This is a genomic window from Mycobacterium sp. IDUB_1 (assembly GCF_055419625.1).
In genome coordinates, this window is the sequence record NZ_JBVAYA010000001.1 from 894,287 (window position 1) to 1,009,629 (window position 115,343).

94 protein-coding genes (1 of these 94 cut by a window edge) are annotated in these 115,343 nt (G+C 68.8%); 45 read left to right on the top strand and 49 right to left on the bottom strand.

From position 1 onward, the window contains the following. Positions 1-1,763: the 5' portion of a M13 family metallopeptidase gene (locus ACZYYX_RS04615; RefSeq protein ID WP_463813251.1), read on the bottom strand. Its footprint begins 220 nt before the window's first position; the window shows 1,763 of its 1,983 coding nt (coding positions 1-1,763); it begins with the start codon at positions 1,761-1,763; its stop codon lies beyond the left edge, outside the window. A 40-nt stretch (positions 1,764-1,803) separates the two neighbouring features. On the opposite strand from ACZYYX_RS04615, the gene ACZYYX_RS04620 reads away from it, so the two are divergent. Together ACZYYX_RS04620 and ACZYYX_RS04625 are read left to right on the top strand one after the other, a co-directional pair. Continuing rightward, on the top strand, positions 1,804-2,412 hold the full coding sequence (locus tag ACZYYX_RS04620) for a hypothetical protein (protein ID WP_463813252.1): 609 nt from the start codon (positions 1,804-1,806) through the stop codon (positions 2,410-2,412). Beyond that, positions 2,409-3,098: a hypothetical protein gene (locus ACZYYX_RS04625; RefSeq protein WP_463813253.1), complete on the top strand. Its 690-nt coding sequence runs from the start codon at positions 2,409-2,411 to the stop codon at positions 3,096-3,098. Before ACZYYX_RS04620 ends, ACZYYX_RS04625 begins: the two co-directional genes overlap by 4 nt. A gap of 92 nt (positions 3,099-3,190) precedes the next feature. Here the strand turns inward: ACZYYX_RS04625 and ACZYYX_RS04630 are convergent, their stop codons facing one another. Beyond that, positions 3,191-3,673 (bottom strand): XRE family transcriptional regulator, encoded by a 483-nt coding sequence (locus ACZYYX_RS04630; RefSeq protein WP_463814801.1) that lies wholly within the window; start codon positions 3,671-3,673, stop codon positions 3,191-3,193. Positions 3,674-3,675: 2 nt separating this feature from the next. Next, entirely contained in the window at positions 3,676-6,606 is a 2,931-nt protein-coding gene (locus ACZYYX_RS04635) for an MMPL family transporter (RefSeq protein WP_463813254.1), read from the bottom strand. Between the two features lie 279 nt (positions 6,607-6,885). On the opposite strand from ACZYYX_RS04635, the gene ACZYYX_RS04640 reads away from it, so the two are divergent. From ACZYYX_RS04640 to ACZYYX_RS04655, 4 genes are all read left to right on the top strand, one after another. After that, entirely contained in the window at positions 6,886-7,410 is a 525-nt protein-coding gene (locus tag ACZYYX_RS04640) for a hemophore (RefSeq protein ID WP_463813255.1), read from the top strand. Positions 7,411-7,536: 126 nt separating this feature from the next. Beyond that, the gene (locus ACZYYX_RS04645; RefSeq protein ID WP_463813257.1) at positions 7,537-7,926 is read left to right on the top strand and encodes a heme-binding protein; all 390 of its coding nucleotides are present in this window, start codon (positions 7,537-7,539) and stop codon (positions 7,924-7,926) included. Positions 7,927-7,931: 5 nt separating this feature from the next. Further along, positions 7,932-8,678, top strand: coding sequence for a response regulator transcription factor (locus tag ACZYYX_RS04650; protein ID WP_335331443.1), 747 nt, complete (start codon positions 7,932-7,934; stop codon positions 8,676-8,678). A 22-nt stretch (positions 8,679-8,700) separates the two neighbouring features. Beyond that, positions 8,701-10,041: a HAMP domain-containing sensor histidine kinase gene (locus tag ACZYYX_RS04655; RefSeq protein ID WP_463813258.1), complete on the top strand. Its 1,341-nt coding sequence runs from the start codon at positions 8,701-8,703 to the stop codon at positions 10,039-10,041. On the opposite strand, the gene ACZYYX_RS04660 is transcribed toward ACZYYX_RS04655, so the two are convergent. From ACZYYX_RS04660 to ACZYYX_RS04670, 3 genes are read right to left on the bottom strand one after another with little or no spacing between them, the layout of a single operon-like run. Next, positions 10,030-10,386, bottom strand: coding sequence for a DUF3054 domain-containing protein (locus ACZYYX_RS04660; protein WP_463813260.1), 357 nt, complete (start codon positions 10,384-10,386; stop codon positions 10,030-10,032). The genes ACZYYX_RS04655 and ACZYYX_RS04660 overlap by 12 nt on opposite strands. Next, positions 10,373-11,632, bottom strand: coding sequence for a M23 family metallopeptidase (locus tag ACZYYX_RS04665; protein WP_463813261.1), 1,260 nt, complete (start codon positions 11,630-11,632; stop codon positions 10,373-10,375). Before ACZYYX_RS04665 ends, ACZYYX_RS04660 begins: the two co-directional genes overlap by 14 nt. Further along, complete coding sequence (locus ACZYYX_RS04670; RefSeq protein WP_463813262.1) at positions 11,629-12,810, bottom strand: lysylphosphatidylglycerol synthase transmembrane domain-containing protein; 1,182 nt, start codon at positions 12,808-12,810, stop codon at positions 11,629-11,631. The genes ACZYYX_RS04665 and ACZYYX_RS04670 overlap by 4 nt, the downstream gene beginning before the upstream one ends. Before the next feature lie 77 nt (positions 12,811-12,887). Here ACZYYX_RS04670 and ACZYYX_RS04675 point away from each other — a divergent pair, with 77 nt between their 5' ends. Further along, the gene (locus ACZYYX_RS04675; RefSeq protein WP_463813263.1) at positions 12,888-14,078 is read left to right on the top strand and encodes an AI-2E family transporter; all 1,191 of its coding nucleotides are present in this window, start codon (positions 12,888-12,890) and stop codon (positions 14,076-14,078) included. A 3-nt stretch (positions 14,079-14,081) separates the two neighbouring features. Here ACZYYX_RS04675 and mmpL3 read toward each other — a convergent pair whose 3' ends face one another. From mmpL3 to trmB, 3 genes are all read right to left on the bottom strand, one after another. Then, on the bottom strand, positions 14,082-17,048 hold the full coding sequence (mmpL3, locus tag ACZYYX_RS04680) for a trehalose monomycolate exporter MmpL3 (RefSeq protein ID WP_463813264.1): 2,967 nt from the start codon (positions 17,046-17,048) through the stop codon (positions 14,082-14,084). A gap of 74 nt (positions 17,049-17,122) precedes the next feature. Further along, positions 17,123-17,806: an NYN domain-containing protein gene (locus ACZYYX_RS04685; protein WP_463813265.1), complete on the bottom strand. Its 684-nt coding sequence runs from the start codon at positions 17,804-17,806 to the stop codon at positions 17,123-17,125. Further along, positions 17,803-18,582: a tRNA (guanosine(46)-N7)-methyltransferase TrmB gene (gene trmB / locus ACZYYX_RS04690; RefSeq protein WP_463813266.1), complete on the bottom strand. Its 780-nt coding sequence runs from the start codon at positions 18,580-18,582 to the stop codon at positions 17,803-17,805. The genes ACZYYX_RS04685 and trmB overlap by 4 nt, the downstream gene beginning before the upstream one ends. Before the next feature lie 158 nt (positions 18,583-18,740). Here trmB and ACZYYX_RS04695 point away from each other — a divergent pair, with 158 nt between their 5' ends. The 4 genes from ACZYYX_RS04695 (at position 18,741) to fadD4 (ending at position 24,444) form a co-directional block, all read left to right on the top strand. Beyond that, entirely contained in the window at positions 18,741-19,706 is a 966-nt protein-coding gene (locus ACZYYX_RS04695; protein ID WP_463813267.1) for a hypothetical protein, read from the top strand. Further along, complete coding sequence (locus ACZYYX_RS04700) at positions 19,699-20,808, top strand: hypothetical protein (protein WP_463813268.1); 1,110 nt, start codon at positions 19,699-19,701, stop codon at positions 20,806-20,808. Before ACZYYX_RS04695 ends, ACZYYX_RS04700 begins: the two co-directional genes overlap by 8 nt. Positions 20,809-20,994: 186 nt before the next feature. Beyond that, positions 20,995-22,824: a phosphoenolpyruvate carboxykinase (GTP) gene (locus tag ACZYYX_RS04705; protein ID WP_463813269.1), complete on the top strand. Its 1,830-nt coding sequence runs from the start codon at positions 20,995-20,997 to the stop codon at positions 22,822-22,824. A 99-nt stretch (positions 22,825-22,923) separates the two neighbouring features. After that, entirely contained in the window at positions 22,924-24,444 is a 1,521-nt protein-coding gene (gene fadD4, locus ACZYYX_RS04710; protein ID WP_463813270.1) for a fatty-acid--CoA ligase FadD4, read from the top strand. 1 nt (position 24,445) lies between these two features. Here fadD4 and ACZYYX_RS04715 read toward each other — a convergent pair whose 3' ends face one another. Continuing rightward, positions 24,446-25,174: an SDR family oxidoreductase gene (locus ACZYYX_RS04715; RefSeq protein WP_463813271.1), complete on the bottom strand. Its 729-nt coding sequence runs from the start codon at positions 25,172-25,174 to the stop codon at positions 24,446-24,448. Between the two features lie 85 nt (positions 25,175-25,259). Between ACZYYX_RS04715 and ACZYYX_RS04720 the strand changes: the two genes are divergently transcribed. Next, positions 25,260-26,114, top strand: a complete 855-nt coding sequence (locus ACZYYX_RS04720; protein ID WP_463813273.1) for a helix-turn-helix domain-containing protein — start codon at positions 25,260-25,262, stop codon at positions 26,112-26,114. Here the strand turns inward: ACZYYX_RS04720 and ACZYYX_RS04725 are convergent. Continuing rightward, positions 26,092-26,820 (bottom strand): GntR family transcriptional regulator, encoded by a 729-nt coding sequence (locus tag ACZYYX_RS04725; protein ID WP_463813274.1) that lies wholly within the window; start codon positions 26,818-26,820, stop codon positions 26,092-26,094. The genes ACZYYX_RS04720 and ACZYYX_RS04725 overlap by 23 nt on opposite strands. Beyond that, positions 26,821-27,996 carry an acyl-CoA dehydrogenase family protein gene (locus ACZYYX_RS04730; RefSeq protein WP_463813275.1) on the bottom strand — a complete coding sequence of 392 codons (1,176 nt, stop codon included), beginning with the start codon at positions 27,994-27,996 and terminating at the stop codon, positions 26,821-26,823. Between the two features lie 47 nt (positions 27,997-28,043). On the opposite strand from ACZYYX_RS04730, the gene ACZYYX_RS04735 reads away from it, so the two are divergent. Then, positions 28,044-29,054, top strand: a complete 1,011-nt coding sequence (locus ACZYYX_RS04735) for a MaoC family dehydratase (protein ID WP_463813277.1) — start codon at positions 28,044-28,046, stop codon at positions 29,052-29,054. On the opposite strand, the gene ACZYYX_RS04740 is transcribed toward ACZYYX_RS04735, so the two are convergent. After that, positions 29,035-29,964, bottom strand: a complete 930-nt coding sequence (locus tag ACZYYX_RS04740) for an alpha/beta hydrolase (protein ID WP_463813278.1) — start codon at positions 29,962-29,964, stop codon at positions 29,035-29,037. The two genes, ACZYYX_RS04735 and ACZYYX_RS04740, sit on opposite strands and share 20 nt — an antisense overlap. 149 nt (positions 29,965-30,113) lie before the next feature. Between ACZYYX_RS04740 and ACZYYX_RS04745 the strand changes: the two genes are divergently transcribed. Both ACZYYX_RS04745 and ACZYYX_RS04750 read left to right on the top strand, forming a co-directional pair. Then, positions 30,114-31,337 carry an alpha/beta fold hydrolase gene (locus ACZYYX_RS04745; RefSeq protein ID WP_463813279.1) on the top strand — a complete coding sequence of 408 codons (1,224 nt, stop codon included), beginning with the start codon at positions 30,114-30,116 and terminating at the stop codon, positions 31,335-31,337. A gap of 27 nt (positions 31,338-31,364) precedes the next feature. Continuing rightward, positions 31,365-32,783: a WS/DGAT/MGAT family O-acyltransferase gene (locus tag ACZYYX_RS04750; RefSeq protein WP_463813280.1), complete on the top strand. Its 1,419-nt coding sequence runs from the start codon at positions 31,365-31,367 to the stop codon at positions 32,781-32,783. 15 nt (positions 32,784-32,798) lie between these two features. On the opposite strand, the gene ACZYYX_RS04755 is transcribed toward ACZYYX_RS04750, so the two are convergent. From ACZYYX_RS04755 to ACZYYX_RS04770, 4 genes are all read right to left on the bottom strand, one after another. After that, positions 32,799-34,031, bottom strand: a complete 1,233-nt coding sequence (locus ACZYYX_RS04755; protein ID WP_463813281.1) for an alpha/beta hydrolase — start codon at positions 34,029-34,031, stop codon at positions 32,799-32,801. After that, complete coding sequence (gene fadD12, locus ACZYYX_RS04760; protein WP_463813282.1) at positions 34,024-35,658, bottom strand: acyl-CoA ligase FadD12; 1,635 nt, start codon at positions 35,656-35,658, stop codon at positions 34,024-34,026. Before fadD12 ends, ACZYYX_RS04755 begins: the two co-directional genes overlap by 8 nt. Then, on the bottom strand, positions 35,658-36,401 hold the full coding sequence (locus ACZYYX_RS04765; RefSeq protein WP_463814803.1) for a 1-acyl-sn-glycerol-3-phosphate acyltransferase: 744 nt from the start codon (positions 36,399-36,401) through the stop codon (positions 35,658-35,660). Before ACZYYX_RS04765 ends, fadD12 begins: the two co-directional genes overlap by 1 nt. A gap of 178 nt (positions 36,402-36,579) precedes the next feature. Then, entirely contained in the window at positions 36,580-37,272 is a 693-nt protein-coding gene (locus ACZYYX_RS04770; protein ID WP_463813283.1) for an SDR family oxidoreductase, read from the bottom strand. A 226-nt stretch (positions 37,273-37,498) separates the two neighbouring features. Between ACZYYX_RS04770 and ACZYYX_RS04775 the strand changes: the two genes are divergently transcribed. The 4 genes from ACZYYX_RS04775 (at position 37,499) to ACZYYX_RS04790 (ending at position 41,318) form a co-directional block, all read left to right on the top strand. Next, a complete protein-coding gene (locus tag ACZYYX_RS04775; protein ID WP_463813284.1) occupies positions 37,499-38,410 on the top strand; it encodes a helix-turn-helix domain-containing protein in 912 nt (303 codons plus the stop codon). A 1-nt stretch (position 38,411) separates the two neighbouring features. Next, complete coding sequence (locus ACZYYX_RS04780) at positions 38,412-38,933, top strand: dihydrofolate reductase family protein (protein WP_463813286.1); 522 nt, start codon at positions 38,412-38,414, stop codon at positions 38,931-38,933. Positions 38,934-38,966: 33 nt separating this feature from the next. Further along, positions 38,967-40,802 (top strand): acyl-CoA dehydrogenase, encoded by a 1,836-nt coding sequence (locus ACZYYX_RS04785; RefSeq protein WP_463813287.1) that lies wholly within the window; start codon positions 38,967-38,969, stop codon positions 40,800-40,802. Between the two features lie 120 nt (positions 40,803-40,922). Continuing rightward, positions 40,923-41,318, top strand: a complete 396-nt coding sequence (locus ACZYYX_RS04790) for a YybH family protein (RefSeq protein ID WP_463813288.1) — start codon at positions 40,923-40,925, stop codon at positions 41,316-41,318. 77 nt (positions 41,319-41,395) lie between these two features. Here ACZYYX_RS04790 and ACZYYX_RS04795 read toward each other — a convergent pair whose 3' ends face one another. Further along, complete coding sequence (locus tag ACZYYX_RS04795) at positions 41,396-42,895, bottom strand: aldehyde dehydrogenase (protein ID WP_463813289.1); 1,500 nt, start codon at positions 42,893-42,895, stop codon at positions 41,396-41,398. Positions 42,896-42,950: 55 nt separating this feature from the next. Beyond that, positions 42,951-43,718: a class I SAM-dependent methyltransferase gene (locus ACZYYX_RS04800; RefSeq protein ID WP_463813290.1), complete on the bottom strand. Its 768-nt coding sequence runs from the start codon at positions 43,716-43,718 to the stop codon at positions 42,951-42,953. A gap of 36 nt (positions 43,719-43,754) precedes the next feature. Between ACZYYX_RS04800 and ACZYYX_RS04805 the strand changes: the two genes are divergently transcribed. Continuing rightward, positions 43,755-44,912: a glycosyltransferase family 4 protein gene (locus ACZYYX_RS04805; protein WP_463813291.1), complete on the top strand. Its 1,158-nt coding sequence runs from the start codon at positions 43,755-43,757 to the stop codon at positions 44,910-44,912. Between the two features lie 8 nt (positions 44,913-44,920). Next, a complete protein-coding gene (locus tag ACZYYX_RS04810) occupies positions 44,921-45,313 on the top strand; it encodes an ester cyclase (protein WP_463813292.1) in 393 nt (130 codons plus the stop codon). Here the strand turns inward: ACZYYX_RS04810 and ACZYYX_RS04815 are convergent. Both ACZYYX_RS04815 and pgfA read right to left on the bottom strand, forming a co-directional pair. After that, positions 45,306-46,976 carry an MmpA family trehalose lipid delivery protein gene (locus tag ACZYYX_RS04815; RefSeq protein WP_463814804.1) on the bottom strand — a complete coding sequence of 557 codons (1,671 nt, stop codon included), beginning with the start codon at positions 46,974-46,976 and terminating at the stop codon, positions 45,306-45,308. The two genes, ACZYYX_RS04810 and ACZYYX_RS04815, sit on opposite strands and share 8 nt — an antisense overlap. Next, a complete protein-coding gene (gene pgfA / locus ACZYYX_RS04820) occupies positions 46,976-48,181 on the bottom strand; it encodes a cell envelope lipid trafficking protein PgfA (protein ID WP_463813293.1) in 1,206 nt (401 codons plus the stop codon). The genes ACZYYX_RS04815 and pgfA overlap by 1 nt, the downstream gene beginning before the upstream one ends. Before the next feature lie 200 nt (positions 48,182-48,381). On the opposite strand from pgfA, the gene ACZYYX_RS04825 reads away from it, so the two are divergent. Next, positions 48,382-49,761 carry an MFS transporter gene (locus ACZYYX_RS04825; protein WP_463813294.1) on the top strand — a complete coding sequence of 460 codons (1,380 nt, stop codon included), beginning with the start codon at positions 48,382-48,384 and terminating at the stop codon, positions 49,759-49,761. Positions 49,762-49,784: 23 nt separating this feature from the next. Here ACZYYX_RS04825 and ACZYYX_RS04830 read toward each other — a convergent pair whose 3' ends face one another. Next, entirely contained in the window at positions 49,785-49,985 is a 201-nt protein-coding gene (locus tag ACZYYX_RS04830) for a ferredoxin (RefSeq protein WP_463813295.1), read from the bottom strand. Positions 49,986-50,133: 148 nt separating this feature from the next. On the opposite strand from ACZYYX_RS04830, the gene ACZYYX_RS04835 reads away from it, so the two are divergent. From ACZYYX_RS04835 to ACZYYX_RS04860, 6 genes are read left to right on the top strand one after another with little or no spacing between them, the layout of a single operon-like run. Beyond that, positions 50,134-51,276, top strand: coding sequence for a VOC family protein (locus tag ACZYYX_RS04835; protein ID WP_463813296.1), 1,143 nt, complete (start codon positions 50,134-50,136; stop codon positions 51,274-51,276). Then, positions 51,273-52,211: a fumarylacetoacetate hydrolase family protein gene (locus ACZYYX_RS04840; RefSeq protein ID WP_463813298.1), complete on the top strand. Its 939-nt coding sequence runs from the start codon at positions 51,273-51,275 to the stop codon at positions 52,209-52,211. The genes ACZYYX_RS04835 and ACZYYX_RS04840 overlap by 4 nt, the downstream gene beginning before the upstream one ends. Next, positions 52,208-54,094, top strand: a complete 1,887-nt coding sequence (locus ACZYYX_RS04845) for an acyl-CoA synthetase (protein ID WP_463813300.1) — start codon at positions 52,208-52,210, stop codon at positions 54,092-54,094. Before ACZYYX_RS04840 ends, ACZYYX_RS04845 begins: the two co-directional genes overlap by 4 nt. After that, positions 54,091-55,647, top strand: coding sequence for a bifunctional 3-(3-hydroxy-phenyl)propionate/3-hydroxycinnamic acid hydroxylase MhpA (gene mhpA / locus ACZYYX_RS04850; protein ID WP_463813301.1), 1,557 nt, complete (start codon positions 54,091-54,093; stop codon positions 55,645-55,647). Before ACZYYX_RS04845 ends, mhpA begins: the two co-directional genes overlap by 4 nt. Positions 55,648-55,651: 4 nt before the next feature. Then, entirely contained in the window at positions 55,652-56,842 is a 1,191-nt protein-coding gene (locus ACZYYX_RS04855; RefSeq protein WP_463813302.1) for a cytochrome P450, read from the top strand. A 35-nt stretch (positions 56,843-56,877) separates the two neighbouring features. Next, the gene (locus ACZYYX_RS04860; protein ID WP_463813303.1) at positions 56,878-58,050 is read left to right on the top strand and encodes an acyltransferase family protein; all 1,173 of its coding nucleotides are present in this window, start codon (positions 56,878-56,880) and stop codon (positions 58,048-58,050) included. Here ACZYYX_RS04860 and ACZYYX_RS04865 read toward each other — a convergent pair. Genes ACZYYX_RS04865 through ACZYYX_RS04880 form a run of 4 tightly spaced genes read right to left on the bottom strand, consistent with a single transcriptional unit; the run spans position 58,025 to position 64,369 of the window. Continuing rightward, positions 58,025-59,479, bottom strand: coding sequence for an AMP-binding protein (locus ACZYYX_RS04865; protein WP_463813304.1), 1,455 nt, complete (start codon positions 59,477-59,479; stop codon positions 58,025-58,027). The genes ACZYYX_RS04860 and ACZYYX_RS04865 overlap by 26 nt on opposite strands. A 1-nt stretch (position 59,480) precedes the next feature. Next, positions 59,481-63,686 carry an alpha-(1->3)-arabinofuranosyltransferase gene (locus ACZYYX_RS04870; protein WP_463814805.1) on the bottom strand — a complete coding sequence of 1,402 codons (4,206 nt, stop codon included), beginning with the start codon at positions 63,684-63,686 and terminating at the stop codon, positions 59,481-59,483. Positions 63,687-63,702: 16 nt separating this feature from the next. Then, a complete protein-coding gene (locus ACZYYX_RS04875; protein ID WP_463813305.1) occupies positions 63,703-63,876 on the bottom strand; it encodes a DUF2613 domain-containing protein in 174 nt (57 codons plus the stop codon). 10 nt (positions 63,877-63,886) lie between these two features. After that, complete coding sequence (locus tag ACZYYX_RS04880; RefSeq protein WP_463813306.1) at positions 63,887-64,369, bottom strand: universal stress protein; 483 nt, start codon at positions 64,367-64,369, stop codon at positions 63,887-63,889. A 72-nt stretch (positions 64,370-64,441) separates the two neighbouring features. Between ACZYYX_RS04880 and ACZYYX_RS04885 the strand changes: the two genes are divergently transcribed. Next, a complete protein-coding gene (locus ACZYYX_RS04885; RefSeq protein WP_463813307.1) occupies positions 64,442-65,641 on the top strand; it encodes a glycoside hydrolase family 3 N-terminal domain-containing protein in 1,200 nt (399 codons plus the stop codon). Between the two features lie 64 nt (positions 65,642-65,705). Continuing rightward, positions 65,706-66,353 carry a TetR/AcrR family transcriptional regulator gene (locus ACZYYX_RS04890; RefSeq protein WP_463813308.1) on the top strand — a complete coding sequence of 216 codons (648 nt, stop codon included), beginning with the start codon at positions 65,706-65,708 and terminating at the stop codon, positions 66,351-66,353. Between the two features lie 5 nt (positions 66,354-66,358). On the opposite strand, the gene ACZYYX_RS04895 is transcribed toward ACZYYX_RS04890, so the two are convergent. Together ACZYYX_RS04895 and ACZYYX_RS04900 are read right to left on the bottom strand one after the other, a co-directional pair. Beyond that, complete coding sequence (locus ACZYYX_RS04895) at positions 66,359-67,210, bottom strand: MaoC/PaaZ C-terminal domain-containing protein (protein ID WP_463813309.1); 852 nt, start codon at positions 67,208-67,210, stop codon at positions 66,359-66,361. 1 nt (position 67,211) lies between these two features. Then, the gene (locus ACZYYX_RS04900; RefSeq protein WP_463813310.1) at positions 67,212-68,564 is read right to left on the bottom strand and encodes a 3-oxoacyl-ACP reductase; all 1,353 of its coding nucleotides are present in this window, start codon (positions 68,562-68,564) and stop codon (positions 67,212-67,214) included. A 151-nt stretch (positions 68,565-68,715) separates the two neighbouring features. Here ACZYYX_RS04900 and ACZYYX_RS04905 point away from each other — a divergent pair, with 151 nt between their 5' ends. Beyond that, on the top strand, positions 68,716-70,014 hold the full coding sequence (locus tag ACZYYX_RS04905; protein WP_463813311.1) for an acetyl-CoA C-acetyltransferase: 1,299 nt from the start codon (positions 68,716-68,718) through the stop codon (positions 70,012-70,014). 72 nt (positions 70,015-70,086) lie between these two features. Here ACZYYX_RS04905 and ACZYYX_RS04910 read toward each other — a convergent pair whose 3' ends face one another. Next, entirely contained in the window at positions 70,087-71,031 is a 945-nt protein-coding gene (locus ACZYYX_RS04910) for a D-2-hydroxyacid dehydrogenase family protein (RefSeq protein WP_463813312.1), read from the bottom strand. 183 nt (positions 71,032-71,214) lie between these two features. On the opposite strand from ACZYYX_RS04910, the gene ACZYYX_RS04915 reads away from it, so the two are divergent. After that, the gene (locus ACZYYX_RS04915; RefSeq protein ID WP_463813313.1) at positions 71,215-72,138 is read left to right on the top strand and encodes a TIGR03564 family F420-dependent LLM class oxidoreductase; all 924 of its coding nucleotides are present in this window, start codon (positions 71,215-71,217) and stop codon (positions 72,136-72,138) included. A 128-nt stretch (positions 72,139-72,266) separates the two neighbouring features. On the opposite strand, the gene ACZYYX_RS04920 is transcribed toward ACZYYX_RS04915, so the two are convergent. Beyond that, positions 72,267-74,102, bottom strand: a complete 1,836-nt coding sequence (locus tag ACZYYX_RS04920) for an acyl-CoA dehydrogenase (RefSeq protein WP_463813315.1) — start codon at positions 74,100-74,102, stop codon at positions 72,267-72,269. A gap of 279 nt (positions 74,103-74,381) precedes the next feature. Between ACZYYX_RS04920 and ACZYYX_RS04925 the strand changes: the two genes are divergently transcribed. Further along, complete coding sequence (locus ACZYYX_RS04925; protein WP_463814806.1) at positions 74,382-75,428, top strand: NAD(P)H-dependent amine dehydrogenase family protein; 1,047 nt, start codon at positions 74,382-74,384, stop codon at positions 75,426-75,428. A 9-nt stretch (positions 75,429-75,437) separates the two neighbouring features. On the opposite strand, the gene ACZYYX_RS04930 is transcribed toward ACZYYX_RS04925, so the two are convergent. From ACZYYX_RS04930 to ACZYYX_RS04940, 3 genes are all read right to left on the bottom strand, one after another. Beyond that, positions 75,438-76,229, bottom strand: coding sequence for an SDR family oxidoreductase (locus ACZYYX_RS04930; protein ID WP_463813316.1), 792 nt, complete (start codon positions 76,227-76,229; stop codon positions 75,438-75,440). A gap of 13 nt (positions 76,230-76,242) precedes the next feature. After that, entirely contained in the window at positions 76,243-76,737 is a 495-nt protein-coding gene (locus ACZYYX_RS04935; protein ID WP_463813317.1) for a TspO/MBR family protein, read from the bottom strand. Positions 76,738-76,807: 70 nt separating this feature from the next. Continuing rightward, entirely contained in the window at positions 76,808-87,748 is a 10,941-nt protein-coding gene (locus ACZYYX_RS04940; protein WP_463814807.1) for an SDR family NAD(P)-dependent oxidoreductase, read from the bottom strand. A gap of 117 nt (positions 87,749-87,865) precedes the next feature. Between ACZYYX_RS04940 and ACZYYX_RS04945 the strand changes: the two genes are divergently transcribed. The 4 genes from ACZYYX_RS04945 (at position 87,866) to pe (ending at position 95,296) form a co-directional block, all read left to right on the top strand. Further along, complete coding sequence (locus ACZYYX_RS04945) at positions 87,866-89,287, top strand: condensation domain-containing protein (protein WP_463813318.1); 1,422 nt, start codon at positions 87,866-87,868, stop codon at positions 89,285-89,287. A 33-nt stretch (positions 89,288-89,320) separates the two neighbouring features. Continuing rightward, positions 89,321-92,347, top strand: coding sequence for an MMPL/RND family transporter (locus ACZYYX_RS04950; RefSeq protein WP_463813319.1), 3,027 nt, complete (start codon positions 89,321-89,323; stop codon positions 92,345-92,347). A gap of 72 nt (positions 92,348-92,419) precedes the next feature. Further along, positions 92,420-94,132, top strand: a complete 1,713-nt coding sequence (locus ACZYYX_RS04955; protein ID WP_463813320.1) for an AMP-binding protein — start codon at positions 92,420-92,422, stop codon at positions 94,130-94,132. 42 nt (positions 94,133-94,174) lie between these two features. Then, positions 94,175-95,296: an acyltransferase PE gene (gene pe, locus ACZYYX_RS04960; protein ID WP_463813321.1), complete on the top strand. Its 1,122-nt coding sequence runs from the start codon at positions 94,175-94,177 to the stop codon at positions 95,294-95,296. 7 nt (positions 95,297-95,303) lie between these two features. Here pe and ACZYYX_RS04965 read toward each other — a convergent pair whose 3' ends face one another. Next, positions 95,304-95,951: a GAP family protein gene (locus ACZYYX_RS04965; protein WP_463813322.1), complete on the bottom strand. Its 648-nt coding sequence runs from the start codon at positions 95,949-95,951 to the stop codon at positions 95,304-95,306. A gap of 105 nt (positions 95,952-96,056) precedes the next feature. Here ACZYYX_RS04965 and ACZYYX_RS04970 point away from each other — a divergent pair, with 105 nt between their 5' ends. Next, entirely contained in the window at positions 96,057-96,533 is a 477-nt protein-coding gene (locus ACZYYX_RS04970) for a flavin reductase family protein (protein ID WP_463814808.1), read from the top strand. A gap of 244 nt (positions 96,534-96,777) precedes the next feature. Here ACZYYX_RS04970 and ACZYYX_RS04975 read toward each other — a convergent pair whose 3' ends face one another. Genes ACZYYX_RS04975 through ACZYYX_RS05000 form a run of 6 tightly spaced genes read right to left on the bottom strand, consistent with a single transcriptional unit; the run spans position 96,778 to position 102,905 of the window. Next, entirely contained in the window at positions 96,778-98,514 is a 1,737-nt protein-coding gene (locus ACZYYX_RS04975) for an acyl-CoA dehydrogenase family protein (protein ID WP_463813323.1), read from the bottom strand. 30 nt (positions 98,515-98,544) lie between these two features. Further along, complete coding sequence (locus ACZYYX_RS04980; protein WP_463814810.1) at positions 98,545-98,922, bottom strand: hypothetical protein; 378 nt, start codon at positions 98,920-98,922, stop codon at positions 98,545-98,547. Between the two features lie 56 nt (positions 98,923-98,978). Continuing rightward, a complete protein-coding gene (locus ACZYYX_RS04985) occupies positions 98,979-99,734 on the bottom strand; it encodes a succinate dehydrogenase/fumarate reductase iron-sulfur subunit (RefSeq protein ID WP_046361589.1) in 756 nt (251 codons plus the stop codon). 2 nt (positions 99,735-99,736) lie between these two features. Next, positions 99,737-101,665, bottom strand: a complete 1,929-nt coding sequence (locus ACZYYX_RS04990; protein ID WP_463813324.1) for a fumarate reductase/succinate dehydrogenase flavoprotein subunit — start codon at positions 101,663-101,665, stop codon at positions 99,737-99,739. A 51-nt stretch (positions 101,666-101,716) separates the two neighbouring features. Next, on the bottom strand, positions 101,717-102,553 hold the full coding sequence (locus tag ACZYYX_RS04995; protein WP_463813325.1) for a hypothetical protein: 837 nt from the start codon (positions 102,551-102,553) through the stop codon (positions 101,717-101,719). A gap of 52 nt (positions 102,554-102,605) precedes the next feature. Beyond that, positions 102,606-102,905, bottom strand: coding sequence for a hypothetical protein (locus ACZYYX_RS05000; protein WP_463813326.1), 300 nt, complete (start codon positions 102,903-102,905; stop codon positions 102,606-102,608). A gap of 109 nt (positions 102,906-103,014) precedes the next feature. Between ACZYYX_RS05000 and ACZYYX_RS05005 the strand changes: the two genes are divergently transcribed. After that, positions 103,015-103,773, top strand: a complete 759-nt coding sequence (locus ACZYYX_RS05005; protein WP_463813327.1) for an isocitrate lyase/PEP mutase family protein — start codon at positions 103,015-103,017, stop codon at positions 103,771-103,773. A gap of 2 nt (positions 103,774-103,775) precedes the next feature. On the opposite strand, the gene ACZYYX_RS05010 is transcribed toward ACZYYX_RS05005, so the two are convergent. From ACZYYX_RS05010 to ACZYYX_RS05020, 3 genes are all read right to left on the bottom strand, one after another. Next, positions 103,776-104,225 carry a universal stress protein gene (locus tag ACZYYX_RS05010; protein WP_463813328.1) on the bottom strand — a complete coding sequence of 150 codons (450 nt, stop codon included), beginning with the start codon at positions 104,223-104,225 and terminating at the stop codon, positions 103,776-103,778. 83 nt (positions 104,226-104,308) lie between these two features. Then, complete coding sequence (locus ACZYYX_RS05015) at positions 104,309-104,746, bottom strand: hypothetical protein (protein ID WP_463813329.1); 438 nt, start codon at positions 104,744-104,746, stop codon at positions 104,309-104,311. Next, the gene (locus tag ACZYYX_RS05020; RefSeq protein ID WP_463813330.1) at positions 104,737-105,318 is read right to left on the bottom strand and encodes an RNA polymerase sigma factor; all 582 of its coding nucleotides are present in this window, start codon (positions 105,316-105,318) and stop codon (positions 104,737-104,739) included. Before ACZYYX_RS05020 ends, ACZYYX_RS05015 begins: the two co-directional genes overlap by 10 nt. A gap of 176 nt (positions 105,319-105,494) precedes the next feature. On the opposite strand from ACZYYX_RS05020, the gene ACZYYX_RS05025 reads away from it, so the two are divergent. The 5 genes from ACZYYX_RS05025 to fdxA all read left to right on the top strand — a co-directional run bounded on the left by ACZYYX_RS05025 (position 105,495) and on the right by fdxA (position 109,669). Then, positions 105,495-105,914 (top strand): Asp23/Gls24 family envelope stress response protein, encoded by a 420-nt coding sequence (locus ACZYYX_RS05025; RefSeq protein WP_463813331.1) that lies wholly within the window; start codon positions 105,495-105,497, stop codon positions 105,912-105,914. Then, on the top strand, positions 105,911-106,207 hold the full coding sequence (locus ACZYYX_RS05030; RefSeq protein WP_463813332.1) for an Asp23/Gls24 family envelope stress response protein: 297 nt from the start codon (positions 105,911-105,913) through the stop codon (positions 106,205-106,207). The genes ACZYYX_RS05025 and ACZYYX_RS05030 overlap by 4 nt, the downstream gene beginning before the upstream one ends. Before the next feature lie 95 nt (positions 106,208-106,302). Next, the gene (gene nirB / locus ACZYYX_RS05035; RefSeq protein WP_463813333.1) at positions 106,303-108,825 is read left to right on the top strand and encodes a nitrite reductase large subunit NirB; all 2,523 of its coding nucleotides are present in this window, start codon (positions 106,303-106,305) and stop codon (positions 108,823-108,825) included. After that, on the top strand, positions 108,822-109,202 hold the full coding sequence (gene nirD, locus ACZYYX_RS05040; protein WP_463813334.1) for a nitrite reductase small subunit NirD: 381 nt from the start codon (positions 108,822-108,824) through the stop codon (positions 109,200-109,202). Before nirB ends, nirD begins: the two co-directional genes overlap by 4 nt. Before the next feature lie 113 nt (positions 109,203-109,315). After that, the gene (fdxA, locus tag ACZYYX_RS05045; RefSeq protein WP_463813335.1) at positions 109,316-109,669 is read left to right on the top strand and encodes a ferredoxin; all 354 of its coding nucleotides are present in this window, start codon (positions 109,316-109,318) and stop codon (positions 109,667-109,669) included. Here fdxA and ACZYYX_RS05050 read toward each other — a convergent pair. The 5 genes from ACZYYX_RS05050 to ACZYYX_RS05070 all read right to left on the bottom strand — a co-directional run bounded on the left by ACZYYX_RS05050 (position 109,660) and on the right by ACZYYX_RS05070 (position 113,719). Then, positions 109,660-110,349 carry a sirohydrochlorin chelatase gene (locus ACZYYX_RS05050; protein ID WP_463813336.1) on the bottom strand — a complete coding sequence of 230 codons (690 nt, stop codon included), beginning with the start codon at positions 110,347-110,349 and terminating at the stop codon, positions 109,660-109,662. The genes fdxA and ACZYYX_RS05050 overlap by 10 nt on opposite strands. Continuing rightward, positions 110,346-111,488: a uroporphyrinogen-III synthase gene (locus ACZYYX_RS05055; protein WP_463813337.1), complete on the bottom strand. Its 1,143-nt coding sequence runs from the start codon at positions 111,486-111,488 to the stop codon at positions 110,346-110,348. The genes ACZYYX_RS05050 and ACZYYX_RS05055 overlap by 4 nt, the downstream gene beginning before the upstream one ends. Before the next feature lie 131 nt (positions 111,489-111,619). After that, the gene (locus tag ACZYYX_RS05060; protein WP_463813338.1) at positions 111,620-112,156 is read right to left on the bottom strand and encodes a GNAT family N-acetyltransferase; all 537 of its coding nucleotides are present in this window, start codon (positions 112,154-112,156) and stop codon (positions 111,620-111,622) included. Positions 112,157-112,166: 10 nt separating this feature from the next. Beyond that, complete coding sequence (locus ACZYYX_RS05065; RefSeq protein WP_463813339.1) at positions 112,167-113,075, bottom strand: 5-oxoprolinase/urea amidolyase family protein; 909 nt, start codon at positions 113,073-113,075, stop codon at positions 112,167-112,169. Then, positions 113,072-113,719 carry a 5-oxoprolinase subunit B family protein gene (locus ACZYYX_RS05070; RefSeq protein ID WP_463813340.1) on the bottom strand — a complete coding sequence of 216 codons (648 nt, stop codon included), beginning with the start codon at positions 113,717-113,719 and terminating at the stop codon, positions 113,072-113,074. Before ACZYYX_RS05070 ends, ACZYYX_RS05065 begins: the two co-directional genes overlap by 4 nt. Positions 113,720-113,758: 39 nt before the next feature. Between ACZYYX_RS05070 and ACZYYX_RS05075 the strand changes: the two genes are divergently transcribed. Then, positions 113,759-114,625 (top strand): EamA family transporter, encoded by an 867-nt coding sequence (locus ACZYYX_RS05075; RefSeq protein WP_463813341.1) that lies wholly within the window; start codon positions 113,759-113,761, stop codon positions 114,623-114,625. Between the two features lie 23 nt (positions 114,626-114,648). On the opposite strand, the gene ACZYYX_RS05080 is transcribed toward ACZYYX_RS05075, so the two are convergent. Next, a complete protein-coding gene (locus tag ACZYYX_RS05080) occupies positions 114,649-115,332 on the bottom strand; it encodes a queuosine precursor transporter (RefSeq protein ID WP_463813342.1) in 684 nt (227 codons plus the stop codon). Positions 115,333-115,343: the final 11 nt, after the last annotated feature.

A 115,343-nucleotide genomic window follows, 5' to 3' on the forward strand; every position in this document is an offset into this window, starting at 1 on the left:
GTCAGCCCGTCGATCACCGGCGCCGGCTTGCCGCCCAGTGACAGCCGGTAGGCCAGCAGTGCGATCGAGAGCCCGCCCAGGTCGCCGATGTTCTCGCCGACGGTGAAGGCACCGTTGACGTGATGTGACGGTTCGAGCCCGCGCGGGGTGAACGTCTCGTACTGCTCGATCAATGCCTTGGTGCGCGAACCGAATTCACTGCGATCCGCGTCGGTCCACCAGTCCACCAGGTTGCCGTCACCGTCGTACTTGGCGCCCTGATCGTCGAAGCCGTGCCCGATCTCGTGCCCGATCACCGCGCCGATACCGCCGTAGTTGGCGGCGTCGTCGGCGTCGGCGTCGAAGAACGGGGGCTGCAGAATCGCTGCGGGGAAGACGATTTCGTTCATGCCGGGGTTGTAGTACGCGTTGACCGTCTGCGGGGTCATGAACCACTCGTCGCGATCGACCGGGCCGCCGAGCTTGGCCAGGTCGCGGTCGTACTCCAGCGTGTAACCGCGGCGGTAGTTGCCGTACAGGTCGTCGCGGGCGATCACCAGTGACGAATAGTCCCGCCACTTCGCCGGGTAGCCGATCTTCGGCGTGAACTTGTCGAGCTTCGCCAGAGCCTTCTCCCGCGTCTGCGGGGTCATCCACTCCAGGGTGTTGATCGACACCCGGTAGGCCTCGCGCAGATTGGCCACCAGCTCGTCCATCCGCGCCTTGGCCTGCGGTGGGAAGTACCGCTCGACGTAGAGCCGGCCCAGCGCATCACCCATCAGCGACTCGACCACCGACACGCCCCGCTTCCAGCGGTCGCGTATCTGCTCGGTCCCCGACAGCAGCCGGCCGTAGAACGCGAAGTCCGCGGCGACGAGCTCATCGGTCAGCAGCGACGCGCGCGCATGGATGAGTCGCCAGCGCAGCCACGTCTTCCACGTCTCGAGGGGCTGGCTCGACCACAGCGCCGCGAATGCGGTCAGGTAATCCGGTTGGCGCACCACCACTTCGGCAGCCCGCTCCGGCCCCGCGCCCAGCGCACCGAGCCAGCCTGCCCAGTCGAAGCCGGGCGCTTCGGCGGCCACGTCGGCCAGCGTGCGCAGGTTGTAGGTCAGGTCGGCGTCGCGGCGCTTGACCACATCCCAGTGTGCCGCCGCGAGCTTGGTCTCCAGCGCGACGACGTCAGCCGCGGTAGCACTGCGCTCACCGCCGTACACCAGGGCGAACATCGCGGCGATGTGCTGGGGATAGGCGGCCAGGATCTCGGCGTGCTGCTCGTCGCGGTAGTACGACTCGTCGGGCAGGCCGATGCCGGATTGCGTCATGTGCAGCAGGTAGCGCGTCGAGTCCTTGGAGTCGGTGTCGACGTACACGCCCGTCCCCCCACCCACGCCCGTGCGCTGCAGTTCACCGAGCACCCGGGCCAGCGCCTCGGGGGTGTCGGCGGCGTCGACGAGAGCCAGCTCCTCCAACAGCGGGGCCAGCCCGCGCTCACGGATCGTCTGCTCGTCCATGAAGCTCGCGAAGAGGTCGCCGATGCGCTGTTGATCGGTTCCCTCGGGCGCGTGAGCCTCGGCAGCTTCGGTGATGAGGTCGCGGATCTGTTCCTCTGCGCGGTCGTAGAGCGTGCGGAAGGCACCGTCGGTGGCCCGATCCGCGGGGATCTGGTACTCGGCGAGCCAGCGCCCGTTGACGTGACCGAACAGATCATCCTGCGGCCTCGCGTCGCCGTCGACGTAGCGCAGATCGATACCGGACTTGGAAGATGTCGCTTCTACCGTCACCCCGACATCCTTCCAGAACCACCCGGGTACCCTCACCGGCATGCCCGATGACCAGCCCCGATCCACGACGGGACCCGAGTCCGACGGCGAGCAGGCGCCGCACCGCACCGTCACAAGCTATGGCATCGCCTCGGCGGTCCTGGCCGTCGTCGCCGTCGCGGCGGTGGTCCTGTCGGCGATGATCTGGACCGGCCATCACGGCGAGACCGACGAACGCGCCTACCGCACCCGGGTGCTGCAGGCCGCCGCCGAGTGGACCGGCGTGCTCATCAACATGACGGCCGACACCGTCGACACCGACCTCACCACGCTGCACGACGGCACCGTCGGCCAGCTCAACGCCGACTTCGAGCAGACCGTCGAGCCGTATCGGAAGCTGGTCCGCACGCTCAAGTCCCGCACCACGGGGCAGATCAACGCCGTCGCGCTGGAGAGCGTCTACCACGAGCAGCCCGGGATGCCGGCCGCTCCGCCGCCACCCGAGCTGGCCGGGTTCGCCAGCCGCACCGACACGGTGCTGGTGGTCGCCACGTCACTCAGCGAGAACGCCGGCACCGACAAGCCGCAGACCGTGCGGTGGACGCTACGCCTCGACGTCTCCGACGTGGACGGCAAACTGTTGATCTCCCGGCTGGTGCCCATCCGATGAGGAACCTGCTGCGCGTCGCGCTCTTCGACGTACTCGCCCCGCTGGCCGCCGTCGCGGCGTTGATCTACATCGGCGTGGCGCTGGACTGGCCGCTGTGGTGGGTGTCGGTGTGTTCGGTGCTGTGCCTTCTCGTGGTCCAGGGCGTGATCGTCAACATCGTGCTGGCCCGCCGCGACGCCGTCACCGTCGGCACCGACGACGACGGGCCGGGGCTGCGGTTGGCGGTCATCGGGACCGCGGCCGCCGCGCTGGTGGCTGCGTCGGTCGTCGGCTACACGCAGTGGACGGTGCCCGACCGCACGCTGAACTCCGACAGCGTCGAGGTGACCGGCATCGCCAGCAGCGTCGCCGAGGCGTCGGCGACGTTCACCCCGCAGGATCCGACCGCGTCGATCGACCGGGCCACGCAGATGATGTCGCCGGAGAGCGCGGAGCGGTTCAAGGCCGACTTCGCCACGATCGCCAAGGATCTGGGCGGGCGCAACGTGTCAGCGCAGGCCAGCACGGTGTCGGCGGGTGTGGAGGCCATCGGTCCGGAGGCGGCCAGCGTGGCCGTGGTGCTGCGCGGCACGCAGAGCTCGCCGGGCAAGCCGACCGACAGTGCGGTGCTGGCGCTGCGGGTGTCGTTGTCCAAGACCGACGGCCGGTGGCTGGTGGAGGACGTCGCGCCGTTGCACTCCCGCTAGCGGCGCGACGGGCTCATGCCAGCGAGAAGCCAGGGCTGTGATCGCGGCCCGATCACGACCAGGAATGCGCTTCCGCGGGCGGCGCGGCGGGCTCAGGAGCGCTGGCTGCGCATCTTCGCGAAGCGCTCCGACAGCCGGCCCATCCTGATCATCAGCGACGCGGGCGGGCTGACGGTGCCGCCCAGATAGGCGGCGAAGTCGGTGGGTGCCACCCCGATCCTGGACGCGAACTCCTGCTCGCCCAGACCCGAGCGCTCCAGCAGCAGCCGGACGTGGCGGCCCACCTCGGCGCATTCGTTGGCCTCGAGATGCTCCCGGGTGCGCACCAGCACTTCCGACATCGCCTTCGACACCCCGTAGGGCTCGGCCGTCTCGAGCACCTCTTCGACCTGACGGGCCGTGCGGCCGTAGGGATCGCGCTTGATGGCCACGACGATGCGCTGCCACACGGCGAGGTCGTCGCGTTCGAGCGCGGCCCGGATGGCAGCTGTGGGCCAGAATTCGACGGGTCGGTCATCGGGAGACGTGCCGGGGCGCGGGCGGGGAGCCGGCGACGACCGCGCTTCCGATGACACAGTCACCTCGCCTCCTCCAACATCGCCACCGCGACCGACAGGCACCGCTGCCTGACTCCGGCCCACTCGGCCTCCGCGGCGGGCCCCGACGTCGCGATGTCGGGCCCGTCGGAAGGCCGGGGATCGGCCAGGCGACGCACCAGCTGGGTGGCCACCCAGTGCTCGCGCGCCGGTTGACCAGAGTAGTACCGGTCCATGCCGGTCAGCACTTCCGCCGCGGTCTGCGTGTCCATCGAGGTGACCAGTTCGGCGAACTCCGAGTAGTCGCGGGCGCTGTTGCGCTCCATGATCAGGAAGCTCTTCAGGCGCAGCGTCTCGGCGCCGGTGGGGATCTGCAGCCGGTCTCCGGTGGGCAGCAGCACGTTGGTGGTCTCCATCGGGCTGGTGCGCTCGAGCGGGGTGGGGCCGTGATCCTCCGCGATGGCCCTCTCTGCGGCCCTCTCGATGGCCAACGCGTCGAGTGCGACGTCGAGGCGCCCCCGCCACATCGTGACCGGATGCTTGGGGAGTTTCACCGCGACGGTCTTGCCGTGCGCGCGGTTGCTGATCGTGGCGGGCACCCGACCCTCGGTCTTCAGCCGTCCCGGCACCAACTTGCCGCACGGTTGGCACCCGCTGAACGCCAGCGGGTCGGCAACCGTAATAGCTTGCGGTGCAAGACTTTTCAGCTTCGCCGCGGATTTGACGACGGTCCGCAGATCAGCTCCCGATGGCGCGAGCGCGGAGATGTCGTCGGGGATGATGATGAGGTCGCCGATGTCGGCCTTGGGTAGCGGCTTCTCGAAGTCCACCGACGGCAGCACCCGGTCCAGCCACCGCGGCAGCCACCAGTTCCACTCGTCGAACATCGCCATCAGCGCAGGTACCAGCACCAGCCGCACCACCGTGGCGTCCACCGCGATCGCGACCGCGCAGGCCACCCCGAGCTGGGCCACCAGCGGCATACCGGCGAACGCGAACCCGATGAACACCGCGATCATGATCAGTGCGGCGCTGGTGATGGTGCGGGCACTGGTGGACACCCCGTACGCGACGGCGTCGCGGGTGTTCCCGGTCTGCAGGAACCGCTCCCGAATCCGGGTGAGCAGAAAGATCTCGTAATCCATCGACAGGCCGAAGGTCAGCGCGAGCACCAGCGGCGGGATCGTGCTGTCCAGCGACGAGATCTGCTTGAAGCCCAGGTCGGACAGCCAGCCCCACTGGAAGACCACCACCAGGCTGCCATAGGCGGCGGCCACCGACAGGACCGTCATCACCACGCCCTTGAGCGCCAGGAACACCGAGCGAATCGACACCAGCAACATCACGAACGCGATGAACGCCACGAACGCGAACACCGCCGGCTGGATCGCGGCGACGCGATCGTCGAAGTCCTTGATCAGCGCCGTGGGCCCGCCGACCGAGATCTGTGCACCGGTGCCGGCGACCGGGGGTAACTGCTCCCGCATCCAGTCGACTGTCTCGCGCGCCCCCATGTCCTCGGGGTCGACCGAGAGCACCGCCGACAGCAGGGCGCTGCGGTAGTCGGTGCCGAACACCGCGGGCGACACCGAGACGGTGTTGGGCGCCTGGGCCATCCGCTGCCGGATGGCGTCGAGCAACGGTTGTTTGGCGGGCGCCGACGCGGCGTTGCCCTCCGGGAAGGTCACCAGTACGCGGACCGGGCCGAGTGCGCCCGGGCCCAGCGCTTCTGCCGCCGCGTTCACGCCGCCGCGAATCTCGTGGGTCGGGTCGAACTGCCGCTGCATGCTGTTGCCGAGCGCCATCGAGAACGCCGGTGCGGCGAAGGCCAGCAGCAGCGCCGCCGCGCACAGCGCCGACACCCACGGCCGGCGCATCACCCCTCCGGTCCAGCGGGTCCAGAACTTCGACTGCGTCGCCTCGATGCCGCGACCCCAGTGCAGGTACGACGAGCGTCGCGCGGCGCGGCGGCCGAACGTGGCGAGCACCGCAGGGGTCAGCGTCGTCGACGTCAGCACGGCGACCGCGACAGCGAGGATGGCGCCCGTGGCCATCGACCGCAGCACCGGAGTGTTGATCAGGTAGATGCCGGTGACCGACGCGATCACCGTCAGACCCGACAGCACCACCGCCAGACCCGAGGTCGCCATCGCGGCGTCGGCGGCGTCCTGGGGTTCGCGGCCCGCGCGTAGTTCCTCGCGGAAGCGCATCAGGATGAACAGGGAGTAGTCGATGGCCACGGCGATGCCGAACATCGACACCGTCGATGTCACGAACACCGACATAGTGGTGTACATCGACAGCCAATAGACCAGGCCCATCGTGACCGCCACCGTGCACACACCCAGCAGCAGCGGCATCGCGGCGGCGGCGAAGGAGCCGAACACCGCCAGCAGCACGATCAGCACGATCGGCAGATTCCATCGCTCGGCCTGGGCGATGTCGTGTTTGGTGGCCAGCGTCGCCGCCGCACCGAGCGCACCCTGCCCGATGACGTAGAAGCGCACCTTGCCGTCCGCGGTCTGGCCCGGGTCGTCCCCGTCGATGCCGACCTTCTGGCGCAGCTGTTTGGCGATGTCGACCGCACCGGTGTTCTCGAACCCGAGTTGCAGCGTGATCACATACGGCCGGTCAGGCGCAGGGGGCGGCTGGCCCGGATTGGGCATGACCATGACGCTGGGCACCTCGGCGGCGATCTTCTCCAGGTAGGCCACCGCGGCGTTCATGTCATCGAACGACGCGTCCGGACGGGGTGCGGCGACCAGCGCCAACGGGGATGCGCCCTGATCGGGGAACTGTGCTTCGAGCTGACGCTGCACGTACAGCGACTGCGAACCCTCGACCTCGAAACCGCCGCCGGTCAGGTTGCCCGACTGGTTCATCGCCAGGTAGATCGAGGGGACGAGAAGCAGCAGCCACACCGCGAAGACCGCCCAGCGGAATCTGCGCAGGTTGCTGCTCACGCGCATCATGAACTGCTGGATGGGACGTCCCCACTTTCTCCCCGGCCTTTCGTAGCGAAAGGGTACAGCAGTCAGTTGTGAGGGGACCTGCGCGAACACTCCTGCCAGAGATGCCTCATGCAGCTCTAATACCTTCCCGCCGACGCGCTCGATTGGGCGCCCGGCGCCGGTGATGGCACGATGACCTCGACGTGGGCCAGATGTTGTCCGTCGGTCGGGGAACTTTGCTGTTGACCGTAGGAAGGCGTGCGCGGCCGTCAGGCGCGCGCAGGCCGTAAGGAGTTCGCCATGTTTGCACGCTCGACATTCACCACGCGCCGGGCCGGCGCCGCCGCTGTGGCGCTCGCCGCCCTGGGTGGCGCGGCGGTGGTGATCCTCGGTCCGGCGGCGCCCGCCGGGCAGGCCGCGCCGGACCCGTGCGCTGCCAGCGAGGTCGCCAAGACCGCAGGTGCAGTGGCCACGAACACCGGTACGTACCTGGAGACCCATCCGCAGACGAACCAGGCGCTGACGCTGATCGCCAAGCAGCAGGGCGGGGCCCAGTCGCTCGGCGCGTTCAAGTCCTACTTCGACGCGAACCCGCTCGTGCAAGCGGACCTGCAGCGCCTGCAGCAGCCGCTGGTGTCCCTGGCGGCCCGGTGTCAGTTGCCGGTGACGTTGCCGCAGATGCTGGGGCTGGTGCAGGCGGTCTCGCCGGGAGCCGCTGCAGCAGCCTCCCCGGCCGCCACGAGCATGGGCGCCGGGACCGCCGAGGCCGCCCCCGCCGCGCCGGGAGACGACTCCGGAGATGTCGCGGCGACCCCTCTGCGCTGAGGGTTTTTCTCACCATCCGTTAATTGCTCGGCAGGAAAGTCGGCTACCGGTCTGCTTAGCTTCCTAGGATGGTCTGCAGACCGGCCCGACAGGAGCCGGCTCTCACCTAAAGCTGAAGGAGACTTCATGTTGATCTCGGGTCCCATCCTGCGCCGCGCCGTTGCCGGCGCTCTGGGCGCGGGCGCGGTCGCCGGCGCCTCGTTGTTCTGTGCGATGCCGATGGCGTCCGCGCAGCCTGCGTTGCCGCCGAACTGCACCGCGGCGGACTTCTCCGGAGTCGCCTCCGGCGTCTCGGCGTCGACCTCGGCGTACCTGTTCACCCACCCGCAGGTCAACGATTTCTTCTCGGGCCTGCAGGGCCTGCCGATGGAGGAGCTGCGGCCCAAGGTGGTCGACTACATGAACGCCAACCCCCAGGTCAAAGCCGAGATGACGGCTATCCGTCAGCCGCTGATCGACATCAAGAACCGGTGTGGCTTCTCGGAGCGTGACACCAACGGACCGCTGTTCCCGTAGGCGCCATGCGAGACAGGGTGGACGCTTCGCCCACCCGTGGAGGGGAGCTGTCCGCCCAGGACGGCGCGGGTCGGACGGTGCTGATGGTGGATGACGATCCGGATGTCCGGACGTCGGTGGCGCGCGGTCTGCGCCATTCCGGGTTCGACGTCAGGGTCGCGGCGACGGGCAAGGAAGCACTGCGGCTGTTGTCGAGTGAGTCGCACGACGCGCTGGTGCTCGACGTCCAGATGCCCGAGCTCGACGGGGTCGCGGTGGTGACGGCGTTGCGCGCGCTCGGCAACGACATCCCGATCTGTGTGCTGTCGGCGCGCGACACCGTCAACGACCGCATCGCGGGCCTGGAGGCCGGCGCCGACGACTACCTGACCAAACCGTTCGATCTGGGTGAACTGGTGGCGCGGCTGCACGCGCTGCTGCGGCGTGCGCATCACTCCGATCCGATGTCGGACACGATGACGGTCGGTTCGCTGACCATCGACACGTCGCGGCGGCTGGTGTTCGTCGCCGGGGAGCGTGTCGAGCTGACCAAGCGGGAGTTCGACCTGCTCGCCGCGTTGGCCGAGAACGCCGGCGTGGTGCTGAGCCGGCAGCGACTGCTGGAGCTGGTGTGGGGCTACGACTTCGACGTCGACACCAACGTCGCCGACGTGTTCGTGTCCTATCTGCGGCGCAAGCTCGAGCGTGACGGCCTTCCACGCGTCATCCACACCGTGCGCGGCATCGGTTACGTGCTGCGGGAGGAGCCGTGAGAAGCCTGCTCCCGGGCACACGGTGAGGCTTCCACGCGCCTTCCGCTCCGCCTCGCTGCGCACCCGGGTCGCCATCGCGTCGGCCGCAGCGGCGGCCGCGGTCGTGGCGGCGTTCACGATTCTGACCTCGCTCGTGCTGGCCAACAACGACGCCGCGCAGCTCGATCGCCGGCTCGATGCGATCGTCGACGCCAGCGTGTATCCCGAGCAGCTGACCGATCAGCGGCGCGGCGTGCTGCAGACGGGCCGGTCGCGGTCCTCGGGGCAGGTGGTCTATCAGCGCGGCTTCCAGCTTCCCGCATTGGCTCCCGGCACCGAGACCGTCACGGTCAACGGGGTCGAGTACCGGGTCCGCACGCTGCCGGTCGACCAGAACGGCGGCGTCCTGATGTCGATCGGCATCCGTGCTGACAGCATCCTGCTCAACCGGGCCCGGGTGCCGCTCTACATCGCGGTCGGTGTGGTGACCGTGCTGATCGCCGCCGGGCTGGGGTGGCTTCTGGCCGGACCCGCGATCCGGCCGCTGCGCCGACTCACCGAACACACCAAGCAGCTGGGCAAGGGTTCGGAGAGCATCCCGGCGGTGCGTGGGGTACGCGAGGCCGAAGATCTGTCCGAGGCGATGAGCGCGATGCTCAACCGCCTCGCCGCGGCGCAGCGCGCCACCACGAATTCGCTGCAGGCCGCACAGGACTTCGCCGCCAACGCCGCCCATGAACTGCGCACCCCGTTGACCGCGATGCGCGCGGACCTGGACACGCTGCGCATCCACGACCTCCCTGCCGAGGAGCGCGCCGAGGTGGTGGGCGACCTGTCGCGCGCCCAGCGCCGGGTGGAAGGCATCATCACCGCGCTGGGCCAGCTGGCGTCCGGCCAACTGGCCCAGGCCGAGGACCGCGAAGTGATCGACGTGACGGACATGCTCGACCGGGTGGCCCGGGAGAACATGCGGGTCAACCGCGACGTCACGATCGAGGTGCACGCCGCCGACACCCTGGGCTTCATTCTCGGCTGGCCGGGCGGGCTGCGGCTGGCGGTCGACAACCTGGTGCGCAACGCGATCACCCACGGCCAGGCCACCCGGATCGTGCTGGCCGCCTACCGGCGCGACAATCTGCTGACGATCGTGGTCGACGACAACGGACGCGGGCTGCCCGTCGACGAGCACGAGACCGTGCTGGGACGCTTCTCCCGTGGCAGCAACGCCTCTCCGGGTGGCTCGGGTCTGGGGCTGGCGCTCGTCGCGCAGCAGGCCGCCCTGCACGGCGGCGCCATCGAGCTGTCCGACGGTCCCCTCGGTGGTCTACGCGCCACCCTCACGGTGTCGACAGAGCCTGTGCCGCAGGACGATTCAGAGGACTGATCGAGCGATCGCCCGCCAGCCGAGCAGCAGAGCCGCGGTGGTGAGTGTGGCGACGACGATGAAGCTGGCCGCAGTGCCCTGCCCGCTGACCTTGCGCAGCAGCATTCCGACCACGACGGTCGCGACCCACACCGCGACACCCGTCGGCAGCAGCGCCACCGGGCGCCGCCACGCGCGGGCGAGCAGCCAGCCGAGCGACGTGCCGGCCAGGAACGGCCACGCCGTCTCCGCCACCCCCGCCACGGTCACCCCCTCGGCGTGACTGCGGCGCCCGATCGCGCAGAACACCATTACGCACACCACGTCGGCGGCCAGCGCTGCCGGTGCGCGGCTACCGGTCCGCATAGGTCATCAGGTCGTCCTGCAGCGGCATGACATCGCGTTGCGGCTTCACGTCAGCGGCGGGCGGCAGCGGCACCGGGCGCCCCGCGGTCAGCGCGTCCTGCGAGTCGGGCACCCTGCCCTGCAGGTCGAACGACGAGAACACGAACGGCAGACCGTCCGAACGCAACGGGTCCGGTGTGCTCATCACGTGGAAGTGCAGGTGCGGGGCGTCGGTGTTGCCGGTGTTGCCCAGATGGGCCAGCGGCTGCCCGGCGGTGAGGCGGTCGCCGGGTTTGACCGTGATGCTGCCCGTCTGCAGGTGGGCGTAGAGCGCGTAGTTGCCGCCGCCGAGGTCCTGCACGACGTGGTTGCCCGGGTACTGGTTCAGCGTCAGTCCCACGGGCGCGGCGCCCGGCGTCTCCTCCGCCATCCCGTCGACCACCGCGACCACCGGCCCGTCGGCGACGGCGTGCACGTCGGTGCCGTAGTACGGGTAGCTGCCGAGGTCCGACGGCGCGCCGGTGAACAGCTTGCCGTCGGGCATCAGCTGCAGGTAGTCGATCGCGAATCGTTCTGCGGCCCAGGTCTTTCCGTTGATCGGGTTGAGCGCACCGCGATGCCCGGAGATGCCGCAGCAGCCGTCCCCGTCGAGCCAGTTGGGCCCCGACAGCGGCGGCGAGATGGTGATCGGGGTCCGCTTCTGCACGGCCACCGGCGCCACCTCTTCGACCATCGCGGCCGGGATCAGCGGCGGCTGCGGCTGTCGCACCGAGACGCCGAGCTCGTGGACGAGGCGCTCCGGTGCCGGGGTACCGGCGGGCAGCGCGACGTCCAGCCACACGTGTGCCGTCTGAGCGGGCCCGAGAACGCCTGTGGGAGCGGGGATTCCGGCCAACCGGGTGGCTGCGGTGAGCTGGTCGGCGGGCAGCGTCAGCAGGGTCTGGACGCCGGCGCGGACGTCCAGCGAGGTCAGCGACACCTCTTGCGAGAGCGTGTTGGTCAGCATGAGTTCGTAGACCAGGTGCGTCTTGCCGTCGGTCGCGGGCACCGGGATGGGTTCGGCGACCGCCTGGGCCAGCACCGGGGTGAGCACCGAGGGTTCGGCGGGGCCGGGGGCTGGGGCGGCGCCGGCCGAGGTGGGCGTCGAGCTCGGCGGCGGGGCCGACGTCGAGCTGGCGGTGTCGGGGGCCGGCGACCGCGAGCAGGCCGAGGAGAACACAGTGGCGGCAGCCACCGTCAGGACGGCGAGGGTTCTGGGGAACGTCATGACGCCTGCTGGGTCTCCTCGGGCGGTGGCGGATGCGGCGCATCCGGATCGGGGCTGAACTGCGGGCAGATCGGGTCGACGGCGGCCGGGGGAGCCGTGTCGGTCTCGTTCTCGGCGCGGACGTCGCTGTCGAGGTCCTTCTCGGTGCGGAACATGAAGAAGAACACCACCCACCCGATCGCGGCGATGAAGATCCAGCTGATCAGCCGGTAGATCAGCATCGCCGAGATCGCCGAGGCCAGCGACATGCCGCTCGACACCAGGCCGGGCACCAGCACCGCCTCCACGACCAGTAGCCCGCCGGGCATCAGCGGGATGGATCCGACCGCGCGCGCGGCGGCATAGGCCACGGTCACGCCCGCGAGCGACGGATGGCCTCCGGTCGCGTAGCAGGCGGCGAGCAGGCAGCCGACGTCGGCGATCCAGTTGAACAGCGACCAGCTGAACGCCGTCGACAGATCCCGGCGGCCCAGCTGCACCGACTCGAGCTGCTCCAGGATTTCCCGCCACTTGGTGAGTCCGGTGTCGGTGGGCCTGCCGCGCAGAGAGTTGAACCAGCTCAGCACCCGGGCTCCGATGCCGTCGATGAGCTCCGGGCGGGTCGCCACGGCCTGCGCCAACAGCACCAGCGCCAGGAAACCGCCGAGCGAGAAGATCAGCGACAACGGGTTCTTGCTGGCGCCGAGCAGGAAGGCGCCGCCGAGACCGAGCAGCGCCAGACCGACCACCTGCAGCACACCCGACATGACCAGCTGCCACGACGCCACCAGCGGGGACGCGCCCCACAACCGCTGCTGGCGGTAGATGAACGTCGCCGAGAGCACGGGGCCGCCCGGCATCGTGGTCGACAGGGCGTTGCCGGCGTAGAAGGCAGCCTCGCTGCGCCACTGATGGACGCGCACGCCGGCCGAGGCGAGCAGCGTTCGCTGGATCTGGGCGAAGCTGTGCATCGACGCCATCGCCGCCAGGGCCGCGACGCCGACCCACCACCAGTTCGCCGAGTACAGGCTCTTCCACGCTTTGGCCAGCTGATCGCGCACCAGCACCAGTTCGACGGTCAGCACGATGATCGCGACCGCGATGAGCACCCATCGCAGCCACCAGTACTTGCCCCGGGCGGGGCGCTCCGCGCCGGCGCCGGCCGCTTGCGGCTGCACCGGGGGAGCGTCGTGTGACACGCCCTACAGGGTAAGGCGTTGACCCGCCCGGACCCGAGCAGCGAAGCCGCAGCGGAAAGTGCCGTTACGCTACCGGAATGTCTGCGCGTCCGTTTGTGGACCCATCCGCCGACGAGTCGGTCAGCCCGCTGGTCCGCAAGGGTGCCGCGTGGGCGTGGCGCCTGCTCGTCATCTTCGGTGCCGTATTCGCGGCGCTGTGGGTGGTGGTGCAGGTCGAGGTCATCATCGTCCCCGTGGCGCTGGCCACTCTGGCCGCTGCGCTGCTGATGCCCGCGGTGGACTTCCTGGACCGCAGGGGGGCTCCGCGCGGTGGCGCGGTGGCGCTGATCCTGCTCGGCGGCATGGCGCTCGTCGGAGGTCTCCTCAGCTTCGTCGTCAGCCAGTTCATCGAGGGCGCCCCGGCGCTGGTCGACCAGGTCACCCGCAGCATCGACGGGGTGCGTCGCTGGTTGATCGACGGTCCCCTTGGCTTGAGCCGCGAGCAGATCGACAACGCGGGCAACGCGGCGATCGAGGCGCTGCGCAACAACCAGGAGAAGGTGACCAGCGGCGCGCTGTCCACCGCGGGCACCATCACCGAGATCCTCACCGGCGCGCTGCTGGTGCTGTTCACGCTGATCTTCCTGCTGCACGGCGGCCGCAACATCTTCGAGTTCGTCACCCGGATCTTCCCGACCGGTACTCGCACGCGGATTCGCGACGCGGGCCGTGCGGGCTTCCATTCACTGATCGGGTACGTCCGGGCCACGTTCCTCGTCGCGCTGGTCGACGCGCTCGGCATCGGGGTCGGGTTGGCGATCATGGGGGTGCCGCTGGCGTTGCCGCTGGCATCACTGGTGTTCCTGGGCGCGTTCATCCCGCTGGTCGGCGCCGTGATCACCGGCTTCCTCGCGGTGATCGTCGCGCTGCTGACGAAGGGCCTGATCTACGCACTGATCACCCTCGGTCTGATCCTCGCCGTCCAGCAGCTGGAAGGCCACGTGCTGCAGCCGCTGGTGATGGGCCGTGCCGTGTCGATCCACCCGCTGGCTGTCGTGCTCGCGATCGCCGGCGGCGGCGTGCTCGCCGGCATCGTCGGTGCGCTGCTCGCGGTCCCGGTGCTGGCGTTCCTCAACAGCGCGATCCGCGTGCTCGTCGCCGACGATCCCGCCGAGGCGGAGGCCGCCGCCCAGGCAGACGACGGGCCGGTGCTCAGCGCCGAACCCGACAGCGTCGAATCAGACGACGTCGAATCAGACGACGTCGAATCAGACGAGGCCGAGCACTAGCGCCTACAGGCGGCCTTCGCGACGCAGCAGCTCCTGCGCGCTCAATCCGCCTCCGCCGCGCCGGGGTGCGTCGCCCTCGGGTCGGGTGTTCAGCTTCTCGGTGGCCGTGTCCGCATCCGACGCGCGGGCAGTCGGGATCGCGCGGGTGGCGTCGTCCTCATCCCTGGGACCTTCATCGGGACGCTGCGCCGGGATCGCCGTCGTCGCATCGGCGGCACCGGGATCGGGCATTCCCCGGGTCGGCTCGCCGGACGGGCGCGGTGCGGCCGCGGGGGCGGCGGGCGCGCCGCCCGAACCCCGCAGATCACCGAGCCACGACTCGATCTCGCGGTCGTCGCGTGCAGGCGGGGTCGACGGCCCGGCGGGACGCTGTTGTCCCCGCTGGGTGACCGCGTCAGCGGCGCTGCTGACCGCGCTGCGGACGGCGTTCTTGGCCACCGACAGACGGGTGGTCTGCGGCTCGGAGTCCGGCACCGGCGGACGCGGCGGCGGTCCCGGCAGCCGTGTGGTGCCGGCACCTGACGGTCCGCCGGGGCGCGGTGCGGTGGCGATGCGGGTCGTCACACCCGCCCGGTCGGGAGCGGGGTGGCCGGGATCGTGCGGCGGCATCGGACGCGACGGCGCGGACACCGGTGCGCCGGCGCCGACGAGTGCCTCGGCGGGTGCGGGCTCGCGCACCGACGGGCGTTTGCGCTCGTCGGGCAGCTCGGTCTCGCCCAGGCCCATCTTCTCCTGGACCCGCTTCATCCAGCGCGGCGCCCACCAGCAATCGTCGCCGAGCAGCTTCATGATCGCGGGCACCAGGAACATCCGGATGATCGTCGCGTCGAGCAGCAGGGCGATCAGCAGACCGAACGCCAGGTACTTCATCATCACCAGGTCGGAGAATGCGAAGGCGCCCACGACGACGGCCAGCACCAGCGCAGCGCCGGTGATCAATCGGCCGGTGGTCGCGGTACCGATGCGGATCGACTCCGCGGTCGACATGCCCCGCGCCCGCGCCTCGACCATGCGGGACACCAGGAACACCTCGTAGTCGGTGGACAAGCCCCAGATCACCGCGATGATCAGTCCGATCATCGGCGCCATCAGTGGCTGCGGGGTGTAGTTCAGGATTCCGGAGCCATGGCCGTCCTCGACGAACATCCACGTCAGGATGCCCATGGTGGAGCCGAGGGTGAGCGCGCTCATCAACGCCGCCTTGATCGGCAGCACGATCGAGCCGAAGGCCAGGAACATCAGCACTGTCGTGGTCAGGATCAGCACCACCACCATCAGCGGAAGCTTGTCGAACAGGCTCTGGATGCTGTCCTGTGCCAGCGCTTGTGTTCCGCCGACCAAGACTGTCGTGCCACGCGGGGGCGACAACGCGCGTAGTGCGTCGATCTTCGCAGGGGCATCAGCGCTGTTGACCAGACCGTTCTGCAGAACCCGCACCGACGGATCCTTGCTGCCACCTTCTTGGACGGACCGTTCCTGCCACATCTTCGACGGCTCGTCGCTGTCGGTGAAACCGGGAACCGTCTCCGCCTTGGCCCGCAAGTCCGCGACCTGCTGATCGGTGACGGGCTGCCCGTTGTCGCTCTGGATCACCAGGGTCAGCGGCTCGGTGCGGTACGTGGGGAAGTCCTTGTCGAACTGCGCCTGTGCCATCCGCACCGGGTTGTCCGGTGGCAGGTATTTCTCGCTGTACCCGCCGAGGGCGAGCTGTCCGAGCGGGATCACCAACAGGATCATCACGACCAGGATCGGCGCCGCGAACGCGATGGGCCGCTTCATCACGACGTTGACCAGCCTGCCCCAGAAGCCCTTTTCGACTTCTTCCCGGGTCTTGGTCTTCTGGGTTTTCTCGGCCAGCCACTCGAGGTAGACGCGCATCGGCTTCCAGTTGCGGAAGAACGGCACCCGCAGCAGTGTCCGCACCCCGAGCGCGTCCACGTTGGAGCCCAGGATCCCGAGGGTCGCGGGCAGCACGGTGATCGACAGGAAGGCCGCCAGCAGCACCGACGCGATGATCGCGTAGGTGATCGACTTGAGGAAGCCCAGCGGGATGAGCAGCAGGGGAAGCGACGACGCCACGATGATCACCGCAGAGAACGCCACAGTGCGGCCTGAGGTCATCACCGCCCGCCGCACCGAGGCCTCCACGTCGTAGCCTTCGGCGAGTTCCTCTCGGAAGCGACTGACGATGAAAAGTCCGTAGTCGATGGCGATGCCGAACCCCATCATCGTCACGACGGGCTGGGCGAAGAAGTGCACGTCCATGAAGTCGGCGGTGAACCGCAGGATGCCGAGCGCGCCGCCGATCGTGAGGCCGCCGATGATCGCGGGCAAGGCGGCCGCGACGGCACCGCCGAAGACGAAGAACAGCACCACGGCCACAAGAGGAACGATGGCGAGCTCGGCGCGTTTCTGGTCGGTGGCGATGGTTCCGGTGAGCTCGCTGGCGATGGGGTTGAGGCCGGCGAGCTGGATATTGCCGTCGTTGATCTGGCGCAGCGCCGGTTCGACTGCCTGGTAGTTCTTCAGGATGGTGTCGTCGTTGTCACCTTGAAGCGGAATGGCGACGAAGGTTTTCGAGCCATCTTCTGTCTTCATCTGCTGCACGGTTTCGGACGTGCTGTCGGGTGCGCGCAGCCAGCCGACCCAGCTGACTATCTGGTCCTTGTTCTCGTCGACGACCTTGTTGAGCTCGCCGGTGACTTCCTTCTGCCAGGCCGGATCGGTCACCTTCTTACCGTCCGGGGGCGTCAGGATGGCTACGACATGGCTGAGACGGTCACGCCCGTACACCTCGTCGCCGAGCACCGAAGCCTTGACCGACTGACTGCCCTCATCAAAGAAACCGCTCTGGGTGACGTGGGCGCCCAACGAGGACCCGTAGACGCCGCCGCCCAGGCACAGTGCGACCATGACACCGATGACGATGTATCGGTACTGGTACACCGTTCGACCCCACCAGGCGAACACTTCAGCTCCTCAATAAGTCGTTGTTGAGTCTGTGATCATCGGCGCGCGCATCGCGACCGGGCTTTCCCACTGTTCTAGACACGAGACGCCAACAGTGAGGACAGCGGCCTGAATGGCTGCAGCCACGCGCCCTGCTCTGGCAGCGAATCGAGCCCGATTCGCGGTAGCGGCTCCCGGAAGACACCAGGGATGTCCTCCAGATCGACGAACTCCAAGGTATCCGACGCTAACGCCCAACTGGCATGTTCGCGAAATCCGAGAACCTGGACGGCGACCCCGTCACGGGCGATGTCTTCCAGCGGAAGGCGGAACGCCTGGCCGTCCGCGGACGCCACGATCAGGCCGGCCAGCCCCTCACTGCGGCGCAGTTCGATGTGCGCGAGCATGTCGGAGTCGACGTCGCTGTCCTCGTCGATCTTGGGTTTGGCGAAGACCGCGAACCCGACGTTGCGCAGTGCCTCGACCCACGGCCGGACGACGTCGGCGCTGCCCGGTGCGATGTTGGTGAACACCGTGGCCTCGGGCTCCAGGGGCGACCCCACCGGGTTCTGGGTCGACAGGTCGGCGGTACGGGCCAACAGCCAGCGGCCCAGCGCGTCGAAGCGGGGCCGGTGCGCGGCGGTCGGCCGGCCGCCGAGGATCCCGCCCAGTCCCATGTCGAGGTTGGGGGCGTCCCAGACGAGCAGCACCCGTGAGGGTGCGGCCGCGGTGCCGTCCTCGCCGGCGATGTGATCGGCGACGTCGCTGGTCAGGCTCATGACTTCGCCCACAGCAGCTCGGTGACGATCGGTCCGGCCAGCGCTTTGCGCTCGTATTTGGTCTCGGGGCGATCTACCGAGATGGGCAGGCCGGTCGCGTCGAGCTCGATCCGCGTCAACCGCGGTTCGGCGTCGCCGACCTCGGCGATCTGCTCGGCATAGCCCTGGTGGTCGGTGGCGGCGTGGAGGACGCCGCCGGGACGTAGCCGGTCGGCGATGAGCGCGACGGTGTCGGGCTGCAGCAGCCGGCGCTTGTGGTGACGGGCCTTGGGCCACGGATCGGGGAAGAAGACGCGCACCCCGGTCAGCGAGCCGGGCGCGAGCATGTGGGTGAGAACGTCGACGCCGTCGCCGCGGATCAGCCGGATGTTGCCGACGCCCTCGCGGTCGATGGCGGACAGCAGCTGGGCCAGTCCGCGTTTGTAGACCTCGACGGCGATCACGTCGAGGTCGGGCTCGGACTGGGCCATCGCCAGCGTCGACGTGCCGGTCCCGCAGCCGATCTCCAGCACCAGCGGGGCGTGCCTGCCGAACCAGGCATCGGTGTCCAGCGGCGCCGGGGGGTCGTCACCGGTGCGGGCCAGCAGACCCAGCTCGGGCCAGCGGTCCTCCCAGACGGCCTGTTGGCGATCGGAGATGGTGGATCGGCGGGCGCGGAAGCTGGTGACCCTGCGGGGGTGATGGACGGCCTGCGCCGTGTCCCTGTCCACGTCCCCGTCGATGTCGTGCTCGACGTCGCTGGGACCTGGCATTCGCATCGATCCATCGTCGCTCATCGCGGACTCACTCCCTGCATCGTGTTACAGATTGATACCCAACAGTTGCCTTCGGCTGGTATGCGCCGGCCCGCGCGGAATTGGTGCGTCGAGCAGGCCTATTCGGATGTCACGATCACCTGACAGGCGGGCGGGGGTCTGCCGGAGGGGGCGGGGGGATGCCGGGTCAGCTGGCCGATGTGGTGGCCGCCATGGCCGCCGCCGAACCCGATCCCGATCTCGCCGCCGTCGAGCGACTGTTGCGTGCGCCTGTCAGCGTAGCTGTGCGGGGACGCGCCGGGGTGGGCTGCAGGACGGTGGCCGGGGCGCTGGGCGTCCCGGTCGGGGCGCCGGGGGACACCGCGGACGTCGACGTTCTCGTCGTCGCCGAGACGGTGACCCAGGAGGACCGCGCGGGCGTGACGGACTCGACGGTGGTGGTACTGAACAAGGCCGACCTGGGCGGAGCCGACGCGGGTGGTCCGTTGCGGGCCGCGCAGGCCGTGGCCGCCGAGCTCGAGACGCTTCTGCGCTGCCCGGTGATTCCGATGGTCGCGCTGCTGGGCGGTGTGCGGATCGATGAAGACGACGTCACCGCGCTGCGGGCGCTGGTGGCGTCACCGGCCGACGTCTCCACCGTGGATGCGTTCTCGGCCTGCCCGCACCCGTTGCCCGCCGACGTGCGCCGGGATCTGATGGACCGGCTGGACCGCTTCGGGCTGGCGCACGCGATCCTCGCCGTGTCGGACGGGGCGGCCCCGGCCGAGGTGACCGCGCGGCTGCGGGCGCTCGGCGGCGCCGACGCCGTGCGCTCCGCGATCGACCGGGCCACCACGAGGGTCCGCTACCGGCGCTGCCTGACGGCGGTCCACATGCTGCGGGTGCTCGCCGCCGACCGGGGCGACGAGCGGCTCGCGGCGCATCTGGACGGTGACGACGCCGTCTTTGCGGTGATGACGGCGGCCGTCGACGTCGTGGAGGCCTCCGGCGCGACGGTGGATCGCGGCGACGACGTCGGCGCCCACACCCGCCGGGCCCTGCGCTTTCATCACCTGTCACGCGGTCCGCTCGACCCGCTGCACCGGCGCTGTGCCGCCGACATCACCCGCGGCAGCCTGCGGCTGGTCGAGGCGTGCGGTGGCTGAGCCGGTGCGCGTCGACATCCGGGTCGACGCGGTGTTGGTCGCCGGGGCCGCACGGGCCGGGGTGACGAGCGTCGCCGACGGCCTCCGGACGCGGATGCCCGACCGCCGGTTCGTCGAGGCACGTGAGCTGCTGCCCGGTCAGGTGCCCGTCGCCGTGGTGTGGGTGGTGTCGGCCACCGCGCCGATGACCTCTGCCGAGAGCGTGCGGGCCGCAGCGGTCACCGCGCACACCGACGCCGTCGTCGCCGTCGTGAACAAGATCGACGACCACCGCGGCTGGCGGCGGGTGCTGACCGTCAACGAGACCCGGGTGCCCGGCGCCAGCTGGGTGGCGGCCGCCGCAGCGCCGCGGCTCGGGCCACCACGTCTGGATGACCTGGCGGCCACGCTCACGGCGCACCTGGCCGATCCGACGCTGGCCCGGCGCAATGCCGCACGCTCCCGGGAGGCGCAGCGGGCCGAGCAGGCGCGCTGGCGCCAGCAGCTGCACCAGCTGCGGTTCGAGCTGACGTCGGCGGTGCGGCACCACTGCATCGCGGCGCGTGCCGACCTGCTCGCGGAGGTGTCGACGATGCGCAGCGGCGCTGAGGTTCAGGTCCGTGTCCGTGATCGGTCCGCGGCGGTACGCGCCGACGTCGAGACGACGCTGGAGGCGAAGACCGGGACCCAACCCTCCCTGCCGTCGTGGCGTCCGCCGACGCTGCCGCCGCCTGTCGGACGTCGGCTGGAAACCCAGCTGATGATCGTGCTGGGCGCGGGCTTCGGCGTCGGGGCGGCGCTGGCGGTGGCCCGGCTGACCGCGACGGTGACGACGGGGCCGGGCTGGGCGGCCGCGGCGGGCGGGCTGGCCGGTGTGGCGCTCACGGCGTGGGTGGTGCGGGCACGGGGGCTTCTCCAGGATCGCGCGCGATGGGAGCGCTGGGCGGGCGATGCCGTCGCGGCGTTGCGTGTCGAATTGGAGGATGCCGTGGCGGTCCGATTGGTCGCTCTCGAGAACTCCCCGGGTGCCCTCGCGGACGCCGGACACGACGGATTTCGTGGTTACCGAGCGGTAGCTGGCCGCCGCGTGCCGACGATGACCTCTTCTGAATCGTTCCTGTGAGTGATCGGACATGATCCTGGATTTCCTCGGGTATGTCACCCGCGTTAACCTCGAAGGTCAGGAGGGTCGGCGGTGGTTTGTCAAGACCTCGGACAGGTCGGTGGCGACGGCGTACGTTCCTCCACAAGTTTTCATTCGGGGTTCACCAGGCCAACGCGCAGGAACAGTGCAGGAGACGACTAGCCAATGACCGCAGCGACCATTCCGGGACTGGATTCCGCACCCACGAAGCACGAGGGGCTGCTCGCCTGGGTTCGGGAGATCGCCGAGCTGACACAGCCCGACCGCGTCGCATGGGCGGACGGCTCCGAGGAGGAGTACCAGCGCCTGTGCGATCAGCTCGTCGCGGCCGGCACCTTCCAGAAGCTGAACCCCGAGAAGAAGCCGAACTCCTACCTGGCGCTCTCGGACCCGTCGGACGTGGCGCGCGTGGAGTCGCGGACGTTCATCTGCAGCGAGCGGGAGATCGACGCCGGGCCCACCAACAACTGGATGGACCCCGCCGAGATGCGGGAGCTGATGACTCCGCTGTACCGCGGCAGCATGCGTGGCCGCACCATGTGGGTGGTGCCCTTCTGCATGGGACCGATCGACGCCGAGGACCCCAAGCTCGGTGTGGAGATCACCGACAGCGAGTACGTCGTGGTCTCGATGCGGACGATGACCCGAATGGGTGCGGCGGCGCTGGAGAAGATGGGTGACGACGGCTTCTTCGTCAAGGCGCTGCACTCGATCGGTGCGCCGCTGGAGCCAGGCCAGGAGGACGTGCCGTGGCCGTGCAACGACACGAAATACATCACCCACTTCCCCGAGACCCGCGAGATCTGGAGCTACGGCTCGGGCTACGGCGGCAACGCGCTGCTCGGCAAGAAGTGCTACTCGCTGCGCATCGCCTCGGCGATGGCGCACGACGAGGGCTGGCTCGCCGAGCACATGCTGATCCTCAAGCTGATCTCGCCGGAGAACAAGGCCTACTACATCGCCGCGGCGTTCCCGTCGGCGTGCGGTAAGACCAACCTCGCGATGCTGCAGCCCACCATCCCGGGCTGGCGCGCCGAGACCGTCGGCGACGACATCGCGTGGATGCGCTTCGGCAAGGACGGCCGGCTCTACGCCACCAACCCCGAGTTCGGGTTCTTCGGCGTCGCACCGGGCACCAACTGGGACTCCAACCCGAACGCGATGAAGACGATCGCGGCGGGCAACACCGTCTTCACCAACGTCGCCAAGACCGACGACGGTGACGTGTGGTGGGAGGGCCTCGAGGGCGAGCCCGACCACCTGATCGACTGGAAGGGCAACGACTACATCCTCCGGGAGACAGAAACCAAAGCGGCCCATCCGAATTCGCGCTACTGCACGCCGATCTCGCAGTGCCCGACGCTGGCACCCGAGTGGGACGACCCGCAGGGTGTGCCGATCTCGGCGATCCTGTTCGGCGGCCGCCGCAAGACCACGGTGCCGCTGATCACCGAGGCCCGCGACTGGCAGCACGGCGTGTTCATCGGCGCCACGCTCGGCTCCGAGCAGACCGCTGCCGCCGAGGGCAAGGTCGGCACCGTGCGCCGCGACCCGATGGCGATGCTGCCGTTCCTGGGCTACAACGTCGGCGACTACTTCCAGCACTGGATCAACATCGGCAAGGAAGCCGACGAGTCCAAGCTTCCGAAGGTGTTCTTCGTCAACTGGTTCCGTCGCGGCGCCGACGGCCGCTTCCTGTGGCCGGGCTTTGGGGAGAACAGCCGCGTGCTCAAGTGGGCCATCGAGCGCATCGAGCACCAGGCCGACGGCAAGAGCACCCCGATCGGCATCGTGCCGACGGCCCAGGATCTCGACCTCGACGGGCTGGACGTGTCGGCCGCTGACGTCGACGAGGCGTTGCAGGTCAAGCCCGAGGAGTGGCGCAAGGAGCTGCCGCTGATCGAGGAGTGGTTCTCCTTCGTCGGCGAGAAGCTGCCGACGGGCATCAAGGACGAGTTCGACGCGCTGAAGACCCGCCTCTCCGAAGCCGAGTAGGCAGGTCCGTCGCCTTCTCCCGGCGCTCCCCCGTGCGCCGCGAGCACGCGCCGACTGCCTGCTTGACACCTGTCAACTAAGTCGACGTATCCTCTGTCCATGCAGATCCGCGACACCGCTGTTGCCACTCCTGACAAGCCCGCGATCATCATGTATCCGTCCGGAGCGGTGGTGACGTTCGGCGAGCTCGAGGCCCGGGCCAACCGGCTGGCGCACCTGTTTCGCGAGGCTGGTCTGGTCGAGGGCGATGCGGTCGCCATCGTGATGGAGAACAACCAGCACATGCACGCGGTCATGTGGGCCGCGCGCCGCGCCGGGCTGTACTACGTCCCCATCAACACCCACCTGACCGCCGCGGAGGCGGCTTACATCATCGACAACAGCTCGGCCAAGGCGATCGTCGGGTCGGGCAAACTCGCCGACACTCTCGCCGGGCTGGCGGCCGAGTTGCCGAATGGACTGCCGTCGGTGCGCCTCATCGCCGACGCCACCCTCGACGGCTGGCAGAGCTATCCGGAATGCGTTGCCGGACAGCCCGATACACCGATCGACGACGAGATCGAGGGTGACCTCCTGCAGTATTCGTCGGGCACCACCGGCCGTCCGAAAGGCATCAAGCGCGCGCTGCCGCACGTCCCGCCGTCGGAGGCGCCGGGTCTGATGGCGGCCCTGGTGCAGTTCTGGATGCACCCCGACGCCGTCTATCTCAGCCCCGCACCGCTGTATCACACCGCTCCGTCGGTGTGGTCGATGCAGACCCAAGCCGGCGGCATCACGACGGTGGTGATGGAGAAGTTCGACGCCGAGGGCGCGTTGGACGCGATCGCCACGCACAAGGTCACGCACGGTCAGTTCGTGCCGGTCATGTTCACCCGGATGCTCAAGCTGCCCGAGGAAGTGCGCGCGTCCTATGACGTGTCCAGCCTGCAGCGCGTGATGCACGCCGCCGCACCGTGTCCGGTGGACATCAAGAAGCAGATGATCGACTGGTGGGGGCCGATCGTCGACGAGTACTACGCGTCTTCGGAGGCGCACGGCTCCACGCTGATCTTCGCCGAGGACTGGTTGACGCATCCGGGGTCGGTCGGCAAGCCGATGGCCGGTGTCGTTCACATTCTCGACGAGGACGGCAAGGAGCTCCCGCCCGGAGCGCCGGGCGAGATCTACTTCGAGGGCGGCAACGACTTCGAGTACCTCAACGATCCCGACAAGACCGAGAAGTCCCGGGATCCGCGCGGCTGGAAGACGGTGGGCGACATCGGATATCTCGACGACGACGGCTTCCTGTACCTCACCGACCGCCGGCACCACATGATCATTTCCGGTGGCGTGAACATCTACCCCCAGGAAGCCGAGAACCTTCTCGTCACCCATCCGAAGGTGATGGACGCGGCCGTCTTCGGGATTCCCGACGACGAGATGGGCCAGCAGGTGAAGGCCGTCGTGCAGACCGTCGACCCCGCCGACGCCACCGACGACTTCGCCGGCGAACTGATCGCGTGGCTGCGGGATCGGTTGGCGCACTACAAGTGCCCGCGATCGCTGTCCTTCGAGGCGCAGCTTCCGCGCACCGATACCGGCAAGCTGTACAAGCAGGAGCTGATCGCGAAGTACAGCTGACTCAGCGCTGCCGCGCCGGCCGGATGATCATCTCGTTGACGTCCACCTCGGCCGGCTCGCCGACGGCATAGGCGATGGCGCGGGCGATCGAATCCGGCGGTATCGCTGCCGCCCGATAGTCTTTCATGGCTGCAGCCGCGGTGGAATCGGTGATGGTGTCGGCCAGTTCGGACTCGACGACGCCGGGGGACACCGTCGTCACCCGGATCGAAGGGTCCACCTCGAGACGCAACCCCTCGGTGATCGCCCACGCCGCGTATTTGGTGGCGCAGTAGACGGCCCCGGTGGGCACCACCTCGTGCGCGCCGATCGAGGCGACGGTGATGAAATGGCCGGCGCCTTGACGCTGGAAATGCGGCAGGGTCGCGGCGATTCCGTGGAGCAGGCCGCGCACATTGACGTCGATCATCATGTCCCACTGGTCGACCAACAGTGCGTCGAGGCGCGACAGCGGCATGACCCCGGCGTTGTTGACGATCACGTCCACCCGTCCGTGGGAGGCGACGGTCTGGTCGACGAACGCGGTCATCGCCGCGCGATCGGTGACGTCGAGCGGGCGAACCTCGATGCTGCCGCCGCGCCCCGTGATGCGCTCTGCCAGGGCCTCGAGCCGGTCGGTCCGGCGAGCGCCGGCCACGACGTGATGGCCTTCGGCGGCAAGCCTTTCGGCGACAGCCTCGCCGATCCCGCTGCTGGCTCCGGTGACGATGATGATCTTGGAATCGTTCATGACACGAGCTTCATCGCCGGATCGGTCCACAACCAGGGTGCGGTACACCCTGCCTGGCGGCAGCGGATTTCCTACGCTGGACCCGATGACCGAGCTCGGCGAGTACCTGAGGAGCCGGCGTGCCGTGCTGCGCCCCGGCGACGTCGGGCTGACCAGCACGGGCACCCGTCGTGTCCCCGGTCTGCGCCGCGAAGAAGTGGCGCTGCTGGCCGGAGTCAGTGTGGACTACTACGGACGGCTCGAGCAGGGCCGGGAGCGGTCTCCGTCGGTCCAGGTCATCGATGCTCTGGCGGCGGCTCTGCGCCTGGACGACGACGGCCGGGCGCACCTGTTCATGCTGGCCGGGCTGACTCCGCGAACGCAGCGCGGCCCCGTCGCCGAACGTGTCGATCCGGGCCTGCTGAGGTTGATGGAGGCGTGGCCGGACAACCCCGCGCTGGTCTACAACCGGGCCTACGACATCCTGGCCGCCAATCGGTTGGCCGCCGCATTGTTCGGCGAGCTGGGTGCGGTCGGCAACCTCATGCTGTTGGTGTTCAACGACCCGCGGGCGCGGGCCTTCTACGCGGACTGGAACGAGGTCGCCGCGGACGCGGTCGCGGGCTTCCGCATGGCCTACGGCTCGGCACCTGACGACCCGCGCGCGCGGTCTGTCCTCACCGAGCTGCTGGCCGGTGACGATTTCCGCACGCTCTGGGAGCGTCGAGATGCGCGGCGGAAGTGTCTGAATCGCAAGAGCTTCCGTCACCCTGAGGTGGGGCTGGTGACGCTCAACATGCAGACTTTCGACGTACGTTCGGCGCCCGGTCAGGAGCTGATCGTCTACGATGCCGATCCTGGCTCGCCCAGTGCCGATGCGCTGACGCTGCTGGGGGCCACCGAGGCGTCGAGGGCGGCGTCGAGGGCGGAGTCGAGGGCTACCCCGAGCGGTGCAGGGTGATCCGGTAGGTGTACTGCTCGGGCAGGAAGTGGCTGACCGACAGTTCGACGGCGTGCCCGTCGGTGTTGCGGTAGAGCCGGTCCACCCGCAGCATCGGATGGCCCGTCGCGCATCGGACCGCCGCGGCGGAGCGGTCGTCCGCGGCGGCAACGGTGATCGACTGTGCCGCTTCGGCGATGGGGCTGCTCAGGTGTGGTTCGAGGAGTCCGATCACGGTGTGCCTGCTCTGTGCCCCGGTGCGCAGGTCGGCCGACGCAGTGACCATCGTCGCCACCTCGGGGGGAAGGTGAACGACGGTGTGGCCGAACGGGACACCGTCGTGGATGCGGCGGAAGACGACGGTGTGGACGATGTCGCCGTCGAGCCGCAGGCGGCTGGCCGCGTCGATGTCGACCCGCCGGCGCAATCCGTCGAGAACTTCCATCGTCGTGTCGTCGGACAGGCTCATCAGGTCGTCGATGGATCCGAGCCGGCGCAGGTAGCGGCTGCCGTCCCCACCGGCATAGGTGCCCCGACCGGGGACCCGGTACACCATCCCCTCGGCGACCAGATCCTGGAATGCGCGTCGCACCGTCTGGCGCGAGAGACCATGGTGCTCAGCCAGTTCCGACTCCGTCGGCAACCGCGCGCCGTCGGCGTACCGGCCACCGCGGATCTCGGCGCGGAGCTGCTCGCGCAGCACCTGGTAGGCAGGTGGGGGTTTCATCTAGATGCTGCCGCGGGCGACTAGTTGTGCGGCGATGACGTTGCGTTGGATTTCGTTGGTGCCTTCGCCGACGATCATGAGGGGGGCGTCGCGGAAGTAGCGTTCGACGTCGTACTCGGTGGAGTAGCCGTAGCCGCCGTGGATGCGGACGGCGTTGAGCGCGATGTCCATGGCGGTTTCGGAGGCGAACAGTTTGGCCATCCCGGCTTCCATGTCGGCGCGCTCGCCTGGGTTGTCAGCAGCGGCGTCGTAGCAGTCGGCGGCGTGGAGGGTGAGGTGGCGGGCGGCGGTGAGTTTGGTGGCCATGTCGGCGAGGTAGTGGCCGATGGCTTGGTGTTTCCAGATGGGCACCCCGAAGCTTTCGCGCTCTTGGGCGTAGGACAGGGCGTCCTCGAGCGCGGCGGTGGCCACGCCGAGGGCGCGGGCGGCGACTTGGATGCGGCCGGTTTCGAGGCCTTTCATCATCTGGGTGAACCCGTGGCCGGGGTGTGCGCCGAGGATGGCGGTGGCCGGGACGCGGCAGGTGTCGAAGGACAGTTCGCAGGATTCGACGCCTTTGTAGCCCAGTTTGGGCAGATCGCGTGACACCGTGAGCCCGGGGGTGGGGTTCTGCACGAGCAGGATGGAGATGCCGGTGTGGCGGGGTGTGGCGTGGGGGTCGGTTTTGCACAGCAGGGCGATCAGTCCGGAGCGTCGGGCGTTGGAGATCCAGGTTTTGGCGCCGGTGATGACGAGGTCGTCGCCGTCGGGGCGGGCGGTGGTGGTCATGTTCTGCAGGTCGGAGCCGCCGCCGGGTTCGGTCAGCGCCATGGTGGCCCGCAACTCCCCGGTGGCCATCGCCGGCAGATAGGTCTGTTTTTGCTCGTCGGTGCCGAAGAGGGCGATCAGTTTGGCGACCACGGTGTGTCCGCCCATCGCCCCGGCCAGACTCATCCAGCCGCGGGCCAGCTCCTGGGTCACCAACACATAGCAGCGTGTCGAGACCGGGGTACCGCCGTATTCCTCGGGCACGGCCAGCCCGTAGATCCCGATCTGCTTCATCGCCTCGATCCACGCCTCGGGATAGGTGTTGGCGTGCTCCATCTCCCGCACCGAGGGCCGCACCTCACGATCGACGAACACCCGCACCGTATCGACCAGCATCGCCTCGTCGTCATCCAGCATATGTACGGCCATAAGGAAGATGTTGACACACCTAGCCGAGAACTGCCAGCATACAGGCTGTGAATTTGTACGGCCAAATATCCGGCGGGCCCTTCTTCGACGATCTGCACGTCGGTCAGGTCTTCGACACCGCCCCGTCGATGACGCTGACGTCCGGTGCGGCGGCAACCCACCAGGCGATCCTCGGCGACCGGATGCGCCTGCCGTTGGACGCAGAGCTCTCCGCTGCCGTGACGGGTGCGGCCGCACCGCTCGCCCATCCCGCGCTGGTCTGCGATGTGGCGATCGGCCAGTCCACGCTGGTCACACAGCGGGTGATGGCCAACCTGTTCTACCGCGGGCTGACCTTCCACCGTTTCCCGGTCATCGGTGACACGCTGTCCACCCGAACGGAAGTCGTTGGCCTGAAGCAGAACTCAGCCAGGCCCGGTCGTGCCGCCACCGGCCTCGCCGCGCTGCGTATGACGACGACGGACGGCGCGGGACGGCTGGTCCTCGACTTCCACCGCTGCGCGATGCTGCCGCTCCGCGGCGAGGACGTCGACACCGGACACCGCGATGACATGGACGCGATCGGCGCAGGGCAGGCTCACCCGGCCGATCCGGTGGCTGACTGGGATGTGGACGCGTTCCGGGCCCGGGTCCCCGGCTCCGGTGTCGAACCGGTGGCCGGAACCGTGCTGCGCAGCACGGCCGACGTGGTGAGCAGTGCGCCCGAGCTGGCCCGATTGACACTCAACATCGCTGCGACGCACCATGATTCGCGGGTATCGGGGAAGCGGTTGGTGTACGGCGGGCACACGATCGGACTGGCGCTGGCGCAGGCCACGCGTCTGCTCCCGAATCTGGTCGCCGTCGAGGGGTGGGAGTCCTGCCAGCACACGGCGCCGGTGAGCGAAGGCGACACTCTCTACAGCGATCTCACGATCGAGACGGCGCAGCCGCGCGCCGACGGCAGGGGCACGGCGGTGCGCTTGCGCTCGATCGTCTACGCCGCCACCGAGGGCGGCACTGGAGACGGGGCTGACCGCGCCGTCCTCGACTGGGTGTTCACCGGCCTGATGCTGTAGATCCGGCGCCCGTGTAGGCGCCCCGCAGCAGCTCGCACTGGCTGGCGAAGAACGACTGCGAGACATCGGCTTTCGGCGCGATTCCGTCGAAGCCGTGGAACGCGCCCGGCACCACCGTCACCTCGCACGGCACCCCGGCGTCTTTCAGCCGCTGCGCGTAGGCCAGATCTTCGTCGTGGAACAGGTCCAGCGTGCCGACGCCGATCCACGCCGGAGGCAGTCCGGCCAGATCGGTGCGCCGGGCGGGAACGGCCACGTCGGGATCGGCGTCGCGCAGATAGGCCTGCCAGCCGAAGCGGTTGCTCGTCTGGTTCCAGAGCCGATGCCCGGGGTTGTCCAGCTCGGCGCGCCCCACCGTGCGGTCGTCGAGCATCGGGTACACGAGAAGCTGTGCCACCACGGGGATCTCGCCGCGATCGCGGGCGAGGAAGGCCAGCGCGGCGGCCAACCCCCCGCCGGCGCTGGCGCCGCCGATCGCGACCCGAGCCGGGTCGACGCTCGGCAGTTCGGTCAACCAGGAGAGCGTGGCATAGCAGTCCTCGAGCGGCACCGGATACGGATGTTCCGGTGCCAGGCGGTAATTCACCGCGGCGACGGTCGCGCCGAGTGTCTGCGCGAAGCGGCGGCACAGGTCGTCGTCCTGGGCGGCGTCGCCGATGACGTACCCGCCGCCGTGGATCCACAGCAGTGCCGGGCCGGGGGAGGAGGCGCCGGCCGGCCGGTGCAGCCGGACCGACACGCCGGAGCCCAGGGTGAGTACCTCGACGTCCGTCGGAGCGGAACGCCACATCAGGCGGGACGCCGCCCGCACGAAGGGCAGCGTCACCGGTGTGATCATCTGCTTGGGCAGCAGACGGGCGCTGCGGCGCAGCTCAGGATGGAAATCGACGACGGACTTGGAGCGGGCCATCCGTTCAGTATGCGCAGTGCTCGCTTGCACCGCCCCTGACCTGCCATTTCGGCGCCGAAAACGGCACAGGTCGACCACAGCCGGAAAACAGTAGACAACCATGGACGGATTGTCCGTTTGTGGGGGCGGGGCGGGGGTACGGTAGCGCCATGACCGAACGGCCGGATATCCGGTATCCCGGGCCCACTTTGACCACGCGTTTGCAGTGGTTGCTGAAGGCGGGCCCCGGTGACTACCTGCTGGCCGCCAGTGTCGCGAGCGCGTCCCTGCCGGTGATCGGCAAGCACCTCGAGCCGCTGGGCGCCCTCACCGCTGCCGGCATCTGGGGTGCCCGCCACGCCCCCGACTTCCTCAATGCCACGGTCAAGAGCCTCCTCACGCCGAACGACGCGGAACTGAAGCAGCGCGAGCGCGACTGCACCAACGAGGTGACCCAGGCGGCGCTGCGCACCGTGGTGTCGGCCAAGGACCTCGACATCGAGTGGCCGGCGGCCGAGCGCACGCCGCCGGTGTGGAAGATGCGGGAGCACCGGCGCAATGTGCACCGGACCTCGGTGCGCTACGGCCCCCGGCCGACCCAGCTCCTCGACGTGTGGCGCCGCGACGACCTGCCGGCGCAGCCCGCCCCGGTGCTCATCTTCGTCCCGGGTGGGGCATGGGTACACGGCAGCCGGATGCTGCAGGGCTACGCGTTGATGTCCCACCTGGCCGAAAAAGGCTGGGTCTGTTTGTCCATCGACTATCGCGTCGCGCCGCACAACCCCTGGCCCGCGCACCTGACCGATGTCAAGACGGCGATCGCGTGGGCCCGGGCCAACGTCGACAAATTCGGTGGGGACCGCGATTTCGTGACCATCGCGGGCACCTCGGCCGGCGGGCACCTCGCGGCGCTGGCGGGGCTGACAGCCAACGACCCCGAGATGCAGTGCGAGCTGCCCGACGGGTCGGACACCTCGGTCGACGCGGTGGTCGGCATCTACGGCCGTTACGACTGGGAGGACAAGTCCACGGTCGAGCGCGTCCGCTTCGTCGACTTCCTCGAGCGGATCGTCGTGCGTCGCTCGATAACCAAGCATCCCGACATCTTCCGCAAGGCGTCACCGATCGCCCGCGTGCACGCCGACGCACCGCCCTTCCTGGTCATGCACGGCACCGGGGACAGCGTCATCCCGGTCGCGCAGGCCCGCAGCTTCGTCGACCGGCTGAAGGAGGTGTCGCGGTCGGTGGTCAGCTACGTGGAGTTGCCCGGTGCCGGGCACGGCTTCGACATGACCGACGGTGCCCGCACCGGTGCGGCTGCAACGGCAATCGGCTTGTTCCTCAACCACATTCATCGAAATCGCAGCCTCATCGGGGCCAAAGAGGTTATATAGACACCTCGAAGGAGAGGTGTCGAGACTGTGAAGAGGCTTCGCGGGTGGGACGCTGTTCTTCTGTACAGCGAGACGCCCAACGTCCACATGCACACGCTGAAGCTGGCGATCATCGATCTCGCCGGTCTTGGCGGGGCTCGTTTCGGTGTGGAGGAACTGCGCACCGTCATTCACGGCCGGCTCTACAAGCTCGATCCTTTTCGCTATGAACTTATCGACATCCCCTTCAAGTTCCACCACCCGATGTGGCGGGAAAACGCCGAGGTCGATCTCGACTACCACGTGCGCTCCTGCCGCGTGGACGCTCCCGGCGGCCGCCGCCAGCTCGACGAGATGGTGGGAAAGCTGGCCAGCACTCCGCTGGATCGCAGCCGACCGCTGTGGGAGATGTATCTGATCGAGGGTCTGGCCGAGGGACGAATCGCGGTGCTGGGAAAGATCCATCACGCGCTGGCCGATGGCGTGGCGTCGGCGAATCTGCTGGCGCGGGGCATGGATCTGCAGGAGGGGCCGCAGGTCGATCGCGATTCGTACGCCACCGATCCGGCACCCACCCGCGGCGAGTTGGTGCGCTCGGCGTTCGCCGATCACCTTCGCCAGATCAGGCGCTTCCCGTCGGTGGTCGGTTACACCGCGCAGGGGGTGCGCCGGGTCCGGCAGAGTCACCACAAGTTGTCGCCCGAACTGACTCGGCCGTTCACGCCGCCGCCGACGTTCATGAACCACATGCTCGATGCGACGCGTCGGTTCGCGACGGCGACGGTGGCACTTGCAGACGTCAAGGAGACCGCCAAGCACCTCGGGGTCACGATCAACGACATGGTGCTGTCGATGTCAGCGGGTGCTCTGCGAGAGTTGTTGCTGCGCTACGACGGTCATGCCGACCACCCGCTGCTGGCGTCGGTGCCGGTGAGCTTCGACTTCTCCCCGGACCGGATCTCGGGCAACTACTTCACCGGCGTTCTGGTCAGCCTGCCCGTCGAGATCGAGGATCCATTGGAACGGGTGCGCGCCGCCCACGAGTCCGCGGCCGTAGGCAAGGAGAGCAACACGCTGCTGGGGCCCGAGCTGGTGAGCCAGTGGTCGGCGTACTTCCCGCCGGCGCCCGCGGAGGCGATGTTCCGGTGGCTGTCGGCCAAAGACGGCCAGAACAAGGTGATGAACCTGCCGATCTCGAACGTGCCCGGGCCGCGAGAGCGTGCGAAGGTGGGTGGCGCGGAGGTGACGGGGCTCTATTCGGTCGGACCGCTCACCGCGGGCAGCGGGCTGAACATCACGGTGTGGAGCTATGTCGACCAGCTCAACATCTCGGTGCTCGCCGACGGTAAGACGCTCGAGGACCCCCACGAGCTGACCGACGCGATGGTCGAGGCTCTCCTCGAGATCCGCCGTGCCGCAGGGCTTTCCGAACCGCTGACGGAGATCGACACCGCGCTGGCTCCGTAGCTGACCGGGTAGCGCTCAGCCCGCGTTCTTGGTGGCCTGCACCCAGGACAGGAACTCCTCGATCGCCTGGGCGGTGTAGTGGGCGCGCGGCGACCCGTAGTAGAAGTCGAAAGCATGCTGAGCGTGCGGTATCTCGGCATAGACCACCGGCGAGGTGGACACCTCACCCAACGCCGTGGCGAATTCCCGGCCTTCGCCGACGGGGATGATCGAATCGTCTCGCCCGTGCAGCACGAAGAACGGCGGCGCGTCGGCGCGCAGCCGCAGGATCGGTGACGCGTCGCGGTAGACGGCGCGGTTGCTCCGGAACGGCCGCTTGACCACGTACTTCTGCAGGAACGCGATGAATTCCTTTCGGCCACTTCCCTCTGCGGAGACCCAGTCGTACCGGCCGTAGATCGGCACGGCGGCCACCACGGACGTGTCGGCCTCCTCGAAACCTGGCTGTAGTGTCGGATCGTCTGCGGTCAGCGCCGCGAGCGCCGACAGGTGACCGCCGGCGGAACCCCCGGAGATGGCCACGAAGTCGGGATCGCCGCCGTAGTCGGCGATGTTGTCCTTGATCCACGCCAGCGCCCGCTTCACGTCGACGATGTGGTCCGGCCAGGTGTTGCGGGGGCTGACCCGGTAGCCCATCGACACGCACACCCAGCCGTGGTCGGCCAGATGGCTGAGCATCGGATAGGCCTGCGGCCGACGCATCCCGATCGACCATGCGCCTCCCGGAACCTGGAGCAGCACAGGGGCTTTGCCGTCGCGAGGAAGATCCGATCGGCGCCAGATGTCGGCCCGGTTCGCCTCGCCGTGCGGTCCGTAGGACACGGTGGCGGCCTTCTCGACGTAGCGCCGCCGCACGAAGTCGTTGGGTGGCAAACCGATCAGCCGCCGCCGTGCCTTCGCCTTGTCGGCGATGGCCTGGTAGTCGTCACCGAGCGCGTCCCGCAGCGGGGTCTCGAAGTGCGGTTGGGACGCCATGTTGCGGCGCTGGATGAGCCACAGCAGGACCCACGCGACGGCGGTGAGCGCCAACGCGATTCGGCCGCGGGTGCCGCGGAAGTCGCCGCGCAGGCCGCGACGCACCGCGTCCGCCATCGAGCCGAGCATGTAGAGCGCTGACATCTCGGAGGTGGGCCAGCCGAACGCGAAGACCCCGATGGTCAGGTAGCCCTCCCGGGCCAGCGGCCGAACACCGTTGGCCGCGTTGAGGAGTTCGGCGACGGCCCGCAGCAGCGGGCGGGGCTTAGGCATGGTCGATGCGGTCCTGGAGGTCCTTGCGGGAAATTTTGCCGGTGATGCTGCGGGGCAGCTCGTCGAGAATCGTGATCTGGCGTGGCACTTTGTAATTCGCCAGGTTGTCTCGAACGTGCTGCTTCAGTGTGTCGGGAGTAGCCGCGGAGCCCGGCTGCAAAACCACGAAAGCCACCAGACGTTGACCGAATTTCTCGTCGTCGGCGCCGAGCACGGCAGCCTCGGCGACGTCGGGGTGTGCGGTGAGCGTCTTCTCGACCTCGATGGGGTAGACGTTCTCCCCGCCGGAGACGATCATCTCGTCGTCGCGTCCCACCACGAACAGCCGGCCGTTCTCGTCGAGGTAGCCGACGTCACCGGAGCTCATGAACCCCTCGTGGAAGTCCTTGGTGGCACCGGAGGTGTACCCGTCGAACTGGGTGGAGTTGCGCACGTAGATCGCGCCCGTCTCGCCGGCGGGCAGCTCGCGGAAGTCGGCGTCCAGGATGCGGATCTCGGTACCCTCGGCCGGCCGGCCGGCCGTGTCGGGCGCGGCCCGCAGGTCACGCGGGGTCGCGGTCGCGATCATGCCCGCCTCGGTCGCGTTGTAGTTGTTGTAGATGACATCGCCGAACCGGTCCATGAACGCGATGACGACATCGGGGCGCATCCGCGAACCGGACGCTGCGGCGAACCGCAGTGACTGTCCGCTGTAGCGGTCGAGCACCTCCTCGGGCAGCTCCATGATGCGGTCGAACATGACGGGCACCACGCACAAACCCGTCGCGCGGTGAGTGTCCACCAGCTCGAGCGTCGCCTCCGGGTCGAACTTGCGGCGGGTGATTATCGTGCACGCCATCGACGCGGCGAACACCAGCTGGGAGAAGCCCCAGGCGTGGAACATGGGCGCGACGACGACGACCGGTTGTTCGGCCCGCCACGGAGTGCGATCGAGGATCGACTTGAGAACGCTCGGGTCACCCCCGGAGTGGCTGGCGCCCTTGGGTGTTCCCGTGGTGCCCGACGTGAGCAGGATGGTTCGACCCTTCGTCGACGCCCTCTGTGGTTCCTGCCCGGCATACGCCTCGATCATCGACTCGACGGTCTGCTCGTGGCCGTCGGTGTCGGTCCACGCGACGATCCGTGGTGTCTCCGGGCTGTCGGCCAGCGCCCGGTCGACGGTCTCGGTGAATTCCTCGTCGTAGACGAGCACGAGCGAGCGGCCCTCGCTCTCGCGGGCCACGACCTCGGCCAGTGCGGGCCCGGCGAACGACGTGTTGAGCAGCAGCACGTCGGCGCCGATGCGGTTGGCCGCGATCATTGTCTCGACGAAGCCGCGATGGTTGCGGGCCATCAGGCCGACGACGTCGGGTGGGCCGCCGGGCAGGGCCTGCAGCGCCGCGGCGAATGCGTCGGCGCGGCGGTCGATCTGGCGCCACGTCAGGACGCCGAGTTCGTCGATCAGCCCGGCGCGGTCGCCGCAGCGCTGGGCTGCGGCGGCGAAGCCGGACGTGACGGCCATGTTCTCCCGCTGCATCGCGGCGACGATCCTCAGGTACTTGTCCGGTCGCATCGGCGCGATCAGTCCTGCGCGCGCCAGTGTCGTCATGAGGCCCACCGGGCCGGTGATGGGATCGAGGAGACCCATCAGCCGATCACCGGCAGCCGTCGCTGGGCGGCCAGCTCGTCGAGCGCGCGCTGCATCACGTGCCGGACGTGCGCGTCGACCTCGTCGATGTCGGGGTTCTCTCCGAACTCGGCGACGATGTCGATCGGCGGCAGCGCCTGCATCGTGATCTTCGCCGGCAGCGGCACGTTGACCGGCAGCACCACCGACAGTCCGAACGGGAAGCCGAACGAGATCGGCAGGATCTTGGTGCGTACGGCGCGGGCGATCGGGCCGAGGGCCTTGGCGATGTCGGTGCCCCGGGTCAGGAACAGCTGGGCCTCCTGGCCGCCGATTCCGACCGTCGGCACGATCGGGACCCCGGCGTTGAGCGCGGCCTTCACGTAGCCGGTGCGCCCCCCGAAGTCGATCTTGTTGGCGGCCAGGGTGGGGCGGTACACGTCGTAGTCACCGCCGGGGAACACGACGACAACGCCGCCGGAGCGCAGCGCCTCGTCGGCGTTGCGGTGGTTGGCGGGGATGAAGCCGGTCTTCTTGAGGAATGCGCCCTGCGGCCCGACCATCAGGATGTCGTGGCTGAGCGTGTAGACGGGGCGGTCGAAGCCGAACTTCTCGTAGAAGCCGCTGGCGAACACCGGTACGTCCATCGGCATGAGCCCGCCGGAGTGGTTGGAGACCACGAGCGCCCCGCCGGCGGGGAAGGTGTCGAGCCCGCGGACTTCGGCGCGGTGATACCCCTTGAGGAAGGGCCGCAGCAGGCTCATCACCCGCTCGGTGAGCACGGGGTCCCACTTCGTGATCTCGGACGGCGTGATCTCGGACGGTGTGGTGTCGGTGGAGTTCACGGTGAGGCCCCCTGGTGGCGACGAACGGCGGACTGGAACGTGTTCTAGTTTTGGCCAGTCTACCCAAGGCGTGGCCGGCGCCGTGCCGACCATCCTGTCACTGCGGAGGAGCCGAGAGGTGGCTCTTCACCGTCCGCGTCAATTCGTCGCCCAGGATCTCGTTCTCACCCGCGAACAGGCCGTCGAGGGCGAGCCGGGCGACGATCGCCGGATCGGTCTTCTGTTCTGCGGGGACGTCGGCGGCCATGTCGGTGTCCATGTAGCCGACGTGCAGTGCCGCGACGTGGATGCCACGCGGCGCCAGCTCGGAACGCACCGCATCGGTGAGCGCCCAGCCGGCCGCCTTCGCCGCCGAGTACGCACCTGTTGTGGGCAGATGCGCCCAGGACAGCACGGACAGCACGTTCAAGATCGCGCCGCCGCCCTGTCCGGCGATGTTGCGTTCGATGACGGGTGTGAACGCCCGGATCACGTCGAGGGTGCCGAAGTAATGGGTCTCCATCTCCAGCCGGATGTCGTCGATGGGGCCGTCCAGGAGCCCGGCGCCGGTGTAGGTGCCGGCGTTGTTGATGACGACGGTGACGTCGCCGGCTGTCTCGGCGGCGCGGCGCACGGACTCCGGGTCGGTGATGTCGAGTTGCAATGGGATTGCGCCGGGCAGGTCGATGCTCTGCGGGTTGCGGGCCGCCGCGTACACGGTGGCGCCGCGTTCGAGGAGCTGTTCGGCGAAGCGGCGGCCGAGACCGCGGTTGGCGCCGGTGACGAGAGCGGTGATGTGGTCGGTGGTCATGTCGGGCTCCTCGATCGGTGGACTGCTGGGTATAGCTGACTGAACGCAGGATACGTGCGGAAAAGTCCTGGACCGAAACGAACGCGGCGGAGCAGACCGGGCGGTAGGTTCGTGATCACTATGGCGGAACCTGGTCGGGGGTTCCGCCCTAGTGCGTTTTCGGGCAGATCCAGACAGCAGGAATTGTCATGGTGGCCGCAGCGGCCGGCGACGATACTCGGATTCCGTGACACAACCTGCGGGGCGCGATCGGCTGCGTGAACTCCTCGACGCGGTGACCGACGCAGACAACGGCGACGTCGGGTCGATGGCCCGCAGCAGCCACGCGTCGGAATTCCACTTCTCGCGGGAGGTGCGCCGGCTCACCGGTGAATCCCCGGCGGCGCTGCGCCGTCGCGTCATGCTCGAACGGGCCGCCTGGCGGCTGCAGCGCGGCGAACCGGTCTCGAGCGTCGCCGCCGCGGAAGGGTGGTCGTCGGCCGACGTGTTCTCGCGGGCCTTCCGGCGCACCTACGGACGCCCGCCGTCGCAGGCCGCTGACGTGCACTTCCGGTTGCCCGCGCCCAACGGGCTGCATTTCCATCCGCCGCAGTCGCTGTGGATCGACAGTTCGCCCTCGCCGGCCCCACTGCCCGATGTGACAGCGCTGATGATCGACCACGACCTCGACGACACCGCCCACCTGATCGACCGCGCCGCGCGGCTGAGCGCACAGCAGTGGACGGCACCGATCCGTCCGGGCCAGACGGTGCTCGACTGGGACGGTCCCGAACCGAGCGTCGGGGCCGTGCTGGGTGCGATCGTGTGGAGCAAGCAGGTGTGGCTGGCCACCATCGCCGGTGAGGACTTCCCGTCGCGGGCGACGACGCAGTCCGTCGACGCCGCTGGTCTCGCCACGTTCCATGCGGACATCGGAAAGCGTTGGCGCACAACGATCGCCGACTATGCCGCGGCGGGCCGGCTCGGCGACACCGTCATCGACGCGCTGTGTGAGCCGCCCGAGTCGTTCCCGCTGTACGGAATCGTCGCGCATGTGCTGACCTACGCCGCGCACCGCCGCGAACTCGCTCGCGCGATGCTCGCCGATCACGGCGTCGACACCGGCCGCGGCGACCCTCTCGACTGGATGAGGACCTGACATGGCATGCATCTACTACACGGCCTCGAGCCTCGACGGGTTCGTCGCCGACGAGCACGCGAGCCTGCAGTGGCTCGTCACCCGCGACATCGACGCCGACGGACCCTTCGCCATCGACCCGTTCCTGGCGTCGGTCGGCGCGCTGGTGATGGGCGCGGACACCTACGAGTGGATCGTGGCCAACCATCCGGGCGCGTGGATGTATCGCCAGCCGTCCTGGGTGATGACGCACCGGCCGCAGATCGTCGACCTCGCCCACCCCGTGCACACGTTCGCCGGCGAGGTCACCGAGTTGTTCCCGACGCTGCAGGACGCGGCGGGGCAGCGTCACGTCTGGGTGGTCGGCGGCGGCGAGGTGGCCGCGCAGTTCGTCGGCGCCGGCCTGGTCGACGAGATGATCGTGTCCTACGCGCCGTGCACGCTCGGCGCGGGACCGCGGGTCCTGCCGACGCGCTCGGAGTGGACGTTGGTGACCACGGCCCGCAACGCCGACTTCGTCTGCGCGCACTGGCGTAAAGCCTGACGGGAACGCCGTTCCGGCATAGTCTGGCCCACCATGGGCCATTACCGCAGCAACGTCCGCGACATCGAGTTCAATCTGTTCGAGATGCTGGCGTTGGAGAAGGTGCTCGCCACGGGCGACTTCGAGGATCTCGACGGCGACTCGGTGCGGCAGATGCTGCACGAGGCCGCCAAGTTGGCCGAGGGGCCCCTTGCCGAGGCCTTCGCCGAGACCGACCGCACACCTCCCACGTTCGATCCGGCCACCCACGTCGTCAGCATCCCCGAGCCGTTCAAGAAGACGTTCCGGGCTTGGCGCGACGGCGAGTGGTCGCGGGTGGGCATGGTGTCCGACATCGGGGGCGTTCCTGTGCCGTCGATGGTCGAGTGGGCGATCAACGAGTTCGCGCTCGGCGCCCAGCCCGCGGTGTTCCTGTATTCGGCCGGCCCCAAGATGGCCGACATTCTCTACGCGATCGGCAATGAGCGGCAACGGCATTGGGCGTCGCTGATGATCGAGCGGGACTGGGGCGCCACGATGGTGCTCACCGAACCCGACGCCGGCTCCGACGTCGGCGCCGGCCGCACCAAGGCCATTCAACAGCCCGACGGCACCTGGCACATCGACGGCGTCAAGCGATTCATCACCAACGGCGACGGTGACGATCTGTTCGACAACATCGTGCACATGACGCTGGCCCGGCCGGAGGGCGCCGGTCCCGGCACCAAGGGGTTGAGCCTGTTCATCGTGCCGAAGTTCCACTTCGACCCCGAGACCGGTGAGCTCGGCGAGCGCAACGGCGTCTACGTCACCGGGCTCGAGCACAAGATGGGGCTCAAGGCGTCGGCGACGTGCGAGCTGACGTTCGGTCAGCACGGCACCCCTGCGGTGGGCTGGCTGGTCAACGACACCCACAACGGCATCGCACAGATGTTCAAGGTCATCGAGTACGCGCGAATGATGGTGGGTACCAAGGCGATCGCGACGCTGTCGACCGGATACCTGAACGCGCTGGAATATGCGAAGTCCCGGGTGCAGGGCGCCGATCTCACCCAGATGACCGACAAGGCCGCGCCGCGGGTGACGATCATCCATCACCCCGACGTGCGGCGGGCGCTTCTCACGCAGAAGGCGTACGCGGAGGGGTTGCGGGCCCTGTACCTCTACACCGCCGCCCACCAGGATCCTGCGGTGGCCGCGGTGGTGTCGGGGGCCGACGCGTCGATGGCCGCCCGGGTGAACGACCTGCTGCTGCCGATCGTCAAGGGCGTGGGTTCGGAGCGGGCGTACCAGTGCCTGACGGAGTCGCTGCAGACCCTCGGCGGATCGGGCTTCCTGCAGGACTATCCGCTCGAGCAGTACATCCGCGACGCCAAGATCGACTCTCTGTACGAGGGCACCACCGCGATCCAGGCGCAGGACTTCTTCTTCCGCAAGATCGCCCGCGATCAAGGGGGCGCGCTGCTGCATGTCGTGACGCAGATCCGGGCGTTCCTCGACAGCGGGTCGGCCCGTCCCGAGCTGGCCGACGGCCGTGCCCTGCTGGCGACCGCGGTGTCCGACGTCCAGGCGATGGTCGCGGCGATGACGAAGTACCTGATCGACTCGCAGCAGAATCCGCGGGAGCTGTATCGGGTGGGGCTGGAGTCGGTGCCGTTCCTGCTCGCGGTCGGAGATCTGCTGCTGGGCTGGCAGCTGCTGCACCAGGCGGAGATCGCGCTGACGGCGTTGGACGGCTCGCCGAGCGCACGCGATCGCGACTTCTACACCGGCAAGGTCGCGACGGCGCTGTTCTTCGCCAAGAGCATGCTGCCGGGGTTGACGGCGCGGCGGGCGATCGTCGAAGCGGTCGACCTCACGGCCATGGACGTCCCCGAATCCGCGTTCTAACTCCGCCCAAACCGACGTTTGGGCGGGAAAGTGCGAGAAGGACCCGCCATTTCGTCGAGTTCGACACGGGCCCACGCGTGCCGGCGATGACTTCCCGCCGCGACCCCGGTCTGCATCCGCGTGACCAACGATCAAGACATCCGCACCGTCATCGACCGCTGGGTCGAAGCGATCCTCGCGCGTGACATCGACGGCGTCATCGCCGCGCACACCGACGACATCGTGCTCTACGACGTGCCCCCACCCGACGAAGGTGTGTACGGCATCGACGCATACCGCAAGACCTGGCCGGAGTTCTTCGAGTGGGTCGCCGGCGGCGCAGTGCTGGAACTGGACCGGCTCGACGTGGTGGCCGACGGCGCGGTCGCCTACGCCTACGGGCTGTTCCGTGCCGGCACGCCGGAGGACATCGCGGCCCACCCGGAGCGACGGCTGCGCAGCTCATTCGGCATGCGCAAGGTCGACGGTGCGTGGGTGATCGCCCACGAGCACCACTCGATGCCGCACACCTCCTAGCCCAGAGACGCCGAATGCACGGTTTTTGATGGAAAACCCTCGAATTCCGTCAGAAACCGTGCACTCGGCGCCGGAACCTAGGACGGGGTGTAGCCGAACGGCAGCAGGATCGACTTCGGCTCGCAGTACGCCTCGATGCCCTCGACGCCGTTCTCGCGGCCGATGCCCGAGTTCTTGTACCCGCCGAACGGGGCGCCCGGATCGAAGGCGTACATGTTCACCGCGTACGTCCCGGTCCGGATCCGCCGCGCGATGCGCAGCGCCCGATCGAAGTCGGTGGTGTACACCGACCCGGCCAGCCCGTACTCGGAGTCGTTGGCGATGCGCACCGCGTCGTCCTCGTCCTCGTAGGGGATCACCGCCAGCACCGGCCCGAAGATCTCCTCCTGGGCGATCGTCATCGAGTTGTCGACGTCGGCGAACACTGTCGGCTGCACGTACCAGCCGCTGTCCAGACCCTCCGGGCGCTCACCGCCGACGACCACGCGGGCGCCTTCCTCGACACCCTTCTTGATGTAGCCCTCCACGCGTTCACGCTGCTTCTCGCTGATCAGCGGGCCGATCATCGCGGCCGGATCGGTGGGCAGCCCGGGCAGCATCCCCGACACGCCCGCCGACAGCTTCTCGACCACCTCGTCGTAGCGCGAGCGCGGCGCCAGGATGCGGGTCTGCCCGACGCACGCCTGGCCCGAGTTCATCAGCCCGGAGAACACCAGCATCGGCAGCGTGGAATCCAGGTCGGCGTCCTCGAGGATGATCGCCGCGGACTTGCCGCCCAGCTCCAGCGTGCACGGCTTGAGCTTCTCGGCGGCGATCTTGGCGATCTCCTTGCCCACCGCCGACGACCCGGTGAACGTGAACTTGTCCAGCTCCGGGTTGTTGGTCAGCGCGCGACCGGTGTCCGGGCCGCCGGGCACGATCGACAGCACGCCCTCGGGCAGCCCGGCCTCGGCGAACGCCTCGGCCATCGCGAACACCGACAGCGGGGTCTCGGCGGCGGGCTTGAGCACGATCGTGCAGCCGGCCAGCAGCGCCGGGCCCAGCTTGTTGGCGGCCAGGAAGAACGGCACGTTCCACGCGGTGACGGCGCCGACGACACCGATCGGCTCACGCACGACCAGCGTCTGGCCGTAGATGCCGTCGCGGATGTCCTGCCAGGTGAACTTGTCGGCCGCGCCGGCGAAGAACTGGAACGCCGACATCGCGGCGCCGTACTGCATCATGTCGACGATCGTCGGCGGCTGTCCGGTCTCGGCGGCCAGCAGGAACTTCAGTTCCTCGGCACGCTCCTCGAGGATCTTGACCGCACGGGCCAGGACTTCGCCGCGCTCGGCGGGCGACATCTGCGGCCACGGGCCCTCGTCGAAGGCTTTCCGGGCGGCGGCACAGGCGGCGTCGACGTCGGCGGCAGACGCCAGCGGCACCTTGCCGACCAGCTCGCCGGTCGCGGGGGAGTGCACCTCGATGACGTCCGAGGTGGCCGGCTCGACCCATTTACCGCCGATGAACAGCTTGTCCCACTGAGTCCGATAGGCCGGCTCGCCGGCCGATGTCTTGAACGCGGTGCTCTGTGTCATAGACGTCACATTACCTACGAACACCACGAAGTAGAACCTGTTGCAGTTCGTGGATTCAGCGCGGGGACAACACCAGCACCAGGTTGCTCACCGCGAACTCCCGCAGCCCCGCCATCTGGGTCACGCCCCAGGCCCATCGCGGGTGGTAGCGCGGAAAAGCGGCGACCAGTGCACCGGTGCCGCGCGCCCAGCGCAGCCCGTCGCGCGCGTGCACGGCGAACAACGACGAGCCGTAGTCGTTCTTGGGCCGGTGACCGTGCCGGCGGGCGTAGCGGTCCGCGGCCCGCTGACCGCCCAGATAGTGCGTGAGCCCCATTTCGTGGCCGCCGAACGGTCCGAACCACACCGTGTACGACAGCACCGCCAGCCCACCGGGCCGGGTGACCCGCAGCATCTCGTCGCCGAGGCGCCACGGCTGCGCGACGTGCTCGGCGACGTTGGAGGACAGGCACACGTCGACGCTGTCGTCTCGCAACGGAAGCGCGGTGCCCGACGCCCGGACGAATGATCCGGCCCGGCGGTGGCTGCGCGGCGCCGCCGCGTGCATCTCCCGCGGGTCGGGTTCCACCCCGACGTAGCGCATCCCGGCGTCGGTGAACGCTGAGGCGAAGTAGCCGGGGCCGCCGCCGACGTCGAGGACGGTCACACCGGTGGGATCGTTGCCGGTGGCGCCGGTCCAGAGGTCGGAGACGAGGGCGACGGTGTCGTCGGCGAGGGCGCCGTAGAAGCGGTCGGGATCGCTCTGTTCGAAGCGGAACGCCGACAGCAGCCGCAGCGAACGCGCCAGCGTCGCCCGCCGGGCGAACAGTTCCGTAGCGGCCACCCGGCCACCCTAGGCACACCGCTAGTCTGAACACCGATGTCCGCCCCCGTGAATTCCGTGTTGCTGCTGTGCTGGCGCGACACCGGGCACCCTCAGGGCGGCGGCAGCGAGACATATCTGCAGCGCATCGGCACCCATTTGGCGCAGACGGGGGTGCGGGTGACGTTGCGTACGGCCCGCTATGACGGGTCGGCGCCCCGCGAGGTCGTCGACGGGGTGGAGATCCAGCGCCGGGGCGGGCCGTATTCGGTGTACGTGAGGGCGGGGTTGGCGATGGTCGCCGCCCGCGTCGGGCTGGGCCCGCTGCGGCATGCGCGGCCCGACGTCGTCGTCGACACCCAGAACGGGCTGCCGTTCCTGGCGCGCCTGGCCTATGGCCGCCGCGCCGTGGTGCTGGTGCATCACTGTCACCGCGAGCAGTGGCCGGTGGCGGGGCCGGTGAAGAGTCGTATCGGCTGGTTCGTCGAATCGCGCCTGTCGCCGCGTCTGCATCGCCGCAACCAGTACGTGACGGTGTCGCTGCCGTCGGCGCGGGATCTGACCGATCTCGGTGTGCGCGCCGATCACGTCGCGGTGGTCCGCAACGGTGTCGACGCGCCGCCGCGCGCCAGCCTGAGCGCGCCACGCTCGGCCACGCCCCGTGTCGTCGTGCTGTCCCGGCTGGTGCCGCACAAGCAGATCGAGGATGCGCTCGACGCCATCGCACGCCTGCGCCCCCTGATTCCGAACCTGCACCTCGACGTCGTCGGGGGCGGATGGTGGTCCGAGCCGCTGCTGGACCACGCTGCCGCCCTTGGTGTCTCCGAGGCCGTGACGTTCCACGGTCACGTCGACGACGCGACGAAACATGATCTGCTGCAACAGAGTTGGGTCAACCTGCTGCCGTCCCGCAAAGAGGGATGGGGGCTGGCCGTGATCGAGGCCGCTCAGCACGGGGTGCCGACGATCGGATACCGATCCTCGGGTGGGTTGTCCGATTCCATCGTCGACGGGGTGACCGGGATGCTGGTCGACGATGTCGACGACCTTGTCGACGGTCTGCAACGGTTGCTGACCGACCACGTGCTGCGGGAGCAACTCGGCACCAAGGCCCAGGTGCGCAGCGCCGAATTCTCGTGGCAGCAGAGCGCCGAGGCGATGCAGGCCGTGCTCGCTTCCGTACAGGCAGGCCGACGGGTCAGCGGCCTGGTATAACTGCGACGATGAGCAGTCGTGCCGAGCTCGAAAAGCTGTACAGCTCGTACCTGGACGCGTGCAACGCGCATGACCTCGACCGGATGTCCACGTTCTACGGGCCGGCGATCCGGGTCAACGACGCACCGATGGACCGCGACGCGGTGGCGGCCCAGTTCGCCCCGATCTTCGCGGCCTTCCCGGATTGGCATTGGGAGGTCAGGAATCTCGCGATCGACGGGGATCTGGTCTCGCTGCATTTCACCGTGACCGGTACTCATCGCGGGCCGTATCTGGGCGTACCGGCGACGAATCGGCGGGTCGCGATCACCCAGTTCACGCTCTACCGCGTGGAGGACGGCCTGTTCGCCGACGTGTGGGATCTGGCCGATATGGCTGCCATTCCGGGGCAGCTCAGCTAGCGGTCTCCGCTACACGAGTTCGCTTGCGGCGCAGCGTTATCAAAGCCGCACCCAGACACAGCTGCAGAAGCCACACACCGTGCGCAGCCAGTGCAACACCGCGGTGCGGCGACGGCTGACCGGCTCCGCCGACACGGTAGACCGTCAGGTCGTGGGACCGAAATGCCACAGGCAAGCCGAGATTCGCGGTCGGACCCTCCACCACCACCCAACCCACGCCGGCATCGGCCAGCTGCGCCTGGTCCGCCCCAGCGAGCAGCATGTCCTGCACCTCGCGCGCCTGGGCGCCCTCGCCCGGCACGGTGCGCCCGCCGATGGACAGATCACCGGTGGTCAGCACCTCGGCACGCAGCCAGCGCGGCAGCGGATCGAGCACCGGTGCCGTTCCGGCCCACGGGAACTGCCGCATGCTGTCGACCGGGAGCACGGCCACCGGGGCAGGCTCGGCGTTGATGATCGCGGCGGCCTCCCGCCACGCAGTCGGGTACTGCACAGGGTGCACCCGCCCCCCGACACCCCATGCCAGGTCCGGCAGCGTCGCGATGACGGCCGCGCAGCACACCGCCGCGGTCGCGATCGCGGGCATCCGCGGGCGCAGCGTGATCGTGGCCGCCGCGCCGGCCAGCGCGTAGGCAGGCATCGCGAGCGCCACCCACTTCTGGCCGTCCCTGATCACCCCCAGCCCGGGCGCCGCGTCGAGAAGCGAACCGACTGCGGCGAGACCCGGTCCGGTCGCCATCACAGCGGGAACGACGACCGCGACCAAGGCGAGGACCAGCAGCGGCACCGCGGCGCGGCACCGCACGAGCACCGGCAGCCCTGCCGCCACCACCGCCAGCAGCACTACCGTCGCGACCACGGCGAACCCGGTGGTGCGCGTCGGGGGAACGGCGTCGGCGTTCCAGATACCAGCCAGCCCCGCGAGGCTGCCGAGCGTGCCCAGTCCGGGTTCGGCGCGCGCGGCGAACGCCGCGACCGCGGGACCCTGGTCGACATCGGGAGCCCACCCGACCGCCGAGGCGACCAGCCACGGCAGCGCCGCCGTCGTCGACCCGGCCAGGGTCAGCAGCATGCACAACCGCCGGGAACGCCCCGTGCCCGGCGCCATCGCGCATGCCAGCGCGACCGTCGCGGCCATCATCAGCCCGGTCGGCGTCAGCCCGGCCAGCGCAAGCCAGAACAGCAGCGCGCCCACGCCGGCAGATCCGCCGGCCCGCAGCGACAGCACGGCCGCCGCCACCCACGGCAGCGCGCCGTAGCCGACCAGCAGGCTCCAGTGGCCCTGCAGGAGTCGTTCGGCGACGTAGGGATTCCACACCGCGACGGTGGCCGCCACGAACTGGCCGGCCATCCCGGCGCCGGGCAGCACCGTCGACACCAGGTGTGCGGCACCCCAGCCCGCCAACCACAGACCGAGGATCAGCAGCCCCTTGACCAGCACACCGCCATCGACCACAGCGGATGCCAGCGCGACCGCCACGTCCTGCGGAAGTGCCCGGGGCGCGGCCTGAGTCAGGCCCAGCGCCGCGTCGGTGAGGTGGGACCGCGGCGTCGACACCGCGTCGCGCAGCAGCAGATAACCAGGTCCGAGCAGCGGTGCGGTCACCGCCAGCGCGAGCACCAGCGCGTAGGCCGGGGCCGCCAGCGGACGGGCGCGGAGGATCAGACCGGTCGGTCCGGGGGTAGGTCGGTGGGCCGCTGCGCGGGCAGCTTCTCGGTCTTGGCCTCTGCGCCCGGCACCGGCTCACCCTCGTCACCGCGGCCACCGTAGAAGCGGCTGCTGGTGTCGTCGAGACCCGGATCGATGAGTGTCGACTCCGCGCGCAGGCTGAACGAGCCGAGCAGCGCGCCACCGAGCAGAGCGACGATGCCGAGCGCTGTGAACGTGATCGGCAGGATGCGGCCCCACAGCGAGACTCGGTCACGCTCGTCGAACGCGGCGTTGACCTGGCTTTCCACGGATTCGTCGTTGGTGGTCACCGTGTAGTCGGCGAAGGTCACCTCGGGCTTGAGCGCCTCGCGCGCGTAGTAGTGGTAGCCCCGATCCGTTTCCTTGACGATCGTGCCGGACACCGGGTCGACCCAGAAGGTGCGCTGGGCGGCGTAGTACCTGGTCATCGTGATCGGCTCTTCGGGGTCGCCCTCGAGCCCCCACAGGGCGGCGCGGGCGGTGACCTGGCTGTCGGCGTCGTCGTCGTACAACGAGGCGTACTTGACGGGTTCGACGAGCTTGCCTTCGTTGTCGAAGCCGACGTTCTGCGTGAACTTGTAGGCGGTCAGCCCGTTGACGTCCTCTTCACCTGCGTAGTTGGCGTCGTAGGTCTTCTGCGCGATCGGGTCGAAGTAAGGGTAGGTCTTCTTCTCGGTGTCGAACGGGAAGCGGTACGACAGACCCTCGTGCGGCAGCGCGATGTTGGTGGGCGGGTTCTGGTCCTCGATGGACCGCGGCTTCTGCACGGCGCCGCCGGGGTTGGACTCGCTGGAGATCGCCTCGGCGGTGGCGCGGTCGAGCGTCACGGTGTCCACCATGGCCAGCAGCAGACCGCGATCGCCCTGCTGGTCGGAGCGTCGCAACGAGTCGCCGACCTGCAGCGTCACCACATCGGCGTTGGCCGGGGCTTCGACGCTGATCTGCTGCTGCAGCACCACCGGGGTGTCTTTGTTGATGACGAACTTCTGGGTGCTCAGCGACGCGGGGTCGAAGACGTCACCCGTGCCCTCGCTCACCAGTGTGGTGTCGATGTCCAGGGGGATCTTGGAGATCTTGCCTTTGGTGTAGGTCGTGAGGAGCAGCGCCGCGATGAGCAGCGCTGCACCGAGGCCCATGAGTCCGCACGCGGCAAACCTCAGCGCAACTGCGCGGTTCAATACCGTGTCTCCCTTCGCGCGCGGCAAAACCCGTTCGACCCTAACAGCACAAAGTAAGGCCGCAGCGGTCGCGAGGGTCTGGGGCCCGACTCGAATCGGACTCAGCGCGGCCAGGGCGCTCACCTTGACCCAGCAACCAGCTCAAGTGACTATTTCCTCAGGAATGCGTAAATGTTCAAAAATTATCTGAGTGAGATCGTATGCGGACACACCAGGACGATGACGCCGTCTTCGCGCTGACGACGGTGGAGCGGGCCGCGTTCGGTGCCGGCTCGCTGGCGACGGCGACCTATGCCGTGGTACCGGGCCTCGTACTGCTCTATTACCTGACCAACGTGGCTGATGTCGCTGCGGCGGTGGCCGGGCTGGTGGTGTTCCTGCCCAGGCTCCTGGATCTCGTCTACAACCCGATCGTCGGGCGCCTGTCTGATGCGACGACGTCGCGGTGGGGGCCGCGCACACCATGGCTCGTCGCCGGGGCGGTCGCCTTCCCCGTGGGGTTCGTGCTGGTGTTTCATTCACCGTTCACCGGGGTCGGGGCCGCGTGGTGGGTCGGAATCTGCCTCGCGTTGACGGGCGCCGGTTTTTCCGCCTTTGTCGTTCCCTTCGGTGTACTTCCCGCCGAGCTGGGGGCGAGTGCGAAGGAACGCAAGTCGATGACGGCGTGGCGGATGGGCTTCCTCGGCGTGGCGATCCTCGCGGCGGGTGCCGTCGCGCCGCTGCTGACCGCGCTGGACGGCGGCGGCACGCAGGGATACCGCCTGATGGCGGCTGTGATGGCAAGTGTGATGTTCCTGGGTGCGTGCGCCGCTGTGTACAGCGCGCGCCGGCTCCGTCATGGCGCGACGGCTGCAACCGAGGGTTCGGGGTCGCTGCGCGAGGCACTGTCGGCGGCTCGCCACAACGATCGCTTCTCGATCCTCTTCGGTGTGTTCCTTCTGGTCGAGGTGGTCATATCCGCGGCGCTGGCGGGGCTGCCCTACCTGGCAGCACAGTTCCTGGGCGCAGAGGAAGCAATGGCACCGCTGTTCGTCTGTGTGCTGGCGCCACTGCTGGTGACGATGCCGCTGTGGACCCGGGCCGCGCTACGGTTCGGCGACAAGCGTTGCCTGCAGGCCGCTTTGGCGATCTTCGGGGTGGGCGCAATGGCATCGAGTGCGCTGCCGGTGCTCGACGCGCAGAGTAGGTTTCCCCTCGCGTGCGCCGCTTTCGGGGCGGCCGGGATCGGTTTCGCCGGAGCGCAGTTCCTGGTCAACACGATGCTCGCCGACATCTTGGCCGAGGATGCCAACGAGTCGGGCCGACGTCGTGCCGGGATGCTCGTCGGACTGTGGTCTGCCGGCGAGACGGTCGCCGCCGCCGCGGGAGCGGGTGTCTATGGCCTGGCGTTGGCGGTCAGCGGTTTCGTGTCGTCGACCGACGCCGAGGTCGTCAGTCAGCCGCGCAGCGCGCAGTGGGGAATGGTTCTGGGCTTCACGGTCACCGCCGGCGTCTGCATCGTTGCCGCGTCCGCAATGACGGCGCGCCTCACGACTGTTCCGCGCGAGGCTGCCCGCGGCGGCTACCCGCGACGCAGCTGACGCTGCCGGTCTCGGGGGTGGTGCTACGCGTCCGTATCCGTCGCGAGTGCTGCAACAGGGCACACCTGCGCTGCGGCAATGGCCTGCTCGGACAGGTCGCCGGTGAGGGTGTCGGACGTTCGCAGGATGGCGATGCCGTCGTCGTCGAGATCGAAGACGTCGGGGGCTGCGGCCAGGCACTGGCCGTGACCTTCGCACCTCTCGCGGTCGATGAAGACCTTCATCGTTTTCCTCTCCGGGCTGTGCGCACCAGCGATCCCGTCGCGTGACGCTTGCGGTTTTCCTCATTTATGAGGATATCGTCAATACTATTGACTGAGAAATCGGTCGTGTGTGACGATTTCCTCAGAATCTCTACCGAGGAGGTGCAACGTGGCACAAGCAGTCGAGCCGCGCCAAGACGGTCACAAAGACCTGCACAGCGAGAAAGGTGCGCTGCGCGGCGAGCATTCTGGCCGCTCGCGGGACCCGATCATCCGGGTCGCCGACATCGCGTGGCTCGAGTTCGACAAGCCCGATCTCGTTCGCGCGGAGGCGTTCGCGCGGGCGTTCGGATTCGGCATCGCTCTGCGCGATCCGCAAGAACTGCACCTCCGCGGCACGAAAGCCGGTTCACCCTGCGTGATACTGCGCCGCGGGCAACGCACCCGTTTTGCAGGGCTGGCGTTGCGAGCGGCTGACGAGGTCGACGTGCTGCGGTTGGCCGACAAGACGGGCGCTCAGGTGCATCGACTGCCGGAGACGATCGGCGGGGTAGCCGTCCAGTTGACCGACCCGAGCGGGATGGCAGTCAAGGTGGTTGCGGGGATGCTGGACCTGCCCGAGCAACCCGCTCAAGCCACTCAGCTTCTCAACACCGGGCCGCACACCGCGCGAATCAATGCCACGGTACGTCCGCCGCGGGTGCCGACCCGCGTACAGCGGTTGGGCCACGTGGTGTTGCAGTCCACGACCTACCTGAAGACCTTGAACTGGTATCTGGACACGTTCGGGATGATCGTCAGCGACTTCCTGTTCTTCCCCGGTCAGCGAGCACGTGGTCCGGCGATGAGTTTCATCCGGTGCGATCGCGGCGCGACCCCCGCGGATCACCACACTCTCGCCTTGGCGCTGGGGCCGGCCAACCAGTACGTGCATTCGGCGTACGAGGTCAGCGACCTGGATGCACTGGCCGCCGGCGGGGAGTACCTGCGCGAGCGCGGATACTTCCGGTCCTGGGGCATCGGCCGTCACATCCAGGGCAGCCAGCTGTTCGACTACTGGCGCGACCCCGACGGATTCCTCGTCGAGCACTTCGCCGACGGCGACGTGTTCGACAACACGCTCGAACCCGGCTGGGCCCCGTTCACCGCATCCGGGCTTGCGCAGTGGGGCCCACCCGCGACGAAGGACTTCCTCGACGCCAGCCCGCGTGCCGCCCGCCACCAACTCACGTCCATGGTCACCGCGCTGCGCGGGGACAACGAATTCGATCTCAACCGTCTCGTCGGCCTGCTGAAAGTAGCGATCTCATGAGCACTTCCGTCCTGCGTACCTCCGAGGGCTGGTGGGTCCAGACCCCCGCCGGCGCCGCCCGTATCGCCACGTCGGTGACCACCACGGCCGAGTTACTCGCCGACCGCACGGCCATCGACGCGGCTGCCGACGGTGGCGACACCGTGCCCGTCGACGACCTCCAGCTGCTCTCCCCGGTCACCACGCCCTGTCGGGTGATCGCGCAGATGACAAACTTCGAGTCCCACGTCAGAGATTCCGGAATGGACCCGAAGACGGTGCCGCTGACGTTCTTTCGCAAGTCATCTGCCTCGATCACAGGGCCGTTCGCAGAGATCCTGCGTCCCGCGCATGTCCAGCTACTGGACTACGAGGTCGAAATCGGCTTGGTCATCGGTCGCGACGTTCCGGCCGGATCAACGGTGAGCGAGAACGATCTGCCCGGCATCATCGCGGGTCTGACGATCACCAACGACGTGTCCGCTCGCGACATCCAGCTGCCGCAAACCCAGTTCTACGAGGCGAAGTCGTACCCGACGTTCACGCCCGTCGGGCCGGCGCTGGTGCTTCTCGACGCCGCCGAGCTCGCCCGTTTCGGTGATCTGCGATTGCGGTTGTCCGTTGGTGGCGAGGAACGTCAGAACTCCCTCGTCGAGGGCGACATGCTGTATCGGCCCCTGCAGGCGTTGCAGTCCCTGACCCGGTTCCAGGACCTGGCCGCCGGTGACCTGGTGCTCACCGGTACCCCGGCCGGTACCGCGTTGACGGCGCCGCCCAAGCCGATCGAGATGATCGGCAACCTGCTACCGCCTGCGGTCAAGTGGAAGGCGTTCTTCTCCCGGCAGGCCAAGAATCCGAAGTACTTGCAGCACGGTGACGTCGTCGAGGCATCGGTGAGCACCGACGACGGAAAGATCGACCTGGGCACCCAACGACTGTCGGTGCGCCACGCATGACCGCCGAATCACTGTGGCCGACAGCGCAATCACCGGATGATCTGCCTGCCGTCGAGGAGATACCGCTGGAGAGTCGTGGGCTCCCGACGTCGACCTATGACGTCGTCCTGCGCGCCGCGCGGTTGTGGTCCGACCGTATCGCGGTCACCGTCCTGCCGGACGGGACCGACTATCAGAGATTCGCGAGCCGAACGTTCGGGGAGCTCGCTGCCGACGTGACAAAGGCGGCAAAAGCGTTGCGCAGCTTCGGTGTTGAGCGACGCGATGCGGTATTGCTGATCAGCCCCAACTGCGACGAGCTGATCACCGCGACGCTCGCCGCGCAGGCCGCCGGCATCGCCGTACCGATCAACGGGTCGTTGTCGGCCGACCACGTCCTCGAGCTAGCCAGACTCTCTGGTGCGCGCGTGTTGATCACCTCTGCCCCGGAACTCGATCCGACTGGCATCGAACGCGCGGCTGCACTGTCCCACGCGGGCCTGATCGACACCGTGGTCCTGGTGCGCCCGACACTCGCCGACCTCATGTCTGCGCCACCGCCGGAGGTGTCGGGCGCCGAGGTGCATTACCTGTCCACGCTGGTCGAATCTCAGGACGCCACGCCACTGTCGGACGGGCTCGCCGAGCTGGGCGACCTCGCCGCGCTGTTTCACACCGGTGGAACCACCGGCATGCCGAAACTGGCTGCACACACCCACGGCAACGAAGTCGCCGACGCCTGGATGGTGGCCGTCAGCGCTGACCTCCCTGACGATGCCGTGGTTTTCGCGGGCCTGCCGCTGTTTCATGTCAACGCGCTGATCGTCACCCTGCTGGCACCGCTGCTGCGTGGCCAACCCGTGGTGTGGGCCGGCCCGCAGGGATATCGCGATGTGGGCCTGTACCAGAACTTCTGGCGGATCGTGGAGCACTACCGGTTGGCGGCGATGAGCGCCGTACCGACCGTCTATGCGGTGTTGTCCCAGATCCCGGTCGACGCCGACATCTCGACGCTGACCTCCGCGGTCTCGGGCGCCTCGGCACTGCCCGACACCGTGCGTCAGGACTTCCTCGATGCCACTGGGGTGGCCTTGGTGGAGGGCTACGGACTCACCGAAGCCACCTGCGCCAGCGCGCGCAGCTTCGCTGATCATCCTCGGCCGGGGTCGGTGGGCCAACGGATGCCCTACCAGCAGGTGAAGGCCGTCGCGGTCAGTGAGGACGGCACCTGGACGGACCTGCCGGCGGGTCAGGTCGGCACGCTGGCCGTCACCGGGCCGACGGTCTTCCCCGGGTACGTCACCGCGCGCACCGAGGACGGTTACGTGCTCGACGGACGCGGTGCGTTGCGCGACGGCTGGCTCGACACCGGTGACCTCGGCGCCGTCGACGGCGACGGTTTCGTCCACCTCGCGGGGAGGGCCAAAGACCTCATCATCCGCGGCGGCCACAACATCGATCCCGCGGTGATCGAAGACGCGTTGCTGGGTCATCCCGACGTGACCGGCGCCGCCGCGGTGGCGCGCCCCGATGCTCATTCCGGTGAAGTTCCCGTCGGGTTCGTGACCGTGCGTCCGGGCTCGGCCGTCACCGGGGATGAGTTGGTCTCGTTCGTCGCCGGGGCGATCAGCGAACGAGCCGCAAAACCCAAGAGTGTCAACATCATCGACGCGATACCCACGACCGATGTCGGTAAGCCCTACAAGGTGCCACTGCGCGCCACGGCTGCCGAGCATGCCCTCACCGAGGCGCTCGCCGAACAACCCGGGGTGGTGCGAGTCGCCGGCCGCGTCGCCGCCGGGGCTCCTGCCGTTTCGATCACTCTAGGCCCGACCGCCGACCGCTCCGCGGTGGAACGGCTGGTGAAGTCGTTCTCGGTGAACTACGAGATCGACGAGCAATGACGGGCACGACGGACGGCGCGACCCCCGAGCACGTCGCCGTGGTCGTCGTCGGCGGCGGCCCCACCGGGATCACCGTCGCCACCCTGCTCGCCCAGTACGGTGTCGACACCATCGTGCTGGACCGATGGGCACAGGTGTATCCGCAGCCGCGTGCGGTCCACCTCGACGACGAGGTCTACCGCATCCTGGCCCGGCTCGGGGTGGCCGAGGAGTTCGCCGGCATCTCCCGCCCAGCCCACGGGCTCCGGCTGGTCGACCGCACCATGGCGGTGCTGGCCGAATTCCGTAGAGACATAGCTCTGACTAGCAACGGTTTTCCCGCCGCCAACATGTTCGATCAGCCTGAGCTCGAAGAGGTGCTCCGGGCGAACCTGGTGCGTCATCCGCGTGCGTGCTTCCGGGGTGACACGGAGGTGCTGGAGGTGGCTGCCGATGCGCGTCCGGTGCGTCTGCGAGTCCGGGACCGGGTGTCCGGTGTGGAGTCGGTGATGACCGCCGACTTCGTGCTCGGGTGCGACGGAGCCAACAGTGTGGTTCGCTCGGCAATCGGTACGCAGATGCGGAACATGAAGTTCGAGCAGCGCTGGCTGGTGATCGACATCGCCACCGACGCAGACCTGCATCAGTGGGAGGGGGTGCACCAGGTCTGCGACAGCGGTCGCGCCGGCACGTACATGAGGATCGGCACCACCCGATATCGCTGGGAGTTCCGGCTTCTCGATCACGAATCAGTGGACGACTACGCAGATCTGGCCGCGGTACGCCCGCTGATCGCGCCGTGGACCCGCGGCGTTCCCGACACCGAGCTACAGGTGATTCGTACCGCGGAGTACACGTTTCGCGCCCAGCTCGCCGACAGATGGCGGCGCGGTAACGTCTTCCTCCTCGGCGATGCCGCCCACCTGACCCCGCCGTTCATCGGCCAGGGCATGGGCGCCGGGCTGCGCGACGCGATGAACCTGGCGTGGAAGATCGCCGGCGTACTCCGCGGTGACCTGTCACTCGCGGTCCTCGACAGCTACGAGGCCGAGCGCCGTCCGCACGCCCGCCACATGATCGGGCTGGCCCTCAACGTCGGACGGGCCATGACCGCCGGGGGTCGCGTCGGCGCCGCCGTGCGGGCCCTCGTGCTGCCGCGATTGCCACTGATACCCGGGCTCCGGTCGAAGGTCACCGATTCGCAGACCCCGGCGTTGCGCTCGTCGGCTCTGGTGCAGCGCACCCTCCGTACCCGTGGCATTGCGGGTCATCTCTGCCCGAATGTGTTGCTGGACAACGGCCTACATCTGGATGATGAGCTCGGCTGCGGCTTTGGGCTGCTCTCCGCTGTGGCGCCGACCCCGGCGCAGCGGGAGATGGCAGCTGCCCGTGGCGCGCGAACGGTGCACGCGGCCCCAGGATCAGAGCTCGCCCGGTGGTTCGCCGATCACCACGTCACGGCGGCAGTGGTCCGTCCCGACCGCACCGTGATGACCGCAACCCGCGACCTGGACACGGCGTGCCGGGCGCTCCCACTGTTCCTCCCGACCCACGCCCACTACGGAGAGGACTGACCACGTGTTCCGTCGCCCCTCGGCGGTGCCGGTCTATCGACCCGACATCTACACGCGCGCCGCCATTCTCGACCCCTACCCGCACTATCGCGCCCTCCGCGAGCTGGGGCCGGTGGTGTGGCTGCCGCGCCAGCGTCTCTACGCCCTACCCCGCTATGCAGAATGCAAGGCCACCCTGCGCGACGACGGCACCTACCTGTCCGGCCACGGCGTCGCGGCCAACCCGCTGATCAATCGGCTCTCCCGCGGCACGACACTCAACAGCGACGGCGCCGAGCACGACCGGCGCCGCAAACTCGTCGCCCACCGGTTGTTGCCGAGGGCACTGCGCGCGCTCGGTGACGACGTCGGGGCTCAGGCCCGGGCCCTCGTCGACGAGGCGGTTCGGCGGGGCACCGTGGACGGCGTCGCCGATCTGGCCACCGCGCTTCCGCTGGCCGTCGTGCCCGATCTGGTGGGATGGCCCCGTGAGGAGCGTGAGCATCTACTCGACTGGGGTGCAGCGACATTCGACATCCTCGGACCGGCCAATGTCCAGGCGCTCAAAGCCCTGCCGCGTAGCCTGCAGATGCTGCGCTTCGCTCGTCGCGTCGTGCGGGAACGCAACGTGCTGCCCGGCAGCATGGCCCACGAACTGCTGACCGCTGTCGACGAAGGCACGCTCAGCGCCGACGAGGTGCCGCCGCTGCTCATCGACTACATCGCGCCGTCGCTCGACACCACGGTCAGCGCCATCTCCAGCGCGCTCTACCTGTTCGCCACCCATCCCGAGCAATGGCAGCTGCTCAGAGAAGAACCGCAGCGGTTGGCCAATGCGGTCAACGAGGTGGTTCGCTTCGAATCGCCGCTGCGTGCCTTCACACGAAAAGCTTTGAGGGAGAGAGAGATCGGTGGGACCAGCATTCCGGCGGGCGCTCGGGTGCTGGTGCTGTACGCCTCGGCCAACCGCGACGAACGCGAATGGAGTGCCCCCGATGCGTTCGACATCCGCAACGACGCCGGACGCCACGTCGGGTTCGGCAACGGCGCGCACGCCTGCGCCGGTCAAGGACTCGCCCGGCTGGAGACCACTGCCATGCTCCAGGCGCTGCTCGACCGCGTGAAGCGCATCGAGCTGGTCGGCGAGCCGACCTGGGCGGTCAACAACATCATCCACCGCCACGAGCACCTCCCGGTGCGGCTCGTCCCCGCCTGAGGGCACCGACGCCAGGGTCCGGCAGACTGGTCGCCGTGACGACCACCAAGTCGGTAGAAGTCGGCGGCACGCGCAGCTTCCTGCCCGCCGTCGAGGGTCTGCGGGCCTGCGCGGCCATCGGCGTCGTCGTCACTCACGTCGCGTTCCAGACCGGCCACACCACCGGGATCACCGGCCGGCTGCTCGGCCGCTTCGACCTGGCGGTCGCCGTGTTCTTCGCGTTGTCCGGCTTCCTGCTGTGGCGCGGTCACGCCGCGGCCGCTCGCGGTCTGAGGAAACGCCCCGCCACCGGCCACTACCTGCGGTCCCGCTTCGTCCGCATCATGCCGGGCTACCTGGTGGCGGTCGTGGTGATCCTCACCTTGCTGCCCGACGCCAAGGCCGACGCCACGGTCTGGCTGTCCAATCTGACTCTGACCCAGATCTATGTGCCGCTGACATTGACCGCCGGGCTGACCCAGATGTGGAGCCTGTCGGTCGAGGTGGCCTTCTACATCGCGCTGCCGTTGCTGGCGCTGCTGGCGCGCCGGGTGCCGGTCCGCGCCCGCATCCCGGTCATCCTCGCCGCCGCCGTCGCCAGCCTGTTCTGGGTGCGTATCCCGTTCGATCCCGACTCCGGACACAACCTGTGGAACTGGCCGCCGGCGTTCTTCTCCTGGTTCGCCGCGGGCATGGTGCTCGCCGAGCTGACCGTCTCTCCCGTCGGCCTCGCCCACCGGGTGGCCCGGAACCGGGTGCTGACGGCCGGTATCGCTGCGGCCGCGTTCCTGGTCGCGGCCTCGCCGCTCGCGGGCCGGGAGGGCCTGCAGTTCGGCACGATCGGCCAGGTCACGATGAAGACCGCGATGGGCGCGATCGTCGCGGGCGCATTGCTCGCGCCGCTGGTTCTCGACCGCCCCGACACTACGCACCGGCTGCTGGGGCATCCGGTCATGGTGACGCTGGGCCGCTGGTCCTACGGGTTGTTCGTGTGGCATCTGGCCGCGCTGGCGATGGTGTTCCCGATGCTGGGCGAGTTCGCGTTCAACGGCCACTTCGTACCGGTGCTGCTGCTGACGGTCGGCTTCGGGTTCGCGATCGCAGCGGTCAGCTATGCCCTGGTCGAATCACCGTGCCGCAACGCGTTGCGCCGCTGGGAGCGCCGCAACGACCCCACGCCGCTCGACAGCTCTGTCGACGATGTCACCGAGCCAGCCGTCGCGAGATGATCTCGTCCCGAACGGCCGACCTGCGCGCCTTGCCCGCATCGTCGCGCAACGGACGATCGGTGAGCTCGACGGTGCGCGGGATCTTGAAGGGCGCGAGCCGCCCGGCCAGAAACGCCGTGACGTCGTCGGCGGTGAGCCCCGGCGCCTGTACCAGGACGTAGGGCACCTGACCCAGGTCCTCGTCCGGTACGCCGACGGCGAGGCTGGACAGCACCCGAGGATGTTCGGCGAGGGCCGATTCGATCTCGGCGGGGTAGACGTTGCGGCCGCCGACGGTGAACATGTCGACGCGGCGGTCGGTCAGGTAGAGAAAGCCGTCATTGTCGAAATAGCCCAGATCGCCGAGGGACTCCCAGCCGTCTCGGCTCTTGGCGGTGCTGCCCACGTAGCGGTAGGTGGGCCGCGATCCCGCGTCGCGCCGCATGTAGATCTCGCCGGGCACCCCGGGCGGGCAGACGTTGCCGTCGTCGTCGAGCACCGTCATCTCACCGGCGACCACGACGCCGACGGAGCCCGGGTGTGTCAGCCACTGCTCGCCGGAGATGAACGTGAGCGCCTGCAGCTCGGTGCCGCCGTAGAGCTCCCAGACCACCTCCGGCCCGAGCAGGTCGATCCAGGCGCGCTTGACCACCGGCGGGCAGGGCGCCGCGAGATGCCAGAACCGGCGGATCGACGACAGGTCGTAGGCCTCGGGATTCTCCCGGTACACCGGCAGCAGGCGCTGCATGATCGTCGGCACCGTGGTCAGGAACGTCACCCGGTGCTCGGTGACCAGCCGCAGGAATTCGTGCGGATCGAACCGCGGCATCACCACCAGGTGGTGTCCCTGCAGCAGACCCACCGCGAACGTCGTGAACCCGGTGTTGTGGCTCAGCGGCACCGAGATCAGCGACACGTCGCCGTCCTGGGCGCCCAGCGGGGTGCCGATCGCCGCGGGGATGCGGCTGTCGTTGCCCGCCTCGATCAGTTTGGGCCGCCCGGTGCTGCCCCCCGAGGCCATCGACTTCCACACCGGTGACACCGCCTCGGGCACGGGATCATCCGAAAAGCCCTGCGCCACAGAAACTGTCGTACTGCGTGTGACTCCGGTCGGGTCGGCGCGCCCGATCAGCGCGGCGGGGCGGCGCAGTTCCAGCAGGGCGGCCAACTCGGCATCGGGCAGCCGCGCGGACAGCGGTTGCGGTATCGCGCCCAGCTTCCAGCAGGCCAACACCGCGTAGACCCAGTCCAGCGAGTTGGGCAGCACGATCGTCACGTAATCGCCGACACCCACCCCCAGCGACGCCAGACCCCGTGCCAGGCGGTTCGTGACCGCGTCCAGGTCGGCCCGGGTCACGGTGACGCCGGCGCAGGTGACGGCAGGGGCGTCGGGGCCCCGGACGGCGAGCGCCGAGACCTGGGTGCTGATCGGAGGGACGGGTGAGCTCATGTCAGCCATCCTGCGGGGTGGGCGTTTCGGTACGGCGGGGAATCGCGGAGACGGCGACCGCCACGACGGAGACCAGTGCCGGCAACTGCACCCACGGCGAATGGCCGATGTAGCCGTCGACCGAGCGCCACGGGTACATGCTGAGCACGGCGCCGGCCAGTGTCAGCCCACCGGCGGCCGCGACGACGGTGATGTTGTCACACAGCGCTTCTCGGCGGCGCAGCAGGAAACGCGCGGTGAACGCGGCCGCGGCCACTACCGTGCCGACAGGCCCCGCGATCACCGTCGCGGCCACGGTGGCGGCGACGCCGATGGCGACCAGGCCGGGTGCCCACGTCTGCGCAGGAGCTCTGGGTGCGGTACGCCGTCGCATCGGGACGACGGCCAGCGCGAACAGCAGCGGCAACAGGGCCAGACCACCGACCAGGCCGGCCCGATACGGGGTGTTGGCGGTGAACTCCATCGTCACGGCACCATCAGCGCTCGGCGGCACCAGCCAGCCCTGCTGCCAGCCGTTGACGGTGATGGCGCGCAGCGCCGTGCCGTCCGGGCCGCGGGCCGACCACCCGGGATTGATGCTCTCGGGCACCACCAGCACCCGCTCGCGGTCCGACGGTGCGACGCCGACCTGCCTGCGATCGTTGGCCCACTGCTCGGTGTCGACGGACTGCTCTGCTGCCGAGCGGATCTCACCAGCCTGGGGGGTGTCGAGCGCGACACCGTCGACCACGAGAGCCGCTCCGGGGCTGATCACCAGCTCCTGCTGTCCTGCGGGCAGCGCGATCGGCCCGGAGCGACAGGGTGCAGCGGGGATCGGGGCGCCGTCGAGCAGGGCGCCGACGGTGGTGCGGACCGAGGTCTGGATGAACTGCCCGGCGACGGCGATGATCGGACCCTGGCCGCACCCGAGTGTGATCGTGCGGGTGCGGTTCTCGGCGGCATCCGCCGCGCCGATGGGCCGGCCCCGCGGATCCAGGGCGACCACCTCGGCCAGACCCGGCGGTTTGAGCTGGTCGAAACCCAGTGCAGTGCGGTCGATCACGTCGTGCCAGTCAAGCAGGGAGATCGTGATCGTGTCGGTCACCCGGGTCGCCAGCCGTAGCGTCTCGGTGCCGTCGGTGAGGCGGCGCACCTCGGGTCCGCCGCCCAGGTCGACAGCGATCAGCGTCGGATGCGCGGGCAGCGTCGACTCGCTCGGTGTCACCCGTAGTGACGACACAGGCTGTGCGGACGGCAGTTTGAGTACCAAAGTGGCGGGCGAGCGCGGCTGGGTCACGCGCTGGGGTGCCGTCCATGCGGTGCCGGGATCACCGTCGGTGGCCGCGTAGGCCGAACCCAGCACATCGATCAGGTCGGCGTCGCCGCCGGCGCGGGTGGTGTCGGGCTGGGCGATCAGGTCGGCGAGCTTGGGGCCCTGGCGGGCGCGCACCCACACCGTCGGCGTGACCTCCACGGGGCTCGGCACCGTGAGGGTACGGCTCAGGTTGACCGGCTCCTCGGAAGCCAGCGCCATCGCGGCCGAACACCGCAGGCCGGTGTCACTCGACGCGCAGCCCAGGCGGCCCAGCAGTTCGGTGCCCAGATCCCATTGCGCCACAGTCGAACCGGGCGGCGGACCGGGTACCTCAGCGGTATGGCGCAGGTTCACCGGGTGGGCGAAACCGTTCGCGTCGTACTGCGTGACCGACAGGTCGGTGATGCCGAACTGCACGCCGGGGGAGCCGTCGTCGGTGGCCACCGCGGTGATGCGCACCCACGGCGATTCGCCGTACGGCAGTGCGACGGTGAGCGGTTTGCCCGGCTCGTCGAACCGCACCGTGCTGGTCCCGGTGACCGTGGACACCTCGACCCGGCGGACCTGCGCCCCGAGTGCGGTGGCGCTCGGAGTCAGCGTCAACGTCGCATTGGTGACGGGGTGGTCGAAATCGATCTGCAGCCACTGCCCGATCGCGCTCTGCAAGGAATTGGACACCCAGCTCGTCGACGAGTCGCCGTCGATCGCGGCCGGGGGACCCGACGCCGGTGAAACATTGGGCAGCGCAGTGGAATCCGACGCTGCACTCGACACCGTGATCCGGCCGCCGTCCCACGCACCCTTCACGGGCGTGGCGTCGCGCGACGGATAGTCGGGCACGCGGTTGAAGGTGTTGCGGGCGTCGCCGGGGGCGCGGACCGCCGAGCTGTGATCGTCCACCCGGCCGTAGTCGGTCTCCCGTGCCATCGGGGTGTCGGTGACCGTCACCAGCGGGGCCGTCAGCCCGGCGCGCAGCGCATCCTGGGTGAGCAGGGCAGGGCCGAGCGGGGGCCGGCCGGTCAGGCGGCGGCGTTCGTCGAGACGCAGCAACGATTCCGGTGCGCCGTCGACACGGGGCATGGCGTCGGCGTCGACGACATAGGGCGCCATCGCGTCAGGGGGGCCGGCCACGCGGTAGATCTCCACGGCGGGATAGCGGGGCCGCAGCCCGCTGTCGGTGATGAAGCCCTCCAGCGTGCCCGGGCCCACCGTGTCGCCGAACTCGGCCACCTTGGTCAGGCCCGGCGAGCCGTCGATGGCCCGGTGCACCAGGATCGGGCGCGCCGATCTGCTGTCCTGGTCCAGGTCGTTGCGCACCACCACATACGAAACACCCTGCCGCACAAGGGTGTCGGTGAGCCCGGCGGAGGGCCGGCCCGCGGCGAGGAGCCGCTGCACCGAATCGAGCGCCCGGATGGTCTCCGGCGGGGTCAGCGGGATCGAATCCCGCACCCCCCAAGCACTCTCGCCGAGCACCTGCAGCGGCTCGTCGTGGCTGTTGCCCCACACCTGGGTCGCGAACGGCGCACCCGGGGCGACGAGGACACGTCCCCCGGCATCGTGCTCGTCGAGCCACGCCGCCGTGTCATGCCAGTACTGCGGGATCGCGTCGAACGTCCCCGGCGGCGTCAACCGACCCGTCCACGCCAGCGATGTCGCCGCGACCAACGCAGCCAGCACCACGACTCCGACGGCCACCCGCTTGTCGTCCTCGGGGTGGGCGAACGCGCGCCGCCACACCGGCCGCGGCACGCTGCCCGGCAGCGGGAGCCGGCCCAGCAGGTGCGCGATCCCCAGCGCCAGCGGCAACCGCAGCAGCGGCTCGAGTTTGTGCAGGTTGCGCAGCGGGGTGCCGTCGCCGTCGAGGAATGCCTGAACCTGCGCCGCGATCGGCGAACCGAGCCCGCCGGAGTAACCGGCAGCCAGCAGCACGACTCCCACCAGCAGCATCGTCACCAGCCGCCCCCGCGCCGGCATGCTCCGCAACGCCAGGCCCGCCAGCCCGCCCGCCGCGACGAGCGTCGTCGCCAGGACGGCGGCCGAGGCGGTCACCAGCGTCGACCCCGCAGTCGCGGTCGGTGCCACATACGGCGTCCAGGCGCCCGTGCCGCGCAGCATCTCGGTCAGTGACATCCACTGTGTCGTCACACCCGACGACTCGATGAAGTCGAGGAACGGCGGGCTGATGCGGCCCAGCTGCAGCAGCGCGACCACCCACCACGCCACCGCAAGGGCCACGCACGGCAGCCACCACGCCACGAAGCGCCGCCATGTCGGCCCCGGTCGGTGGCACGCCAGCCACACCACCGCGCACAGGCACGCCGTCAGCGTCGCGACCGCGTTGACCGCACCCATCAGCGCGATCGCCCCTGCCGAGCGCGCGGCCAGCAGACGGACCCGCGGATCACCCCCTGTCTTTCCCACCCCTGCCGTCCCGCCCTGAAGAGCCATGATGACCGGCAGTAACACCCACGGCGCCAGCATCATCGGCAGCGTCTCCGATGAGATCGCCCCGATCGTCGTCAGCACCCGCGGGGACAGCGTGAAGGCCAGAGCGCCGATCACCCGCGAGGTGGTGGTGCCGATCTGTAGGGCCTCGGCGACGCGCAGCACGCCCCAGAACCCGGCCACCAGCAACATCGCCCACCACAGCCGCTGGGTGATCCACCCGGGCACCCCGAGCAGGTCACCGGCGAGAAAGAACGTGCCGTGCGGGAACAGATAGCCGTACGCCTGGTTCTGCGCCTGACCGAAGGGCAGCTCGCTGTTCCACAGCGTGAACGCGCGCGTCAGGAAGCGCAGCGGATTGGCGGTGAGATCGAGCTTGGTGTCCGGGGAGATCTGGCCGGGGGACTGGGCGAACGTCAGGACCAGTGCCGCCGCGGCGGCCACCCACAACCAGCGCCGCGACAGCGGCAGGGTTGTCGGCTCAGCTACGGTCGCCGTACTCGACCCTGTTGAGCACCGCGGACGCAGGATCGCCCGCTTGCAGAGGGGGCCTGGTGTCCTGCTGGACCATCAGCGTGACCCCGAACACGGCCGCCGCGCCCAACAGCAGGCCGACGACGACGCTGGCCGCCGCAGGTACGAGGAACCGATCCATGGGCCACAAACTAGCACGGGCGACTCTCCAGCTCTGGGGGCACGATGAGCACCGGGCGGTGTCCTCGGCGCCGCACGTGGTCGGCGACGCTGGACTGCACCAGCGCGCGGAAACCCGTGATCGCACGCGTTCCCGTGACGATCAGATCGGCGTCGACCTCGTCGGCCGCCGCGATGATCGTCGCCCACACCGTGGAGGTCTGCGCTGTGCACATCGGTTCGGCGGGCAGACCGGCCGCCGCCGCCAGCGCGACACCGTCGGCGTTGGTGCGCTGCGCCTCGGCCAGTGCCATGTCGATCTCGTCGGCGGCCGGCGGATCGGGTGGCCCGTCCAGGTCATAGGAGACCGGGGGCGAGCCGCGGTCGATCGGCGCCCAGACCGTCAGCACGACCGCACGATGGACGGTCAGGAACCGGCTGGCGTGCTCCACCGCGCGGCGTGCCGTCGGGGACCCGTCGAAGGCGATGAGCACGACGGTCTCCTCGCCTGGCATTCGGTCCTCCTCCTCGCGCCGGTTTCCCCTCAGACTATGGCTGGGGATGCCTTGCAGTTAGGGTCGAGCCCGATGGTTGTTTCGAGAAGCGCACTCAGGACCCTGACCGGAATTCTCGCGACATCGGTGCTGCTGGCCGGATGCGCCTCCTCGGACGCCAACCAGCCCGCCGAGTCGCCGACGGCCTCGACCGTCGCCCAGGCTGCCGGTCCGCAGCCGGGCATCGCGCCCCCGCAGGCCCCGGCGCCCGCATGTGGCGATCCCGCCGCGGCAGTGGCGGCCATGTCGACCCGCGACAAGCTGGCCCAGCTGCTGATGGTCGGGGTGACCGGCGCGGCCGACGCCCGCGCGGTCGTCGACAGCCAGCATGTCGGCGGCATCATGATCGGCAGCTGGACGGACCTGTCGATGCTCTCCGACGGCTCGCTCACCGACATCGCCGCCAACGCGGGGCCGCTGCCGCTGGCGGTCAGCGTGGACGAGGAGGGCGGCCGGGTGTCCCGGCTGGCGAAGCTGATCGGCAGCCAGCCCGCTCCCCGGACACTGGCCGCGACCGACACGCCCGAGCAGGTCTACCAGATCGCGCTCGACCGGGGCCGCCAGATGCGCGGCATGGGCATCACCATCGACTTCGCGCCCGTCGTCGACGTCACCGACGCCCCCGACGACACCGTGATCGGTGACCGCTCCTTCGGCGCCGACCCCGCCACCGTCACCGACTACGCAGGCGCCTACGCCCGCGGGCTGCGCGACGCCGGCCTGCTCCCGGTGCTCAAGCACTTCCCCGGCCACGGGCACGGCTCCGGTGATTCGCACGCCGGCAGCGTGGTCACCCCGCCTCTGGCGGATCTGCAGGCAGGCGACCTCGTGCCCTACCGGACGTTGACGGCGCAGGGACCTGTGGCCGTGATGGTCGGCCACATGGAGGTGCCCGGCCTCACCGGCAGCGAACCCGCCAGCCTCAGCCCTGCTGCCTACGCGCTGCTGCGCTCGGGTGACTACGGCGGCCCGCCGTTCGGCGGCGTGGTGTTCACCGACGATCTGTCCAGCATGAAGGCCATCTCAGACCGGTTCGGCGTCGCCGACGCGGTGCTGCGTTCCCTGCAGGCCGGCGCGGACGTCGCGCTGTGGATCACCACGACCGAGGTGCCCGCGGTGCTGGACCGGCTCGAGAAGGCTGTCGCGGCGGGAGAATTGTCCTCCTCTGCCGTTGACGCGTCGGTGACCCGATTGGTCGCTCTGAAGGGGCCCTCACCGCGCTGCGGCGGCTGATTCGTCAGCCAGTGCTTACCCTGTGTTGGTAGGCATGTTGGCTTTCAGACGAGAAAGGCGCGTCATGGCAGGTGGGACCAAGCGCTTGCCTCGCGCCGTCCGCGAGCAGCAGATGCTCGACGCAGCCGTGCAGATCTTCTCGGTGAACGGTTACCACGAGACATCGATGGACGCGATCGCCGCCGAGGCACAGATCAGCAAGCCGATGCTGTACCTGTACTACGGCTCCAAAGAAGAGCTGTTCGCCGCCTGCCTCGACCGTGAGCTGGCCCGGTTCGTCGACGAGGTGCGCGACAAGATCGACTTCGACGACCCACCGAAAGAGCTGCTGCGCAGCGCTGTACTGGCGTTCCTCAAGTACATCGACGAGAACCGTTCGTCCTGGATGGTGCTCTACACCCAGGCGACGAGCTCGCAACGGTTCGCCCACACCGTGCGCGAAGGGCGCGAGCGCATCATCGAACTCGTCGGCCGGTTGCTGCGCTCGGGCACCCGGTTCCCCGGTCCGAACACCGATTTCGACATGATGGCCGTCGCTCTGGTGGGTGCCGGCGAGGCGGTGGCCTCGCGGGTCAGCACCGGGGACGCCGACGTCGATGAGGCCGCGGCACTGATGATCGACCTGTTCTGGCTGGGCCTCAAGGGCGCCCCGGCGCCGTCGGAGGCACCGTCCGACGCGTTCCCCGACGCCGAGGCCGTCTCACAGACCTGAGCCGCTCAGGCCGGTGAGACGGTGCCCGTGAGGTGCGGATGTCCCTTGCTCAGGTGCCGCAGCGTCAACTCCCACCCGTCGCCGTGCCGGTCCACGTACAGCCCGGCCTTGGCGGGCAGCACGACGGGCTTGGCGAACTTGACCGAGTACGTGACCGCATCCGGCAGCTGGCCTTCGATGTTCGCCAAAACGGCTGCCGCGCTCCACATTCCGTGAGCGATGACGGTAGGAAAACCGAACAGCTTGGCTGCGATCGCGTTGGTGTGGATCGGATTGTGGTCACCGCCGACGGACGCGTAGTGCCGGATCTGGCCGGGCGTGACCGACAGCACCGCGTTCGGCGGGCCCAGCTTGGGCTGCTTGGCCGGCGGCGGTTTCGGTTCGTCGGACAGGCTGGTGCGCTGCTGGTGCAGGAACGTGGTGACCTGATGCCAGGCCGTCTCGTTGCCGACCGTGACGTCGGTGATCACGTCGACCAGCAGCCCGCGGCGGTGCTCACGCATGTTCTCGGCATGCACCGCAGCCGAGACGGTGTCGGTCACCGCGATCGGACGGTACTGGGTGATGCGGTTCTCCACGTGCACCGAACCCATGGCGGCGAACGGGAAGTCGAACCCCGTGATCAGCGCCATCACCGTCGGGAACGTCAACGCGAACGGGTAGGTCAGCGGCACCGTGTTCGCGAACCGCAAGCCGGTGGCGTTCGCGTACGCCGCGACGTGCGCCGGATCGATGCTGAGCTCGTCGACCGTGAGCCGGCGCTCGGGCAGCGTGTCCCCGCGCGGGACGAACGGCAGCGCGCCCGCAGCGGCCAGGACCAGGTTGCGCAGCCCCGACGGCTGCTCGCCCTCGCTCACGTCAGGCCCCCAGCAGTGCTTGGCCGCACACGCGAATCGTGTTGCCCGTCACGGCATTCGACGCCGGGCTCGCGAAGTAGGCGATGGCTTCGGCGACGTCGACGGGCTGACCACCCTGGAACAGCGAGTTGAGCCGGCGCCCCACCTCGCGGGTGGCCAGCGGGATCGCGTCGGTCATCTTGGTCTCGATGAAGCCGGGAGCGATCGCATTGATCGTGATGTTCTTCTCGCCGAACTGCGGGGCCAGTGCGTCAGTCAGCCCGATCATGCCGGCCTTGGTCGCGGCGTAGTTGGTCTGCCCGCGGTTGCCCGCGATGCCGGCCATCGAGGAGAGCCCGACGATGCGGCCGCCGTCGCCGATCGTCCCGTTGCCCACCAGTCCCTCGGCCAGGCGAAGCGGGGCAAGCAGATTCACCGCGATCACGGAGTCCCAGCGGCTCTCGTCCATGTTGGCCAGCAGCTTGTCGCGGGTGATGCCGGCGTTGTTGACGAGGATGTCCAGCGTGCCGCCGTAGTGCTGCGTGACGTGCTCGGTGATGCGGTCCACGGCGTCGGCGGCGGTCACGTCGAGCGTCAGCGCGGTGCCGCCGATCTTGGTGGCCAGCTCGGCAAGCGGCTCGGCAGCTCCTTCGATGTCCACCGCGATCACCTTGGCCCCGTCGCGGGCGAACACCTCGGCGATCGTCGCGCCGATTCCGCGGGCGGCGCCGGTGACCACGGCGACCTTCCCGTCGAGCGGCTTGTCCCAGTCCGCGGGCGGGGTGGCGTCTGCCGCACCGACCCGGAACACCTGCGCGTCCACGTAGGCCGACTTCGCCGACAGCAGGAAGCGCAGCGTCGACTCCAGGCCGGTGGCGGCCGGCTTCGCGTCGGGGTGCAGGTACACCAGGCCGATGGTGGCGCCGTTGCGGAGCTCCTTGCCCAGCGAGCGGGTGAACCCCTCGAGCGCGCGCTGGCAGGTGCGCTCGTGGACGTCGCTGATCTCCTCGGGGGTGGTGCCGATGACGACCACCCGGCCCGAGTGGCCGAGGTTGCGCAGCAACGGGGTGAAGAACTCGTAGAGCCCCTTGAGGCCTTCCGGCTGGGTGATGCCGGTGGCGTCGAACACCAGACCGCCGAACTTGTCCGCCCAGCGACCGCCGAGGTTGTTCACCACCAGGTCGTAGTCCTCGGCCAGGGCGGCCCGCAGCGGCTCGACCACGCGGCCCTCACCGCCGATCAGCAGCGAGCCCGCCAGCGGCGGTTCGCCGGCCTTGTAGCGGCGCAGCGGTTCGGGCTGCGGTACGCCCAGCTGCTTGGCCAGGAAGGATCCCGGTCCGGAGTTGACGACTTGGGAGAGGAGATCGGTAGCCACGGCGCTGCCTTTCGAGAATCCGGGTACATGACTGTGGACGGTGGTGGGGTTACCCAGCACTGTCGTATCCATCACGAACTTACTCCAGAGTAAGAACGGTGGGTAGTATGACCCTCGACACCAACCACCCTCGCGACGCCGGGAGGCAGACGTGGCCGACAAGACAACCCGACGGGTAGCCATCCTCGGAGGCAACCGGATACCGTTCGCGCGCTCGGACGGCGCGTACGCGAACGCGTCCAACCAGGACATGTTCACCGCCGTCCTGGACGGGCTGGCCGAACGCTTCGACCTGAAGGGCGAGGCCCTGGACGCGGTGATCGGCGGCGCCGTGCTCAAGCACAGCCGCGACTTCAATCTCATGCGCGAATGCGTGCTGGGTAGCTCGCTGTCCTCCTACACGCCGGCGTTCGACCTGCAGCAGGCCTGCGGCACCGGTCTGCAGGCCGCCATCGCGGCCGCCGACGGCGTCGCCGCGGGCCGCTACGAGGTCGCCGCCGCGGGCGGGGTGGACACCGCGTCTGACGCCCCGATCGCGCTCGGCGACGACCTGCGCGGGGTGCTGCTGAGCCTGCGCCGGGCCAAGTCCAACGTCGACCGACTCAAGCTGGTGGGCAAGCTGCCCGCGGCGCTCGGCATCGAGATCCCCGTCAACAGCGAGCCGCGTACCGGCATGTCGATGGGCGAGCACGCCGCGGTGACGGCCAAGGAGATGGGCGTCAAGCGCGTCGACCAGGACGAACTGGCTGCCGCGAGCCATCGCAACATGGCCGCCGCCTACGACCGCGGCTTCTTCGACGATCTGGTCAGCCCGTTCCTCGGGCTCTACCGCGACAACAACCTGCGGCCCGACTCGTCGCCGGAGAAGCTCGCCAAGCTCAAGCCGGTGTTCGGCGTACGCAACGGCGACGCGACGATGACCGCGGGCAACTCGACCCCGCTGACCGACGGTGCATCCGTGGCGCTGTTCGCCTCCGAGGAGTGGGCGGCCGCACGGTCCATCCCGGTGCTGGCCTACTTCGTCGACGGCCAGACCGCCGCGGTGGACTACGTCAACGGCCGCGACGGGCTGCTGATGGCACCGACGTACGCGGTGCCGCGGCTGCTGGCCCGCAACGGCCTGACGCTGCAGGACTTCGACTTCTACGAGATCCACGAGGCGTTCGCGTCGGTGGTGCTGGCCACGCTGGCGGCCTGGGAGTCCGAGGAGTACTGCAAGGAGCGCCTCGGCCTCGATGCCGCGCTCGGCTCGATCGACCGGTCGAAGTTGAACGTCAACGGCTCGTCGCTGGCGGCCGGGCACCCGTTCGCAGCAACCGGCGGGCGCATCGTGGCGCAGCTGGCCAAGCAGCTCAACGAGAAGAAGAAGGAGACGGGTCAGCCGGTCCGTGGCCTGATCTCGGTGTGCGCAGCGGGCGGCCAGGGCGTCACCGCAATCCTCGAGGCCTAGCTTCCACTACGCCCAAACCAACGTTTGGGCGGGAAAGTGCGAGACGAGGTCGCCTTTTCGTCGATCTCGGCGCTAGAGACCATCGAGCCATTCGGTGATCGCGGCGACGGCGTCGCGGAAGAAAATCCGGTAGGACCGGTCGGCCACGTAGCCGATGTGCGGCGTGGCCGTCACGGTCGCCATCGTGCGCAACGGGTGCGCCGCGGGCAGCGGCTCGGTGTCGAAAACGTCGAGACCGGCACCGGCGATGGCACCCGAGGTCAGGGCATCGACCAGCGCGGCCTCGTCGACGATCGGTCCGCGCGACGTGTTGATCAGCAGCGCAGTCGGCTTCATCGCGGCCAGTTCCGCGGCGCCGATCAGCCCGCGAGACCGTTCGCTCAGCCTCAGATGCACGGTCAGCACGTCGGCGGTGGCGAAGAACTCCTCGCGCGGCAGGTAGCGCGCTCCTGCCGCGGTCGCAGCCACGGGGGTGAGGTTCTCACTCCACGCCACCACGTCCATGCCGAAGGCCGCCCCGATGCGGGCGACCCGCGACCCGATCCGCCCGAGGCCGAGCACGCCCAGCACCCGGCGATCCAGTTCGAGGCCGACCGTCGTCTGCCACCCGCCATCGGCGATCGACCGGCTCTCGGCGACCAGGTGCCGTGACGCCGCCAGGATCAGCGCCCAGGTGAGTTCGACCGTCGATGCCACGCTGCCGCCGGTACCGCTGACGTGAATGCCCAGCTCCTGGGCGCCCGCCATGTCAATCGATGCATTGGTGGGACCGGTCGATGCGATCATCTTCAGCCGGGGCAAGCGCTCGAGGACCGTGCGCGGCAGCGGTGTGCGTTCACGCATCACGAAGATCACGTCGAATGGCGCGAGCCTGGCCACCAGATCGTCCTCGTCGGACACATGGTCAGAGAACGTGGTGACGTCGGCGCGCGCGGTGACCGGTGACCAGTCGGCCGAGGTCAGCGCGACGCTCTGGTAATCGTCCAGGACGGCGATCCGGATCCGCGGGCTGCTCATCCTGCGACGATATGCCCGATGGGACCGGGGGAACTCGTACCGATCGGAGCCGCGCCGAAACAGGCGAAAAGTTTTTCCGCGACGCTGTAACGCCTCGGCGGGGGTCGTCGATACACCTGATAGCTCCGTGTTGCCGTCTGACCCCCCGACCCGACGGCAACACGGGGCTCTTACATTTTGAGCATGCAGATCAGCATGTTCGGACAGCTCTCCGGCCTCGCCGGCGGTTCGCCCATCGACGCCACCATCGCCTACCTCACGCAGCTGCGCGACGAGGGCTTCGGCCGCGTCTGGATGAGCCAGCTGCCCCACGAGCCCGACCTCCTGACCGTCCTGGCCATCGCGCTGCGCGAGGTCGACACGATCGAGGCGGCCAGCGGCGTCATCCCGATCCAGAACCAACACCCCATGCACATGGCGCAGGCCGCGCTGACCGTCAGCCTCGCCTCCCAGGGCCGGTTCGTGCTCGGCCTCGGCATGACCCACGCCGCCGTGACGGAGGGAATGTGGGGCATCCCGTGGGACAAGCCGGTGCGACGGCTCAACGAGTACCTGGACGGGTTGCTACCTCTGCTGGCCGGCGAACAGGCCGCCGCCTCCGGTGAGACGGTGACGACGCGCGGGGCGCTGGTGGTGCCCGGAGCGCCGCGCCCCGACGTGTACATCGCCGCACTGGGGCCGCAGATGCTGCGGTTGGCGGGGCGACGGACGTCGGGCACGTGTACGTGGATGACGGGACCGGCGACGCTGAGCGGGCACGTCAGCCCGTCGCTGCGGCAGGCCGCCGCGGATGCGGGCCGCCCGGAGGATGCGGTGCGCGTCGTCGCGGCGCTGCCGATCGCGGTGACCGACGATCCCGACGCGTTGCGCGCGGAGGCCGCCGAACAGTTCGCGATCTACGGCACGCTGCCGTCGTATCGGGCGATGCTCGATCGCGAGGGGTATGCCGGGCCGCAGGACGCGGCGATCATCGGCGACGAGGCGACGGTGCGTGACCGGCTCGCCGACCTCGGGTCGGCGGGTGTCGACGAGTTCGTCGCCGCTGTCTTCGCGGCCGATCCGGAGGTGCGGGACCGCACCCGGGCCTTCCTCCGCTCACTGGGCTGAGTTCTTCCCGCGACCAGACGCGAACTCACGCCGACACGCCGCGACAACATGCGAGTTCGCGTCTGCTCGCCCAGGAAACGCAAGACGCCCCCGGGAAGAGTCCGGGGGCGTCTCGTGGATGAGGCGGTCTAGAAGGCCGCTTCGTCCAGCTCCATGACCTCGTTGTCGAGGTTGTCGAGGATCGCGCGGGTGCTGGTCAGCATCGGCAGCATGTTCTTCGCGAAGAACGACGCGACAGCGAGCTTGCCCTCGTAGAAGGCCCGCTCGTCACCGGTCGCGCCGGCGTCGAGCTTCTCGATCGCCACCGCGGCCTGGCGCTGCAGCAGCCAGCCGAGCATCAGGTCGCCGACGCTCATCAGGAAGCGCACCGAGCCCAGGCCCACCTTGTAGATGCTCGCGGCATCGTCCTGCGCGGCCATCAGGTAGCCGGTCAGCGTGGCGGCCATGCCCTGCACGTCCTCCAGCGCGGTCGCCAGCAGCGCACGCTCGGACTTCAGCCGCCCGTTGCCGGTCTCGGACTTCACGAACTGCTCGATCTGGCCGGCCACGTGCGCCAGCGCCACACCCTTGTCGCGGACGATCTTGCGGAAGAAGAAGTCCTGCGCCTGGATGGCGGTGGTGCCCTCGTACAGCGAGTCGATCTTGGCGTCGCGGATGTACTGCTCGATCGGGTAGTCCTGCAGGAAGCCCGATCCGCCGAACGTCTGCAGCGACTCGGTCAGCTTCGCGTAGGCCTGCTCCGAGCCGACACCCTTGACGATCGGGAGCATCAGGTCGTTGACCTTGACGGCCAGTTCCGGCTCGATGCCGTGAATGGCCTTGGCCACCTCGGCGTCCTGGTGCGTGGCGGTGAACAGGTACAGCGCGCGCAGACCCTCGGCGTAGGCCTTCTGGGTCATCAGCGAGCGACGCACGTCCGGGTGGTGCGTGATGGTCACGCGCGGCGCGGTCTTGTCGGTCATCTGGGTCAGGTCGGCACCCTGCACGCGCGACTTGGCGTACTCCAGCGCGTTCAGGTAGCCGGTCGACAGCGTGGCAATAGCCTTGGTGCCCACCATCATTCGGGCCTGCTCGATCACGTCGAACATCTGCGCGATGCCGTCGTGTACCTCGCCGACGAGCCAACCGACGGCGGGGGTGCCGTGCTGGCCGAGCGAGAGCTCACAGGTGGCCGAGACCTTCAGGCCCATCTTGTGCTCGACGTTGGTGACGAAGACGCCGTTGCGCTCGCCGGGCTCACCGGTCTCGGGATCGAAGTGGAACTTAGGCACGAAGAACAGCGACAGACCCTTGGTACCCGGGCCTGCACCCTCGGGGCGTGCCAGCACCAGATGCATGATGTTCTCGAACAGGTCGTCCGAATCGGCCGAGGTGATGAAGCGCTTCACGCCGTCGATGTGCCACGTGCCATCGGGCTGCTGGACGGCCTTGGTGCGGCCGGCACCCACATCGGAGCCCGCGTCGGGCTCGGTCAGCACCATGGTGGAGCCCCAGCCACGCTCGGCGGCGATCATGGCCCACTTCTTCTGCTCTTCGGTGCCGAGGTGGTAGAAGATGTCGGCGAATCCGGCGCCCATCGCGTACATGTAGACGGCCGGGTTGGCGCCGAGGATGTGCTCCTGCAGGGCCCACGACAGCGCGCTGGGCATCGGCGTTCCGCCGAGCTCCTCGCTGACGGACAGCTTGTCCCAGCCACCCTCGACGACGGCGCGGACGGATTTCTTGAACGCCTCGGGCAGCGTCACCGTGTGGGTCTTCGGATCGAAGACGGGCGGGTTGCGGTCACCCTCTTCGAAGGACGCCGCGACGGGGCCCTCCGCGAGCCGGGCGATCTCGCCCAGCATGTCGACGGCGGTCTCGACGTCGAGGTCGGCATACGAACCCTGACCCAACGCCTTGTCGACCCCGAGAACCTCGAACAGGTTGAACACCTGGTCGCGAACATTGCTCTTGTAGTGGCTCACTTTTCCTCCTCGTCGAGAACGCCACATGCGGTTGGGTACTCACAGCAAGTTACCCACCAGTAACTGCGGCTAACTATACCGCCCGGTAACTTCAACGCAAGATCACTGTGAGCAATTTCTGCGCGCTAACCAACCCAGCAGTTGGCCGGGCCTCGATTTTCGCGGCAATCCGCTGCCTGAGCTGGCCTTATACCCCCTTGTGATGATCGTCACGTTTCGGTGTCTAGGGTGGGAGAGATGGTGTCCAGCATCGGTGTCGGAGTGTGGGGAACGGGCAACATGGGCGCGTCGGCGATCAGGTCCGTCACCGCGTTTCCGGGGTTGCGTTTGACGGCGGTCCTCACCTCGTCGCCGGACAAAGCGGGCCGGGATGCGGCGACGTTCGCCGGACTGGACGCGCCGACGGGAATCGAGGCCAGTACCGACGTCGACGCGGTACTGGGCCACGTAGACGCGGTGGCCTACATGGCCTCCGGTGACATCCGGCCCGACGATGCGGTCACCGACATAGAGCGTTGCCTTCGTGCCGGCGCGCACGTCGTCACGCCCTCGCTGTACTCGCTCTACGACCCGGCGTCCGCCCCGCCCGAGTGGGTGCAGCGCCTCACCGCGGCCGCCGAAGAAGGTGGAGCGTCGTTGCTGGTAAGCGGTGTCGACCCCGGCTGGGCCAACGACGCGCTGGCCGTGACGGCCGCCGGTCTGTGCACCCGCATCCGCACGATCACCTGCCAGGAAATCTTCGACTACTCCACCTACGACCAGCCCTACGCGGTGAAGGTGTCCTGCGGATTCGGCGGGCCGATGGAGGAGACGCCGATGATGCTGCTGCCCTCGATCCCGACGATGGTGTGGGGCGGCAACATCCGCCTCATCGGCCGCGGTTTGGGCATCGAGATCGACGAGATCACCGAGGAGGTCGAGCGGTTACCGCTCGAGGACACCGTGGACACGGTGATGGGTCGGTTCGAGAAGGGCACTCAAGGCGCTTTCTTCCTGCGCGTCATCGGCTGGGCCGGCGGCACGCAACGCGTGATCGTCGAACACATCACGCGCATTCACCCCACGTGCGCCCCGCAGTGGCCGCAGCCAGATCAAGGGGTGGGCGATCACCGTGTGATCGTCGACGGCGATCCGCAACTGACCATCGTGACGAGGGCCGACGTGCCCGGCGGCACCCGCGCCGACGGCGGCAACACCACCGCGGCCAACCGCCTGCTGGGCGCCATCGGCTGGTTGGTCACCCAGAAGCCGGGCATCTACGACGGGCTCGACGTCCCGCTGCATCCCCCGCTCGCGACCGAGGTCGAGGCGACCCGCTGGGCCTGAGCCCCCCGATCAGTGCCCGGCGAGGCGCTTGTTGACCAACCGGGTGAGCCACGCCGGGGAGAACCGGGCCCCGGCCGCCAAGGCCTTGGCCTGGGTGCCGACCGGGAAGTGCACCTGCCGCAGCACCTTTCGGGTCAGGGTGGGTTCGATCGCGGCGGCAATGCCTTCCGCGATGTCCTGCGCGGTGAGCCGGATACCCAGCGAGGTGGTGGTGCCGGTGCTGACGTCGCGGGTCATCGCGGTGTTCACGTACAGCGGCCACATGTCGATCACCCGGATGTCGTGGCGGGCCCACTCCAGGTTCAGCGCCTCGGTCATGGCGCGGACGAAGAACTTGGTCGCGCTGTAGTTGGCGAGCTCGGCCTGGCCGTAGATCGCCGACGCCGAGCCCAGGTTCACCACCACGGCGCCGCGGGTGCTCTTCAGATAGGGGAAGCTCGCGTGCAGACCGTTCACGACGCCTTTGACGTTGACCTCGACCTCGCGGTGGTGCACGTCGAGCGGAATCTCCTCGAAGCGGCCGGCATTGAGTAGCCCCGCGTTGTTGATCAGGACGTCGAGCCTGCCGCCTGCGGTTTCGTGGAACTCGGCCAGTCGGCGGGCCATCTCCTCGGCGTCGGTGACGTCGAGATGGCCGACGACACCGCGACCGCCCACCGCCTGAAGGTCACGCTCGAGGACGGCCAGCCGCTCGTCGTCGATGTCGTAGGCGCCGACGAAGTAGCCGCGCTGGGCGAGGAGCAGGGCGGTGGCCCGGCCGATTCCGGTCGCTCCACCGGTGATGAACACCGATCTGGTCATGGATTGCTCCTCCTCAGGAATTCAGTTGCCAGACAGCGAAATTGAGACACAAGGCGAATGTCGTCCACGCGAGATAGGGGACGAGGAGCCAGCCGGCCGGTGCGCTTCGGCGGAAGAACAGGACGACGGTGCCGATCAGGATCAGCCACAGCACGCTCAGTTCGGCGAATGCGATGCCGCGCCACCCGAGGCCGAAGAACAGCGGCGTCCACGCGGCGTTGAGCACCAGCTGAGCGGCGTAGGCGCCGAGCGCTGACCGGGTGTCCTGCGACGGCCCGCTGCGCCAGACCAGCCACGCCGCCACGGCCATCATCGTGTACAGCAGCGTCCACACGGGACCGAACACCCAGGACGGCGGCGCCCACCCCGGCTGCTGCAGCCGGGCGTAATCCTCGGCCGACGTCGCCGACGCCAGCCCGCCCAGTGCCGACGCCACGACGACCGCAGCCACCGAGATCGCGAGCGCGATAACGTTTTTGGAGCGCGTCGGCTGCTGGGTGTCGACCATGCCGAACCACCCTACCCGGCGGCTGTACGCCGCCGGCCGGCGCGGTCACGACGTCGGAATTCCGTTCGATTTACCCGGACTGCTCTGCCTCAGCCGGTGGTTCCGCGTCGGGCAGCTGGCCCACCAGGTACTCGGCCAGCCCGCCGATCGACGGGTAGTCGAACACCGCGGTCGCGTTGATCGTGAAGGCGCCACCGAACTGGCTGTGCAACCGGTTCCGCAGCTCGATCGCCATCAGCGAATCCGTCCCCAGGTCCAGGAACCGCGCCGACGCCGCGGGCGGCTGTGCCAGGCGCAGGAAGTTCTGCACCTCGCGCTGCAGGAACTCGGTGACGAAGCCGGCCCGCGCAGGCACGGGGATCTCCTGCAGCTGGCGCAGCAGCTCACTGTCCCCGGTCACCTCGCCGCCGTCGCGCGGCAACACCAGGTCCAGGATCGGCGGACGTGCCGCGCCCAGCACCTTGGCCGCGCGCTGCCAGTTGGCCTTGATCACCGTCGCCTGCCCGGTCCCGTTGGCCACCACCTCGGCCAGCGCCCCGAGCGCGGCCGAGGGTTCCAGCGGGATCAACCCCTGGGCGCTGATGTTCGCGCTCGCCGCCTCCGACGACGCCATCCCGCCCCGGCCCCAGGGGCCGAAGTTGACGCCGGTCGCCGGCAGGCCGGCAGCGCGTCGCTGGGCGATGAGGCCGTCGAGGAACGCGTTGGCGGTCGCGTAGTTGGCCTGGCCGGGGGAGCCGAACACACTCGACACCGACGACGACACGATGAAGAATTCGAGGTCGTCGTCCCTGGTCAGCCGATCCAGATGAGACGCGCCGAATGCCTTCGGCGCCAACGTCGTCCGGAACCGGTCGAGATCCAGACCGGACAGCAACGCATCGTCGAGCACCCCGGCCAGATGCAGGACACCGCCGAGTGGTGGCAGCTCGGCACGGATGTGCCCGAGTAGCCGGCGCACGTCCTCTTCGTCACCGATATCGGCGGTGACGACGTGCACGCGGCAGCGATACCGCTCGGTGATGTCGTCGATGAGTGCCTGGGCTTCTGTCGACGGGGCACGGCGGCTGGTGAGCACCAGGTCACCCGCGCCCAGCTGAGCCAGGTGCGCTGCGGTGTGGAGCCCGATCGCACCGAGCCCGCCCGTGATCAGATAGGTCCGATCAGGCTGCGGCTGCAACGGGGTCGGCATCTGCAGCACGATCTTGCCGATGTGGCGGGCCTGCTGCATGCGCCGGAACGCGGACCTCGCCTCGGTCAGCGGGTAGATCTCGGCGGGCAGCGGTGTCCACTCGCCCTGGGCCAGCCCGTCGGACACCTCGGTGAGCAGATCGCGGATGCGATCGGGCTCGGTGAACATGACCGTGTCCAGCGCGACGATCTCGTAGGCGATGTCGGGGCGGGCGGCAGCCATCTGCTCGGTGGTCCAGATGTCGCGCTTGGCGATCTCGGCGAACCGGCCGCCCTGGGCCGTGGCGCGCAGCGTCGCGTCGATGAATCCTTCGCTCGTCAGGCTGTTGAGCACCACGTCCACGCCGGCACCGTCGGTGTCGGCCAGGATCTGGTCGGCGAATTCCGTTGTGCGCGAGTCATAGACGTACTTCACGCCCAGCCGGCGCAGCGTGTCCCGCTTGAAGGTGCTCGCGGTGGCGTACACCTCGGCGCCGCAGCGCTGTGCCATCTGGACCGCCGCCAGGCCCACGCCACCGCTGGCGGCGTGGATCAGCACCTTGTCGCCGGGCTTCAGCTGCGCCCAGTCGAACGACAACCGGACCGTCAGCGCGGCGGCAGGGATCGTCGCGGCCTCCACCGCGCTGATGCCGTCGGGAATCGGCGCGAGGAACTGGCCGGGCACGTTGAACCGGCTCGCGAACGCGCCCTGCATGGAGCCGTAGACGCGCTGTCCCACAGCGAGTCCGGTGACACCGTCGCCGAGCTGGGTGACCGTGCCGGCGAAGTCGCCGCCGATGGCTCCTGGATCGCCGGGGTAGAGGCCGAGCACGTTGAGCACGTCGCGGAAGTTCAGCCCCGCGGCCTCGACGCGCACCTGGACGTATCCGTCGGCGGCCGGGTCCACCTCGGTCTCGGTCAGCCGCAGGTTGTCGATCGCGCCGCGTTCCGTGGGCGCCAGCACGTAGTCGCTGGATCGTGGGACGCTCAGGTGACCGCCGCGGGCCCACGGCAGCAACCGCGATGCCAGCAACTTCCCTTGGCGGACGGCCACTTCCGGCTCGTCGACGGGCTGGGCCACCAAACCGGCCAGCACCGCGACCGCCTCAGCCGAGCCGTCGCAGTCCACCAGGCGGGGCCGCAGCGCCGGTTCCTCGTTGACCGCGGTACGCCCGAAGCCCCACAGGGCCGCCTGCACCGGGTCGACCGGTTCGCCCGACTCGCAGGCGACGGCCCGCTCGGTGACGATCCAGAGACCGTGAGGAAGTTTCACTCCGGTTTCGGAGCCGCTCTGGACCGCGTGCACGGCGCCGAGCAGGTCGGTGATCTCCTGCTCGAGACGGACGTCCACCGCGCCTGTCTGCGGCCCGGCTGCTCGCCAGACCACGCCGGAGAAGCCGGCACCACGCTGTTGCGCCTCGATCAGCACCTGGCCCAGCGGTGTCGTATCGGTGGCCCGATCGAGCGCGAGCGCCCCGGGAACCGCAGCCGCGAGCTCGGCGAAGTTGGCGACCAGCCAGGTTCCGCTCGGCGATACCGCATCGGTGTCCGGCTTGGCTTCTGGGACTGGCACCTCGTGCCAGCCCACGGTGTAGAGCAGCCGGCTGGTGTCGCCGCCGAGCCCCCGCAGTAAGGCCTCGCGGGGGGCGCGCTTGACCGTGAACTCTCGGATTCCGCCGAGGCGGTTGCCGTCACGGTCGACGAAATCGAGGTCGAACACCTGGGTTTCGTTGTCGAGAGCGTTCTGGTGCCACGTCGCGCGGCAGTAGAACCGCCGAGGCATCGGCTGCGTCACGGAGACCTCGCCGTATCGCAGCGGCAGGAAGAGGTCGGAGACGCCCTGTTCGGCCGCCAGCAGCGCCGGGAAGGCGGGAAACGCGACGCCGGTGCAGAGGTCCATCAGCACCGGGTGCATCGGTTCGCTGCCGAGATGCTCGGTCAGTTCCTCGCCGACCAGGATGTCGCCGATCGCTTCACCGTCGCCGAGCCACAACGACTTCAACGAACCCGACCAGTTCGGGCCCCACGCCAACTCGAGGTCGGCGAAGGTCTCGAACAGTTCCTGCGGCCGCATCCGGGTGAGCCGCTCGAGTGCGTTCTCGACTGGATCGCTGTCGGGGCCGCCGCCATTTACTGCGGCGTCCCGCCCGGCGATGACCGTGCCCTCGGCGTTGAGCGACCATTCAGCCCCCTGCTCGCCGTAGGCGCGGCTGTGCACCTGGAACGACCACTGGCCGGCGTCGGCCGCCGGATGCAGGGTCAGCTGCACTTCCCGAGAGGCCTTCTCCGGCAGAATGATCGGCTCGTAGAAGAACACGTCGGTGGCGCGTGCCGGGGCATCGACGGCGGCCAGCGCCATCGCCGCATACGTCGCGCCGGGCACGACGACGGTGCCGTAGATGACGTGGTCGGACAACCACGGCTGAGTCTTGACCGACAGCCTGCTGGTGTAGATCGTGTCGCCGTTGGCCAGATCCTTTTCAGCGCCCAGGATGCCCGACCCGACGGCTCCGCCGCCGTCCATCGCGATCGCGGCCGTCTTCGGCCAGAAGCGTCGGTGCTGGAACGGGTAGGTGGGCAGTTCCAGCACCTGACGACCCCGGTGCGACACCGCGGCGAAGTCGGGTCGGTGGCCCGAGACGTACACCCCGGACAGCGCGTCGGCGATCTGGCGCTGATCGCCGACACCCTTGCGCAGCGACGCGATCGCCCGCGGCGCCGGCATGTGCTCGGGCCAGACCTGCACGGCCGCGCCCGTCAGCACCGGCTGAGGGCCGATCTCCATCAGGACCGAGCATCCCAACGCCGCTACGGTGCGCACGCTCTCCGCGAACTGCACGGGTTGGCGGGAATGTCGACGCCAGTACTCGGCATCCAGTGTGGCGTGACCGGTGAGCACCGCCCCGGTCCGGTTGCACACCAGCGGCAGTGTCGGGCTGGCGAAGTCCAATTGGGCCGCATAGGACTGGAACTCGTCGAGAACCGGGTCGAGCAGCTCGGAGTGGAACGCGTGGCTGGTCTCCAGCCAGGTGCACCTGATGCCGTCCTCGTTGAAGGTGGCGACGATCTGCTCGAGGTCCTCGCCGGGCCCGGACAGCACGGTGTTGGGGCCGTTGTAGGCCGCCACCGACACCCGCGGATGGCCGCCGGCGGCTTGTTCTACCTTGCCGGCGTCGGCGAAGACCGCCACCATCCGGCCGCCCTCGGGCAGCTCGCCGAACAACCGACCGCGCTGAGCCATCAGCCGGGCACCGTCGGCCAGGCTGAACACCCCGGCCACACACGCCGCCGCGTACTGCCCCACGCTGTGGCCGAGCACGACGTCGGGTTCGATGCCCCACGACTGCCACAGCCGGGCCAACCCCATCTCGACGGCGAAGAGCGCGGGCTGCGCGAACGACGTGTGTCGCAAGCGCTTTCCGGCCTGGCCCCCGGTCTCGCGATCGGTGGCGAACAGCACCTCGAGCAGCGGGGTCGGGAGAAGGTCATCGATCGCTGCCGAGCATTCGTCCACGGCGGCGGCGAACACGGGCTGCGTCTGGTACAGCTCACGCGCCATGCCCGGATACTGACTGCCCTGGCCGGTGAACAACCACGCCGTCGTGGGGCGATGCGTGTGCTCGCCGCGAACGACCCCGGGCCGCAACCGGTTCGCAGCCAGGTCGGCCAGACCAATACGGGCGTCGGCCACCGACTCGACCACCAGCGCGGCGCGATGCTCGAAGTGGGAGCGTCCCGTCCCGGCGGTCAGACACACGTCGGCGATGTCGGCCTCGGGATGGGCGCTCACCCACGCCTCGTACCGCTGCGCCAACGCCACCAACGCTTCCGGCGACCGTGCGGACAGCGGCAGCACGCTCACGGTGTCGACGGGGGCTGTCTCCGGCTCCGGAACGGCCACCGGCGGTGCCTCTTCGACCAGCACGTGGGCGTTGGTCCCGGTGAAGCCGAACGAACTCACCCCGGCGCGCCGCGGCCGGCCCTTGGCCTGCCACGGTGTCGCGTCCCCCAGCACCTGCACCGGGAGGGTGTCCCACGGGATGTGCGGGGACGGGGTGTCGAAATGCAGGCTCTTGGGCAGCATCTCGTGCTGCAGGGACAGCACGACCTTGATCAGACCGGCTGCACCCGAAGCGGATTCGGTGTGGCCGATGTTCGTCTTCACCGATCCCATCATCAGTGGCGCGCTGCGTGAGTCACCGTAGGCGGCCGCGGCGGCCTGCACCTCGATCGGATCGCCCAGTGGGGTGCCGGTGCCGTGGGCCTCGAGGTAGTCGACGTCCGCGCCGGTGAGACCGGCCCGGGCGAGAACCGACCCGATCAACCGTTGCTGGGCGCCACCGTTGGGCACGGTCAGCCCGCTCGAGGCGCCGTCCTGGTTGACGCCGCTGCCGGCGATGACGGCACAGATCGGATCCCCGTCGCGCTGGGCGTCGCTGAGGCGCTTGAGCACCAGGACACCGCAGCCCTCGCTGCGCACGTACCCATCCGCCGACGCGTCGAAGGTCTTGCACCGGCCCACCGGTGAGAGCATGCGGGCCCGCGAGGCCGCCACCGTGGTCACCGGGCTCAGCAGCACGTTGACGCCACCGGCGACGGCCAGGTCGCAATCGCCGGACTGCAGGGCCTGGCAGGCCTGGTGCACGGCCACCAGCGCCGAGCTGCAGGCGGTGTCGACCGCGACGGCGGGACCTTCGAGGCCGAGCGCGAAGGCAACCCGGCCCGAGATCGCGTTGAGCGCGTTGCCGGTGATGAAGTGCGGTTGGATCTTGTCGATGGACTCCGCCGACAGCAGGTGGGCGTACTCGTTGGCGGCGACGCCGGTGAACACGCCGGTGCGGCTGCCGCGCAACGATGCAGGTGACAAGCCCGCGCGTTCCAGGCCCTCCCAGACGGTTTCGAGCATCAACCGTTGCTGCGGCTCGATCCAGACGGCCTCGCGGGGGGAGATGCCGAAGAACTCGGGATCGAATCCGTCGATCCCGTCGAGGAATCCGCCGAATCGCGAGTAGATCTTGCCCGGGGCGTCCGGATCGGGGTCGTAGAACTCGTCGATGTCGAAGCGGTCGTCGGGAACCTCGCGGATCGCGTCGACGCCACCGGCCAGGACGTCCCAGAACGCCTCCGGGTCGGGGGCTCCGGGGAACCGGCAGGACACCGCGACGATCGCGATCGGCTCATCGCTGCGGGCGGCGGGGGCGACCGTCGCCGCCCGGGCGGCCGGCGCGTCGGTGAGGCCGAGTACGTCGTCGAGCAGGTAGTCGGCGACGGCATCGATCCGCGGATGATCCATGGCCAGGGTCGCCGGAATGGGTTGACCCACGCCGGTCTCGATGCGGCCACGCAGTTCGACGGCCATCAGGGAGTCCATGCCGATGTCGAAGAAGCCGGCGTCCTCGCGGACCTCTGCCACATCCACCCGCGTCACCTCGGCCACGGCGTCACGCAGGTAGTCGATCAGCAGTCTGCGGCGCTGTTGGACCGGCGCGTTGGTGAGGCGCTTGACCAGCTCGGTGGGGCCGCCGGCGGTTGCAACCGAGACCTGCTGTGGCAGTTCTCGATCGAGCTCGGTGAGGAAGCCACGTCGACCGGTCTGCTCGTAGAGAGGCAGGAAACGTGCCCAGTCGACGCGGGCCACCACGGCCTGGGCGCAATTCCCGGCACAGGCGTCGGCGAGGCCGGCCAGGGCATCGGCGGGCGACAGTGTGATGACGCCGCGCTCCTCGAGTCGAGCGCGGGCCTGCGCATCGGCCATCCCTGCTGACCCTGTCGATGCCCATGGCCCGAAGTTCACAGCTGTGGCCCCGACACCGCGATCACGCAGCCGCCAGGACAACCCGTCGAGGAAGGCGTTGGCGGCGCCGTAGGCCGTCTGCCCGAAGCTGCCCCATACCGAGGCGATCGACGACGTGCTGATGAAGAAGTCCAGTGCCAGATCACGGGCCGCTTCACTGAGATGCCATGCACCCCAGACCTTTCCGGCAAAAACCCGGTCGATCTCGGTGTCGTCCTGAGCGCTCATCGGGCTGGCGCCGATCTCCCCGGCCGCGTGCACGATGCCGGCAAGCGGCGGACGGTCGGCACGTGACGCGAGCAGCTTGGCCACGCCGTGGGCGTCGGCGACGTCGGCGGTGGCGACCTCGACCTGGCAGCCGTACCGCTCGGAGAGTGCGGCGATGCGCGCGCCGGCGGCCTCGCTGGGCGCGCGGCGGCTGGTGAGCAGCAGATGCCTCGCACCGTGGGCGGCGAGGTAGCCGGCGATCTCCAGGCCGATCGAGCCCAGCCCGCCGGTGACGAGATACGTCGCGCCGGAACGGATGGGCAGGGCGTTGGTGACCGGCTGCCCGGTCCGCCGGGTCAGTCGGGGCACGTGCAGGCCGTCGGCGCGGATCGCGAGTTGGTCCTCGCGGACGCTGGTGTCAGCGGCGCTGATCCGACCGATCAGCGCCGACCATTCTTCGGTGGTGCCGGCGCCCAGGTCGGCGAGCCCACCCCACAGCTGAGGGGCCTCGAGGGCCGCGGCGCGGCCGAAGCCCCACAGGCAGCTCTGATGCGGGGCGACGACGTCGCCGTCGGTGACGTGGAGCGCGCCGCGGGTCAGTACCCAGATGGGTGTGCGGACGTCGGCGGCCACCGCTGCGCGGAACAGTCGGCGAGTTCCCGGCAGCACGCTGTGCTGCATCCGCAGCAGCGACTGCATGGAGAACCCGGCGTCGTCGAGCGCGCCGACGTGCAGGATGCGCAGGCCGGGATCGGCCGCGGCGTCGCGCATCGTCTCGGTGAAGGCGGCCTCATCGGCGTCGGTCAGGGGCAGCCCTACGGTGCGGTACCGGTGTCCGCGGGCAGTCAGCAGCTCCGTCAGTGGGCGGATCACCTGGGTGTCGTCACCGATGACGAGCCACGAGGCCGCATCCGTGACGTCGGAACCCGCGGACGGGGCAAGCTCCCAGCGGATCTCGTAGCGGGCGTCGGTGATCGACTGCGCGTCGCGTTGCTGATTGTGGTGCGCGGCAAGCTTGGTCAGGATGTCGCGGGCGAGCGGGTCGTCTGCGGAGGAGCCGAGCAGCGCTGCGAGTTCGTCGATGCGGCCGTCTTCGAGGAGCCCGACGGTCGCCGTGCGCGGACCGCCGGCCTGCTGTGCTTTCGGCTGCTCGTCCTCGTCGCGGAACCAGTAGCGGCGATGCTCGAACGGGTAGGTCGGCAGGTCGAGTACGCGTGCGCCGGCGGGTCGGATGGCGCCGAAATCGGGCTGGTGGCCCAGCACATAGGCGTCAGCCAGTGCTTCGTGGATCTGCCGACGGTCTGCGACCGTGGGCCGCAGCGAGGCGATCACCCGCGGCGTGGTGGCCGGGTCGGGCCAGGCGGTCAGGGCGGCGGCGGTCAGGACAGGCCGGGGCCCGATCTCCACCAACACCTTGCAGTTCATCTCCGCCAGCGTCCGGATGCTCGCGGCGAACTGGACGGGCTGACGGGCGTGGCGGCGCCAGTACGCACCGTCGAGGCTGGTGCTGCGGCCCAGTGCCGTGCCGGTGCGGTTGTCGATGAGGATCCGTTGCGGCGCACCGAACGTGAATTGTGATGCTGCGGCCTCGAATTCGTCGAGGATCGGGTCGAGCAGCGCCGAGTGGAAGGCGTGGCTGGTCTCGAGCCAGTCGCAGCGGATGTTGTCGGCGGTCAGCGTCGCGACCGCTTTCTCGAGATCGGCTGCGGGGCCGGACAGCACGGTGTTGGCGCCGTTGTAGGCGGCCACCGACAGTGTCGGGATGTCGTCGACCACGGCCTCGACCCGGTCGGCGGACGCGAAGATCGCCGCCATCCGGCCGCCGGCGGGCAGGCTGCCGAAGAGCTTGCCGCGCAACGCCATCAACCGGGCGCCGTCGGCCAGGCCGAACACCCCTGCCACACATGCGGCGGTGTACTGCCCGACGCTGTGGCCGAGCACGACGTCGGGCTGCAGACCCCACGACTGCCACAGTCGGGCCAGTCCCATCTCCACGGCGAACAGGGCGGGCTGGGCATAGGACGTCTGCCGCAGGGCCTCCTGCGCGTCCGTGCTGTCCGTGTCGTTGCCGATGTCGAATACGACATCGAGGAGCGGGGTGTCGAGCAGGTCGGCGACGGCATCGGCGCACTCGTCCACAGTCGCGGCGAACACCGGCTCGGAGTCGTACAGGTCGCGCGCCATGCCGGGGTACTGGCTGCCCTGCCCGGTGAACAGCCAGGCCGTCTTGGGAACGTCGTGGGCCTCGCCGCGCACCAGCCCCGGCGCAGGTCGGTCGTCAGCCACGGCGGCCAGCAGCTCCAGTGCGGCGTCGCGGGAGTCGGCCACCAGCGCAGCCCGGTGCTCGGTGTGTGCGCGGGCCCCGCCCGCGGTGAAACAGACGTCGGTCAGCGTCGCCTCGGGATGCGCGGTCCACCAGTCGCGGTACGCGCCGGCGAGTGCCCGCAGCGCGGAGGGGGTGCGAGCCGACAGCGGCAGCAGCTGCGGGCCCTCGGCCACCTCGTCCTCGGTGCCGGTGTCGAGCAGCGGGGCTTCCTCGAGGATCACGTGTGCGTTGGTGCCGGCGAAGCCGAACGAACTCACCCCGGCGATGCGCGGCCGGTCCTGGCGGGGCCAGGGTGTCGCCGACGTGACCACCTCCACGGGCAGCCGATTCCACGGGATGTGCGGCGACGGGTTCTCGAAATTCAGGTGCCTGGGCAGGGTTTCGTGCTCGAGGGAGAGGATCACCTTGATGACGCCCGCGATGCCTGCGGCGGCCTCGAGGTGTCCGATGTTGGTCTTGGCCGAGCCGATCAGCAGGGGCCGGTCGACCTCGCGACCCTCCCCGAGCGCGGCGCCGGCGGCCTGTGCCTCGATCGGATCGCCCAGCGAGGTCCCCGTGCCGTGGGCTTCGAGGTAGTCGACCTCGCGGGGGGCGACGCCGGCGCGACGCAGCGCTGCACCGATGACGCGCTGCTGGGCGACGCCGTTGGGAACGGTCAACCCGCCGGAGGCGCCGTCCTGGTTGATCGCGCTGCCACGGATCACCGCACGGATGTGGTCACCGTCGCGCACCGCGTCCTCGAGCCGCTTGATGACGACGATCCCGCAGCCCTCGCCGCGCACGTAGCCGTCGGCGGCGGCGTCGAACGTCTTGCACCGCCCGTCGGGGGCCAGCATGTGCGCGTTGGAGAACGTGATCATCGTGGCCGGGGTCAGCAGGACATTGGCCCCGCCCGCCATTGCGAGGTCGCATTCGCCCAGCTGCAGCGCCTGGCAGGCCTGGTGGATCGCAACCAGCGAGGAGCTGCACGCGGTGTCGACGGCCACCGCGGGCCCCTGCAGGCCCAGTCGGTAGCTGATCCGGCCGGCAGCGGCCGCATTGGACGTCCCGATGGCCATGTAGGCCTCGATCTCGGGATAGTCCAGTTGATCGGACAACATGCCCAGGTAGTCGTGGGTCGCCAACCCGACGAACACGCCGGTGTCGCTGCCGGCGAGCGACGACGGCGCGATGCCCGCATGCTCGAGCGCGTGCCACGAGGTCTCCAGGAGCAGGCGGTGCTGCGGATCCATCTGCCGCACTTCGCGGGTCGACATCCCGAAGAACGGCGCATCGAAGCCGGTGACGTCGTCGACGAACCCGGCCCGCCGGGTCGCCACCTTGCCGGGGGCGCCGGGCTCGGCGTCGTAGAAGGCTTCGGCGTTCCAGCGGTCCGCGGGCACCTCGGAGATGGCGTCGCGGCCCTCGTGCAGCAGGTCCCAGAAGGCGTCGGCGTCCGGCGCCCCTGGCAGTCGGGCTGCGTACCCGATGACGGCGAAGCGTGCTGCCGGCTCGTTCGGATGTGCAGCGGAGACCATGCCGCTTTCCCCCCTCATCAGCGGTGAACTTACTCGGCGGTCAGATTAGCGCGCGCATCATGCACAATGTCATCCGAACGTCATGTTCGATAGTGGGTCAGTGGGGAGGACGGCGCAGTGCGCATCGGCAAGATCACGGTTGGCGCACTCGACGAGTGGTCGGTCGCCCCAGGTTCGGTGACGTCCTGGCACCCGACGCCGGCGTCGATCGAGAAGGCGCGCCGTGCGCCCGTCAGCCCTGTGCCCGTCAGCTACATGCAGGGCCAGCACCTGCGGAACTACCGCGAACGCGCCGCCGCCGGGCTCAACTTCTCGCGCCAGATCATCGCCAGCTGCGACGTCGCCGGCCAATGCGACGTCGCGGCGATGGACCATGCGGTGAACAACTACCTCCGGCGGCACGACACGTTCCGCAGCTGGTTCGCCCCCACCGAGGACGGCACGTTCATCCGGCATGCCCTGACCGATTCGGCCGACATCGAGTTCGTCCCCGTCGAGCACGGCCACATGACGATCGAACAGATCCACGCGCACGTCATCGACATCCCCAGTCCGCTGGAGTGGGGATGCTTCACGTTCGGCGTCATCCAGGGCGAGAACCACTTCAGCTTCTTCGCGTCGATGGACCACGTGCACGGTGACGCGACGCTGATCGGCACCACGATGATGGAAGCCAACGGCATGTACTCGGCGCTCAGCGCGAGTGGGCAGGCGCTGCAGCTGCCCGACGCCGGCAGCTTCGACGACTTCTGCGTGCGTGAGCGTGAGTACACCGATTCGCTGGACACCGACTCGCCCGGCGTCGCGGCGTGGCTCGACTTCGCCGAGAACAATTCCGACGGCTTCCCGGAGTTCCCGCTGCCGCTCGGCGATCCGGAGCAGTCCACCCGCAGCACGATGACGTCGCTGCTGCTGATGGACAGCGCGCAGACCGATCGCTTCGAGGCGGCCTGCGCCAGTGCAGGGGCCCGGTTCGTGGGCGGGCTGTTCGCCTGCCTGGCGCAGGTCGAGCACGAGCTGACGGGGGCGCTGACGTACTACGGGCTGACGCCGCGCGATTCGCGCAGCGCGTCGGACAACTTCATGACCCAGGGCTGGTTCACCGGGCTGATCCCGATCGTCGTACCGATCGGCGCCGCGTCGTTCCCCGACGCGGCCTGGTCGGCGCAGTCGGCCTTCGACGCCGGGCTGGCGATGGCCAAGGTGCCCTACTACCGCGTGTTGGAACTGGCGCCTTGGCTGCGCTGGCCGCAGGCGAACTTCCCGGTGACGAACTTCCTGCACGGCGGCGCGGCACCGATGAACGCGATCCTGGCGGCCGGTGAGATGGGGCTCGCCGACAACATCGGCATCTACCCCGATGGCCGGTACTCCTACCAGCTGACGATCTACATCTTCCGTTACGGCGAGGGCACGGCCATGGCGATCATGCATCCGGACAACGCCGTCGCGGCGAAGTCGGTCGATCGCTACATGGCGGCGATGAAGTCGGTGGCGACGCGGGTCGCTGACAGCGGCCAGTGGGGACGCGTCGCTTAGCGTGGGGTACGGCGAGGGTTCGGGGGTGACGACATGGGGCGGCTAGCCGGTCTGGTGGTGCGCTTTCCCTGGGCGGTGATCGCCGTCTGGGTGGCATTGGCCGTGGCCCTGCCGCTGAGTTTCCCCTCGCTGAACGAGATGGCGCAGAAGCACCCGCTGCAGATCCTCCCGGCGGATGCGCCGTCGAGCGTCACCGCCACGAAGATGGCCGACGCGTTCAAGGAGCCGGGGTCGGACAACCTGCTCGTCCTCGCGTTCATCAACGAGTCCGGACTGGTCCCGGCCGACGAGGCCGTCTACCGCAAGGTCGTCGACGCGCTGCGCGACGACGTCACCGACGTGGTGTCAGTGCAGGACTTCGTCAGCACCCCCCAGCTGCGCAAGTTCCTGACCAGCGAGGACAAGACCACCTGGGTGCTTCCGGTGACGCTGGTCGGGGAGCTGGGCACCCCGCGCGCCTACGAATCGTTCAATCGCGTCACCGACGTCATCTCCCATGCCGCGCCGCCGCGCGGGAGCCCGCTGACGGTGCACATCACCGGACCAGCCGCGACGGTCGCCGACCTGACCGTCGCTGGCCAGCAGGACCGGCTGCCCATCGAACTCGCGATCGCGATCCTGGTGCTGACGGTGCTGCTGGTCGTGTACCGCAACCCACTCACGATGCTGCTGCCGCTGATCACGATCGGTGCCTCGGTGCTGATCGCGCAGGGCGTGGTCGCCGGCTATTCGCACCTGACCGGCGCGGGGGTGTCCAACCAGTCGATCGTGTTCCTCAGCGCCATCCTCGCCGGCGCCGGTACCGACTACGCGGTGTTCCTGATCAGCCGATATCACGACTACATCCGCGACGCAGGCTCGAACGACAAGGCCTCCGTCGACGACGCAGTCACCCGCGCGATGATCTCCATCGGCAAGGTGATCACCGCGTCGGCGACCACGGTCGGCATCACGTTCCTGGCGATGAGCTTCGCGACCATGGGCGTGTTCAAGACGATCGGGGTCTCCGCGGCGATCGGGGTGGCCATCGCCTTCCTGGCCGGGCTGACGCTGCTGCCCGCGATCATGGTGCTCGCCGGGCCGCGGGGTTGGATCGGACCGCGCCGGGAGCTGACCGCACAGATGTGGCGACGCTCGGGCATTCGCATCGTGCGCAGACCGGTGCCGCACCTGATCGCCAGCGTGCTGGTGCTGGTGCTGCTGGCCAGTGCGGCCGGGTTCGCGAAATTCAACTACGACGACCGCAAAGCGGTCTCCCCGTCGGCGTCGAGCTCGGTCGGCTACGCCGCGCTGGAGCGTCACTTCCCGATCAGCCAGTCGATTCCGCAGTACGTGCTGGTGCAGTCGCCGCGCGACCTGCGCTCACCGGCGGCGCTGGCCGACCTCGAGCAGATGGCGTCGCGGATCGCGCAGCTCCCTGACATAGGACTGGTCAGTGGTGCCACCCGCCCGCTCGGTGAGGTGCCGCCGGAGTTCCGGGCCACGTTCCAAGCCGGCATCGTCGGTGACCGGCTGGCCGACGGTGCGGCGCAGATCGGGGAGCGCCGCGGTGACCTCAACCGGCTCTCCGGTGGCGCGGACACGCTGGCCGACAGCCTCGGCGAGGTGCGCGCCCAGGTCAACGACATCGCCCCGAGTCTGAAGGGCCTGCTCGACACGATGTCCTCGATCCGTGTCCAGTACGGCGGTGACAAGCTGGTCCGCGACGTGTCCACGGCCGCCAAGCTCGTCGACAGCGTCAACAAGCTCGGGCTGTCGATGGGCGTGAATTTCCGTGCGGTCAAGGACATGTTCGCGTGGATCGGGCCGGTGCTGACCGCGCTGCAGGGCAATGCCGTCTGTGATGCCAACCCCTCCTGCGTCGACACCCGTGCGCAGTTCCAGAAGCTCGCCGACGCGCGCGACGACGGCCGGGTCGACGAGATCAACCAGCTGGCCGGGCAGCTGCAGGGGGTCGACGACAAGGGCAATCTCACCTCGACGGTCAACCAGCTCAACACCATGTTCACCAAGCTGACCAAGACCATTTCCGATCTCGGTCTGGACAGCCCGTCGGGGGCGCGCTCCGGGGTGAACGAGTTGCAGCGCAACGCCAACCGGCTCGCCGACGGCAGCCGGCAGGTGGCCGGGGGCGTGGACCAGTTGGTGGAGCAGATCCAGGTCCTGGCAGCAGGCCTCGACCAGGCGTCGACGTTCCTACTGACGATGCGCAAGGACGCGGGCGCCTCGTCGATGGCGGGCTTCAACATCCCGGCCGAGGTCCTGGCCGCGCCGGAGTTCCAGAAGGCGTCCGCGGCGTACATCTCGCCCGACGGCCATTCGGCGCGCTACCTGGTGCAGACCACACTCAATCCGTTCAGCCCCGAGGCGATGGACCAGGTCAACGCGATCAACGACGTCGCGCGCGGCGCGCAACCCAACACGATGCTGGCGGACGCCACGATCTCGATGGGTGGCTATCCCGCCGCACTGCGGGACACCCGCGACTACTACGAGCGCGACATCCGGTTCATCATCGTGGTCACGTTGATGATCGTGCTGCTGACGCTGATGGTGCTGCTGCGTTCGCTCATCGCGCCGCTGTATCTGGTGGCCTCGGTGGTGCTTTCGTATTTCGCCGCGATCGGCATCGGGGTGCTGACGTTCCAGTACCTCCTCGACCAACCGTTGCACTGGACGGTTCCGCCGTTGGCGTTCGTGGTGCTCGTCGCGGTCGGCGCGGACTACAACATGCTGTTCGTGTCCCGGCTGCGGGACGAATCGCCGCACAGCGTGCGCTTCGGCGTGATCCGGACGCTGGGGTCGACGGGCGGGGTGATCACCGCGGCCGGACTGATCTTCGCGGCATCGATGGCCGGGCTGCTGTTCTCGTCCATCGGCATCGTCGTGCAGGGCGGTTTCGTGATCGGCGTCGGCATCCTGCTGGACACCTTCGTGGTGCGCACCATCACGGTGCCCGCGATCGCCGCCCTGGTCGGGAGGGCCAACTGGTGGCCGTCCCGGGTGACGGCAGCGACGTCGGGGGCGACGTCTGGCACCGAGAAAGCGGAGGCGGTCTGACGTGTCGCGAGGTTTCGCGCCGACGGGCGCGGTGTGTGAGACTACGACGACGGTCGGTCGGGGGTTGAGATCATGACGCACACAGGACTGTCGTCTGTGTTGTCGATGCTGCACGGTCGGGCCTCGATGCGCCCCGACGGCACCGCGTTCACCTTCACCGACTACACCGATGACCCGGCGGGCCGCGCGCAGACGCTGACCTGGTCGCAGCTGTCGCGCCGCACGATGAGCGTGGCCGCGGAGATCGCCGCGCACGGCGCCACCGGCGATCGCGCGGTGATCCTCGCACCGCAGGGTCTGGAATACATCCTGGCGTTCCTCGGTGCGATGCAGGCGGGGCTCATCGCCGTGCCGCTGCCGCTGCCGCACCGGGGTTCGAGCCACGACCGCGTCAGCGCGGTGTTCGACGACACCACACCCGCGGTCGTGCTGACCACCTCGGCCGTCTCCGCCGATGTCCGCGACTACGTCGAGCAGTCACGGCTGGACACTGTTCCCATACTGCTGCACGTCGATGCCATCGACCCGCACGCCCAGGGCGCGGTGTTCAGCCCGCCCGCAGATCCGCCGGACACCGCCTATCTGCAGTACAGCTCGGGGTCGACGCGGCTGCCGACCGGCGTGATGATCTCGCACCGCAACCTTTCGGTGAACTTCGAGCAGTTGATGCGCAACCTGTTCGCCGGGCGGGACACCACCGGCCTGACGATCGTGTCGTGGCTGCCCTTCTACCACGACATGGGCCTCGTCCTCGGGGTGTGCGCACCGATCCTCGGCGGCTTCCCCGCTGATCTCACCAGCCCCGTCGCGTTCCTCGAGCAGCCGGCCCGTTGGATTCGTGCGCTGGCCCGCAACGAGCGTGCGTTCTCCGCAGCGCCGAATTTCGCGTTCGAGCTGGCTGCCCGCAAGGTCACCGACGCCGATCTCGCCGGGCTCGACCTCGGCCGCGTGCTGGGGATCATCAACGGCGCCGAACGTGTCGATCCCGCTACGCTCGAGCGCTTCTCGGATCGGTTCGCGCACTTCAACTTTCGAGACAACATGCTGCGACCCTCCTACGGCCTGGCCGAAGCCACCGTGTTCGTCGCATCGGGGGTCTGGGACGACTCCGCGGACGTGGATCGGTTCGACACCGATGCGCTGTCGGCCGGCCGGGTCGAGCGGTGCGGGTTGGGCGGGTCGGCGCTGGTCCGTTACCAGCTGCCGTCGTCACCGGTGCTGCGCATCGTCGACACCGACACGGGCGTCGAATGTCCGCCCGATGTGGTGGGTGAGATCTGGTTGTGCGGTGACAACGTGGCTGCCGGCTACTGGAGTCGCTCCGCCGAAGAGCAGCAATGCTTCGGGGCGGCCATCACGGCGCCCTCGGCCGACACGCCCCCGGGGCCGTGGCTGCGCACCGGCGATCTCGGATTCGTCCATGACGGCGCGCTGTTCATCGTCGGCCGGATCAAGGATCTGCTGATCATCCGCGGCCGCAACCACTATCCCGAGGACATCGAGGCGACCGTCCAGGAGATCACCCGTGGCCGGGTCGCGGCAATCTCGGTTCCGGTGAACAGCACCGAAAAACTCGTCACTGTGATCGAACTCAAGAAGCCAGAAGATTTGCATGAGGTGAAAAGCACTGTGACTTCGGCGATTTCGACAGTGCACGGGCTGAGCGTCGAAGACCTCGTGCTGGTGCCACCCGGCTCGATCCCGACGACGACGAGCGGCAAGGTGCGACGCGCGGCCTGCGTCGAGCACTACCGGACCGATCAGTTCGAGCGATTGGACGCCTGAGTGTCGCAACGAGAGAACAACGGGGCCCATCCGGGAGTGACCGTGCGCAGAGCGCTGGCATCGATCACCGCATTCATCACGGTCGGGGTGGCGGGTGGTGTGGGCCCGGGTATCGCGAGTGCGGATGAGCCGCCACCGCCGCCGGCCCCACCCGGCACACCGGTGCTGGGAACGCCGGGCCGGGCGTACGCCCTCGGTGGCGCCCATGTCCTCGGCATCCCGTACGACGAATACATCATGCGCACCGGCGCCGACTGGTTCCCGGGGCTGGAACGTCAGATCGTGGACTACCCCGCCGGGCAGGTGCAGGGCCACACCCTGGAGCGGTTGTTCCCCGGTATCGGCGCGTTCGGTGAGCGCTTCGTTCCGGGTCTCGGTCTCGACGGCCCGAGCATCGGCGAGTCGGTCGACATCGGCACGCCCAACGTCGTCAACGCGGTACGCCAAGGTGGCCGCGGCACAGCGATCGGGCTGTCCGAGGGTGCGATGGTGCTCAACGACGTCCAGGCCAAACTGGCCTACGATCCCGCCGCCCCGCCACCGGATCAGCTGAGCTTCGCGATGTACGGCGATCCGGTGGGCAAGCACGCGTTCGGCGAGAGCTTCCTGACGCAGAACTTCCCCGTCGGCAGCGTGGTGCCGTCCCTGGATTACCGCATCCCGGCGCCGGTGGAGAGCCAGTACGACACCTATCAGTTCGTCTCGGCCTACGACAGCATCGCGGACTGGCCCGACCGGCCGGACAACTGGATGTCGGTGGCCAATGCGATCGTCGGGCTGGCCACCGGGCACACCGCGGTCGCGTTCACCACGCCGAGCAACGTCCCGCCGCAGAACATCCGGACGACCGTGAACTCTCGCGGCGCGAAAACGACCACGTTCATGATCCCCGAGGAGCACCTCCCTCTGGTGTTGCCGTTCAAATACCTCGGGGTGGACAAGAAGACCTTGATCGAACTCGACAAGGTGCTCCAGCCCTACGTCGACGCCGGATACTCCCGCAACGACGATCCGGCGACCGCGCCGATCACGGTCGACCCGGTGAACGGGTACGACCCGGCGGCGGTGACAGCTCCTGCGACCCAGGCGGCGTTCGGCGGCGGCTCCGATCCGGTGTCCCAGCTGCTGGCCGGGTTGCAGTACGTGGTGAACCACCAGGGCTGAAGCCCCGCTACAGCCCCGCCAACCCGACCACGACGAGGACACCGCCGACGGCGGCCACCAGCGCGGCGACAGCCCGCCGGCCGCCCGCTCGGATACGTTCGTGCACCGACATCAGCGTGGCCCGCGTGCGCTCCGGGGCGACCAGGTAGGCCAGCAGGGGCAGTTCCACCAATGCGAACGCCACCACGTTGAACATGATTAGCGCACCGAGTTGCACGGACGCTTCGGCGCCCGAGGTCACGATCAGGGCCAGTGCCGCAAGGTAATCGACCGACGGCAACGCGATGCCCAGGCCGGCGGCACCGGCGATCCACAGGGAACGCCCGCCCAGCAGGCGCCGGACGCGGGCGATGACGGGTCCGTCGGTGGCCGGGAGCCGGCCGATCACTCCCACTGCGATCAGCGCCGCATTGGTCAGCACGATGGCGCCCACGATGATCTGTACGACGGGCAGGGTGAATCGCGCGGAATCCAGCGCGGGCCGCAGGACGAAGAGGACCGCCACCCCCACCACGGTGCCCATGAGGAATCCGCCGGTCAGGAACGCCAGCAGTTGCAGCGCGGGTCGCGGGCGGTTCACCATCACGACCGTCATGCCGATCCGGAACGGCTCGAGGCTGACCGCGAGAGCCATCAGCAGGAGCGGAATCCACATGATGGCGTCAACTTACCGTGGGGTTGTACTCAGCCGGATTCTCATCGTGGCGTCGCGTCGCGGCCACGTGTGAAGATGGGAGGGATGAGCAGACGACACGCGGACATGGATCTCAGTCCATCGTCGCTACGGGAAGCGTTCGGCCATTTCCCGACCGGTGTCATCGCGATCGCGGCGGAGCTGGACGGCACCCGGGTCGGGTTGGCGGCCAGCACGTTCGTGCCCGTGTCCCTGGACCCGCCGCTGGTGTCGTTCTGCGTGCAGAACACCTCGACCACCTGGCCGAAGCTCGTCGAGGCGCCCTACCTGGGTATCAGCGTGCTCGGCGAGGCGCACGACGCGGCCGCGCGCACTCTGGCCGCGAAGACGGGAGACCGGTTCGCCGGGCTCGAGACCGCATCGACCGAGCGTGGTGCGGTGTTCATCGAAGGCACCAGCGTGTGGCTGGAGAGCTCCATCGAGCAGCAGGTGCCTGCCGGCGACCACACGATCGTGGTCCTGCGGGTCAGCCGGATCACGGTGCATCCGGAGGTGGCGCCCATCGTGTTCCACCGCAGTACGTTCCGTCGGCTGGGCGCCTGACGGCCGTTCAGGGACGAGCGCTCAGTTCCTCGCGATAGTGCCGCACGCGCTGGTCGAGTTCGGCGGCATCAGCCGTCCGGCCCTCCCGGCGCGCGAGGTCCGCTCGGCTGCTGATCTCACGGATTGCTGTTCGAATGTCGTTGACACTCAACGGTTGATGTAAAGACACGGCGCTGCCTTTCGACGCTGACTGGCTGCTGGCTGCGAGCGTACCCCCGCGGAGTGGGCTGAACCAGGAACCGTGCTAGGGATTCATCTGGTAGACACCGTCGTAGGCAGCCACCTCGTCCCAGATCCTGTCGAAGCGGGCCGAGTCGGTGACGGGTTTGCGGATCGCCGAGAGCGCCCACGCCTGCTGCGTCTCGGTCGAGCTGGGTTTTCCGTGCAGCGCGACGGCGTACGCCGAGAAGTCGCGAACCATCACGTCGAAGATCTGGTCGGTCAGGTCGGCGTCGAGACCGGTCAGTTCGGCCTGCTCCAGGATCAGCTGGCCGTAGACCACGAGCGAGAAGAGGTGGCCGACGACGAGAACGAAGTCCAGGTCGCTCTGCTGGGCCGCATCAGGCGCCGCGGTGGTCAGGAACTTCTTGAACGCGGTCACCTGTTCGTAGAACCGGCCCACGTTGGCGATGCCGACATTCCGCTCGTAGACCGGCACCCAGTCGGCGAACTGCACCTTCGACGCGCCACGGGCCGGGCCCTGCGACCAGAAGAACACGTCGTCGGCCGGGTCGTCGCGGGTGCCGATCTCGGGATAGGAGGTCGGGTTGAACATGTAGTTCGGCATGAACTTCAAGATCTGCGCGACGTTGACGTGCACGGTGCCCTCCAGCCGCGGCAGCGCACCGATGAGCCGGACGACCTGACTGAAGTAGGTGTTCTTCTCGAACCCCTTGGCGGCCAGGATATCCCACAACAGCGTGACGACCTTCTCGCCTTCGGAGGTCACCTTCGACTTGGTCACAGGGTTGAACAGCAGGTACCGGCGGTCCTCAGGGCCCGCGCTGCGGAAGTAGTCGATGGCGCGGTCGCTGAACAGCTTCATCGCCAGGATGCGGGCGTAGGCGTCGACGAAGCTGGCCCGCACGTGCGGGAAAATGGTAACCGGGTTGCCGTAGAGGATGCGGTTGTTGGCGTGGGTGATCGCCTCGTAGAAGGCGTGCTCGCACATGCCGATCGAGCCGCTGCACAGGTTGAACTTGCCGACGTTGACGGTGTTCAGCGCGGCCGAGAACGCGTCGGGCCCGGTGACCAGGATGTCCTCGTCGTAGACCGGGTAGTCGTGCAGCGCGAACGTGCTGACGAACATCTGGCCGTGCACGACGTTGCCGATCAGCTCGTAGTTCTCGTGCGAGCTGTCGACCACGAACCAGACGTAGCCATCGCTGCCGTCGACATCAGTGCGCCGCCCGAACACCGACACCATGCCGGCCACGTTGCCGTTGCCGATGTAGTACTTCTCCCCGGACGCCCGGAACAGCACGCCCTCGCTGTCGCCATCGGCCGCAGGAGTGAGCACCATGTCGGTGTTGTAGATGTCGGCGCCGTGTTCGCGCTCGGACAGCGCGAAGGCCATCACCTCACCGGCCTCGAGCTGCGCGGCTGCCTTCTCCTTGGCTTTGACGTTGTCGCTCTGCCAGATCGGGCCGAGGCCGAGGATCGTGACCTGCTCGGCGTACCAGTAGGACAGCCCGTAGAAACCGAGGATCTCGCTGAGCACGGCATTGCGCGAGGTGTCCCACCGCTTGTCGGGGTCGCCGCCGGCGAACTCCGAGGGCGTCAGGAACGTCGCGAACAGCCGCTCGCGCTTGACGAAGTCGAGGAAGTCCGACACCCAGGCCGCGTCGAGGTCGTCGCGCAGCAGCCGCGTCTTGCCGCGCTCCTCGAACCAGTCGATCAGTGCCTGCAGCTGGCGGCGCGACTCCGCATCGAGGCGGTCGGAGTCGAAGGTGTGAGGGTTGAGCAGACGCGCAATCGGCATGCGTGCCAACGTAGCGCCCCCGGCTGCCGCTCAGGCGTGAACGTCGCGAAGACCGACGGCGTTGCGCAGCCCGGTGCAGTTCACGCAGCCCACGCACCCGATGCAGCCGTCGCAGCTGACACATCCGACGCAGGCTCGGCAGCGCGCACAGTCCACGCACGCGAGGCACGCCAGACAGCCTCGGCAGGCGATGCAGAGCACCGCCAGCACGCACCCGGCGATGGCCGCGCTGCCGGCTGTGGCGATGGAGCCGGCGACGCCCGCGCTCCCCGCGGTCCCTATCGCTCGTACGACCGCAGCGCTACCGGCCGTACCCACCGAGGCGACGACGCCGAGACTGCCCACGGTGCCGATGGAACCCGCGACGGCGGCGCTGTTGACGGTCCCGATCGACCCGGCGACGGCCACGCTGTCCGTCGTCGAGATCGACCCCGCGACAGCCCGGCCGTCGGTCACGTCCGGGGCTACTTCCGCCTGAACAGCTTGTTGCCGAGCCACACCACCGGGTCGTACTTGCGGTCTGCCGCACGCTCTTTCATCGGGATCAGCGCGTTGTCGGTGATCTTGATGTGCTCGGGGCACACCTCGGTGCAGCACTTGGTGATGTTGCAGTACCCGAGGCCGTTCTCCTCCTGGGCCTGCTCGGCACGATGGCCGTGTGTGTCGAGCGGATGCATGTCCAGCTCGGCCTGGCGCATCAGGTACCGCGGGCCGGAGAACGCCAGCTTGTTCTCCTCGTGGTCACGGTTGACGTGGCAGACGTTCTGGCACAGGAAGCACTCGATGCACTTGCGGAACTCCTGCGACCGGTTCACGTCCTCCTGTGCCATCCGGTACTCGCCCGGCTGCAGATCCTTCGGCGGCGTGAACGACGGGATCTCCCTGGCCTTCTCGTAGTTGAAGGACACGTCGGTCACCAGATCGCGCATCACCGGGAACGTCCGCAGCGGGGTCACCGTGACGGTCTCGTCCTCGCCGAAGGTCGACATGCGCGTCATGCACGCCAAGCGCGGACGGCCGTTGATCTCCACCGAGCACGATCCGCACTTGCCGGCCTTGCAGTTCCAGCGCACCGCGAGGTCACCGGTCTGGGTCTGCTGCAGGCGATGGATGATGTCGAGCACGACCTCGCCCTCGTTGACCTCGACGGTGTAGTCCTTCAGTTCCCCGCCGGAGGCGTCGCCGCGCCAGACACGCATCTTCGCGTTATAGGCACCCATGGTCAGCCCTTCCGTTGCGGGTGTTCGAGGAGTTCGTCGTCGGTGTAGTACTTCTCGAGCTCGGAGAGTTCGAACGTCTCCAGCAGGTCCGGCCGCATGGTGGGCTGACGCTCCTTGGTCACACCGACGTTCGGCACCACGGGATCGTCGCCGTCGCTGGAGCAGACCAGCAGGTGGTTGCGCCAGCTGGCGTCCATCGTCGGGAAGTCGTCGCGGGTGTGGCCGCCACGGCTCTCGGTGCGGGTGATCGCCGACTTGGCCACCGACTCGCTGACCAACAGCATGTTGCGCAGATCCATCGCCAGATGCCAGCCCGGGTTGAACTTGCGCTCGCCCTCGACCTTGACCCGCTTGTACCGATCGCGCAGCTCAGCCAGCTTGTCGAGTGCCTCCTGCATCTCGTCGGCCTTGCGGATGATGCCGACCAGGTTGTTCATCGTGTCCTGCATGTCCAGCTGCAGCGTGTACGGGTTCTCCGGCGCCGAGCCGTCGGCCGGACCGTCGAACACGGCCAGCGCCATGTCCTTCGCCGTGTCCAGCGCGTCCTGCCTCACTGTCGGCCGTTCGGACATCGCGCGCACGTAGTCGGAGGCGCCCAGTCCGGCGCGGCGGCCGAAGACCAGCAGGTCGGACAGCGAGTTGCCGCCCAGCCGGTTGGAGCCGTGCATCCCACCGGCGCACTCACCGGCGGCGAACAGCCCCGGCGTCGCGGCCGCGCCGGTGTCGGGATCGACCTCGATACCGCCCATCACGTAGTGACAGGTCGGCCCGACCTCCATCTCGTCGGTGGTGATGTCGACCTCGGCCAGCTCGATGAACTGGTGATACATCGACGGCAGACGGCGCTTGATCTCCTCCGGTGTCATGCGAGAGGCGATGTCGAGGTACACGCCGCCGTGCGGAGTGCCGCGGCCTTCCTTGACCTCGGTGTTGATCGCGCGGGCCACCTCGTCGCGGGGCAGCAGGTCAGGGGTGCGGCGCGCCGAGTCGTTGTCCTTGAGCCATTGGTCGGCTTCTTCTTCGGACTCGGCGTACTGGCCCTTGAAGACGTCGGGGATGTAATTGAACATGAACCGCTTGCCTTCGGAGTTCTTCAGCACTCCGCCGTCACCGCGCACGCCCTCGGTGACCAGGATTCCCTTCACCGACAGCGGCCAGACCATGCCGGTCGGGTGGAACTGGATGAACTCCATGTTGATCAGCTTCGAGCCGGCCCGCAGCGCCAGCGCGTGCCCGTCCCCGGTGTACTCCCACGAGTTCGAGGACACCTTGTAGGACTTGCCGATTCCGCCGGTGGCGAGCACCACCGCGGGTGCTTCGAACAACACGAAGTCGCCGGTCTCGCGGTAGTAGCCGAACGCGCCGGCAACCTTGCCGTTGTCGAGTATCAGCTCGGTGATCGAGGTCTCGTGGAACACCCGGATGCGCGCCTCGTAGTCGCCGAGTTCGCGCTTGTCCTCCTGCTGCAGGGAGACGATCTTCTGTTGCAGCGTGCGGATGATCTCCAGGCCGGTGCGGTCACCGACGTGGGCCAGGCGCGGATAGGTGTGGCCACCGAAGTTGCGCTGGCTGATCTTGCCGTCCTTGGTGCGGTCGAACAATGCACCGTAGGTCTCGAGTTCCCACACCCGGTCGGGTGCTTCCTGGGCGTGCAGCTCAGCCATCCGCCAGTTGTTCAGGAACTTGCCGCCGCGCATGGTGTCACCGAAGTGCACCTGCCAGGAGTCCTTGGTGTTGACGTTGCGCATCGCCGCCGCGCAGCCGCCCTCGGCCATCACCGTATGAGCCTTGCCGAACAGCGATTTGGTCACCACCGCGACGCGCAGACCTCGTTCCCGGGCCTCGATCACCGCGCGCAGTCCGGCCCCGCCGGCCCCGATGACGACGACGTCGTATTCGTGGCGTTCCAGTTCCGCTTCCTCCGAAGCCATTAACCCTCACTCGTCCTTGATCAAATGAAAAACTCTGTGGGACAGGCTGATTCAGCCGACAAACCGCAGATCGGGAAGCGTGCCGCTGGCCACCAGCATGATGTAGAAGTCGGTGAACATCAGCGTGCCCAGCGTGATCCAGGCGTAGAGCTTGTGCCGGGTGTTGAGCTTGCTGATCTGCGTCCACATCCAGTACCGGACCGGGTGTTTGGAGAAGTGCTTGAGCCGGCCGCCCGCGACGTGACGGCACGAGTGGCACGAGATCGTGTACACCCAGAGCATCACCACGTTGATCACGAGGATGACGTTGCCGAGGCCGAAGCCGAAGCCGCCGGGACCGTCCTCGGAGTGGAAGGCTTTGATCGCATCCCAGGTGTTGATGACCGAGATGAGCGCGGCGATGTAGAAGAAGTAGCGGTGCAGGTTCTGCAGGACCAGCGGGAAGCGCGTCTCGCCGGTGTACTTCGCGTGCGGCTCGGCCACGGCGCAGGCAGTCGGCGATTGCCACACCGAGCGGTAGTAGGCGCCGCGGTAGTAGTAGCAGGTGAGCCGGAACAGCAGCAGGAACGGCAGCGACAGCAGCGCGTACGGCAGTAGCGACAACGGCCCCGACGTGGGCAGGATCTGCGGCCAGAACTCGCTGGCCTCGCCGCAGGCCTTGCTCAGACACGGTGAGTAGAACGGTGTGAGGTAGTGGTACTCCGCGACGAAGAAGTTGTCGCGCATGAACGCACGCACCGTCGCGTAGATGATGAACGCGGCGAACCCCAGGTCCGTGACGATCGGCGACTTGAGCCAGTTGTCGGTACGCAAGGTGCGCGCCGCGATCTGGGCTCGGCCTGGGGAGAAGACGCCGGTCGCTTTGCGGTCGGCGGTGGGTGCGCTCACATTTCCCTCTCGATGAAGTTTTCCGGGCAGACCTGTCCGGTCGGCCCCGAGCTCAGCGGGTTCCGCCGAGGCCCTCGTCGTCGACGCCCCGCCAGAAATCGGTGTCGTACTGGGTGTCCGGAATCGCGATGCGTTCGCCGGCGTGATGGTGCCGGGACAGACCGCGCGCGAGTTCCAGTTCCTCGGCGTCGATATCGAGGCGATCGATATCGTTGAGGATGCGTTCGGCGTCGTTGACGATGCGACGGGTGGCAGGGCTGTCCCCGTATCGCGACGCCAGCGTTGTCACGCATCGCCGGAGATTCCCGATCAGATCGTGAAGTTCGGCGAGCTCGGTGGTGCTGGTGGACAAGTGACCTCCTTGGGCTGAAGGGTGTCGTGCATCACAGTACGCACTCGATGCTAGCCATATCACCCGCCTCGAGGGTGAGACAGATCACTTTGATGACATGGAGGTAACAATGGCGCAGGACATTCTCAAGGGCCGTGCGGAGCAGTTGCTGGCGCTTCACCGGCCCGGTGATCCGGTGGTTCTGCCGACGGTGTGGGACGCGTGGTCAGCGGGTCTGGCGGCCGACGCCGGGTTCGCGGCGTTGACCGTCGGCAGCCACCCGGTGGCCGATTCGGTCGGCAAGGCCGACAACGAGGGCATGACCTTCGACGATCTGCTCACCCGGGTCGCCCAGATCACCGCGGCGACGGAGTTGCCGGTGTCGGTCGACATCGAATCCGGCTACGCCGAAGCGCCCGAACGGCTCATCGAAGGATTGCTCAGCGTCGGGGCGGTGGGCCTCAACATCGAGGACACCGTGCACAGCGAGGGTGGCCGGCTCCGCACCCCGGAAGAACACGCAGACGTGGTCGGGGCGTTGCGCGCAGCGGCCGACGCGTCGGGAGTGCACGTCGTGGTCAACGCGCGCACCGATCTGTTCCTGCGTCAGGACGGCGACGAGTCCGATCGGGTGGACCGCGCGATCGCCCGGCTGCGGCTGGCCGCCGACGCCGGAGCCGACGTCCTCTACCCGGTGGGACTACACGCCCCGGAGACCATGACGCGGCTGACGTCCGAGCTTCCGCTTCCGGTGAACGCGATCGGCGCCCCGGACAAGGCCGATCCTGCGTCGTACGGTCCGCTCGGCGTGGCGCGCATCAGTTTCGGGCCGTTCTGGCAGGCGGCTCTTGCGGAGCGTGCGAAGGAGATCCTGGCGCGCTGGCGCTGACGTCAGTCGGTCTCGACGACCAGGACTTCGGTGTTGGCCTTGCGTTTGACGATGCGAGGCACCGAGCCGACGAGCCGGCCGACCATCGAGTTCAGGCCCACGCTGCCCACCACGAGGAGGTCGGCACCGACCTTCTCGGCCAGGTCGATGAGCGCATCGGCGGGCGCCCCTTCCACCGCGCGTTCCTCGACGGTGCTGGCGCCGGCGTTGCGGGCCCGCGCGGCAGCGTCGCGCAGCAGTCCGTAGACGGGCGCGTCGCCCTCGGTCCGGTAGGCCTCACCACGGGGCTGATCGGGGTCCGGTCCGGCGGCGTCGTGGCGTTTCGGCACGTGCGCCGAGGCGATGATCAGGCGTGCCCCGGACTCCGCTGCCAGCGCCGCCGCCTTGTCCACGGCGCGCAGAGAGGTGTCCGAGCCGTCGGTGCCGACGACGATGGTCTTGTACGAGGTCACGTGATGCCCCTTTCCCTGGCGTCCATCGAGCGTACAAGTGTTCACTCGACTTCTACCCCGGAATGGGCCGACGCGAACCGACCTCAGCGGTGGACGTCGGTGATCGCGATGTCGATCTCGACGCCGGCGACGTCGCCGACGACCTCGGTGATCGCCGTGACGGCTTGCGTGCGGACCCGTTCTGCCGTGGCGGCCAGGTCGACGCCGTAGCGGCCGCTGACCTCGATGCGTACGGCTCGTAGCGCAGCGTCGTCGACCGCGACGCCGATGTCGACCAGCTTCACGTCGGGAAGCGACCGCGCGCCGCGCGCCACGGTGGCGCGCACCACGAGATCGCTGACCTCGATGCGGCCCGGCGCCTGGCCGGGACGGGGATCGACGACGGCCACCGGCCAGCCGGATCGGGGGGTGGCGCGCACGGCCTCGATGACCCGCCGCTCGATGGCCGGCCAGCCGCGCTCAGGCGCGGCGCGCAGTTCCCGCGATGCCCGGGCCAGCACGTCGTAATCGCCTATCGCCATCGTTGCAGCCTCTGTTGCAGGGTGGTTCGTGCGCGGTGATGATGCCCCCGTGCTCCGTCGGGGCTCAGACTCAGGATCGTCCCTATCTGCGGGAAGGTCAATTCTTCGACCTCGCGCAGCATCCAGACAGCCCGCTGTCGTGGCGGCAATTCGGCCAACGCTTCCTCCAACGCGCCGAGGAACTCGGTGTTCGACAGGGTGGTGAACGGGTCCGAAGCAGCCGACGGGTCGGCGGGGTCGAGGAGCCGGTCGTCGAGGGGGATGGCCCGCTTCACCCGGTGCGAATCGGCCACCTTGCGCGAACAGATGGCGAACAGCCACGTCCGAGGGCTCGAATCGCCGCGAAACCGCTCGATCTGACGCCACGCGGCGACGAACGTCTCCTGCACGATGTCCTGCACGGCAGCTTCGTCGCGCGTCATCCGACGGGCGTAGCGATACAGTGCGGGCCCGTGCCGGCGGATCAGGGTCTCGAAGGCACTGCGGTCCCCGGCGGCCGCCGCGGCTGCCAGGTCGCGGTCGTCGACATCTATCTCGACGTCATCCTCGACCAGGGGGTCGCCGGCAGACATCGTCTGAAGTGATCCTCTCGACTATCCACAACGCGAAACGGAATGACGCCGCGAGCCTAGCCATCTGCGTGACCGCGATGTGGCCGGTGACACATAAGTCAGGGATTCGGATCGGCCGTCGCTGCGCGACCTACTGGTGAGAGCATCACAGCAACGCCGAGGAAGGCAGGACAGCCATGAGCACGGAACGCGGAAAGACGACGATCGCCGACACGGTGGTCGCGAAGATCGCCGGCCTGGCGGCGCGGGAGGTCAACGGGGTGCACGCACTGGGCGGCAGCGCGACCCGCGCGGTCGGCGCGCTGCGGGACCGCATCCCCGGCGCCTCGGTCAATCACGCCCAAGGCGTGTCGGTCGAGGTCGGCGAGAAGCAGGCGGCGGTCGACGTCGACATCGTGGCCGAATACGGGGTGTCGATCAACGATCTCGCGTCGGGCATCCGCCGTAACGTCATCGCCGCCCTCGAGCGGATGACCGGCTTGGAGGTCGTCGAGGTGAACATCACCGTGCACGACGTCTTCGTCGAGGGCGACATCACGGCAGACAACGCTCCCGAGAACCGGGCGCGCACCTCCGACGATCTGCGCGTCGTATGAGCGCCCGCGAGGCCGCAGACATCGTCGCCGACGTCGTGTTGGGCACCCCGGGAGTCGCAGGTCTGCACCCTGGCATGTTCGGCGAGGTCGGCACGTATCTGCCGGGACGGCGGGTGGACGGCGTGCGGCTCGGCGACACCGACATCGATGTCCACCTGAGCGTGCGGGAAGGTGCGCCGGTGCGTGATACCGCGGCCGCGGTCCGCGAGGCGGTGGCCCGTGAGTTCCCCGGACAGGCGGTCAACGTGACCGTCGAGGACGTCGTCTCAGTCGACAGCGCCGCAGTGGACTGACGCTCACAGCGGGCCTCGCGGCCCGGTGAGGACACCGTGATGGGCCCTTCACACGGCAGAACACGGCGGCAATATGTGCTTCCTAGCGTGGCCGCATGGCAACTTCACGCGTCGTGGTCGTCGGCCACGGCATGGTCGGCCACCGATTCGTCGAGGCATTGCGGGCTCGAGACTCGGCTGATCAATGGCAGATCACTGTGCTGGCAGAAGAACTCGACGCCGCGTACGACCGGGTCGGCCTGACCGGATACACCGAGCACTGGGACCGCCCCCGACTTGCGTTGGCGGGCAACACCTATGACGGCGACGAGCAGGTGGAGCTGCGGCTCGGGCAGCGCGTCGTTGCGCTCGACACGGCCGCGGCCACCGTGATCACCTCCGACGGAGAGCGATTCGGCTACGACGCGCTCGTGCTGGCCACCGGTTCGTACGCCTTCGTGCCGCCGGTGCCGGGCCATGATCTGCCGGTCTGTCACGTGTATCGCACACTCGACGATCTGGACGCGATCAAGGCAGACGCGATGCGCGCAGTAGCCGCCACCTCCGGTGACGCCGACGGCGTCGTCATCGGAGGCGGCCTGCTCGGGTTGGAGGCCGCCAACGCGCTGCGCGGCTTCGGGATGACACCGCACGTGGTCGAGATGGCACCCCGGTTGATGGCCCAGCAGCTCGACGAGGCCGGTGGTGCACTGCTGGCCCGCATGATCGGCGAACTGGGTATCGCCGTGCACGTCGGGGCGGGCACCGAGCGCATCGAAGCATCAGATGCCGGGGCGCGGGTCACGCTCAGCGACGGCACCGTCGTCGACGCGGGTGTGGTGATCTTCGCCGCAGGTGTGCGGCCGCGTGACGAGCTGGCGCGCGAGGCCGGGCTGGCGATCGCCGAACGTGGGGGAGTGCTCACCGACACGTCCTGTGCCACACGGGACCCGCGTGTCTTCGCGATCGGCGAGGTTGCTGCCATCGACGGCCGGTGCTACGGCCTCGTGGGGCCGGGATACACCAGCGCCGAGGTGGTGGCTGACCGATTGCTCGGTGGTGCAGCCGAATTCGGTACGGCCGACATGTCGACCAAGCTCAAGCTGCTCGGTGTGGACGTGGCGAGCTTCGGTGACGCGATGGGCGCCACGCCGGGTTGTCTCGAGGTCGTGGTCAACGACGCGGTGGCGCAGACCTACGGCAAACTGGTGCTCTCCGACGACGCCCGCACGCTGCTGGGCGGCATCCTGGTCGGCGACGCGTCGGCCTACGGGGTGTTGCGCCCGATGGTCGGCGAGCAGCTGCCCGGTGACCCCATGTCCTTCATCGTGCCGGTCGGAAGTGACTCGGGCGCCGCATCTCTCGGTGTCGCTGCGCTCCCGGATGCAGCACAGATCTGCTCGTGCAACAACGTCACAAAGGGTGATGTCACCGCCGCCATCGGCTCAGGCTGCTGTGACGTAGCCGCGCTGAAGTCGTGCACCAAGGCGGGCACCTCGTGTGGGTCGTGCGTACCGCTGCTCAAGCAGCTGCTCGAAGCCCAGGGGGTCGAGCAGTCCAAGGCTCTCTGTGAGCACTTCGGCCACTCCCGGGCGGAGCTGTTCGAGATCGTCAGCGCCACCGAGATCCGCACCTTCTCGGGGTTGATCGAGAAGTTCGGCAGCGGAAAGGGTTGCGACATATGCAAACCCGTCGTCGCGTCCATCCTGGCGTCGACGAGCAGCGATCACATCCTCGACGGGGAACAGGCGTCTCTGCAGGACTCGAACGACCACTTCCTGGCCAACATCCAGCGCAACGGCAGCTACTCGGTTGTGCCGCGCGTGCCCGGCGGTGACATCACGCCCGAGCACCTGATCCTGATCGGCGAGATCGCCCGCGATTTCGGTCTGTACACCAAGATCACCGGGGGTCAGCGCATCGACATGTTCGGTGCGCGGGTCGATCAGCTCCCCGAGATCTGGCGGCGGCTGGTCGAGGGCGGTATGGAATCCGGCCACGCGTACGGAAAGTCGCTGCGCACAGTCAAGAGCTGCGTCGGAAGTGACTGGTGCCGCTACGGGCAGCAGGATTCGGTGCAGATGGCCATCAATCTGGAGCTGCGCTACCGCGGCCTGCGCTCACCGCACAAGATCAAGGTGGGTGTGTCAGGGTGCGCCCGCGAATGCGCGGAAGCGCGGGGCAAGGACGTCGGTGTCATCGCCACCGAGAACGGGTGGAACCTCTACGTCGGCGGCAACGGCGGAATGACCCCGCGCCACGCGGAGTTGCTCGCGAGCGATCTCGACGACGAGACGTTGGTGCGCTACATCGACCGCTTCCTGATGTTCTACATCCGCACCGCGGATCGGTTGCAGCGCAGCGCACCCTGGGTGGAGGAGAAGGGACTCGATCACATAAGGGATGTCGTCTGCGACGACTCCCTGGGTCTGGCAGAGGAATTCGAGGCCGCGATAGCCCGCCACGTCGAGGGCTACGCGTGCGAATGGAAGGGCGTGCTCGACGATCCCGACAAGCTGGCGCGTTTCGTCTCGTTCGTCAACGCCCCCGGCGTCGAGGACCCGACGGTCACGTTCACGAAGAATGCGGGGCGCATGGTGCCGACTCCGCTCGGTGTACCGAAGGTGGTTCAGCGGTGACAATTCTCAGTGACATCAGCACGGTCGATGTCTGGACGACGGCCTGCGCCTACGACTTCCTGCTGCCCAATCGCGGTGTCGGGGTGCTGCTGCCCGACGCAGCGCAGGCCGCACTGTTCCGCCTCGATGACGGCACCCTGCATGCGGTCGGCAACATCGACCCGTTCACCGGCGCGGCGGTGATGTCGCGGGGAATCGTCGGTGACCGGGGCGGGCGCGTCACCGTGCAGTCCCCACTCAAGAAGCAGGCCTTCGCCCTCGACGACGGGATCTGCCTGGACGATCCGACCTACGAGCTGCCCGTCTATGCCACCCGCGTCACCCCAGACGGTGACGTCCAGATCGGCACTCCCCCCGCGGATCCCACCGCGGAATAGCATTCCCGGCTGCAGTTCAGGCGATTTCACAACCATGGCTTCTCGCTGGCGAACAACAGACTAGGGACTTTCGGCCCGCGACACGGCCGCGAAAACTACCTACCGTCGTAGTCATGACGTATGTGATCGGCAGCGCGTGTAGGGACATCGTCGACAAGTCCTGCGTGCAGGAGTGCCCCGCCGACTGCATCTACGAGGGTGCGCGGGCGATGTACATCAACCCCAACGAGTGCGTGGACTGCGGTGCCTGCCGTCTGGCCTGCCGTGTCGACGCCATCTACTACGAAACCGACCTACCCGACGAGGAACTCGCACACCTCGAAGACAACGCGGCGTTCTTCAGCGTGGTCCTCCCCGGCCGCGACGCTCCGATCGGTGACCCCGGGGGTGCGCTTGCGCTGGGCCGGATCGGCGTTGACACGCCGTTGGTGGCTGCTCAGCCACCATCGACGACCGATCACCCCTGACGGACGAGCCTCGCCGTCCTGGCCCGCAGGAACCGGTGGGCGGTCAACCGGGTGATACCGGGGTGCCGTCCCAGCGGCTCGGTCACCACATCGGCAGCGCTGTCGCGCAACCGATCCTGGAACAAGCCCTCGGACAACAGGTATGACGCTACGACAACCCGTCGGCCGCGGCGGCGCAGTGCGGTGACGGCATCGGCGACCCGCGGCTCCCCGGTCGCGGCGAACGCCAGTTCCACGCGTGAACCGAGCGTTGCCGACACCCACGCGGCGGTGGTGTGCAGGTCGTGCAGCGCTGCCGGGTCCGACGTGCCCGCGGCCGCGAGAACCACTGAATCGTCAGGGCGCCAGCCGGCTTCGACGAGTCGATCGACGACCACTCGGACCAGTTGCGGGTCGGGACCCAGCGCGGCGGTCACGGTGACGGCAGGATGACCGCTGTCATGCACGTGCGCGGGAATGTCGGTGGTCACGTGGTAACCGCGGGCCAGGAACGCCGGCACCAGCACGGCGGGCTCGTCGGCGTGGGCGTCGAGGACCTCGGCAGGCGTGGGTCCGATGACGTCGACGAAGGCGACGTGCACTGGGTGCTCGACCATCTCGGACACGCGGCCGGCCAGGTCGCCGATCAACTCGACGCCCTGCGGCTTGCGGGTACCGTGCGCCACCAGCACGTAGCTCATGACGCGTACGCCTCGTCGATGGGCAGCCGATAGCCGCGTTTGACGACGGTGGCCACCATCTTCTTGTCTCCCAACGCTGTTCGCAGCCGCAGCACCGCGGTTTCCACGGCGTGGGTGTCCGTGCCGCTGCCGGGGAGGGCGCGGAGCAGGTCGGCTCGCGATACCACCGCACCCGGGCGGTGGGCCAACGCACGGATGGTGGCCATCGCCGCCGGTGACATCGCCTTGACCGCTCCGTCGACCAGCACGCAATTGCCGCGAATCTCCAGCAGGTGCCCGGCCACCCGAACCGTGCGGGCCTGCAGCAGCGGCAGCTCGTCGGTGATGTGGCGGGCCAACGCGCCCAACCTCATTCGCTCCGGAGCCGACGTCGGCACGCCGAGCCGCACCAGCGGCCGGGCGGTCACCGGGCCCACGCACATCGCGTGCACGCTGCCGCGCAGCGCGGCGAGCAGCTCGTCCTCGACGCCGAGTTCCTGCGCCCGCATGAGCACCGAGGCCACCGCAGGTGCGGAGGTGAAGCTGACGGCGTCGAACTTCTCCTCGGCGATCCCGACGACGAGTGCGTCGAAGTCGCCGTGCCGCGGCGCGGGGTGCCAGCGGTACACCCGGATGGGCACCACGTCGGCCCCGGCGGCACGCAACTCGTCGAGGAATTCGGGGAACGGGTCCCAGTCGGCGGTCGCGCCGTGCAGCTGCACCGCGATGCGGGCGCCGTCGATCCCGCCTTCGAGCAGATAGTGCAGGACTTCGCGGGAGGACTCCGAATCCGGGGACCACTCCTCGGGCAGGCCGGCGGCCCGCAGCGCTCCGGTGGCCTTCGGGCCGCGCGACACCACCCGGGCCTTGGCCAGCGCGGCGGTGAGCTCGGTCGCCAGGCCCCAGCCGTCGGCCGCGGCCATCCAGCCGCGCAGCCCGATACCGGTGGTCGCGACCACGATGTCCGGCGGTTCGTCGATGAGGGCACGGGTGCGTTGGCGCAGCTCGTCGTCATCGGGCAGCGGCACCATCTCGATGGCGGCCGCGCTGGTGACGGTCGCACCGCGCCGGGTCAGCAGCGCGGCGAGCTCGTCAGCGCGTCGCGCTGAGGTCACCGCGACACGGAATCCGGTGAGCGGCGACCAGTCCGGCTCACTCATGCCCGGCTGCTTCATGAGCACTGTCTATTCAGGTCGTGTTTCGCGCCGGTTACCTGGCCGTTGCGGCGCGGTGTCACCGCCGGGCAGGCCGTGAATTTCCGCTCACCGTCGCCGCGGGCCCCGTGTGAGGCTCACCAGACGTCCCCGTCGCGCCAGTCGCAGGCCAGGTCGGCGGCCGAATCCAGGTCGATTGTCGAGGTCACCGGCAGGACGAAGACGGTGCCGTCGTCGTCCGGGGTCCGCACCAGCCCGCTGGGTGCCAGCACGGAGGTGGTGCCGCGCCACGGCGTCCAGCCCCTGCTGGTGTAGAGCGGGCGCCCCAGCTCGCTGGTGCTCAGCGCGCCGAGGACGTAGCCGCCGCGGATCACCTGTTCGGCTGCCTCCATCAACGCATGGGCCAGTCCCTGGCCGCGGTGGTCCTCCCGCACGGCGACCGCCTCGACGTACCCGCAGCGCAGCGCGGTGTCGCGGTAGAGCAGACGTCGTGCGACGACAGCGGCGTGACCGATGATCGCTCCGCGCTGACAGATGACCGCGTGCATACCGCCGAGCGCATGCTCCCAGTCGGCGTCGGAGAACTCACCGCCGTAGGCCTCGGTGAGCATGCGCCGCGCGTCGGCGCGGGAGTCGTCGTCGAGATCGGAGGTGTGGACGAGGCGGGCACGCACACCTGCAGGTCTACCAGGCAGACCGCTCGTCCGGCGGCGAGAACGGCGCTCTGGGTCGCGCCCAGTGCATCCGCACCGTCTGGCCCGGCCGGGTCTGCGCGATCGCGTCGACATCGTCGTCGACGACGACGCCGATCACCGGATAGCCACCCGTGACGGGGTGATCGGGGCCGAGCATCACGGGAAAGCCGTTGGGCGGCACCTGGATTGCGCCGCGCATCAGGCCTTCGCTGGGCAGCTGGCGGTCCGGCCACCGGTACTCCAGCGGCGTGCCCACCAGACGGATGCCCACGCGGTCGCTGCGGTCGGTGACCTGCCAGTTGGTGCGGATGAGAACGTCGGGGTCGACGAACCAGTTGTCGCGAGGCCCCGGAACCACCCGCAGGTCCACAGGGGCGTCGTCGAGCGCGGCCACCGGTGCCTGGTCGACTTCGGGGAACTCGTCGGTGTGCTCGCCGATACGCAGCACGTCCCCGGATGTCAGCGGTCGCGGTCCGATCGAGGACAGCACGTCGAAGCTGCGCGACCCCAGCACCGGCTCGACGTCGACACCGCCCCGCACCGCGAGATACGAGCGCAGACCCGACCGGGCCGGCCCCAGCGAGATCACGTCGCCGGCGCGGACATGGTGAACACTGTTGATGCCGAACGGGATTCCGCCGACCGCGGGATCGACGTCGGCGCCGGTGACCGCCACGGTCACGTCGCCTCCACACACGCGTGCGCTGAATCCGCCCAGTGTCACCTCGATGGTCGCGCGGTCGTCGGGGTTGGCCACCAGCCGGTTGGCCAGCGTGTGGGAGCGGCGGTCAGCGGCCCCGGAGCGGGTCACGCCGAGGTGTGACAGACCCGGTCTGCCGAGATCCTCCACCAGTGCCAGCGGGCCGGGCTGCAGGATCTCCAGCGTTACCTCGGTCATGGCGTCACCGCCCGGAACTGCACCCAACGTCCCGGGGTCAGCAGCGCGGGTTCGTCGCGGTCGACGTCCCACAGCACGGCGTCGGTCCGCCCGATGAGCTGCCAGCCGCCGGGCGATTCCCGGGGGTAGACACCGCTGAACGGACCCGCCAGCGCGACCGCACCGACGGGCACCTTGGTGCGCGGTTCGGCGCGACGGGGGACTTCGAGCCGATCGTCGCCGCCCAGGAGGTAACCGAAACCCGGTGCGAAGCCACTGAATCCGACCCGCCACGGACGTCCGGTGTGCGCGGCGACGACCCCGTCGACCGACAAGCCGGTCAGCCGGGCCACCTCGTCGAGGTCGGCCCCGTCGTAGACCACGTCGATGACGACGTCGGCCTCCCCGTCGGGGGGAGAGCTCGATTCGGCGATGCTGTCGGCGGCAGGCGCGACACGGCCGAGGCGTTGACGGGTCGGGGCCTGACACTCGTTGTCGGCCAGGATGACCAGGACGGTCCGCGCGGCGGGCACCAGGTCCACCACGCCGGGTAACTCGGCCGCCCGCAACGCCTCCGTCCAGGCGAGCACCTCGGCCGTGTCACCGAATTCGAGGAGCAGGCCACGATCGCCGTAGTCGTGGATCGCCTCTGCTGTCACACCCATCTGCCAACGCTACCGTCGCGTGCGGGGTTGAATGCAGCAATGGGTGGGGGGTCGGCGCGCGCCGGCGCGCTGATGACGGTGACCGCCATGGTCTCGGTGCAACTGGGAATGGCGGTCGCGGTCAAGCTGATCGACCACATCGGCTCGGACGGGACCGCGTGGCTGCGCCTCGCGTGGGCGGGCTTGATCCTGCTCATCTGGGTACGGCCTCGCCCGTCGGCGTTCACGGCCAAGACATTCGGCATGTGCGTCGTACTCGGTGTCGTGAGCGCCGCGGTGTCGCTGTTCTTCATGGCATCGCTGGATCGGTTGCCGCTCGGGACCGCGACAGCACTGGAGTTCCTCGGCCCGCTCACGGTCGCCGCCGCGCACGGTCGCGGACTCGCGCGGGTGTTGTGGCCGGGGCTGGCCGCCCTCGGCGTGATCCTGCTCAGCCAGCCGTTCAGCGGTGGGGTCGACCTGAAGGGCGTGGTGCTGGCGCTCGCCGCGGGCGCCGCCTGGGCGCTGTACATCCTGCTGACCCAGAACGTGGGCGATCAGGTTGCTGGTGTGACCGGGCTGGCAGTGTCGATGCCGATCGCCGGGCTGGTGTCGACGTTCACAGTGAGCACGACGGTGTTCGAGCGGATGACATGGCAGGTGGTCCTGATCGGCCTGGGCATGGCGATCCTGCTGCCGGTGGTCCCTTTCGTGCTCGAACTGCTGGCGCTGCGCCGGTTGACGACGGCGGCGTTCGGCACGCTGATGTGTCTGGAGCCGGCGCTGGCGTTCGTCGTCGGCTTCACGTTGCTGGATCAGGAGCTCGGCGTCTCCGCGATCATCGGCATCTTCGTGGTGGTGATCGCGGGTGTCGGAGCGGCGCGCAGTGGCGGCCGGCAGGCGGACATGCACATCGAGGTCGGCTGAGCCGACGATCCGGCAGAAGTGGGTCAGCCCACCAGTTGGTATGTGGGCTCGCGGCGTTTGATGATCGCGATCACGCGGTAGGTGATCGGCAGCATGACCACCTCGACGGCGGTCTTGTAGACCCAGCCCAGGGCCGTGTAGACGGCAAAGTCCTTGAAGGTCGTGATGCCGATCGCACTCGCGGCGATTGTGCAGAACACCAACGTGTCGCCGAGCTGACCGACGAACGTCGACCCCACCAGCCGGGCCCACAGGTGCTTCTCCTTGGTGCGCTCCTTGATCGCCACCACCACCCATGCGTTGAGGGTCTGCCCGACGATGAAGCCGGCGAGTCCGGCGACGATCAGCTGGGTGTAGGCGTGGACGATGTTCTCGAAATGCTCCTGGTTGGTGTAGAAATCCGCGGCGGGTAGATAGATGGTCACCCAAAAGGCAAGGGCAGCAAGGATGTTCATCGCGAACCCGGCAAAGATGGCCCGTCGTGCCGCCTTGAATCCGTACACCTCGCTCAGCACGTCGCCGATCACGTAGGTCAGCGGGAACACGATGAAGCCGCCGTCGGTGATGATCGGGCCGAACGCCACGCCCTTGGTGGCGGTCACGTTGGAGATGATCACCAGCGCGGTGAACACCGCGACGAGGATCGGATAGTAGGCCGAGCCGACGCGCGCGAAGGTGGCGTGCTGATCAGTGTTGGGCTCGGTCACCGGCCCATTAG

Bases quoted from the DNA above. Each gene is read 5' to 3' on its own strand.
- ACZYYX_RS04620 (WP_463813252.1), top strand. From the start codon at position 1,804: ATGCCCGATGACCAGCCCCGATCCACGACGGGACCCGAGTCCGACGGC.
- ACZYYX_RS04625 (WP_463813253.1), top strand. From the start codon at position 2,409: ATGAGGAACCTGCTGCGCGTCGCGCTCTTCGACGTACTCGCCCCGCTG.
- ACZYYX_RS04635 (WP_463813254.1), bottom strand. From the start codon at position 6,606: ATGATGCGCGTGAGCAGCAACCTGCGCAGATTCCGCTGGGCGGTCTTC.
- ACZYYX_RS04640 (WP_463813255.1), top strand. From the start codon at position 6,886: ATGTTTGCACGCTCGACATTCACCACGCGCCGGGCCGGCGCCGCCGCT.
- ACZYYX_RS04645 (WP_463813257.1), top strand. From the start codon at position 7,537: ATGTTGATCTCGGGTCCCATCCTGCGCCGCGCCGTTGCCGGCGCTCTG.
- ACZYYX_RS04650 (WP_335331443.1), top strand. From the start codon at position 7,932: ATGCGAGACAGGGTGGACGCTTCGCCCACCCGTGGAGGGGAGCTGTCC.
- ACZYYX_RS04660 (WP_463813260.1), bottom strand. From the start codon at position 10,386: ATGCGGACCGGTAGCCGCGCACCGGCAGCGCTGGCCGCCGACGTGGTG.
- ACZYYX_RS04665 (WP_463813261.1), bottom strand. From the start codon at position 11,632: ATGACGTTCCCCAGAACCCTCGCCGTCCTGACGGTGGCTGCCGCCACT.
- ACZYYX_RS04675 (WP_463813263.1), top strand. From the start codon at position 12,888: ATGTCTGCGCGTCCGTTTGTGGACCCATCCGCCGACGAGTCGGTCAGC.
- ACZYYX_RS04685 (WP_463813265.1), bottom strand. From the start codon at position 17,806: ATGAGCCTGACCAGCGACGTCGCCGATCACATCGCCGGCGAGGACGGC.
- trmB (WP_463813266.1), bottom strand. From the start codon at position 18,582: ATGAGCGACGATGGATCGATGCGAATGCCAGGTCCCAGCGACGTCGAG.
- ACZYYX_RS04695 (WP_463813267.1), top strand. From the start codon at position 18,741: ATGCCGGGTCAGCTGGCCGATGTGGTGGCCGCCATGGCCGCCGCCGAA.
- ACZYYX_RS04705 (WP_463813269.1), top strand. From the start codon at position 20,995: ATGACCGCAGCGACCATTCCGGGACTGGATTCCGCACCCACGAAGCAC.
- fadD4 (WP_463813270.1), top strand. From the start codon at position 22,924: ATGCAGATCCGCGACACCGCTGTTGCCACTCCTGACAAGCCCGCGATC.
- ACZYYX_RS04715 (WP_463813271.1), bottom strand. From the start codon at position 25,174: ATGAACGATTCCAAGATCATCATCGTCACCGGAGCCAGCAGCGGGATC.
- ACZYYX_RS04720 (WP_463813273.1), top strand. From the start codon at position 25,260: ATGACCGAGCTCGGCGAGTACCTGAGGAGCCGGCGTGCCGTGCTGCGC.
- ACZYYX_RS04725 (WP_463813274.1), bottom strand. From the start codon at position 26,820: ATGAAACCCCCACCTGCCTACCAGGTGCTGCGCGAGCAGCTCCGCGCC.
- ACZYYX_RS04730 (WP_463813275.1), bottom strand. From the start codon at position 27,996: ATGGCCGTACATATGCTGGATGACGACGAGGCGATGCTGGTCGATACG.
- ACZYYX_RS04740 (WP_463813278.1), bottom strand. From the start codon at position 29,964: ATGGCCCGCTCCAAGTCCGTCGTCGATTTCCATCCTGAGCTGCGCCGC.
- ACZYYX_RS04745 (WP_463813279.1), top strand. From the start codon at position 30,114: ATGACCGAACGGCCGGATATCCGGTATCCCGGGCCCACTTTGACCACG.
- ACZYYX_RS04755 (WP_463813281.1), bottom strand. From the start codon at position 34,031: ATGCCTAAGCCCCGCCCGCTGCTGCGGGCCGTCGCCGAACTCCTCAAC.
- fadD12 (WP_463813282.1), bottom strand. From the start codon at position 35,658: ATGGGTCTCCTCGATCCCATCACCGGCCCGGTGGGCCTCATGACGACA.
- ACZYYX_RS04765 (WP_463814803.1), bottom strand. From the start codon at position 36,401: ATGAGCCTGCTGCGGCCCTTCCTCAAGGGGTATCACCGCGCCGAAGTC.
- ACZYYX_RS04770 (WP_463813283.1), bottom strand. From the start codon at position 37,272: ATGACCACCGACCACATCACCGCTCTCGTCACCGGCGCCAACCGCGGT.
- ACZYYX_RS04780 (WP_463813286.1), top strand. From the start codon at position 38,412: ATGGCATGCATCTACTACACGGCCTCGAGCCTCGACGGGTTCGTCGCC.
- ACZYYX_RS04785 (WP_463813287.1), top strand. From the start codon at position 38,967: ATGGGCCATTACCGCAGCAACGTCCGCGACATCGAGTTCAATCTGTTC.
- ACZYYX_RS04795 (WP_463813289.1), bottom strand. From the start codon at position 42,895: ATGACACAGAGCACCGCGTTCAAGACATCGGCCGGCGAGCCGGCCTAT.
- ACZYYX_RS04805 (WP_463813291.1), top strand. From the start codon at position 43,755: ATGTCCGCCCCCGTGAATTCCGTGTTGCTGCTGTGCTGGCGCGACACC.
- ACZYYX_RS04810 (WP_463813292.1), top strand. From the start codon at position 44,921: ATGAGCAGTCGTGCCGAGCTCGAAAAGCTGTACAGCTCGTACCTGGAC.
- ACZYYX_RS04825 (WP_463813294.1), top strand. From the start codon at position 48,382: ATGCGGACACACCAGGACGATGACGCCGTCTTCGCGCTGACGACGGTG.
- ACZYYX_RS04830 (WP_463813295.1), bottom strand. From the start codon at position 49,985: ATGAAGGTCTTCATCGACCGCGAGAGGTGCGAAGGTCACGGCCAGTGC.
- ACZYYX_RS04840 (WP_463813298.1), top strand. From the start codon at position 51,273: ATGAGCACTTCCGTCCTGCGTACCTCCGAGGGCTGGTGGGTCCAGACC.
- ACZYYX_RS04845 (WP_463813300.1), top strand. From the start codon at position 52,208: ATGACCGCCGAATCACTGTGGCCGACAGCGCAATCACCGGATGATCTG.
- mhpA (WP_463813301.1), top strand. From the start codon at position 54,091: ATGACGGGCACGACGGACGGCGCGACCCCCGAGCACGTCGCCGTGGTC.
- ACZYYX_RS04865 (WP_463813304.1), bottom strand. From the start codon at position 59,479: ATGAGCTCACCCGTCCCTCCGATCAGCACCCAGGTCTCGGCGCTCGCC.
- ACZYYX_RS04875 (WP_463813305.1), bottom strand. From the start codon at position 63,876: ATGGATCGGTTCCTCGTACCTGCGGCGGCCAGCGTCGTCGTCGGCCTG.
- ACZYYX_RS04880 (WP_463813306.1), bottom strand. From the start codon at position 64,369: ATGCCAGGCGAGGAGACCGTCGTGCTCATCGCCTTCGACGGGTCCCCG.
- ACZYYX_RS04885 (WP_463813307.1), top strand. From the start codon at position 64,442: ATGGTTGTTTCGAGAAGCGCACTCAGGACCCTGACCGGAATTCTCGCG.
- ACZYYX_RS04890 (WP_463813308.1), top strand. From the start codon at position 65,706: ATGGCAGGTGGGACCAAGCGCTTGCCTCGCGCCGTCCGCGAGCAGCAG.
- ACZYYX_RS04910 (WP_463813312.1), bottom strand. From the start codon at position 71,031: ATGAGCAGCCCGCGGATCCGGATCGCCGTCCTGGACGATTACCAGAGC.
- ACZYYX_RS04915 (WP_463813313.1), top strand. From the start codon at position 71,215: ATGCAGATCAGCATGTTCGGACAGCTCTCCGGCCTCGCCGGCGGTTCG.
- ACZYYX_RS04925 (WP_463814806.1), top strand. From the start codon at position 74,382: ATGGGCGCGTCGGCGATCAGGTCCGTCACCGCGTTTCCGGGGTTGCGT.
- ACZYYX_RS04930 (WP_463813316.1), bottom strand. From the start codon at position 76,229: ATGACCAGATCGGTGTTCATCACCGGTGGAGCGACCGGAATCGGCCGG.
- ACZYYX_RS04935 (WP_463813317.1), bottom strand. From the start codon at position 76,737: ATGGTCGACACCCAGCAGCCGACGCGCTCCAAAAACGTTATCGCGCTC.
- ACZYYX_RS04940 (WP_463814807.1), bottom strand. From the start codon at position 87,748: ATGGTCTCCGCTGCACATCCGAACGAGCCGGCAGCACGCTTCGCCGTC.
- ACZYYX_RS04950 (WP_463813319.1), top strand. From the start codon at position 89,321: ATGGGGCGGCTAGCCGGTCTGGTGGTGCGCTTTCCCTGGGCGGTGATC.
- ACZYYX_RS04955 (WP_463813320.1), top strand. From the start codon at position 92,420: ATGACGCACACAGGACTGTCGTCTGTGTTGTCGATGCTGCACGGTCGG.
- ACZYYX_RS04965 (WP_463813322.1), bottom strand. From the start codon at position 95,951: ATGTGGATTCCGCTCCTGCTGATGGCTCTCGCGGTCAGCCTCGAGCCG.
- ACZYYX_RS04970 (WP_463814808.1), top strand. From the start codon at position 96,057: ATGGATCTCAGTCCATCGTCGCTACGGGAAGCGTTCGGCCATTTCCCG.
- ACZYYX_RS04975 (WP_463813323.1), bottom strand. From the start codon at position 98,514: ATGCCGATTGCGCGTCTGCTCAACCCTCACACCTTCGACTCCGACCGC.
- ACZYYX_RS04985 (WP_046361589.1), bottom strand. From the start codon at position 99,734: ATGGGTGCCTATAACGCGAAGATGCGTGTCTGGCGCGGCGACGCCTCC.
- ACZYYX_RS04990 (WP_463813324.1), bottom strand. From the start codon at position 101,665: ATGGCTTCGGAGGAAGCGGAACTGGAACGCCACGAATACGACGTCGTC.
- ACZYYX_RS05005 (WP_463813327.1), top strand. From the start codon at position 103,015: ATGGCGCAGGACATTCTCAAGGGCCGTGCGGAGCAGTTGCTGGCGCTT.
- ACZYYX_RS05015 (WP_463813329.1), bottom strand. From the start codon at position 104,746: ATGGCGATAGGCGATTACGACGTGCTGGCCCGGGCATCGCGGGAACTG.
- ACZYYX_RS05020 (WP_463813330.1), bottom strand. From the start codon at position 105,318: ATGTCTGCCGGCGACCCCCTGGTCGAGGATGACGTCGAGATAGATGTC.
- ACZYYX_RS05025 (WP_463813331.1), top strand. From the start codon at position 105,495: ATGAGCACGGAACGCGGAAAGACGACGATCGCCGACACGGTGGTCGCG.
- ACZYYX_RS05030 (WP_463813332.1), top strand. From the start codon at position 105,911: ATGAGCGCCCGCGAGGCCGCAGACATCGTCGCCGACGTCGTGTTGGGC.
- nirB (WP_463813333.1), top strand. From the start codon at position 106,303: ATGGCAACTTCACGCGTCGTGGTCGTCGGCCACGGCATGGTCGGCCAC.
- fdxA (WP_463813335.1), top strand. From the start codon at position 109,316: ATGACGTATGTGATCGGCAGCGCGTGTAGGGACATCGTCGACAAGTCC.
- ACZYYX_RS05050 (WP_463813336.1), bottom strand. From the start codon at position 110,349: ATGAGCTACGTGCTGGTGGCGCACGGTACCCGCAAGCCGCAGGGCGTC.
- ACZYYX_RS05055 (WP_463813337.1), bottom strand. From the start codon at position 111,488: ATGAGTGAGCCGGACTGGTCGCCGCTCACCGGATTCCGTGTCGCGGTG.
- ACZYYX_RS05065 (WP_463813339.1), bottom strand. From the start codon at position 113,075: ATGACCGAGGTAACGCTGGAGATCCTGCAGCCCGGCCCGCTGGCACTG.
- ACZYYX_RS05070 (WP_463813340.1), bottom strand. From the start codon at position 113,719: ATGGGTGTGACAGCAGAGGCGATCCACGACTACGGCGATCGTGGCCTG.
- ACZYYX_RS05075 (WP_463813341.1), top strand. From the start codon at position 113,759: ATGGGTGGGGGGTCGGCGCGCGCCGGCGCGCTGATGACGGTGACCGCC.